The 108,537-nt window shown below is 59.0% G+C and carries 91 protein-coding genes, 1 tRNA gene, 1 other RNA gene and 1 pseudogene (1 of these 94 cut by a window edge); 43 read left to right on the top strand and 51 right to left on the bottom strand.

From position 1 onward, the window contains the following. Nucleotides 1–155: 155 nt before the first annotated feature. Nucleotides 156–755 (top strand): tRNA (cytidine(34)-2'-O)-methyltransferase, encoded by a 600-nt coding sequence (locus ACTQXO_RS01730; protein WP_441038873.1) that lies wholly within the window; start codon nt 156–158, stop codon nt 753–755. A gap of 112 nt (nt 756–867) precedes the next feature. Here ACTQXO_RS01730 and ACTQXO_RS01725 read toward each other — a convergent pair whose 3' ends face one another. From ACTQXO_RS01725 to ACTQXO_RS01715, 3 genes are read right to left on the bottom strand one after another with little or no spacing between them, the layout of a single operon-like run. Continuing rightward, entirely contained in the window at nt 868–3,381 is a 2,514-nt protein-coding gene (locus ACTQXO_RS01725) for an excinuclease ABC subunit UvrA (RefSeq protein ID WP_441032501.1), read from the bottom strand. Then, nucleotides 3,374–4,492 (bottom strand): AAA family ATPase, encoded by a 1,119-nt coding sequence (locus tag ACTQXO_RS01720; RefSeq protein ID WP_441032503.1) that lies wholly within the window; start codon nt 4,490–4,492, stop codon nt 3,374–3,376. The genes ACTQXO_RS01725 and ACTQXO_RS01720 overlap by 8 nt, the downstream gene beginning before the upstream one ends. Nucleotides 4,493–4,527: 35 nt before the next feature. Further along, the gene (locus ACTQXO_RS01715; protein ID WP_441032505.1) at nt 4,528–6,588 is read right to left on the bottom strand and encodes a GTP-binding protein; all 2,061 of its coding nucleotides are present in this window, start codon (nt 6,586–6,588) and stop codon (nt 4,528–4,530) included. A 245-nt stretch (nt 6,589–6,833) separates the two neighbouring features. Here ACTQXO_RS01715 and mscL point away from each other — a divergent pair, with 245 nt between their 5' ends. Beyond that, nucleotides 6,834–7,259, top strand: a complete 426-nt coding sequence (gene mscL, locus ACTQXO_RS01710; protein ID WP_441032507.1) for a large conductance mechanosensitive channel protein MscL — start codon at nt 6,834–6,836, stop codon at nt 7,257–7,259. A 118-nt stretch (nt 7,260–7,377) separates the two neighbouring features. Here the strand turns inward: mscL and ACTQXO_RS01705 are convergent, their stop codons facing one another. Next, nucleotides 7,378–7,866, bottom strand: a complete 489-nt coding sequence (locus ACTQXO_RS01705; protein ID WP_427794259.1) for an N-acetyltransferase — start codon at nt 7,864–7,866, stop codon at nt 7,378–7,380. 77 nt (nt 7,867–7,943) lie between these two features. Between ACTQXO_RS01705 and ACTQXO_RS01700 the strand changes: the two genes are divergently transcribed. Continuing rightward, the gene (locus ACTQXO_RS01700; protein ID WP_441032510.1) at nt 7,944–8,240 is read left to right on the top strand and encodes a hypothetical protein; all 297 of its coding nucleotides are present in this window, start codon (nt 7,944–7,946) and stop codon (nt 8,238–8,240) included. A 48-nt stretch (nt 8,241–8,288) separates the two neighbouring features. Here ACTQXO_RS01700 and ACTQXO_RS01695 read toward each other — a convergent pair whose 3' ends face one another. Continuing rightward, nucleotides 8,289–8,993 carry a class I SAM-dependent methyltransferase gene (locus tag ACTQXO_RS01695; protein WP_441032513.1) on the bottom strand — a complete coding sequence of 235 codons (705 nt, stop codon included), beginning with the start codon at nt 8,991–8,993 and terminating at the stop codon, nt 8,289–8,291. A 440-nt stretch (nt 8,994–9,433) separates the two neighbouring features. Here ACTQXO_RS01695 and ACTQXO_RS01690 point away from each other — a divergent pair, with 440 nt between their 5' ends. Beyond that, nucleotides 9,434–9,835, top strand: coding sequence for a hypothetical protein (locus tag ACTQXO_RS01690; RefSeq protein ID WP_441032515.1), 402 nt, complete (start codon nt 9,434–9,436; stop codon nt 9,833–9,835). A 128-nt stretch (nt 9,836–9,963) separates the two neighbouring features. On the opposite strand, the gene ACTQXO_RS01685 is transcribed toward ACTQXO_RS01690, so the two are convergent. Then, nucleotides 9,964–10,779 carry a putative RNA methyltransferase gene (locus ACTQXO_RS01685; RefSeq protein ID WP_441032518.1) on the bottom strand — a complete coding sequence of 272 codons (816 nt, stop codon included), beginning with the start codon at nt 10,777–10,779 and terminating at the stop codon, nt 9,964–9,966. 178 nt (nt 10,780–10,957) lie between these two features. Between ACTQXO_RS01685 and ACTQXO_RS01680 the strand changes: the two genes are divergently transcribed. Beyond that, entirely contained in the window at nt 10,958–12,340 is a 1,383-nt protein-coding gene (locus tag ACTQXO_RS01680) for an MATE family efflux transporter (protein ID WP_441032521.1), read from the top strand. Between the two features lie 27 nt (nt 12,341–12,367). Here the strand turns inward: ACTQXO_RS01680 and ACTQXO_RS01675 are convergent, their stop codons facing one another. After that, complete coding sequence (locus tag ACTQXO_RS01675; RefSeq protein WP_441545381.1) at nt 12,368–12,673, bottom strand: LysR family transcriptional regulator substrate-binding protein; 306 nt, start codon at nt 12,671–12,673, stop codon at nt 12,368–12,370. A 61-nt stretch (nt 12,674–12,734) separates the two neighbouring features. On the opposite strand from ACTQXO_RS01675, the gene ACTQXO_RS01670 reads away from it, so the two are divergent. Next, entirely contained in the window at nt 12,735–13,460 is a 726-nt protein-coding gene (locus ACTQXO_RS01670; RefSeq protein WP_441032525.1) for a uracil-DNA glycosylase, read from the top strand. A 50-nt stretch (nt 13,461–13,510) separates the two neighbouring features. On the opposite strand, the gene ACTQXO_RS01665 is transcribed toward ACTQXO_RS01670, so the two are convergent. The 3 genes from ACTQXO_RS01665 to ACTQXO_RS01655 all read right to left on the bottom strand — a co-directional run bounded on the left by ACTQXO_RS01665 (nt 13,511) and on the right by ACTQXO_RS01655 (nt 16,693). After that, nucleotides 13,511–14,191: an SDR family NAD(P)-dependent oxidoreductase gene (locus ACTQXO_RS01665; RefSeq protein ID WP_441032528.1), complete on the bottom strand. Its 681-nt coding sequence runs from the start codon at nt 14,189–14,191 to the stop codon at nt 13,511–13,513. A 9-nt stretch (nt 14,192–14,200) separates the two neighbouring features. Continuing rightward, nucleotides 14,201–14,923, bottom strand: coding sequence for a VUT family protein (locus tag ACTQXO_RS01660; protein ID WP_441032531.1), 723 nt, complete (start codon nt 14,921–14,923; stop codon nt 14,201–14,203). A 156-nt stretch (nt 14,924–15,079) separates the two neighbouring features. Continuing rightward, on the bottom strand, nt 15,080–16,693 hold the full coding sequence (locus tag ACTQXO_RS01655) for a peptide chain release factor 3 (RefSeq protein WP_427719358.1): 1,614 nt from the start codon (nt 16,691–16,693) through the stop codon (nt 15,080–15,082). Between the two features lie 471 nt (nt 16,694–17,164). Here ACTQXO_RS01655 and ACTQXO_RS01650 point away from each other — a divergent pair, with 471 nt between their 5' ends. The 7 genes and pseudogenes from ACTQXO_RS01650 to ACTQXO_RS01620 all read left to right on the top strand — a co-directional run bounded on the left by ACTQXO_RS01650 (nt 17,165) and on the right by ACTQXO_RS01620 (nt 21,467). Continuing rightward, the gene (locus ACTQXO_RS01650) at nt 17,165–17,545 is read left to right on the top strand and encodes a GntR family transcriptional regulator (RefSeq protein ID WP_370450620.1); all 381 of its coding nucleotides are present in this window, start codon (nt 17,165–17,167) and stop codon (nt 17,543–17,545) included. A gap of 23 nt (nt 17,546–17,568) precedes the next feature. After that, entirely contained in the window at nt 17,569–18,450 is an 882-nt protein-coding gene (locus ACTQXO_RS01645; RefSeq protein WP_441032534.1) for an ABC transporter ATP-binding protein, read from the top strand. After that, nucleotides 18,447–19,145 (top strand): ABC-2 transporter permease, encoded by a 699-nt coding sequence (locus ACTQXO_RS01640; RefSeq protein WP_441032537.1) that lies wholly within the window; start codon nt 18,447–18,449, stop codon nt 19,143–19,145. The genes ACTQXO_RS01645 and ACTQXO_RS01640 overlap by 4 nt, the downstream gene beginning before the upstream one ends. Before the next feature lie 450 nt (nt 19,146–19,595). Beyond that, the gene (locus tag ACTQXO_RS01635) at nt 19,596–20,471 is read left to right on the top strand and encodes an EamA family transporter (protein ID WP_441032540.1); all 876 of its coding nucleotides are present in this window, start codon (nt 19,596–19,598) and stop codon (nt 20,469–20,471) included. A 257-nt stretch (nt 20,472–20,728) separates the two neighbouring features. Further along, nucleotides 20,729–20,884, top strand: coding sequence for a hypothetical protein (locus ACTQXO_RS01630; RefSeq protein WP_441545380.1), 156 nt, complete (start codon nt 20,729–20,731; stop codon nt 20,882–20,884). Nucleotides 20,885–20,896: 12 nt separating this feature from the next. After that, nucleotides 20,897–21,103 (top strand): annotated as a pseudogene (locus tag ACTQXO_RS01625) (class I SAM-dependent methyltransferase); the annotation flags it as partial. A gap of 52 nt (nt 21,104–21,155) precedes the next feature. Next, nucleotides 21,156–21,467 (top strand): hypothetical protein, encoded by a 312-nt coding sequence (locus ACTQXO_RS01620; protein WP_441032543.1) that lies wholly within the window; start codon nt 21,156–21,158, stop codon nt 21,465–21,467. Between the two features lie 83 nt (nt 21,468–21,550). On the opposite strand, the gene ACTQXO_RS01615 is transcribed toward ACTQXO_RS01620, so the two are convergent. From ACTQXO_RS01615 to ACTQXO_RS01605, 3 genes are all read right to left on the bottom strand, one after another. Then, on the bottom strand, nt 21,551–22,855 hold the full coding sequence (locus ACTQXO_RS01615; protein ID WP_441032546.1) for a chloride channel protein: 1,305 nt from the start codon (nt 22,853–22,855) through the stop codon (nt 21,551–21,553). A 125-nt stretch (nt 22,856–22,980) separates the two neighbouring features. Further along, nucleotides 22,981–23,514 (bottom strand): TIGR00730 family Rossman fold protein, encoded by a 534-nt coding sequence (locus ACTQXO_RS01610; protein ID WP_427719368.1) that lies wholly within the window; start codon nt 23,512–23,514, stop codon nt 22,981–22,983. 36 nt (nt 23,515–23,550) lie between these two features. Then, nucleotides 23,551–23,976 (bottom strand): potassium channel family protein, encoded by a 426-nt coding sequence (locus ACTQXO_RS01605; protein WP_441032550.1) that lies wholly within the window; start codon nt 23,974–23,976, stop codon nt 23,551–23,553. Between the two features lie 256 nt (nt 23,977–24,232). Between ACTQXO_RS01605 and ACTQXO_RS01600 the strand changes: the two genes are divergently transcribed. Continuing rightward, a complete protein-coding gene (locus ACTQXO_RS01600; RefSeq protein WP_154516961.1) occupies nt 24,233–24,712 on the top strand; it encodes a pyridoxamine 5'-phosphate oxidase family protein in 480 nt (159 codons plus the stop codon). Nucleotides 24,713–24,808: 96 nt separating this feature from the next. Here ACTQXO_RS01600 and ACTQXO_RS01595 read toward each other — a convergent pair whose 3' ends face one another. Both ACTQXO_RS01595 and tsaA read right to left on the bottom strand, forming a co-directional pair. Next, entirely contained in the window at nt 24,809–26,020 is a 1,212-nt protein-coding gene (locus ACTQXO_RS01595) for a MalY/PatB family protein (protein WP_154516958.1), read from the bottom strand. A 112-nt stretch (nt 26,021–26,132) separates the two neighbouring features. After that, entirely contained in the window at nt 26,133–26,870 is a 738-nt protein-coding gene (tsaA, locus tag ACTQXO_RS01590; protein ID WP_441032555.1) for a tRNA (N6-threonylcarbamoyladenosine(37)-N6)-methyltransferase TrmO, read from the bottom strand. 141 nt (nt 26,871–27,011) lie between these two features. Here tsaA and ACTQXO_RS01585 point away from each other — a divergent pair, with 141 nt between their 5' ends. The 5 genes from ACTQXO_RS01585 (at nt 27,012) to ACTQXO_RS01565 (ending at nt 30,315) form a co-directional block, all read left to right on the top strand. Next, nucleotides 27,012–27,839 (top strand): TipAS antibiotic-recognition domain-containing protein, encoded by an 828-nt coding sequence (locus ACTQXO_RS01585; RefSeq protein ID WP_427794277.1) that lies wholly within the window; start codon nt 27,012–27,014, stop codon nt 27,837–27,839. Between the two features lie 51 nt (nt 27,840–27,890). Further along, a complete protein-coding gene (locus ACTQXO_RS01580) occupies nt 27,891–28,136 on the top strand; it encodes a glutaredoxin family protein (RefSeq protein ID WP_441032559.1) in 246 nt (81 codons plus the stop codon). Nucleotides 28,137–28,429: 293 nt separating this feature from the next. Continuing rightward, nucleotides 28,430–29,716: a hypothetical protein gene (locus tag ACTQXO_RS01575; protein WP_441016494.1), complete on the top strand. Its 1,287-nt coding sequence runs from the start codon at nt 28,430–28,432 to the stop codon at nt 29,714–29,716. 57 nt (nt 29,717–29,773) lie between these two features. After that, the gene (locus tag ACTQXO_RS01570) at nt 29,774–30,040 is read left to right on the top strand and encodes a hypothetical protein (protein WP_154516943.1); all 267 of its coding nucleotides are present in this window, start codon (nt 29,774–29,776) and stop codon (nt 30,038–30,040) included. A gap of 8 nt (nt 30,041–30,048) precedes the next feature. Continuing rightward, a complete protein-coding gene (locus tag ACTQXO_RS01565; RefSeq protein WP_154516940.1) occupies nt 30,049–30,315 on the top strand; it encodes a ribbon-helix-helix protein, CopG family in 267 nt (88 codons plus the stop codon). 144 nt (nt 30,316–30,459) lie between these two features. Here ACTQXO_RS01565 and ACTQXO_RS01560 read toward each other — a convergent pair whose 3' ends face one another. Continuing rightward, on the bottom strand, nt 30,460–31,413 hold the full coding sequence (locus ACTQXO_RS01560) for a tRNA dihydrouridine synthase (RefSeq protein WP_441545379.1): 954 nt from the start codon (nt 31,411–31,413) through the stop codon (nt 30,460–30,462). Between the two features lie 431 nt (nt 31,414–31,844). Between ACTQXO_RS01560 and ACTQXO_RS01555 the strand changes: the two genes are divergently transcribed. Continuing rightward, nucleotides 31,845–32,372: a hypothetical protein gene (locus ACTQXO_RS01555; RefSeq protein WP_441032566.1), complete on the top strand. Its 528-nt coding sequence runs from the start codon at nt 31,845–31,847 to the stop codon at nt 32,370–32,372. A 490-nt stretch (nt 32,373–32,862) separates the two neighbouring features. Here the strand turns inward: ACTQXO_RS01555 and ACTQXO_RS01550 are convergent, their stop codons facing one another. From ACTQXO_RS01550 to ACTQXO_RS01540, 3 genes are all read right to left on the bottom strand, one after another. Then, nucleotides 32,863–36,117, bottom strand: coding sequence for an ABC transporter ATP-binding protein/permease (locus tag ACTQXO_RS01550; protein WP_441032569.1), 3,255 nt, complete (start codon nt 36,115–36,117; stop codon nt 32,863–32,865). A 242-nt stretch (nt 36,118–36,359) separates the two neighbouring features. Next, on the bottom strand, nt 36,360–36,944 hold the full coding sequence (locus tag ACTQXO_RS01545; protein ID WP_441032571.1) for a DUF5714 domain-containing protein: 585 nt from the start codon (nt 36,942–36,944) through the stop codon (nt 36,360–36,362). A 279-nt stretch (nt 36,945–37,223) separates the two neighbouring features. Then, nucleotides 37,224–37,487, bottom strand: a complete 264-nt coding sequence (locus ACTQXO_RS01540; protein ID WP_441032574.1) for a GMP synthase (glutamine-hydrolyzing) — start codon at nt 37,485–37,487, stop codon at nt 37,224–37,226. A gap of 261 nt (nt 37,488–37,748) precedes the next feature. Between ACTQXO_RS01540 and ACTQXO_RS01535 the strand changes: the two genes are divergently transcribed. The 5 genes from ACTQXO_RS01535 to ACTQXO_RS01515 all read left to right on the top strand — a co-directional run bounded on the left by ACTQXO_RS01535 (nt 37,749) and on the right by ACTQXO_RS01515 (nt 48,268). Beyond that, nucleotides 37,749–38,753, top strand: coding sequence for a helix-turn-helix domain-containing protein (locus ACTQXO_RS01535; RefSeq protein ID WP_441032577.1), 1,005 nt, complete (start codon nt 37,749–37,751; stop codon nt 38,751–38,753). 155 nt (nt 38,754–38,908) lie between these two features. Then, a complete protein-coding gene (locus ACTQXO_RS01530; RefSeq protein ID WP_441032579.1) occupies nt 38,909–43,267 on the top strand; it encodes a hypothetical protein in 4,359 nt (1,452 codons plus the stop codon). 254 nt (nt 43,268–43,521) lie between these two features. Next, nucleotides 43,522–45,519 carry a DNA gyrase/topoisomerase IV subunit B gene (locus ACTQXO_RS01525; RefSeq protein ID WP_441032582.1) on the top strand — a complete coding sequence of 666 codons (1,998 nt, stop codon included), beginning with the start codon at nt 43,522–43,524 and terminating at the stop codon, nt 45,517–45,519. Nucleotides 45,520–45,564: 45 nt separating this feature from the next. Beyond that, complete coding sequence (locus ACTQXO_RS01520) at nt 45,565–47,805, top strand: DNA gyrase subunit A (RefSeq protein WP_441032585.1); 2,241 nt, start codon at nt 45,565–45,567, stop codon at nt 47,803–47,805. Between the two features lie 247 nt (nt 47,806–48,052). Continuing rightward, nucleotides 48,053–48,268, top strand: a complete 216-nt coding sequence (locus ACTQXO_RS01515) for a hypothetical protein (RefSeq protein WP_441016470.1) — start codon at nt 48,053–48,055, stop codon at nt 48,266–48,268. A 35-nt stretch (nt 48,269–48,303) separates the two neighbouring features. Here ACTQXO_RS01515 and tet(W) read toward each other — a convergent pair whose 3' ends face one another. After that, nucleotides 48,304–50,223 carry a tetracycline resistance ribosomal protection protein Tet(W) gene (gene tet(W), locus ACTQXO_RS01510; protein ID WP_441016467.1) on the bottom strand — a complete coding sequence of 640 codons (1,920 nt, stop codon included), beginning with the start codon at nt 50,221–50,223 and terminating at the stop codon, nt 48,304–48,306. Between the two features lie 1,518 nt (nt 50,224–51,741). Here tet(W) and ACTQXO_RS01505 point away from each other — a divergent pair. After that, entirely contained in the window at nt 51,742–52,161 is a 420-nt protein-coding gene (locus ACTQXO_RS01505; RefSeq protein ID WP_441033667.1) for a YjdF family protein, read from the top strand. 456 nt (nt 52,162–52,617) lie between these two features. On the opposite strand, the gene ACTQXO_RS01500 is transcribed toward ACTQXO_RS01505, so the two are convergent. From ACTQXO_RS01500 to ptcA, 3 genes are all read right to left on the bottom strand, one after another. After that, nucleotides 52,618–53,823, bottom strand: a complete 1,206-nt coding sequence (locus ACTQXO_RS01500) for an agmatine deiminase family protein (protein ID WP_320772223.1) — start codon at nt 53,821–53,823, stop codon at nt 52,618–52,620. Nucleotides 53,824–54,144: 321 nt separating this feature from the next. Beyond that, nucleotides 54,145–55,575 carry an APC family permease gene (locus ACTQXO_RS01495; protein WP_441545378.1) on the bottom strand — a complete coding sequence of 477 codons (1,431 nt, stop codon included), beginning with the start codon at nt 55,573–55,575 and terminating at the stop codon, nt 54,145–54,147. A gap of 266 nt (nt 55,576–55,841) precedes the next feature. After that, a complete protein-coding gene (ptcA, locus tag ACTQXO_RS01490) occupies nt 55,842–56,912 on the bottom strand; it encodes a putrescine carbamoyltransferase (protein WP_441038877.1) in 1,071 nt (356 codons plus the stop codon). A gap of 315 nt (nt 56,913–57,227) precedes the next feature. Here ptcA and ACTQXO_RS01485 point away from each other — a divergent pair, with 315 nt between their 5' ends. Beyond that, entirely contained in the window at nt 57,228–57,464 is a 237-nt protein-coding gene (locus ACTQXO_RS01485) for a response regulator transcription factor (RefSeq protein WP_441062878.1), read from the top strand. Between the two features lie 64 nt (nt 57,465–57,528). Here ACTQXO_RS01485 and ACTQXO_RS01480 read toward each other — a convergent pair whose 3' ends face one another. Next, the gene (locus tag ACTQXO_RS01480) at nt 57,529–58,440 is read right to left on the bottom strand and encodes a response regulator transcription factor (protein ID WP_441033680.1); all 912 of its coding nucleotides are present in this window, start codon (nt 58,438–58,440) and stop codon (nt 57,529–57,531) included. A gap of 241 nt (nt 58,441–58,681) precedes the next feature. Here ACTQXO_RS01480 and ACTQXO_RS01475 point away from each other — a divergent pair, with 241 nt between their 5' ends. Together ACTQXO_RS01475 and ACTQXO_RS01470 are read left to right on the top strand one after the other, a co-directional pair. After that, entirely contained in the window at nt 58,682–60,487 is a 1,806-nt protein-coding gene (locus tag ACTQXO_RS01475) for an amidohydrolase (protein WP_441038879.1), read from the top strand. A gap of 106 nt (nt 60,488–60,593) precedes the next feature. Then, on the top strand, nt 60,594–60,884 hold the full coding sequence (locus tag ACTQXO_RS01470) for a helix-turn-helix domain-containing protein (RefSeq protein WP_441032493.1): 291 nt from the start codon (nt 60,594–60,596) through the stop codon (nt 60,882–60,884). Between the two features lie 217 nt (nt 60,885–61,101). On the opposite strand, the gene ACTQXO_RS01465 is transcribed toward ACTQXO_RS01470, so the two are convergent. The 3 genes from ACTQXO_RS01465 to ACTQXO_RS01455 form a co-directional block, all read right to left on the bottom strand. Continuing rightward, entirely contained in the window at nt 61,102–61,329 is a 228-nt protein-coding gene (locus ACTQXO_RS01465; protein ID WP_441032491.1) for a hypothetical protein, read from the bottom strand. Nucleotides 61,330–61,736: 407 nt separating this feature from the next. Beyond that, entirely contained in the window at nt 61,737–62,810 is a 1,074-nt protein-coding gene (locus ACTQXO_RS01460) for an SDR family NAD(P)-dependent oxidoreductase (protein WP_441032488.1), read from the bottom strand. A 104-nt stretch (nt 62,811–62,914) separates the two neighbouring features. Then, nucleotides 62,915–64,252 (bottom strand): LPXTG cell wall anchor domain-containing protein, encoded by a 1,338-nt coding sequence (locus ACTQXO_RS01455; protein ID WP_441038881.1) that lies wholly within the window; start codon nt 64,250–64,252, stop codon nt 62,915–62,917. Nucleotides 64,253–64,589: 337 nt separating this feature from the next. Between ACTQXO_RS01455 and ACTQXO_RS01450 the strand changes: the two genes are divergently transcribed. Beyond that, on the top strand, nt 64,590–65,807 hold the full coding sequence (locus tag ACTQXO_RS01450; protein ID WP_441545377.1) for an InlB B-repeat-containing protein: 1,218 nt from the start codon (nt 64,590–64,592) through the stop codon (nt 65,805–65,807). A 128-nt stretch (nt 65,808–65,935) separates the two neighbouring features. On the opposite strand, the gene guaA is transcribed toward ACTQXO_RS01450, so the two are convergent. Then, nucleotides 65,936–67,534 carry a glutamine-hydrolyzing GMP synthase gene (gene guaA, locus ACTQXO_RS01445; protein ID WP_427795973.1) on the bottom strand — a complete coding sequence of 533 codons (1,599 nt, stop codon included), beginning with the start codon at nt 67,532–67,534 and terminating at the stop codon, nt 65,936–65,938. A 268-nt stretch (nt 67,535–67,802) separates the two neighbouring features. Between guaA and ACTQXO_RS01440 the strand changes: the two genes are divergently transcribed. Beyond that, entirely contained in the window at nt 67,803–68,816 is a 1,014-nt protein-coding gene (locus ACTQXO_RS01440) for an asparaginase (RefSeq protein WP_441032456.1), read from the top strand. Between the two features lie 317 nt (nt 68,817–69,133). Here ACTQXO_RS01440 and ACTQXO_RS01435 read toward each other — a convergent pair whose 3' ends face one another. Beyond that, on the bottom strand, nt 69,134–69,352 hold the full coding sequence (locus tag ACTQXO_RS01435) for a helix-turn-helix domain-containing protein (RefSeq protein ID WP_427719445.1): 219 nt from the start codon (nt 69,350–69,352) through the stop codon (nt 69,134–69,136). Between the two features lie 76 nt (nt 69,353–69,428). Here ACTQXO_RS01435 and ACTQXO_RS01430 point away from each other — a divergent pair, with 76 nt between their 5' ends. Continuing rightward, nucleotides 69,429–69,818, top strand: coding sequence for a hypothetical protein (locus ACTQXO_RS01430; protein ID WP_195838610.1), 390 nt, complete (start codon nt 69,429–69,431; stop codon nt 69,816–69,818). Between the two features lie 9 nt (nt 69,819–69,827). Here the strand turns inward: ACTQXO_RS01430 and ACTQXO_RS01425 are convergent, their stop codons facing one another. From ACTQXO_RS01425 to ACTQXO_RS01405, 5 genes are all read right to left on the bottom strand, one after another. Further along, nucleotides 69,828–70,211 carry a DUF1648 domain-containing protein gene (locus ACTQXO_RS01425; RefSeq protein WP_154517947.1) on the bottom strand — a complete coding sequence of 128 codons (384 nt, stop codon included), beginning with the start codon at nt 70,209–70,211 and terminating at the stop codon, nt 69,828–69,830. A gap of 11 nt (nt 70,212–70,222) precedes the next feature. Further along, the gene (ychF, locus tag ACTQXO_RS01420) at nt 70,223–71,299 is read right to left on the bottom strand and encodes a redox-regulated ATPase YchF (protein WP_089572784.1); all 1,077 of its coding nucleotides are present in this window, start codon (nt 71,297–71,299) and stop codon (nt 70,223–70,225) included. 114 nt (nt 71,300–71,413) lie between these two features. Then, nucleotides 71,414–72,667, bottom strand: a complete 1,254-nt coding sequence (locus ACTQXO_RS01415; RefSeq protein ID WP_441032451.1) for a 4Fe-4S binding protein — start codon at nt 72,665–72,667, stop codon at nt 71,414–71,416. A 151-nt stretch (nt 72,668–72,818) separates the two neighbouring features. After that, entirely contained in the window at nt 72,819–73,886 is a 1,068-nt protein-coding gene (locus tag ACTQXO_RS01410; RefSeq protein WP_441032449.1) for a glycerol dehydrogenase, read from the bottom strand. Nucleotides 73,887–74,037: 151 nt separating this feature from the next. Beyond that, a complete protein-coding gene (locus ACTQXO_RS01405) occupies nt 74,038–75,252 on the bottom strand; it encodes an iron-containing alcohol dehydrogenase (protein ID WP_441032446.1) in 1,215 nt (404 codons plus the stop codon). 500 nt (nt 75,253–75,752) lie between these two features. Between ACTQXO_RS01405 and ACTQXO_RS01400 the strand changes: the two genes are divergently transcribed. The 4 genes from ACTQXO_RS01400 to ACTQXO_RS01385 all read left to right on the top strand — a co-directional run bounded on the left by ACTQXO_RS01400 (nt 75,753) and on the right by ACTQXO_RS01385 (nt 80,271). Next, nucleotides 75,753–76,829 carry a hypothetical protein gene (locus tag ACTQXO_RS01400; RefSeq protein WP_441032443.1) on the top strand — a complete coding sequence of 359 codons (1,077 nt, stop codon included), beginning with the start codon at nt 75,753–75,755 and terminating at the stop codon, nt 76,827–76,829. After that, complete coding sequence (locus tag ACTQXO_RS01395; protein ID WP_441032440.1) at nt 76,829–77,872, top strand: hypothetical protein; 1,044 nt, start codon at nt 76,829–76,831, stop codon at nt 77,870–77,872. Before ACTQXO_RS01400 ends, ACTQXO_RS01395 begins: the two co-directional genes overlap by 1 nt. 45 nt (nt 77,873–77,917) lie before the next feature. Continuing rightward, entirely contained in the window at nt 77,918–80,095 is a 2,178-nt protein-coding gene (locus ACTQXO_RS01390) for a MurT ligase domain-containing protein (protein ID WP_441032437.1), read from the top strand. A gap of 99 nt (nt 80,096–80,194) precedes the next feature. Then, nucleotides 80,195–80,271, top strand: a tRNA-Glu gene (locus ACTQXO_RS01385). A 383-nt stretch (nt 80,272–80,654) separates the two neighbouring features. Here the strand turns inward: ACTQXO_RS01385 and ACTQXO_RS01380 are convergent. Next, on the bottom strand, nt 80,655–82,742 hold the full coding sequence (locus tag ACTQXO_RS01380) for a glutamine synthetase III family protein (protein ID WP_441032435.1): 2,088 nt from the start codon (nt 82,740–82,742) through the stop codon (nt 80,655–80,657). A 495-nt stretch (nt 82,743–83,237) separates the two neighbouring features. Between ACTQXO_RS01380 and ACTQXO_RS01375 the strand changes: the two genes are divergently transcribed. The 6 genes from ACTQXO_RS01375 to ACTQXO_RS01350 all read left to right on the top strand — a co-directional run bounded on the left by ACTQXO_RS01375 (nt 83,238) and on the right by ACTQXO_RS01350 (nt 90,592). Continuing rightward, entirely contained in the window at nt 83,238–84,110 is an 873-nt protein-coding gene (locus tag ACTQXO_RS01375) for a methylenetetrahydrofolate reductase (protein ID WP_441032432.1), read from the top strand. Beyond that, entirely contained in the window at nt 84,110–84,898 is a 789-nt protein-coding gene (locus ACTQXO_RS01370; protein ID WP_441032429.1) for a hypothetical protein, read from the top strand. The genes ACTQXO_RS01375 and ACTQXO_RS01370 overlap by 1 nt, the downstream gene beginning before the upstream one ends. Before the next feature lie 9 nt (nt 84,899–84,907). Then, nucleotides 84,908–87,457, top strand: coding sequence for a homocysteine S-methyltransferase family protein (locus ACTQXO_RS01365; RefSeq protein ID WP_441032426.1), 2,550 nt, complete (start codon nt 84,908–84,910; stop codon nt 87,455–87,457). A gap of 108 nt (nt 87,458–87,565) precedes the next feature. Further along, nucleotides 87,566–88,930 (top strand): PFL family protein, encoded by a 1,365-nt coding sequence (locus ACTQXO_RS01360; protein ID WP_427719427.1) that lies wholly within the window; start codon nt 87,566–87,568, stop codon nt 88,928–88,930. Between the two features lie 317 nt (nt 88,931–89,247). Beyond that, entirely contained in the window at nt 89,248–90,135 is an 888-nt protein-coding gene (locus ACTQXO_RS01355; RefSeq protein ID WP_441032423.1) for a methyltransferase domain-containing protein, read from the top strand. 157 nt (nt 90,136–90,292) lie between these two features. After that, nucleotides 90,293–90,592: a YhbY family RNA-binding protein gene (locus tag ACTQXO_RS01350; protein ID WP_427795027.1), complete on the top strand. Its 300-nt coding sequence runs from the start codon at nt 90,293–90,295 to the stop codon at nt 90,590–90,592. 61 nt (nt 90,593–90,653) lie between these two features. Here ACTQXO_RS01350 and ACTQXO_RS01345 read toward each other — a convergent pair whose 3' ends face one another. The 8 genes from ACTQXO_RS01345 to ssrA all read right to left on the bottom strand — a co-directional run bounded on the left by ACTQXO_RS01345 (nt 90,654) and on the right by ssrA (nt 100,860). Further along, entirely contained in the window at nt 90,654–93,650 is a 2,997-nt protein-coding gene (locus ACTQXO_RS01345) for an AfsR/SARP family transcriptional regulator (RefSeq protein ID WP_441032420.1), read from the bottom strand. Between the two features lie 539 nt (nt 93,651–94,189). Then, entirely contained in the window at nt 94,190–94,918 is a 729-nt protein-coding gene (gene nagB / locus ACTQXO_RS01340; protein ID WP_427719421.1) for a glucosamine-6-phosphate deaminase, read from the bottom strand. 272 nt (nt 94,919–95,190) lie between these two features. Further along, on the bottom strand, nt 95,191–95,688 hold the full coding sequence (locus tag ACTQXO_RS01335; protein ID WP_441032415.1) for a PTS sugar transporter subunit IIA: 498 nt from the start codon (nt 95,686–95,688) through the stop codon (nt 95,191–95,193). Nucleotides 95,689–95,759: 71 nt separating this feature from the next. Continuing rightward, entirely contained in the window at nt 95,760–97,097 is a 1,338-nt protein-coding gene (gene glmM / locus ACTQXO_RS01330) for a phosphoglucosamine mutase (RefSeq protein WP_441032412.1), read from the bottom strand. A gap of 123 nt (nt 97,098–97,220) precedes the next feature. Next, nucleotides 97,221–97,616 (bottom strand): 30S ribosomal protein S9, encoded by a 396-nt coding sequence (gene rpsI / locus ACTQXO_RS01325; protein WP_022094634.1) that lies wholly within the window; start codon nt 97,614–97,616, stop codon nt 97,221–97,223. A 2-nt stretch (nt 97,617–97,618) separates the two neighbouring features. Then, nucleotides 97,619–98,062: a 50S ribosomal protein L13 gene (gene rplM / locus ACTQXO_RS01320; protein ID WP_370450665.1), complete on the bottom strand. Its 444-nt coding sequence runs from the start codon at nt 98,060–98,062 to the stop codon at nt 97,619–97,621. Between the two features lie 157 nt (nt 98,063–98,219). Further along, the gene (locus tag ACTQXO_RS01315) at nt 98,220–99,098 is read right to left on the bottom strand and encodes a patatin-like phospholipase family protein (protein ID WP_441032408.1); all 879 of its coding nucleotides are present in this window, start codon (nt 99,096–99,098) and stop codon (nt 98,220–98,222) included. A gap of 1,398 nt (nt 99,099–100,496) precedes the next feature. Continuing rightward, nucleotides 100,497–100,860, bottom strand: a transfer-messenger RNA (tmRNA) gene (ssrA, locus tag ACTQXO_RS01310). A gap of 239 nt (nt 100,861–101,099) precedes the next feature. On the opposite strand from ssrA, the gene ACTQXO_RS01305 reads away from it, so the two are divergent. Then, nucleotides 101,100–101,534 carry a hypothetical protein gene (locus ACTQXO_RS01305; RefSeq protein WP_441033566.1) on the top strand — a complete coding sequence of 145 codons (435 nt, stop codon included), beginning with the start codon at nt 101,100–101,102 and terminating at the stop codon, nt 101,532–101,534. A gap of 59 nt (nt 101,535–101,593) precedes the next feature. On the opposite strand, the gene ACTQXO_RS01300 is transcribed toward ACTQXO_RS01305, so the two are convergent. From ACTQXO_RS01300 to ACTQXO_RS01265, 8 genes are all read right to left on the bottom strand, one after another. Continuing rightward, the gene (locus tag ACTQXO_RS01300) at nt 101,594–101,986 is read right to left on the bottom strand and encodes a hypothetical protein (protein ID WP_441033563.1); all 393 of its coding nucleotides are present in this window, start codon (nt 101,984–101,986) and stop codon (nt 101,594–101,596) included. A 117-nt stretch (nt 101,987–102,103) separates the two neighbouring features. Further along, a complete protein-coding gene (locus tag ACTQXO_RS01295) occupies nt 102,104–102,457 on the bottom strand; it encodes a hypothetical protein (RefSeq protein WP_441033560.1) in 354 nt (117 codons plus the stop codon). A gap of 145 nt (nt 102,458–102,602) precedes the next feature. Continuing rightward, nucleotides 102,603–102,821, bottom strand: a complete 219-nt coding sequence (locus ACTQXO_RS01290; protein ID WP_441033557.1) for a hypothetical protein — start codon at nt 102,819–102,821, stop codon at nt 102,603–102,605. A 36-nt stretch (nt 102,822–102,857) separates the two neighbouring features. Further along, a complete protein-coding gene (locus ACTQXO_RS01285) occupies nt 102,858–103,025 on the bottom strand; it encodes a hypothetical protein (protein WP_441033554.1) in 168 nt (55 codons plus the stop codon). A 684-nt stretch (nt 103,026–103,709) separates the two neighbouring features. Then, on the bottom strand, nt 103,710–105,386 hold the full coding sequence (gene gatB, locus ACTQXO_RS01280; RefSeq protein WP_441545376.1) for an Asp-tRNA(Asn)/Glu-tRNA(Gln) amidotransferase subunit GatB: 1,677 nt from the start codon (nt 105,384–105,386) through the stop codon (nt 103,710–103,712). After that, the gene (gene gatA / locus ACTQXO_RS01275) at nt 105,386–106,900 is read right to left on the bottom strand and encodes an Asp-tRNA(Asn)/Glu-tRNA(Gln) amidotransferase subunit GatA (RefSeq protein ID WP_441032183.1); all 1,515 of its coding nucleotides are present in this window, start codon (nt 106,898–106,900) and stop codon (nt 105,386–105,388) included. Before gatA ends, gatB begins: the two co-directional genes overlap by 1 nt. Continuing rightward, the gene (gene gatC, locus ACTQXO_RS01270) at nt 106,900–107,211 is read right to left on the bottom strand and encodes an Asp-tRNA(Asn)/Glu-tRNA(Gln) amidotransferase subunit GatC (RefSeq protein WP_035136890.1); all 312 of its coding nucleotides are present in this window, start codon (nt 107,209–107,211) and stop codon (nt 106,900–106,902) included. Before gatC ends, gatA begins: the two co-directional genes overlap by 1 nt. A 293-nt stretch (nt 107,212–107,504) precedes the next feature. Then, nucleotides 107,505–108,537 carry the 3' portion of an MFS transporter gene (locus ACTQXO_RS01265; RefSeq protein WP_441032185.1) on the bottom strand. 254 nt of this gene lie beyond the right edge of the window, so 1,033 of the gene's 1,287 nt are visible here — the last part of the coding sequence; the start codon falls outside the window, past its right edge — the gene reads right to left on this strand; it ends in the stop codon at nt 107,505–107,507.

The raw sequence follows: 108,537 nt of genomic DNA, 5'->3' as shown, positions 1-108,537 counted from the left end.
TCGAAGAGCTCGACGGCCCGCCTCCTGGACTCCAGGTCGTGCTTCACCCTGAGGTCTATACTCATGGAAAACCTCCCATTTCCCGATGTCCAAGAAATGGGAGGCAGTTCAACTGCCCCTTCGTGGTGGTTTTTCGTTCTATGCCAAGGAGATTCATGTTCAATATCGTACTGTATGCGCCCGAGATTCCGGCTAATACGGGTAATATCGGCCGTACCTGCGTGGTCACCGGCGCCCGCCTGCATCTGGTGGAGCCACTGGGCTTTTCGCTCGACGACAAAACGGTGCGTCGCGCCGGCCTGGGCTACTGGCAAAACTTGGACGTGACGACTTATGCCAGCTGGGAGGATTTCCTTGTGCGCAATGACCTCTCCCCCGCCGACGACCGCTTGCATCTGCTGACCAAAAAGGCACGCCGAACCTATGCGCAAAGCACTTACCGTGACGGCGACTATTTGGTCTTTGGCAGCGAAAGCTCGGGGATTCCCGAAGGGCTGCTCGCCGCAGCGCCCGAGCGCTGCGAGCGCATCCCCATGCTGCGCGATTGTGACTCACTCGACAACGCCGAGGCCTGGGAAGCCCACGAGGAATCGCTCGGACATACCGAGGGCGGCCATGAGGCCATCCTTCGGCAGGATATCTGCGGCAACTTCGTCAATCCGGACGACTACCGCATCAGCGCACTCAACCTCTCCAACAGCGCCGCCATCGTCCTCTACGAGGCCTTGCGCCAAACAGGTTTTGCTGGCATGTAGCAAACCTGCCATTTGGAGACGGGGTAGAAATGGTAGATTTTCAAACCCTCTAACCCTTGAGAAATTGGTTTTGGCATCAAAGCGACAAAGGGCTGCCCCTTTGTCGCTTTGCCTATAGATTGCGGCCGGTAATGCTCTTGGAGCAGGCCGCGATGTCCCCCGGCGTGCCGGCGCAGACGACTTGCCCGCCCGCATCGCCACCGCCCGGCCCCATGTCGATCACATAATCGGCATTGCGGATAAGGTCGAGATCGTGCTCGATCACGATAACCGTGGCGCCCTTGGCGACGAGGCCGTCAAACACGTTCAGCAGCACCTGAACATCGAGCGGATGCAGGCCGATCGTGGGCTCGTCGAATACGAATACGGCATCGTCCTGCACGCGGCCCATCTCGCTCGCAAGCTTTAAACGCTGCGCCTCGCCGCCCGAAAGCGCCGGCGTGGGCTCACCGAGTGTAAGATAGCCCAAGCCCAGGTCGTGCAAGGTCAGCAAGCGCGCCTGAACCTTCTTGAGCCCCACCGTGGCGTCGAGAGCCTCGTCCACGCTCATGGACATGAGCTGCGGCAACGCAAGCTTGCTCCCGTCCTTGCCCTCGCGATGGATATGCGACGCCGTGTCTGCATAACGTGAGCCGCGACATGCCGGGCAGGTGATCTCGACATCGGGCAAAAACTGCACGTCGAGCGATATCGAGCCTGTGCCATCGCACGTAGGGCAGCGCAAGGCACCGGTGTTGTAGCTAAAGGCACCCGCCTTGTAGCCGGCTGCCTTGGCCTCGGGCGTACGGGCGAAGGCACGACGCAACTCATCATGGATGCCGGCATATGTCGCTACCGTCGAGCGCACGTTGGCGCCGATAGGTGTAGCGTCAATCAGGTTTGCGCGTGCGATACCCTCGGCGTCGACCCAGCGCACATGGCTTGGCAGGCGCTCGCCAGCTGCCTGGGCCTTAAGCGCCGGGATGAGTGTCTCGAGCACCAACGTCGTCTTACCCGAACCCGAAACGCCCGTCACCGCGACAAGGCGACCGCGCGGTATATCGACTTCGAGCGGTTTGACGGTATGGATGGCATCGGTTGCCATGCGGATGTGGCCCTGATCGAACATTTCCTCGTCAGTCACCTGCGGACGCATACGCTTGGGGTCTGCGCGCAAAAACGGGGCGATGCGGCTGCCCTGCGATTGTTCGACCTCGTCCACCGTGCCAGCGGCAATCACATTACCGCCGCCTGCTCCGGCAACGGGGCCCATCTCGACCAGATAGTCGGCTTCCACCAGCACACGTGTATCGTGGTCGACAACAACCACGGTGTTGCCGTCATCCACCAGATCGCGCATCACGCCCACTAAGCCGTCGACATTGGCAGGATGCAAGCCGATTGAAGGCTCGTCCAACACATAGAGCACGCCCGTCGATCGGTTGCGCACCACGCGGGCGAGCTGCACGCGCTGACGCTCGCCCGTGGAGAGCGTGGCGCCGGCGCGATCGAGCGAAAGGTAGTCGAGACCCAGATCGACCAGGCGACGGGCCGCGCTCAAAAACGAATCGCAGATATCCATCGCCATGGGCCGCATCTCGGCCGGCAAGGATACGGGCACCCCGTGCACCCACTCAATCGCCTCGCCCAGCGTCATGGCCGCGGCCTGCGCCAGATTGATACCGCGCACCTGGGGCTGGCGGGCGGTCTCAGAGAGACGCGTGCCGCCACAGTCACGACATGGCCCCTCGCGCAAAAAGCGCGCCACGCGTTTTAAGCCCTTGTCGTCCTTAACCTTGGCGAGCGCGTTCTCAACGGTATAGACGGCGTTGTAATAGGTGAAGTCGAGCGGCGTGGCACCCTCGCCGTTTTTGGGAACGTAGAGAATGTGCTTCTTAACCGCTGGACCGTGGAACACAATGTCGCGCTCTTGAGGCGTGAGCTGGTTAAACGGCACGTCGGTGCGCACGCCCATCTCGCCTGCCACCTGCTTCATCAGGTCCCACATGAGCGTGCCCCAGGGAAGCACCGCGCCTTCGTTGATGGTCTTTGACTCATCGGGCACCAGGCTCGCCTCGTCTACCTCGCGCATGACACCGGTGCCGCCGCAGGTAGGGCACGCGCCGCCGCTGTTAAAGGCAAGGTCCTCGGCACCCGGCGCGTAGAACTCACAGCCGCACTCGGGGCACGTGAGCGACAGGCCCGCGGCCACGTTAAGGCTCGGCTCCACGCGCGTCCCGCAATGCGGGCACACGTGATGGGCGCAACGGCTAAAGAGCAGACGCAGGCTATTGTTGAGCTCGGTCATGGTACCAAAGGTCGAGCGCACACCCGGCACGCTGGGACGCTGATGCAATGCGAGCGCCGCCGGTACGTGCAGCACCTCGTCTACCTGGGCATGTTCGGCCTGCGTCAGACGACGGCGGGTATAGGTGCTAAGCGCCTCCAGGTAGCGACGCGAGCCCTCGGCGTAAAGAACGCCCAGTGCCAGCGAACTCTTGCCCGAACCCGATACGCCAGCAATACCCACGAGCTTTCCCAGCGGAATATCGATATCGATGTCCTTGAGGTTGTGCACACGCGCGCCACGTACCTCTATAGCCTGCGGGCTCATCTTCTGTTCCGTCACCTTTATCACCCTACTCATGCCATAAAACGCGGTCGCGGATGTACTCGCCCAGCATGGGCACGGTAAACCGGACGAGGCCGTATCCGGCAGCCTCGATGACGCGCTCGCGAATCAGGCTTGCGCGATATTTACTCGCCCAGCTTTGGGTGCGGTCGCAGCGCCCAATGATGTCAGCCATGCGCGTCGGCTTGCCCCCATCAGCCGCCATGGCCTCAATAAAGAGGCGCTGCGGACTGCGCAACCCGTAATACAAGGGAGCGTCCACTGCTTCATAGAACTCGGAGATGGCATCGGCGTAGCCAGCCTCGACATCGCACACTTCAATGACCCGCGAGTCACGCCGGACAGCAGACCTCCACATGTAATATCCCACCAGCTGAACCATATAGGGATGCCCCATGCTCTTGCGCGCCGCAAGGTCCGCCGTCTCCGCATCAACGCAAAGACCAGTGCCTTTGACCGTCTGGATATATGAATCGCGCACTTTGGGCAAAGAAATCGCCCCCAGCGTACGCTGCTGGGCGCGGCGCAAAAACGTTACGCTCGGCTCTTCGAGCAAGTCATCAACCATGCTGGGCAAGCCGGCAAAAACCAGCGCAAGACCGCGCTGGTCGCTATCGGGCAAGCCCGTAGCATCCTGGTCTCCGAGCACCTGCTGATAGAGAACGGCCAGCGCCGCCAGCTCCTCGATAGATGCCGATTGGGCCTCGTCAATCGCAAACAGTAAGCCCTTTCCCGGCCCGAGTTTCTCGAGGCGTTCGTTGACTAACCCGCGCAACGTCTCGCCTTTTGCCCGCGCCGCCTCGACCGACATTCGGCCAAACGACGGCCCGAACTCCATTGACGTCACAACGGGTTTATTCGAGCGAAGCGCGTCGGCCAAGCGGTCGCATAGGCCAAGCGAGGCGGAATCGGAGACAACCGCCCATCCGCGCTCGCTAGCTAAACGCTGCAGCTCCCGCAAGAGAACTGTTTTGCCACAGCCGCGGTTTCCCGTAATGAGCATGAGCCTGCCCGGCGCTCCGGCGCCGTTATCGAGCCCTTCCTCGAAATCTTCGGTGACCGACTCGCGGCCGATGAGTATCGGAGGCCGCTTGCCAGCCGTGGGCTTAAAGGGATTTGGATTCATGTCGGCCTCCTCGGATTGGCAAACCCTGGTAACAGTTATACCAACTTATACCGAGTTATACCAACAGGATGCGACAAAGAGACTGACCCTCTATCACCTATGGCGGAAAACTCGACGTCCGCCGCTCGCCAGGGGCGGAAGGTGGCAGGATCGACCTTTACGTGGGCTGCCTCGGGGACGTCGTACCACTTGACAGTGTAGCCAGCGCCGTGAGAGCAAAAGACCGAGTCGGGCGTGTTGGGTAGATCGGCCTCGGGCTCATAGGCGACAGTCTCGATGACGCGCTCGGCATCATGGCATGCCGCATAACCGGCAAACTCCAGGTACAGATGCCCGCGACCGCTCGTGTAGGCGGCCACCTCCAGCGCATAATCCTGCACCTCAGATGCCGGCACGCGACCCACAAGCTTTGCCCGTTCGCCCGCCATCGTCGGCGGCTCGTACTCGGCACCCATGCGCGTGGCGTCTGACAACGCCCTGCCCACACACTCCCCCGGCACCTCGAGCTCAAAGCGATACCACGGCTCCAACAGCACCGCCGCGCCGGCCTCACGCGCCTGCATGAGCCCCTGGCGAATCGCGCGGTACGTGGCCTGGCGAAAGTCGCCGCCCTCGGTGTGTTTGGCATGCGCGCGACCGCCCGTGAGTGTAATGCGCACATCGGTAATGGGCGAGCCGGTCAGCACGCCCAGGTGATCGCGCTCCATGGCGTTGGTGAGCGCCAGGCGTTGCCAGTTAAGATCGAGCTCGTCGGTCGAAGTCACGGTGCCAAACTGCACGCCCGAACCCGCCGGCAACGGCTCTAGGCGCAGATGCACCTCGGCATAGTGGCGCAGCGGCTCAAAGTGGCCCACGCCCTCGACCGGCTGCGAAATGGTCTCCTTATAGAGAATGCCGCCGGGCTCAAACGAAATCGAAAGGCCAAAGCGATCGGCCAACACCCGCTGCACGACCTCGAGTTGCACGGCGCCCATCAGCTGCAGGTGAATCTGCTCCAGATGAGTATTCCAGCTTACGCCGAGCATGGGGTCTTCGTCCGCCAACTCAGTCAGCGCTTTAAACACCGCATGGACATCGTGTTCACCCGGAAGCACCGTATAGGTGAGGACCGGAGCGATGACGGGCGCATCACACACGGGCTCCGCACCCAAGGCGTCCCCTGGGCGAACGTGCGCAAGACCCGTCACGGCACAAATACCGCCAGCAGCAACTTCTTGGGCAAGCTCATACTTTTCGCCGTTATAGATGCGCACCTGATCGACCTTCTGCTCCCATACCTCGGCACCGGAACGTCCGCTGATCATCTGTTTTGCACACAGCGTGCCGCCGGTCACTTTAACCCATGCCAAGCGCTCGCCGCGATCCCCGCGGCTGACACGATAGACGCGCGCGGCAAACTCCGGAATCCATATCTGTTCGCGCATCAGCACGCATATGCCATCCAGCAGCTCGCTCACGCCCTGGTCCTTGAGCGCCGAGCCGGCAAAGCAGGGAAAGAGCTTGCGCTCGGCAACCATGCGCGACAGAGTTGCGACGGAAAGCTCACCTGCCTCAAGAAACTCCTCGAGCGCCGCCTCGTCCAACGCAGCAGCGTCCTCCTGAACGGCGCCGCCCTCCAGCAGTTCGTTGGCATCCAGGCAGCCTTCGGAAAGACGCCGCCCAAGTTGTGCCAGCAAAACATCGCGGCCGGGATTCTCCAAATCGATTTTGTTGATATAGATGAACGTCGGAATGTCATAGCGTTCAAGCAGGCGCCACAGGGTTTCGGTGTGCCCCTGCACGCCGTCGTTGGCGCCCACAACTAAAATCGCGTAGTCGAGTGCGCGCAGCGTGCGCTCCGCCTCGGCAGAAAAATCGACATGCCCCGGTGCATCCACGAGCATGACGCGGGTATCACCGTGGTCGAGCACGGCCTGCGACGAGAAAATCGTAATGCCGCGCTCGCGCTCGATCGCGTTAGTGTCCAGATGCGAATCGCCATCGTCCACGCGGCCGCGCTTACGAATGCGACCCGCATCGAACAGCATGGCCTCGGCCAGCGTGGTCTTGCCAGCATCGACATGCGCCAAGATTCCAACGACCGCTTGCTTCGACATGGCTCTCCTCTTATTGCAAGCCCGTCGCACGCGGAAACGGGCGCTCTCATTCCACACTGGATGATACAATTTACGGGCCGGCGGGCGAAGCGGGCCCTATCCCCCGACCGAGCTCATCGCCCCGCGTTGCCGTGCGGCGATTTTCGTAGGTTCGCGCCTTGCGAAAGCCGGCACCTCCCCTTTTTGCCTGCCCGGGCTCATCCGGGGCGGCAACAACGCGAACCCCACAACAGCGAGGAGTCACCATGAAGACATTGCTCAACGAGTTCAAGGAATTCATCAATCGCGGCAACGTGATGGACATGGCCGTCGGCGTGATTATCGGCGGCGCATTCACCGCCATCGTGACCTCACTTACCGATAACATCATCAACCCGCTTATCTCCGTGATTGCCGGCGGTAGCGCTACCGAGATCTCGGGGCTGGTGGTGCCGGGCACTAATATCGACTTTGGCGCCTTTATCGGCTCGTGCATCAATTTTTTGATTGTGGCGGCAATCGTCTTTGCCATCGTCAAGGCATTCAACAAGGCGCAGGAGATCGGCGACAGGCTCGCCGGTGCCACCGCCGAGGAAGCCGCACCGGCGCCCGTCTGTCCGTATTGCCTGGAAGAGGTGCACGAAGGCGCGACCAAGTGTTGCCACTGCGGAAGCGAGCTGCCCCAAGCGTAGGTGCCTTAGAGCCGACAGCGAGCGACATCTACCACCTTGCAAAACAGCGCAGAGATCAAAAATGGCCCCACCCGGGGCCATTTTCGCTTACATGGAGCGTAGATACGCGCCCCCGCTCTTATGCCTCGCGCAGCCAGTCAAACGCAACACGCGGCGTGCCGTCCGACACATACACAACGCCGGCACGCTCAAACCCCGCTTTAATACTCGCGCCCTGCATGGGCAGGTTGTCCCGATGCGTATCGATACGCAGATGGTCGGCACGCTCTTTGGCAAAGGCGAACATCGCAGCCGCGATACCGTGCACGGTGCCGTCGGACGCCACACGGTGCAGCACGGCGTACGGAGTGTCGCTGCGCCATTGCCCGTCCTCAATTACGTCATAGCACTCGTCCGGGCCCGATAAAAAGGCAAACGTCGCCACCACGCGGCCGTCGACTTCGCACACATAGCTACCACCGGCGGCGATATCGGCAGCCAGCTGCTCGGCAGAAGGCGTGCCCTCGGGCCACTGCGTGGCGTTGCCATGCGCGCGCATAAAGGCACGGGCCGCGTCATAGATAGCCATGACGGCGGGAATGTCGGTATCGAGGGTTTTTCTGATCATCACGCAGCGACCTCACGTTTATTGGTATCACTTTGATTGAGCAATGATACCAGCGTTTGAAGAGGGGCGAGAAGCAGATGGGAAGCAAAAAGCGAGCCGCCTGGTCAAAGGCCAAAAGCGAGTTTTTGGGCGCTGCCACCGGCGGCGATATGAGCGACCTGTTTGCGCGCGAGGATGAGCGCCGCGACGCCCTGGACGCCGAGCGCGATGAAGCCTGGCGCTACAAGTCGTGCGAGCGCAAAAACCGTTACGGCACACGCGCCGAGGCCGAGGCCGTTATGGCCGACTGCGAAAACCGCGGGCGGCGTGGTTTGGCCTGCTACAAATGCGAATACTGCGGTGGCTGGCACCTGACGTCGCACCCTTGGAAATAGGCCCCGCATCGGCACGGCACTGACGGAGCGCCAACCATCGCACGAAAGCTACGGGCGCGGCGGCACCAAAACATCGTAACGAACGGCCTTGCCCGCAAGTTGATAGCTCGGCTTAACGCCGGCAAGCAGCGGCCCCTTCACCGGCCGCTTGATAACGACCTTGCGCGGGTGCACCGCAAGCGCAGCTTCGACCAGCGTCTCCTCATCGGCACACGGCTGTTCCAGATGATGCAAGAGTTGGAACTTCTTTTTAACCGCCGCGCTCTTTGTGCGCTCGGGAAACATGGGGTCCAGATACACCACGTCGGGAGCGGTGAGCTCGCCCTGCCCGATCAACTCAGTTATATGGTGAAGGGCTGCAATGCTGTCCTCGCCCGCATGTAAGCGCATGCGGGCCACGGCAGTCGCAAGCGCCGGATCATCTGCCGCGCGATCCAAGGCATCCTTGAGGAGCGCCGCGATCACGCAATCCTGCTCATACAGATCGACGGTAAAGCCCGCAGCCGCCAGCAGCAGCGAATCCTCGCCAAAGCCTGCCGTGGCATCAATCGCCCATGGGCACTCGACGCCTTTTGCGCGCGCAGCCTTTACCAACAGCTCTTGCTGCAGACGGCCCTGTTTGAGCCGTGGCAGCATGCGGACAAAATCGGCACGCAACTCCATCGTGCCGTCGGTGAGCGTGAGGCCCGCGGACTTCCCGGTCAGCTCAAGCCCCGCGGCCCGAGCAACAGAAAAGGGATCGACGACGCCCATGGGTACTCCTTAACAAGCAAAATGAATACGTGAGCGCCGTTTATGCCAGCACCCAACCGTCCGCTATTGTCCCACATGCGACATGGCCCACAGCATCCCAATGCAAAGCACCGCCATCAAACCCGTGCACACGGCAGCGATCACAGAATCACCCATGCGCCTTCCCAACGACCGCGGCTCATGCACTCGCCCTGCTCCGTACATCATGGCTCCTCCTTAAGAACAGCTCCTTGTTACGGTCTCATCATCGCAGCGCCGCACATGAGCTGCCATCGATTTGGCTTACGTCCAGCTTTCCTTTTTGAAAGGTCGGATTGGGCTGCGCGGGCTCAAAGCGCTTTCAGGCGCACGCATCGCTGCGTTGAACTACAATGTGCTTCACCATATGTGCAACACATGGGCTACGCCAGATCGGCGTACTCGTATCGAAAGGACCAGCCATGAGCTCCGCTCGCAAGACTCTCAAAATCCTTGCCCTCATCTACTTTGTTTTGGGCATCGCCAGCCTCGTCATCACCGGCATCGGTATCGCCAGGGGCAGCCTCGATTCCACGTACGGGTCGAACGCCATGCTCGCCGCGGTCGTGCTTGTCGTCAAGGGCATTGTCGATCTTTCCGCAGGTGTTGCGGGCATCAAGGGCGCCAACAAGCCCTCGCAGGTGGATAGCGCGTTTAAGCTCGGCATCGTTGCCGCCATCGCCACGATTGCGCAGGCCGTGCTCACGCTTCCCGCACTCGGCGGCAGCGCCGTCAATATCGGTGCCTTTGTCATCGTGGTCTACGACCTGTTCTTTGTTCAGCAGGCGCGCGCCGTTAAGGCCGAGAACAAGGACCGCCTGTAGGCACTCGCTTCTCATAACCCCTGCAGCCAAGCAACTAACATGGGCCATCGCGCAGTAACGCGGTCGGCCCTTTACATTTGCCCAGATAAAACCTGCCAAAATAAACCTGTCCCTTTTTGGCAGGTTGGTTAGCTGTGGCGGTACTCGGCAATGATGAAGTCGATGTCAGTTTTAAGGGTGTCCAGGTTTGCCAGGCGCTCTTTGTCGGTAGGGCGTGTGCGGTAGTAGTACGGCGTCATCTGGAACACCGCCTCGATGTCGGCCTGGGTCTGGAGCGTAATATTCGCGGACACCCGCTGTGTGCCGACCAGTTTAAGCTCCATCGTCTTCGGAAGCTTTTCGTCGTTGAGGTACGGCGTGTCGTAGAGCACCTCCTTGAGCCCAAAGAGATGACGGGCACCCGGTACCACGGTGTAGAGCGAACCCTCCGGCGCCAACACGCGGGCAAACTCGCGCTCGTTAAAGGGAGCAAAGAGCTCGGTCACCATATAGAAGGCGCCATCGGCCACTGGGATGTCTTTCATGTTGGCCACAAAATAGGTCGCATCGCCGCGCTTGGCGGCCAGGCGTACCATTTCTTTGCCCAGGTCAAAGCCATAAGCGTCCACGCCCGGCACCGCGCCCATGGCGCTGGTGTAGTAACCATCGCCGCAGCAAATATCGAGCAGCGTCATGGGACCGCCTGTAGACGCAGCACGCCCAGAAACCCGTTTGCGCACCAGCTCGACCATTGCATCGCGCAGCGGCGCATAGTAGCCACGGTTCAAAAAGTCACGACGGCTGCGTGCCTGCGACTTGGGATCGCCCATGGAGTCGCCGCTCTTGGACGAACGTAGCAGATATAGATAACCCTCGCGCGCACGGTCAAACCGGTGTCCGCCCGCGCATGCAGCACCGCGCTCGTCGTCCACCAACGGCTCATGGCAAACGGGACACAACAACATGGCAACTCCTTAGCGCGAACAACACAACGTACACCATTGTCGCACGCCTTCCCCACCTAGTCATTGGGGACGTTCTTGAATGACTAGTCGTTTAAGAACGCCCCCAATGACTAGGTGATTAGGAGTATCATCGTCTGCGCAAATAAGCACGAAATAGCACGTTAGAGATTGAGAGCGTATGGCTGATACCGCATCTAAGCACATCGACATGACCACCGGCTCACTGTGGCGCAATATCCCCCTGTTCGCCTTGCCCGTGGCCGCCACGAGCATCTTGGAGCAGCTGTCAAACCTCATCGCCACGGTCATTATCGGTAACTTCTCGGGCGACCAGGGAACCCTCGCCATGGCGGCAGTCGGCTCCAATGTTCCGCTTACCAGCCTTATGCTCAACCTGTTTATTGGCATGTCGCTTGGCTCCAACGTGGTCATCGCCAACGCTATCGGCCGCAACGATCAGAATATGGTCAAACACGCCGTCCATACCTCGATTTTAATGGCGCTCGTGGGCTTTGTCGTCATCGCTCTGGGCGAGATCTTTGCCGAGCCCATGCTCGCCGCGCTCAACGTTCCCTCCGAAACCATGCCGCTCGCTTCGCTCTATCTACGCGTCTTTTTGCTCAGCATGCCCTCGATCTTGCTCTACAACTTTGAGGCCGCGATCTTCCGCTCCGTCGGCATCACCCGCATGCCGCTGCAAGCGCTTGCCGTGTCCACCGTCCTCAACATTGGCCTGGACCTCATCTTTGTCCCCGTACTCCACTGGGGCGTCGCGGGTGTCGCCATCGCCACCGTCATCGCCTACACCGTCAGCGCCGCTACACTCTTTATCCGCCTGCTCAAGACCGACTCCGTCGTCCGCGTCACCCCGCGCGACCTTGCTATCGACCCCGTCGCCCTCAAGCGCATCGTCAAGATCGGCCTGCCCGCCGGCATCCAAAGCGCCGTCTTTGCCGTCGCCAACATCATCATCCAGTCCGCCATCAACAGCCTGGGCACCGAGGTCATGGCGGCCTCGAGCGCCGCCATGAGCCTGGAGTACGTGTGCTACAACCTGCTCAACAGCTTTAGCCAGGCTTGCACCACCTTTGTGGGGCAAAACCACGGTGCCCGTCAGATCGACCGCTGCACCAAGACCCTTAAGGTCTGCCTGGTCGAAGGCGGTATCGTCGCGCTCACCACGATTATTGTCATTGTCGGCCTGGGGCGCGAGATCTTGTCGTTGTTCAACAGCGATCCCAACATCGTCTCGATCGGCTATATCCGCGTGTGCTCGATCTTCCCTGCGTATGCCTTTAGCATGTTCTACGAGAACATGTCCGGCTACCTGCGCGGCTTTGGTATCTCGCTCATACCCGCCCTTATCACCATGATCTGCGTCTGCGGCATCCGCTTCTATTGGGTATTCTGCGTGTTCCCGCACTTCCGCACCTTTGCGAACATCATGATGGTCTACCCCATCAGCCTGGGCACCACGGCGTTCTTTATGGTCGTGGCGGTACTACTCTGCCACCCGACACGCACCTATCGCGCCACCCAAGCCAAAGCGACAGCCTGCTAAACACCACGCTCAACGTCACGCCAGTCATTAATTGACAATATGCGAGCTCATGTAGTCGATAAAGTGCCTCGTGGCGATAGGCATGGTGTCCCAGCTGCGCCAGGCTGCCACTACGTCGCGCGAGGGGGCGTGCACGATGGGACGTACGCGAATATCGGCCCGCATGCCCCCAACGGTGCGGTGATACAGCATGCTCACGCCCAGACCCTCCTCCACCATCGCCATAATGGTGTAGTCGTCGGTGACCTCGCTCGTCACGTGCGGCGACAGGCCATGCACCGCGAATGCATCGAGCACGTCTCGTAGACCCCGCTCTTCATGCAGCCGCGGCATAAAGGCAACCGGTGCGCCTTTACAATAGATGCCAACATAGCATTTGCCATAAAGGAGCTCCATGGACACCGCAACTCGCAACCGCAACATAGCAACTTGGTTGGGCGATGCGCCGCAGCCGGTACGTGACACTACGAACCAGCTGCTCGAGCGCATCGCCCTTTTGCGTGCCGAGCAGACCATCTACCCGGCACAAGACGACATCCTCAATGCCCTCGCCTACACGCCGGCCGACCAGGTCAAAGTTGTCATCTTGGGCCAAGATCCTTATCACGGGCCCAACCAGGCCATGGGGTTATCGTTCTCGGTCCCCGCGACGCAAACCAAGTTGCCGCCAAGCCTGCGCAATATCTATAAGGAACTCAAAGCCGATCTGAGTTGTCCCATTCCCGCCACGGGAGATCTGACGCCATGGGCACAACAGGGCGTCCTGCTCCTCAACACTACGCTCACCGTGCGCGAGCATGCCGCGAACTCACACGCCAAGCTGGGCTGGAGTACGCTCACCGACTACGTTATCGAACGCTGCTGCCAGCTACCCCAACCGGTAGTCTTTTTGGCATGGGGCCGCTTTGCCCAGCAGATGGTTGAGGGCAAGCTCGCCGCAATCGGCGCGGGCAAAACAACCGGCAAGTTCTGCCTTGCCTCCACGCACCCCTCGCCGCTTTCGGCCAACCGTGCCACGGCAGAACTCCCCGCTTTTATGGGGTCGCGACCCTTCTCGGCAGCCAATCGGCTACTCGAACAGCACGGCTCGACCCCCGTCAACTGGACTTGTCTCGGCTAAAAATCGATACATCAAAAACGCGCCCGCCGGCTTTCCATCGGGCGCGTTTCCTATTCGGGCCAAATAAATTGTGTGCGGCCGGCCTCGCCGCCATCAATGAGCAGGCTCTGCCCGGTCATAAACCGGTTGGTCACGCCCACAAAGTAGATCCACTCGGCGATCTCTTGGGCGGTTGCCCAGCGTTTAAGCGGTGTAAGCTCCATAATCTGGTTCCACAGGTGTTCGTCTTCCATCACGCAACGGTTGAGCGGCGTGATAACGCCACCCGGGTCCACACTGTTGGCGATGGCCTGCGGTGCCAGGCGGTTTGCAAGGTTCTTGGTGTAGGCGATAACGCCGCCCTTGCTGGCAGCATAGGCGGGAAACTCCGATCCCGTATGCCCACTCGCCGACCCCACATTGACCACGGATTTGATAGCGGGCGCCGGCTTGGCGACAAGCCCCTCCCCCACAAAAGCGTAGCGCTCGGTCACGTTGATGGTGCCACACAGGTTGGCGGCGATATCGTCGACCGAATCCTGCGTACCCGCAACGTTCACGATCACTTGGGGTTCAAGGTCGCCTGGAAACGAGCCCGGCTCGCGGACATCAACAATCAGATGGCGGTAGCGCTCGTGTTCGATCGCCGCCGGCAGCAGATCAAAGCCCACTACCTCGTGGCCCTCGTCCAAAAAGCGCTGCACGCACGCGGCTCCGATACCGCCCGAAGCGCCCGTAATCAAAACCCGCATACTTGCTCCTTAGGCGGTTGCGTGGCGCTTGAGGTACTCGGCGCCCACATTCTCACGCTCCCAGCCGCGCACGACCTTGTAGCCCACGGGGCTCAGGAAGACCTCGCACAGCAGCTCGGCAACAGCGCCGGTCAGCGAGCACATAAGGACCTGTACCCAGGTCCAACCAAAGAACGTGTGGCTCACCACAATGGCAAAGACCAGGTTGTCGATAAACTGGCCAACACCCGTGGACACATAGGAGCGGAAGGCGAAGCTCGCAAAGTTATTCTTTTTGAGCATACGGCCGAGCGACTGGTTGAGCGTGGAGTTAACCACGGCAGAAGCGAGCATTGCCAGCGAAGAGCCCAGCACCACGTACCAGGTGCCGCCGATAGTGGCGTTAAGGGCGGTGTTGACCTCGATCATGCCCGTGTCGTAGTAGGCGCCCCACATACCGGGTGTGAGCGAGCATGCCCAAAAGCACAGGCTCACGGCAAGGTTGACCGCCAGCGCGAGGATAGAGATTTTGATGGATGCCTTGGCGCCAAAGCGCTTGCAGATCATGTCCTGGCACAAAAACGAGACCCAGCTCACCACAAAGCCGCAATCGAGTGCCAGATACGGCAGGCTGATGAGCTCTTTGTTGGCCAGCAGGTTCATCATGATGACGCTCACGAAAAACAGCGAAACCGTTGCCGCGGGAATGCTCCGCAACAGGACCTTGCAGTCCTCCATGACCTTCTTGATCATTATGTACTCCTTTGGTTTTAGGTTTAACGAGCAGGATATCGGACCCGAACTGCTCGGACGCCCCGGTCTTGAGGCGACGGTGGGCATGATAGCCGCTCATGCGGCATCAGGCAAGCAGGCAGCGCGGCAGCCCCGCAGGGCCACCGCGCCGATGCGTTAAAAGACTACGTTGCCAAACTCCGACAGGATAAGGTCGGGGTTGTGGTCGGTTGCCCAATCCACGTTCCACGGGCTCGTAAACAGCAACAGCTTGCCACCGCGCATGTCCTCGACGCGCAGCGTGTCGCGCGTGAGCGAAAGGCCCGGGATATCGATGGTGTCGGGGTCGTTCTGGATCCAGCGAATGTCCGTATAGGGCAGCGGCTGGCGACGAACCTCAACACGGTACTCGGCCTTGAGGCGGCGCTCGAGTACCTCAAACTGTAGCACGCCGACCACGCCCACAATGACGCTCTCCATGCCGGCACCCAGCTCGCGGAAGATCTGGATGGCGCCCTCCTGGGCAAGCTCCTCCATGCCCTTGACGAACTGCTTGCGCTTGAGCGTGTCGACCTGCGTAATGCGAGCGAACATCTCGGGGGCAAACGTCGGGATCTGCGGATACTGCACATGGCGCTTGCCGGAGCACACGGTGTCGCCGACGCTAAAGATACCCGGGTCGAACAGGCCCACGATATCGCCCGCGTACGCCTCGTCCACGATAGCGCGGTCGTCGGCCATCATCGACGTGCCCGTGGCAAGCTTGAGCTTGCGGTTGCCCTGCACGTGGAAGGCATCCATGCCACGCTCGAACTTACCCGAGCAAATGCGCACAAAGGCGATGCGGTCGCGGTGGTTCTTGTCCATGTTGGCCTGGATCTTAAACACAAAGCCGCTAAAGTCGTCGCGGCAGGGATCGACCGGTTCACTGGTAAGCGTATCGGTATAGGCACGCGGCGTCGGGGCCAGACGCAGGAACTCCTTAAGGAAGGGTTCCACGCCAAAGTTGGTAAGCGCCGAGCCAAAGAACGCCGGGCTCAGCTTGCCGCAGGCCACGGCATCCAAGTCGAGCTCGTCGCCGGCGCCATCGAGCAACTCGATGTCGTCCATCAGGTTCTTATGGTTCTCCTCGCCGATGAGCTCATCCATGGAAGAATCGCCCAGCTCGGCCTCGACCTCGGCGACCTTCTTGGTGGCGTTGGCGTGACCGTCGCCCTCAAAGGCAATGACGCGACGGGTCTGACGATCGAACACGCCGCGGAAATTGCGGCCGCTGCCAATCGGCCAGTTCATGGGATACGTATTGATGCCCAGGACATTCTCGATCTCTTCCATGAGCTCAAACGGATCGCGAGCCTCGTGGTCGAGCTTGTTCACAAAGGTGAAGATGGGAATGTGGCGCAGCGTACAGACCTTAAAGAGCTTCTTGGTCTGGGCCTCGACGCCCTTGGCGCCGTCGATGACCATGACTGCGGCGTCAGCGGCCATAAGGGTACGGTAGGTATCCTCCGAAAAGTCCTGGTGACCGGGGGTATCGAGGATGTTGACGCAGGCGCCGTTGTAAGTGAACTGCAGCACCGAGGAGGTGACGGAAATGCCGCGCTCCTTCTCGATGTCCATCCAGTCCGAGACGGCATGCTTGGCCGAGCTCTTGCCCTTGACCGAGCCGGCGGTCTGGATGCTGCCGGTATAGAGCAGCAGCTTCTCGGTAAGCGTGGTCTTACCGGCATCCGGGTGGCTGATGATCGCGAATGTGCGGCGCGACGAGATTTCATCCGACAGGCTTGCCATGCGGATCCTTTCTTGCATTGAGTGCATTACGTCGTTGTAGCCGTACTATTGTAGCCGCGAAATTCCGCTCTAGGGCGCCTATCAGGACAAATTCATCAGTTGGGGCCTGTGTAGCAGTCAATGACGGCACTCCGCAGCAGTTTGTCTCGATCTGTAACATCTAGACGGTTTTTGAACCTCTACCTGTTACAGATTTAGACAAACAGGTGGGCGTCCCAGAAAGATCTCGATCTGTAACATCTAGCAGCCAAAAACTTCTCCAGTTGTTACAGATTGAGACAAACAGGTGGGGCCCACCAGCAAAATCTCAATCTGTAACAGGCAGCCGTCCAAATCGGTTCCAGATGTTACAGATTGAGATGAATGAACGAGCGGACAATCCCTATTTACCTCTTGCATAACTGTGCATAGTGTATATATACTGTGCTTACCGGTTATATACACGTGTAGCCCAACAGCTAAGGAGCCGCTGTGGACATCATCCTATCCAATTCGAGCGACAAGCCCATCTACGAGCAGATAACCTCGCAAGTCAAAGCTCAGATCTTATCGGGCACGCTCGCTGCGGGAGCCAAACTCCCCAGCATCCGTGCACTCGCGAGCGACCTGGGTGTGAGCGTCATCACCACCAAGCGCGCCTACGCCGACCTAGAGCAACTCGGGTTTATCTGCACCGTGCAGGGCAAGGGCTGTTTTGTCGCCGAGGGCAACCAGGAGCTCTTGCGCGAAAACCAGCTATGCCATATCGAAGACCTGCTTGCGAAAGCGGCGAGCCAAGCCGAAGCCTTGGGCGTCACGCGCGACAAACTGCACGAAATGCTCGACCTGGTAGCCCCCGAAACCATGCAGTAGCCATCTGCAAGAAAGGCTATACCATGCAAAACTTGCTTGAACTCAAAGGCATCTCACGCGCTGTAAGCGACCGTTTTTCACTACGCGATGTCACGCTTGCCGTGGAGCCCGGCCAGATTGTTGGCTTTGTGGGCGCAAACGGTGCTGGCAAAACAACGACCATTCGCGCCACGCTCGGGCTTATAAAGCTCGATGCCGGCGAGATGCACCTGTTTGGGCAGTGCTGTGGCGCCGACGTACCCGGTGAAGTGCAGCGCTGCTTGCGCACTCGTGTCGGCCTCGTGCTGGACACGTGTCCTTTCCCTTCCACACTCAAGGTGACCGAAGTTGAGGCACTCGTAAGCCCGGCGTACCCCACCTGGAGCCACGACACCTTCGCCAACCTCATCGACCGATTTGGCTTGGATCCCAAGGCGAAGGTCAAGGACCTCTCCCGCGGCATGGGCATGAAGCTGCAGCTTGCCTGTGCGCTCAGTCACAAGGCCAAGCTGCTCGTTTTGGACGAAGCCACCGCGGGTCTTGATCCCATGGCACGCGAGGAGCTGCTCGATGAGCTGCTTGCCTTTGTCGCCGACGGCCAGCGCAGCGTGCTGCTCTCGAGCCACATTACGTCCGACCTCGATCGCGCTGCCGACCGCATCATTTGCATCGATAACGGCTCGATTGTGTTTGACCTGCCGCGCGAGGACATTACCGACCGCGCCGGCATCGCCCACTGTACCCAAGCGCAGGCCGCCGAGCTTATGGCTTGCGTCGAAGGCGCCCGTGCCGCCCACCACGCTTATAGCGTGGACGTGCTCGTGCCCAACCGTCGCGAAACGCTCGAGGCCTTCCCCGAGATTCCCTGCGATCGGGCAACCATTGACGATTATCTACGCCTCACGCTGAAAGGGGCTTCGAAATGAAACGCGCCTTTATGTCCGAGCTCGCCATCGTTCGCACGCTTGTCCCAAGCATAGCGGGCGTCGGCCTGTTCATATTCGTTGTGCTGACCCTCGCCAACACGTCAGATGGCGACTCCGGCATGAGTGCCGGCGCCTGCGCGCTCAGCGCCATGTCGCCTATCATGGTCATGAGCTCGCTGGCAGGCTTCGACAATCAAAACGGATGGGAGCGTTATCGGGCAACGCTGCCCCTCTCGCGCAAAGACATCATCTGCGCACGCTACCTGAGCATCGTTGTCTTCTCGGCCGTCATGACGTGCGCCGCCACGCTTTTGAGTATCGTCGCCATCCCGCTCTTCAACAGCGCGGGCATTCCTTCGACGGGACAGACGGTCTTTGAAATCGCAATCGCCTCGGCAGCATCGATGCTCATCTCCCTCATGATGGTGTTTTTGGCGCAGCCGCTGTTCTTTCGATTTGGACACATGGAGGCGCTGCGCCTATCCGTTGGCCTGTTTGCCCTGCTCGGATGCCTTGCCATGGCCACGTTGAGTTCCTCCAACCCCATCAGCAACTGGCTTATGTCGATTGCCGGGGCGAATCCCGATCCCGCCGTTCTTGGCTGTCTGTGCGCAGGAACTGCAGTACTGGCGCTCGCACTATGTGTAATCAGCTGCGCTGTCAGCACCAAGGTTTATCGAGTACGCGATCTGTAATCGACGGCTAAAAAAGCTTAGGTGGTACCCCGCATATTTTTTCAATGAAACGAGGCGGCATAGCGTCACCACCGCCCTTCACAGCAGGCCGTCTAGTTCTTGGCAACCAAAAAGACACCGTCAGCATATCGAAGGTGAATACTTTTCCGAGAAGTGAACGAGTAAAAACAGTGCCCTGTAGCATCGACATTTTTAAGGACTCAATTCCTGCGGTTTTTGTCTAAGAATCCTGCAGTTTTGTTCGAAAAAAGTGTGCATGTTCCAGGGGTCCAGATTTACTCGTTCACTTCGCGGAAAACCATTCACCTTCGATTCGAGCCTTAACCAAATGCCCTCTCGAACTATGGCCCCTGTCTCACCACAGCGATATCAAAGCTTCATGGCGGGACGGTATCATCGGACGAGCGCCGTAAATCTGGCGCGGTCGTTCTTTGGGGAGGCATTTCACCCGTGTCGTGGGTCGCAGCAGCATTTGTGTCGGCTTTCTTTGCCGGCGTCACATCAGTCCTGGCCAAATGCGGCATCAAGCAGACCGACTCCGATGTCGCGACGGCCATTCGCACCTGCGTGGTGCTCGTTTTCGCCTGGGCAATGGCGGGCATTTCTGGATCCATTGGAACCATCGGCAGCATCGAACCCAGATCTTGGCTCTTTCTCGTCCTCTCGGGACTCGCTACCGGTGCTTCGTGGATCTGTTACTTTAAGGCGTTGGGCATCGGAGACGTCAATAAGGTCGTACCGGTCGACAAGATGAGTACCGTACTCGCTGCACTGATCGCCATCGTGCTTTTTGGCGAGACGAGCAACCTTGCGGTTAAGCTCGTGGGAACCGCTGTCATCACCCTCGGTACGTTTTTAATGATCGAGAAGAAGCAGTCTGCCGGACCCGAGCGGCAGCAAGACCGGACCTGGCTCGCTTACGCCCTCGGCGCCGCCGTGTTCGCGGCGCTCACGTCCATCCTTGCCAAGGTTGGCATCGAAGGCGTCGAGTCCAACCTGGCCACGGCAATCCGTACCTGTGTGGTACTGGTTATGGCATGGGCAATCGTGGCAGCTAAAGGCAAGATGGACCAAGCCGTGCACGTAGACCGCTACGAACTCGTATTTCTCGCGGCATCGGGCATTGCGACTGGCGCATCGTGGCTGCTGTGCTACTACGCCATCGCCACAGGCCAGGTGAGCGTCGTGGTGCAGATCGACAAACTATCGATTGTCGTATCGGTACTATTTGCACGCCTGGCATTCAACGAAAAACTCTCACGGCGCAGCGCCATCGGTCTCGCCTTCATCGTCCTGGGCACCGCCGCGCTCGCGATTTGGAAATAGCGCCGATGCCAAGCGAGATCTAGACGCTCGCAAATCCGTGACAAACGGCATATCCCGGCACGCCCGTGACGTTTTACAATATAAACGTCACGGGCCTCGGCTCAGTCTCGGTCATCCAAGGGGATGTCTTTTTGGTCATTGTTCTTTAGGGAACGGTCAATCGCATAGAACCACGAAAACGGCCGTCCAACGGCCTTGGTTTGTTGCGCCGTTCCGCCTCCGTCATCTGCCATTTTTGCACCTGATAGGAAAGAACAATGCAAACCCAGGAATCTCAATCCTTCCCAAAAGCAACTAGCTTCGGCGCGACACTCGTACGCTCTAAGATTATGGGCCCCAATCCCCTCAAGCTCTGCGAAGAGCTGCTTCGCGATGTGCATATCCCCTGCGGCGTCCGCGTCTGCGACCTTTGATCGGGCACCGGTATCACCAGCGCCCTACTCGCCCGCGAATACGGGTTTGACACCTACGCTGTCGATCTGTGGAGCGACCCCGTCGAAAACCGTGCGTTCTTCGATTCGCTCGGTATCTCGCGCGACACGATTCACCCTGTTAAGGCAGACGCCTCGCAGGGGCTGCCGTTTGAGCACGACTATTTTGATGCGGTCGTAAGTATCGACTCGTACAACTACTACGGCCGTGACCCACACTATCTGGGTGAGCGCCTACTCCCCTACGTAAACCATGCCGGGGATGCTCTACTTAAGCATCCCCGGCATGGTTTACGACTGCCACGACAACCTGCCCGTTTGCCTGCTCAAGTCCTGGACACCCGAGCAGCTCGACTATATGCACGACATAGCCTGGTGGCGCGCCATGGTCGAGCCGACCCCCGGCGTCGAGATTGTCTCGATGCAGCCTATGCTCTGCACGGATGAAGCATGGAAAGACTGGCTCGCCTGCGACAACGAGTACGCAGTAGGCGACCGCGCTGCCGTTGAAGCCGGCGCACTCGAATACCTCAACACCATCGCCATTGTGCTGAGGAAGCTCTAAACATTAGCCGCGCGAGGCCGTAAACAAATGACCTCGCGCGGCTTCTTCAAAACGAGTTCTGAACAAACGCAAAGCGCAATATGCTACTTGCGCAGCGGCTTGGGCAGCGGAATGCCGGCGGCGATGGCTGCGGCGATGATCATGCAGACGATGCCCTTGAGCGGGAAGCACATGAGCAGCAGGCCCACGACCATAACGGGTTGGCGCATGACGGCGCCCATCGTCGATGCCGTGCAGACGGCGACGCAAAAGACCGGATCGGCGCCGGTGAGGATGGCAAGGCCATAGCCCAGGCTTACGCCCGAGAAGATAACCGGGAAGAAGTGACCGCCACGCCAGCCCATATTGATGAGGGCGGGGGTCAGCATAGCCTTGACAAGACCGGTCGCGATAAGCACGCCGGCGGGAATGGTCAGATAGGTTTCCATGAGCACGTCAGCCTGAGTCTCGCCGGCAAACATGGTGTAGGGCAGGAGCGTGCCACAGATGGCGAGCGCCAGACCGGCCATCATGGCCTTGACGACAGGACGCTCCCCTATTGCATGGGACAGCGCCTCGCTCGCGTGCTCGGAGACAAAGTACAGCCAGCCGCAAACGGTGCCGAGCAACGCCAGCGGAATGAGCCAGGCAAGCTCCAGGTTGCCCACCTCGGCGGACTCGAACCTGGGCATGCCCATGCCGCCGCCCACGAGCTGGCCAAGCAACAGGTAAGTGCCCAGACCGCCGGCAATCGCAATGCCGTAGACCACGGTCTTTTGCGCCTTGGGCAGCTTGATGGTGATCTCGTCGGACGCGGACTCATCGTCGGCATCTTCGCCCTGGCCGTCGGCGCTACCGGCGAGCGGCGCCACAAAGCCAAAGACAGGCGCGGTAAAGAGCGCCGTCAGGGCAGCCTGGGTACCTAGCAGCGTGAGCTCCCTAAACTCGGCGCCAAAGCGACGCATGCGGTCGCCGACCCAGCTGCACAGGCCCGCGATAACGCCGGTCAGGCCGGCCTCCGGTCCAATACTTCCGCCAAACAGCAGCGGCAGCAATGCCGCAAGCGAAAGCTTGCCCAGATTGTCGTACGGGTAGCGCCCATCTTGCTTGACCTTAGCCATCACCTGATTGAGGTTATCGGTCTTGGTGTCTGTCATCTTTTCGTACAGACCGATTAACAGGCCGCCCAGCAGGCAGACAAAAAACGGGTACGGCAGAAAGCCAAACGGGCCGCTGGCGAGCTCGGGCGAAGCGACGCCCAGTGCATGCGGAATCTCGGTCCATAGATAGTCGATGCCGTGCTCCATCACAAAAAAGAACAGCCAGACCGCGGCACCTGCGAACGCACCGGTCACGGCAACGCTAACTAAAAACAGCGCGCGGTTTGTAGGTTTAGCGAGCTTATCCATCGGGTCCTCCCGCGGTCAAAGTCGACATAGATACGTTTTATTGTAGAGCGAGTGTGGCCCAGACAAGCCAACCGTCTGCGCTGCAAACGGAGCCACCGGGGACCACAGCGGGACAGGCTCAAGGCTTATCCGTTGATAATTGATGCGATTTCGTACAGATCCTCGGCAAAGTAAATGCCTTGCTGGCGCCGTGGGCTTGATAGGCCCTTATCAATCATGTGTCCGAGCAGCGCCTTGAGGTCGTTGTAGTAACCGTCCAGGTTATACAGAATGCACGGAGCACTCAGGTGCCCCAACGACACCGCGGACATAACCTCGGCAATCTCCTCGAGCGTGCCCGTCCCACCGGGAAAGGCAATGAACGCATCGCCGAGCTCGATCATCTTTGCCTTACGCTCCGCCATATCGCTCGTCACGATGAGGTCGTCGATACCGTCATGTTGAAACTCGGCCTCGATAAAAAAGCTCGGCTCCACACCCGTCACGTGCCCGCCGGCATTAAGCACGCTATCGGCGAGCGCGCCCATCAGGCCCGATTTGGATCCGCCGTACACGAGCGCGTGCCCGTTGGCGCCAATCCAGTTGCCCAGCTCCTGCACCGCAGGCAGAAACGCCGGGTCATTGCCGATACTGGCACCCAGATACACGGTGATATTCAAATTCAGTCCCCCTCATGGTGACGCGCTGCGCCCGTTTTAGCGCTGGCGCCGGCGATATTCGCGCACGCGGCGCGACAGATCGGCGAGCTCGTCACGATCGAGCTCTTCCAAATGCTCAAGATCATCCATAAAGCGCGCCATAGTGTCCTTTTGATGCATCTTGATGAGCATATTGCAGTAGCTCACCGCCACGCCCGTGAGCATGGCAATGTAAAAAATGCTGATAACGCTTAGGACGACCGTGATGACACGGGCAATCGGCGTTTCGGCCGGAATGTCGCCAAAGCCGATCGTCGATACGGTTTCAAAGCTAAACCAAAGGCCATCGCCAAACGTAAGAGTTGTTGGCTCAGAGAGCCAAACAGCCATTGAACACAGAAGATAAAAGACGAGAAAAAGGCCCGTGATGCGCACGAAACCGGCTTGACGCAACACATCGGCCAGCGTCCTCAGCTTTTTCATCGAGACCCCCTTTTTTCAGGACAAGCAATCGCTTTTGGTCGGTATTGTCCCACGCCTCCCCCGCAAACGGAACCAGCCATCGAGAATGCCCCTAGACGACGAGTTGTGAGGGACAATCCTTCCACAACAAAAAAGTGCGTTTCAATCTGCGACAAATAGGATGTTCCCGTCGGCCTCGCAGCCTGAACTAGTATCTTGATATAGACATGCCACCCACCGCCGTGCACGCAGCACGCGGAAAGAAAGGAAACCCACGATGTTTAGACCTCTTCGTAGAAAGAAGCGTGCTATCACCGATCAAGAGGCACGAGAGCTACTTGTTAATTGCAAACGCGGCATTTTTGCCGTCAACGGAGACGACGGCTATCCTTACGCCATTCCCGTTAACTACTACTTTGACCCCGAGCACGACAAAATTTACTTTCATGGAGCCAAGGCGGGGCATAAGGTCGATGCACTCAAACGCAGCGACAAAGTCTGCTTTACCGTCTATGGCAACGATTGGTACAAAGACGACGACTGGGCACCCTATGTTCAGAGCACCGTGGTTTTCGGCCGTTGCCGCCTCGTGAACGATGACCCGGCGTTTGTCGAAGACAAAGTCCGACAGTTTGCCCTCAAGTACTATCCTTCTGCCGAAGAGGTCGAAGAGGAGATCAAGCAAAGTATCAGGGGCGTCCAGCTGTATGAAATTACGGTTGAACACCTTTGCGGCAAGCAAATTCAAGAAAAGTAGCAAACGTGGAAAACGCGCTCGCAACCCTCTGCGCCCTATGCGCCCACGCACGTTGACGACACGGGCGCAAGCTGCAGTACCCGAATCGTGCGACCCCTATACCCCAAAAACGTAACGGTCTAGGCGGTCGCACGCTTCCCTTACGCGCGAAAGCGGCAGCGCCAGATTCACGCGAATGTGGCAGGGGCCATGGAACGGACGTCCATCCTGATACCCCACGCCCACGCGTGCCCCCTCGTCGAGCAACCACTGAATATCGCGGCCATGCTCGCGGCACCACTCGGTGCAGTCCAGAAACACCATGTACGTGCCCTGCGGACGCGAATAGGACACGCCCTCAAAATGCTCGTCCACGTAATCGCAGAAGTACTCGATATTGTCGGCAAGCACCTGGTTGAGTTCGTCCACCCACTCGTAGCCCTGCGGTTGGTAGGCACCGATAAGCGCATGCATCGAAAGGACATTCATCTCGTTGTAATGGGTCTTGTTAGACACAGCGCACATGCGGTCGCGCAGTGTCTCGTTGTAGACAATGTGGTAGCTGCCGACCAGACCCGCCAGGTTAAACGTCTTGCTCGGCGCATAGAGGGCAACCGTGCGCATGCGGGCATCCTCGCTCACCGACTGCGTCGGGATGTGCTTGTGTCCCGGCAGAATGATATCGGACCAAATCTCGTCCGAGATCACCACGCAATCGTGCTCGCGATAAATGTCCATGGCGCGCTCGATCTCGTCGCGCTCCCATACGCGGCCGCAGGGATTGTGCGGCGAGCAGAACACTGCGGCATGGATGTGATTTTGGGCGAGTTTGCGCTCCATATCCTCAAAGTCCATGCGCCACACGCTCTGGTCGTCGAGCTGAAGCGGGCTGTGGACAATGCGATAGCCCGCGGCCTCGATGGACTTGGTGAAGCCGATGTAGGTGGGGCTGTGGACCAACACCGCATCGCCCGGCTGGACATACGCGCGCAGCGTCGACACGACACCGCCCAGCACGCCGTTTTCGTAGCCGATATGCTCAGGCGCCAGGCCCTCGACGCCATTACGGCGGCTCTGCCATTCGATGATGCGGTCGAAGTACTCGGAACGCGGATTGAAGTAACCAAACATGGGGTGCTGGGCGCGCTGAATGATGTGCTCCTGGACCGTGGGCACCGTGGCGAAGTTCATGTCCGCCACCCACATGGGAATGCGGTCGAAGCCCTCGTCGGGTGCGTTCGGAGCCATACCGGGGATCTCGCCCCAAGAGTCAACGGCGATGGAGTCCATGCCGTGGCGGTCGATGATTGAAGTGAAGTCGTATTTCATGCTGAGCCCCCGTGCAGAGCGGAATGATTCGGTAAGCGTTATTGTCCACCAGCGTAGGCGATTTTGGCATGGGGTTTGGCGCTTAATTTGATGGGTGCGGACGAATGGCTGGCTAGTCTCGCGCGTCGTTGATTGCGGTTACCGTCAACCTGGCCCCGTCAACCGTAAACGATATGTCGAGTCCGGCGTAAGCCAAGTGGTAAACGCGGTTTGGCTCGTGCTTGCTGCCCGCGCGGCGCGGATCTTGGCGAAGAACCTCGACCAGGCCGGGGAGCTTTGCGGGCGGGACCATGTCTTGAAGCGCTTGCGGGAACTCAACATCGAGCTCTTGCCACGGAGCACCCTCAATCCAGCCGCCGGTCGCATCCGGGTGGCAGTCCGCAAACGGGATGTAGGGCTTAATGTCGTAGATGGGCGTGCCGTCACGCAGATCGGCCCCCAGTACATGGATGATGGGGCCGTCGTCGGTGCGCTCAACGCGGCTGAGCTTGACGCAGGTAAGACCGATGGGATTGGGGCGAAACGGACTCCGCGTGGCAAACACGCCCACGCGCTCGGCTCCGCCCAGACGCGGCGGGCGCACAGTCTTCGACCACTTGACGTTGGTGCCGGACCTGTCCTGCGTCTTGGCATCGGCAGCTATATCCTTAGCCGTGCCGCCGGGCGTTCCGTTTTCGAAGCGCCACAGCAGCCATAGGTGAGAGAAGGAGTCCAGACCCTCAACTGCTGCGTTGGAGGCAAATTCCGGCTCAAAGACGATGCGTCCCTGCAGGCGGGGCGCCAAAAAGCTGTTACGCGGAATGCCGAACTTCTGCGGTAGGTCGGTATGTATGTGTGCGATAGGTTCCATGCCGGTCATTGTACGGCATGGAGGTGTGGGGTGCAGCGCGCAATTCTTCGCCGCGGTCTCCCGTCGTGCAACCAACGGTTGCTTGGAAGGAAGCTGGCCGCCGCGTATGCTTAAGCCATCAACCAGCAGAAAGGAGTCGCTATGGCCTTTGCAGAAAAGCTCATTGCCATTCGCCGCGCCCATCACCTTACCCAAGAGCAGCTCGCCGCCAAGCTCTTCGTCACACGCCAAGCCGTCAGCCGTTGGGAACGCGGCGAAGTCACCCCGGGCATCGACATGATGAAGCTCATTGCCGCCGTAACCGGAGAACCGCTGTCCCACCTGCTCGAAATGCCCGAGCACTATTGCCAGAGCTGCGGCATGATACTCACACCCGACGACTGCGGCACCGATGCTGTGGGCGCCACGACCGACCATTACTGCAAGTGGTGCTACGACCACGGCCAGTACACCTACGACACCACCATGGAGGCGATGATCGAGGATTGTGCCCCGCGGCTGGCGCAAAACACCGGCATGTCGCTCGACGAAGCCGTCTCGCTCATGGGCGCCGTCCTGCCGCAACTAGAGCGCTGGCGCTCCGTGCAAGAAAACGAGGAGCGCTACGGTGCCGAGGCGCGGGCGCGCTATGGCGACGAGGCGATCGACGCAGCAAACGAAGCACTGCTGGACATGGACCCCGAGACATGGAACGACATGAAGGAACTTGAACGCGCTATTCTGGGTCAGCTTTCGATTGCCATGGGCGACGGCGATGCGGATGGAAGCGAGGCCCGCAAACTTGTCGCGATGCACCGTCGATGGATTGGCCTTAACTGGGGGCACAAGCCCCAAGACGAAGCATACCTGGGCCTCGCCCACGGCTATCTTGCTGACCAGCGCTTTATCGACTACTACGACAAGCCCTGCGGCACCGGAGCCACGGCGTTTCTGGTACAGGCCATCGAGTCGTCGTCAGCTCATGCATAGACCGCGGCGGCTTTGGGTATTTCAATCAAAACCTCAACCGATTGGAGACCTATGGCTACTAATCATGAGCTCACGCTGTACGTTATGACTGGCTGCCCGTATTGCATGAAGGTCAGGCGCTTTTTGGTAGATAACAGCGTGACCATCCCTGAGCGCAACATCTCGACCGACCCCGATGCCGAGCAGACGCTCATCGCCGTCGGCGGAAAACGCCAGGTTCCCTGTCTGTTCATCGACGGCAAGCCGCTCTACGAATCGAGCGACATCATCGCATGGGTACAGGAGAACCTGCTCTAGCGTGCGAGTACTCGTTGGGGACGTTCTTAAATGAGTGGGTAGGGCTTCGGTTTCTCAAATATATAGAACATATGTTTGCTCTCTGTGTTATACTCATCCCAAGGCATGAGACTGGTCGAGAGCTCCTGCGGAGGTCCCCAATGACACGCTGGAGCGAGCTCGGTAAGTAAGATCGGTGGTTACCGCACTCGCCCATCTCAGACAGGCTGCGCTCCTGTTCGCCGTCGCCATCAAAGAACGGCACTCACAATCAGACTGTTTCTTTTCCGTGAGTCACACAGGAGCGCATCGCTATGGCAAAAAAGATACCAACCCTTTCACCCGACATTATTTCAAACACCTGCTCGGATATCAGCAGGATTGTCGAGGCCAAACACCTCGGCCAGAAAGGCACCGACCATGAGGCCTCTTCGGAAGGGGCTCTGCTCATCGGGCGCCGTCTCGAGCAAGAGATTGCCGGATACCCCATTTCCAATCTAAATGGCCTACTCTCGCCCATCGCTTGCCACCTCAAGCAGCACTTTAGCCCAAGCCTGGGCCCGACCTATCTCAAGCGTTGCATAAAGCTCGCACGAACTGTTCCGGAAGACATGAGTTTTCGACCGGAGCTTGATCTAGAACACTATCAGTCGCTCGCTCGCATCGCCGACAAAGATCTGCGCTTGGATCTGATGAACGTTGCCGCTGATAACCGTTGGAGCGCATCGCGCATCGATCGTCATGCCCGCTATCGAAGTCCGCAGGACGTTTTGGATGCTTGGGAGCGCCGTGTGCTTGAATCAAATCAAGAAGTACGGCGCTTCGCCCGCGCCTACACAGATGCCTGTGGAATCATTTCACTCGATGAACTTATTGAGCTCTACAACTCCTGTGCCCCCAATCCAGTCTCGAGATTTGAGATAAATGAAACTATTTGGCAAATCAGGAACGAATCGGGGCAAATCGACAATCCCTGCGTCATATCCAGAGATGGAAAACTCTATCTCATAGCGCCTGAGCTCGATGACGCTGTCGATGAAGCCCCTTATTACTACGATGACTACGGATACTCCTATCGAAAATATGAACGACGCAGCGAATACACCGGTGAGATGCGCGCGCTGCGCGAACGGCGCGTTGGCATCAGAGTGGCAGCCATCTTCGCCGGTCACGAACGTCTCCCAATCAAAAGGCTCAGTTATGACGAAGTCATCTGCGGGCATATAAAGTGCAGTCGATCTGTCGAACGACTCAAGCAGTACGTCCTGAGAGACCCTGAGATTAAGGCATCCGATCTCCATGCAAGAGAAGATGAGTTCGATTTCATCATGACAAAGCTTTTGCGTTCCGTTGGACTCAACGGTATGCCGACAGCACAGCAAATTACCGAAGACGCAGCTTTCTTATTGATTGTCGTACGGCCCGAGTTTTACGAACGCAAGAAAACAGCCGAAGTCTCCAAGCTCCTCTCGATAATCTATGAAAACGCTCCCCTCTGGGAGTTCAACGGACGTTCACATACCGAACTAAAAAGCGAAGGAGTAGTGGAGCCTCCGATGTCGGCTTTACATCGAAAAGTCCAATCAAAACAAGTCGCTTAAGCCTATTAACTGCTTGCATTTTTGTTTACAAAACTGTATACAAAAAGAGAGGCCCTTATGGAGCTCATCGCAATCCACCCCCACGCCCTCAAACACGGGCTGACGGAGACGGATATCACCTGCGCCTGGAACTCCGCTTTTGCATGGTTCAGGCGTGATCTTGAAAACGGAGGTATCGATTACGTTCTCGTTGGACTTGATGGAAGAAGCCGTCTCATGGAGCTCATCGCTCGATATTGCTCCAATCGAGATGGCTATATCATTTACCACGCCCTTGTCCCTCCTACGCGCAAGGTGCTCAGGGAAATCGGGATCGATCGATAGGAGGCGCTATGGACGCTAAGCAACTCGAAAAGATGATCGGATTTGCCCCCGGAGAGTTGGAGAAAGCCGCGGAGGCATACGAAAAAGATGAGTGGCCGAAGGGTCGCACCATCAAGCTGGGAAGGCCGTCGATCTCTGATGAGCCAAGCGTTGTTTTATCGGCACGTGTGGGTGAATCGGTTCTTGAAGCGTTTGACGAGAAGGCAAAGCGCCATGGGCAAACACGCACAGAGCGACTCAGAGAACTCATTACCCTTGACGCAATGATTGCCTAGTCCCCCACCGAATCCAAACATGTACGCCAGCATCCAAAGTCGACATTTTTCGATATCTTTGGATGCTGACGTACAGCTTTTGCAACATAGTCATTGGGGACGTTCTTAAATGACTAGCCGTTAAAGAACGTCCCCAATGACTAGCTAACCGTGGAAGCGGGCTATGGGCGCAAGTGGCTGCTCGCGAAAGACGCGATCGACGGCGGCGCGGTATTCGTCGACCTTTTTAGTCTTGCGTACGAGTTTGTGAACGGTAGCAGGATCGGCGAAGGCGCATTTAGCGTAGAACCACCACTCCTTCATGCGAAAGACCGCGTTGCCGCCAATCTCTTCTGCATATGCCGCAAACAGCATGTCGTGGAAGCGCTGCAGTTCGGCTGCCGTGGCAGCAGGGCCGCCCTTGACCATGCGAGCCAGCGCGGGGTTCGCAAGCAAGCCACGCCCCAGCATCACATGGCGTGTACCGGGATAGGCCTCCACCAGCGCCTCCATGTCCTCAAGATCAAAAATATCGCCGTTGTATGCCACCGGAAACGGTGCCCGCTCCAACGTCTCGCCATAAAACTCTTTGCGCGGCGAGCCCGTATAGCGATCCTTCTGTACGCGCGGATGCACGATCAGTTCTGCCAACGGCATGCGACAGTACAGGTCAAGCACGCGCTCGTATTCGTCGTCGCTCTCCAGCCCCAGCCTGGTTTTTACCGACACCGGCAACGGCGAACGTTCGCACACGTCACTCAAGAACACCTCGAGCTCGTCCAAGTTGCGCAAGAAGCCCGATCCTTTGCCCTTGGCAACAACCGTACCCGAGGGGCAGCCAAGGTTGAGATTAACCTCGCGGTAGCCCATGTCGGCGAGCACGCGCGCCGCCCACACAAACTCATCCGCGTTCTTGGATATCAGCTGAGGCACCACGTTAAGCCCTTGGTTGTTAGCCGGATCGATTTCCTTAAACGCCTTGCCGCCAAAGCGGTTGCCCACCCGCGGCGGAGGCAAAAACGGCGTGTAATAGCAGTCGAGCGCACCGAAGCACTCCGCATGCACGCGACGGAACACATGCCCGGTAATCCCCTCCATGGGGGCCAACGATAGAATCATCAACATCTACTCTCAAATCAATGCGGCAAAGGAACCGCCCCTTTGTCACATGCATTATGCCTTGTCCCCGAGGCGGCCCACAAGGCGGAGGCGGTTGCTTGATGTCAACCAGCCCTCCGACCATCCCTGTGCAACGAAGGTGAATGGCGCCCACAAACAGCAAGCAGGGCCGCCCCACAGCAGCTCCCTCTCTCGCCACTTTTTCCTTGTCCAAAAGAGGACGTTCGCGATCAAGCGATCACCAACAGCACGCTGCTGACCGCCATGTCTGAACAACAGACACCCTCCGCTCATCTATACTCAAGAGTGTGTGCGCATCGCCCCCGAAAAAAGATGAGAGTCGAGGCCCCATGTAGCTGCTCACCGAGCAAGAAAAGAAACGCATCCAGCGGTACTGCACATACCCCAAAATCGCAGCGACCGCACTCGTCATGTCGTTCGCAGCATACCTGTTGATGTTGCCGCTCCAAATGATCAACGATATCGCGTTCCACCAAAAGGAATTCCAACCCGCGGGCATATATACCGCCATTGCACTCACCGCAATCGAACTCATCATCCTTTGCTATTGCGCTCTTGCGCCGCGCTTTGGAATGCAGGGCAAACAGTGGACGGAGCTGCAGAGCAGGCTTGCGGTAGCCCAAACCAACAAAGACCGCTCCGCGGAGGTCGCCGGCGTGCTCGCCGCGCAAGATGCCTTGGAGCCCGTGTGCAACCGCATCGCGGCAGACGACCCATACGAGTCGTATCACGACTACGGCTACCGCATTACCGGCTATCTGCTTGATAATGACCTCGGCGCTCAAGCAGCCTATGTCTACCTTTCTTTCGATGCAGATGGCATGCTCACGGACGTCGATTACACCAGTCAGATCGACCCCGAGGCAAGCCTTGCATACAACCTCGCCTGCAGCGAGCAGGATATCGCGACACTCTGCGCCCCCCGCTCAACGGGTTAGGCATTTCCGTTGCCACATCGGGCCTCCTCACGCCATGCAGCCTGTCGGATGAATTTAAACAGGCATTTTTAGCCGGATTCCTATATGAAGAAATCAGCATCAAGACGGAGGACGAATCTATCAAGTCGTACTACACCTTTGACGCCGAGCCCAAAGAAGAGTTCGACAAGTACACCCATCCGGAAATTAGCCTCATGCTCTCCGCAAAGGAGGACTAGCAACTTACGCTCTAATTGACGCTGCAAACGCCGTCTATATCTCAAGGTCTAATACTTTTCCCGAGAAGTGAACGGCTATATTTGGACCCCCGAAGCATCGACATTTTTAGACGCCAAACCCGCAGGATTTGGCTGGCAAAACCGCAGGAAACCGCCTTCAATAAGTGTCGATGCTTCGGGGGTCCATTTTGACTCGTTCACTTCTCGGGAAAAGTATTAGACCTCGATTTACATGTCACTCAATGTGACAAAGGGACAGTCCCTTTGTCACATTATTCGGAGCGCAGGGCTTCTACGGGGTCTTTCTTGGATGCACTGCGGGCCGGCAGCAGGCCGGCAACGACCGTCAGCAGCACCGAAATTGCAATGAGCGCCAGCGCATCCTGCACGGGCAAGCTCATCAGATTGGGCACCTGTTTGGCAGCAAGCGCCCAGGCATTAACCGGAAAACTCACGGCCACCACAACGACAATGGCAAAGACACCGGCGATGAGGCCCTCGATAAAGGTCTCGGCGTTGAACACGTTTGCCACGTTGCGCTTCGACGCGCCGATCGCGCGCAGGATGCCGATCTCCTTCTTGCGCTCCAGCACGCTGATGTAGGTGATGATGCCGATCATGATGGAGCTCACCACCAGACTGATACTCACGAATGCGATGAGCACCAAGCTGATGGTATTCACGATATCAGTCACCGAGCCCATGATGATGCCCATGTAGTCGGTGTACGAGATTGCCTGCTCGTCGTGGCCGGCGGCTTTGACCTGCTTGTTGTACGCATCGATATGGTCGAGTACGCGCTCCTTGGCCTCAAAGTCGCGCGGGAAAATCTTGACCGAGATGGGGTCCGCTTCATCCGCGTAGCCCAACGTGGTCAGATTGTTGTCGTAGGTGAGCTTCGACGCCTTGGCATAGCTCATCATGAGCGAGCTCAGGTCCTCGGCGTCCATGTTGAAGTGGATAGCACGAGCAAAGGCGCTCGCATCCACGCGCATGGCGCTCGCCAGGTTGGCAAAACTCGAAGACATCTGCGTCACCATCTGGTCCATGAGCCCTGCCGCGCCGGCCTTGAGCTGGGTCGACACGGTCGTTGCCACCTGCTCGCTGATCGCCTTCATCACCTGATCCATAGCCTGCTGCAGATACGGAGCCAACTGCTTTTGGACATAGTCGGTCATCGCCTGTTGCAGGCGCTCGGCCAGGGCATCGCCGCCGAGCGCCTTGAGCTGCGCCAGGCACTGCTGCGCCACAACATCGTTCTCGAGATACGCCGAAAATGCGGTTGCAAGCTTTGACGCGTCTTTGAGATCTTCGGGTGACAGCGCCCTAAACTGATCAGACTGCAAAAAGCCCTCAAATAGTTGGTTGGCAAGCGTTCCCACCTGTTGCATTTGCTCGGGCGTGAGCTCCAGACCATCAAAGATACCCGAGAAATCGGGGGTCGGCGCTTTGGCCATGATGTCGCTTAAGTCAATGTCGTTGCCAACGCCCGAAAGGTCAATATCCAGGCCCGACAAATCGATGCCCGAAAAATCCATGCCACCGGCAGCACCCGAGAGTGCAGACGCGTCGAACGAGAACGCGCTCTTGAGCGCCGCCTCGTCCACACTGAACATACTGCCCAGATCCACGCCTTGCTTGGCCTCGCCTTGCAGTTCGTCGAAAGTTTTGCCCGTAAAGACATCCGTCTCGGGGTGGGCAAGTTGCTCTTGCACGATCTGCGAATCGGCGGCGCGCTCCATAAGCTGGCGAGTCAACGCATGCGTATAGGCAATGCCCGGAGACAACGCGCTCGCATTGGCCGTCTCGTTAGGTCGCACCACGCCCACAATGTGCACGTCAATACCGTCGGCAACCTTGGCCGTCATAAAGTCGGCGTCGCCGGACATGTCAGTCCACATGCCGGTCTCTTCGTTTTTGCGATAAGCATCGGCCGGCGACAACACCTTAAACGTCGTGGACAGCGCATCGTCGTAAGTAAAGTCGGCGCCGCTCTCAGGCGTCTCAATATTACCGTCGGCGGCCATGGCACTGTTCACCAGGTCGTTGAGCTCATCGATATCCAGCGCACCGATGCTGTAAAGCGTATAGTCGCCCACCGTTCCACGGCTCGAAAGCACCATTACGGCTTCGTGAGCAGACGTAGGCCAATGGCCGGCGACGACATCGTACTGGCTGTCGAGCAGACTCTGATCGTCGATCATCTCGTTAAAGACCGAGGTCCCCATGGAGTCCATGCTCACCGTTGCCGCCGAGCTCGCACCACCGCTCATGGCCTCGGTCATAGCGTTGGGCACCAGCCGGACAGGCTTCTCATCGCCCTTGCTGGCACGATAGACAACCGGCGTCACGCCGTAACCGTACTGGATGGCGTTGACCTCTTTGTCGATACCGTCGCCGCCGGCATCGAGCCATGCCTTAAAGCTCGTCATATCGTTGGACTTAACACTTGCGAACATATCCTTTACGGCCGTGACCACGGGAATCTTTTTGGTTCCCTGAGCCTTGCCGTCGGTGCCGTCGTCGGACGAACCCTCGTTCTTGGACGTATCGTCATCCGTGGCCCCCTGTTCGCCCATCATGGACGACAGGTCGTAATCCTGCTTGGAAATGGTAAGCGGGTAGCTCGAAAGCGTATCCTCCTCGACCTTTTTGATGTAGCCGTTTACGCCATTGGACAGCGCCAAAATCGCCGCGATGCCAATAATGCCAATCGAGCCCGCAAAGGCCGTCATGGCCGTACGGCCCTTCTTGGTCATAAGGTTTCGGGCAGAAAGCCCCAGCGCCGTCACAAAGCTCATCGAGGTTTTGCGCGTAGGCTTGGCCTCGCGGCGCGTGGCGTCAGCGACATCGAAAGGATCAGAATCGTCGGTAATCTTGCCGTCCGCCAGGTTGACGATGCGCGTGGCGTACTCGTACGCCAGATCGGGATTATGCGTGACCATGATAACCAGACGGTCGCGCGCGACGTCCTTGAGCAATTCCATGACCTGCACGGACGTTGTGGAATCCAAGGCGCCAGTCGGCTCGTCTGCCAGCACAATCTCGGGATCATTAATCAGGGCGCGGGCGATGGCCACGCGCTGCATCTGTCCACCCGAAAGCTGACTCGGGCGCTTGTTCACGTGCTCGCCCAGACCAACGGCCTCGAGCGCCTTGCGCGCACGCTGGCGGCGCTCGGCGTGCCCCACGCCCGTGAGCGCAAGCGCCAGCTCCACGTTTTCCAAAATGGTCTGATGCGGAATGAGGTTATAGCTTTGGAACACAAAGCCGATGCGGTTGTTGCGATAGGCATCCCAATCGCGATCGTGGAAGTCCTTGGTCGAAATACCGTCGATCAGCAGGTCACCCGAGTCAAAGTGGTCGAGTCCGCCGATAACGTTGAGCATCGTGGTCTTACCCGAACCCGAGGGGCCCAGAATGGCCACGAACTCGTTATCGCGAAAAGACAGGCTTACGCTGTCGAGCGCCACCTGCGTAAACGACTGCGTAACGTATCTTTTGCAAATTCCTTTGAGCTCCAGCATGGACGGCAACCTCTCCTGCGCAGGCACCTTGCCCGCTCTCCCCCGCCGTTCGTATTCGACGCGTTTGTCCTACTCTATCCCCATTTTTTACCGGCGTCAGTGAGGAATGTAACAAACCGCACCAAAAAACGAACGAGACGGCACGCCGCGTGGCGCACCATCCCGCGCATACCGCCGATAATGTGACAAAGGGACTGTCCCTTTGTCACATCTGCCCAACCCTTATTGGGGCACCCGATTCCCTATTGGATGATAAAGGACGGATGATACGGGCACTTTTCGCCCATGCACACTGTATTGGCCGCATAGCTATCGCAGGCTGGCGTCTTCTCCCATGCTTTAAGCTGCGGTCCGCCGAGCGCGTTAAAAAACGAAACGGCCTCACGAATCGCCACGCGCGCGTCTCGCTTGCAGCACCGCGGGCTTCCCGAGCGCGCGATGGCGGCGAGTAGCTCAGAAACCATAAGCTGCCCCTCCTGCCAGCCTTCACTACGCAGCGGCGCATTGCCGCGCACGATTGCATATGCCATGCCCGCAGACGCAGCTGCCCCGCACACGCCCCAACGGGCACACGTTGCCCCCGGCACGCAATCCGAACGAGACATCAAATCGGCAAGATCGTCTTTGAGCATCGCATCTCGCTCCCCAGATGCTTCGGCGTTGCGCCAGCACGCAAGCAGCACCGCGCCCACAATAAAATGGTGGATGGGGCCAAAATCCACGCAGCGCTCATCTGCCATAACCTCTTCCAAAAGAGCCGCGGGCGCCACCGACACACTGGCCATGAGCATCTCAACAATCCAGCTTGTTTGTTCGTCTTTTGCCATGCGGCATCCTCCTCTAAAACAAATTGTGCGCGCACTCCATTATGGCCTTCTTCTGCCCGGCGCGCTCAATGCGAAACAACCTGCTTCGCTCGTGCCGCTAACAAGCCCTGCTAGTTCTCGTCGCAAATCAGCCCTGCTCATGAGCAACACCAGAGGCGATGGCAGGCACGATGGACAGTGGCGACACCACGACGGAAGCCCTTTTCGAAAAAGAAGGCCCCGCGCAATCGCGCGAGGCCTCCCCATTCATGGAACTATGATCAAAGCAGCCCAAAAAGCTTACTCCCACTCAACGGTGCCGACGGGCTTGGGCGTGAGGTCGTAGCACACACGGCAGATGCCGGGGACCTCGTCCTTGTACAGCATTCTGACGGGCTCGCAAAGCTCAAACTGCAGGTCCTCGGGCAGGCCAACCACGTTGTGATGGGCCTTCACGCCGTCCTGGGACTCCAGGATGTCGGGATAGATGGTGCCCTGAGCGAGGAAGCTGACCTCGTCGCCAACCCTGCGGGCCTCCTTTTCGGTTCGATGGGAATGCGTCACACGTATGCAAACGCACCGTCATATGACCTCATTATATGCAGAACAAGATGTGTTTCCCATCGCTGCGACAAAGCTTTTTGCAGGGGTGGCAATTTTTCCTACTGTCGAGCTCAGCTAGGCTTCGGTAGCCACCTTGGCAGCATCGCCAATAGACTCTTCCTTTATACGTTCTGCGTAATCGTATGCCATACCCGCAAATTCCAGTCCCGAGTAACAGGAGTACAATTGCTGCTATTGTTGCCAGCTGTTGGGAGATGGAAGATGGACTGCGATGGCTACCCATGCGTTCCCATGCCGTTGATGTGCACCGCCTTTGTGCCGGGGCAGATTGACGCTGCGGTTGCAGGCATTTCCGACCCCGATTCGCGCGCCATTGCCACGGCAGAAGCGCTGTACTTTCGCGGACAGGCCACCCTCGCTGCCAAGACGGCGCGCCCTTATCTTGACGCCACCGACCCCGCACTGCGCTATTCCGCATGCTTTATCTGCGGATACGCCAGTCTGTCGCTCAACCGTATCGCCGATGCCCGCCGGTGCCTTACTGGCATCCTCGATACGCCGGCCGACGAGGAATCGCCTGCCGTCCACGCCATGCACATCCTGTTCACCTCGGCCGCGAGCGTCCTGCTGCACTTGCCTTCCCCGTATTCCGCCGAAGAGTTTTATCCGCTTGCGGCGCATTTGCCCGAAGGCCTGCGCCTGTTCGCCAGCTACGTGATGGCGCACGCCTTGTATCTGCGCGGCGAATACGGCCGCAGCCTGGGCATGGTGGAAAATGCCCTGATCATGAAACAGGGAAGCTATCCCATCTCGGAACTGTTCCTGCACCTGGCGGCTTCCATGGCATGCATGAGCCTCAAGGACATCGACGCCGCAAAGGCACATTTCGGAGCCGCTTGGGACATTGCGCGCCCCGACGGCCTTATCGAGCTCATTGGCGAGCACCACGGCCTTTTACAGGGGCTCATCGAGGCGTGCCTAAAAGCGCAATACCCTGACGATTTCGCACGCATCATCGAGATTACGTATCGATTTAGCTACGGCTGGCGGCGCATCCACAACCCCGATTCGGGCGAGGACGTGGCCGACGATTTAACGACCACGGAGTTCACCATGGCCATGCTCGCCTGCCGCGGATGGACCAACGCCGAAATCGCACGCCACATGGAAGTATCGCCGGGCACTGTTAAAAACCGCCTATCAGGAGTGTATGCCAAGCTTGGTATCGGAACTCGCGCCGAGCTGGTCGCGCATATGTTGCGTTAGCGACCGGGCTGCCAAGCGCATCGAACGCGTTCCGGAACCCGGCGCTTCGCTCGATCAATTTGGACATTTTGACCCTTGAACGGCACTACCGCCACGGGGCACCTTCTCGCAAAATAGGATTATTTCCTCCGTTATTTGCGGGATGGGAGCCCAAAATGCTTGATCGTCGTTCGCTACTTATCGCCGGAGCATCCTCGCTGGCAGGCATCATGCTGCCTCGCGTGCCGAGCAGCGCAAACGCCTTCATACTGCCATTCGCCCCCACCGAGGCCTATGCCGACGAAGAAGACCCCTTCAAGGTGCTCGTTCTCTCGCGCACCATGTTTGGTGTGGTCGTGGTCGACGTCGCCAACAAGAATATGCCCATCAAGGGAGCCCAGGTCACGCTCGCGTCGCGTTATGCCGCGGGCAAGCAGCTCTCCGCCACTACCGACGACGAGGGCACGGCCATCTTTGAGGTCGCGCCGCTTTCGGAAGGCTACGTGGACGAGGCAACGCTTCTCGACGCGTACGACTTTAACGGTGGCATCTCCATCAGCATGGCGGGCTACCGTGATGTCGAGATCCCCCTCACGCGCATCCAGGGCGGCACCGCCATTACCGCGCCCACACGTCCGCTTTCCGACGGTGAGCCGTACTTTCGCCAGCTTACGTTCGACGAGTGGGACATCCAGTACGCCGACGCCACGTTCATGGCACTGCCGAAGGACGACGCCGGAAACGACCAACCCGACACGCACGCCTTTACCGTGCAGGCACATCTGCCACAGGGTGGACAGGCAACGCTGTGCATCAACAAGGTAATGCCCGCCACGAGCAGCTCATCCGAAACCGTCACGCAAATTGGCCAAGTCAAGGCCAGTGCATCGGGTTCGGATAATCTGGCAACGTTCACACTCGAAGACACGTTCCTCGATGCAGCTTCGGGCCTTCTGGAGGAAGGATGCAAGCTGCGCTTTGTCCTCGACTATCAGGGCAAGACCTATACACTCTCCTCCCCCATGGCCGTTGTCACCGCGCCGGCCGCAAAGGCAGAATCGGGCTCGACCACTATCGTCCCCACCACCATGGACCAAGAGATTACTCCGTTTGATTTCCCGGCGGCGTTTCCCGGCATCGGCGGCAATAAGTTCACGTGCTGGATGCCCTCGTTCCCCATTTTGTTCGATTTCTCTTTTGCCGGATACGTGCTGTTTGGCGGAGGATACAAACCGGTCGGCTACATGAACGATTCGGGCAATCCGGATCCGGAATACTGGAAGAAGTCACCGCGCGAGTCGGGCGCCAAGCAGGCAAACCGCTACCTCGACGAGATGGAGGGGAAGTGGAATCAGTACAAAAGTATGAGTGCCGGTTCGGGCACCGATCCAAGGAACACTAAGCTGCTTCGTCACCACTGCACGCCGCGTTTTACGATGAATATCGCCACACAGCTGTACGGATCGCTCGCCTACGACTGGGTGGGCAAAACCTGGGGTGACAACAACGACCCCGCATTTGGCAATATTAAGGCCCTCTTCCAGGTAAGAACCGACCTCAATTGGACCGAGCAGTTTACCCTAGGACCGGTGCCGTTTTTCCTAAACGTCAACCCCTGGGTGCTGGCGAAGCTGGCGCTCGCCGTGGGTGCCCACACGCACGGCAGCGGCGCGGCGTTTTTTAAAAACATTTCGCTCGACTATTCAAACACCTCGGGCTCGTTCACCATCCAGATCGGGCTTGCCGTCACCTTTGGCGCCGGCGTTGCAGGCGTCGCTTCGTCTGCCGTGCGCGGCGCCGCATCCCTCACGCTGTTCATTGGGTACGAGAAGGCAGATGGACACCAGCTTCCGCGACTGCGCGTAGGTGCAGACGTCGATGTCGATGTGATACTCCAGTTCGTAATGTTCAAGTGGACCACCAAGGCTTGGTCGGGGTCGTGGCCCACACTCCTCGATTCGTGGAATATGTCGGTGAACAATGGCAACCAGTATGTGCTCCAGCGCTCTGAGCTCGCATTGGGTGGAGATACGCCTTACACGTTGGATGCCCGCTTCGGCACGGCCGGCAACGCCGAGGCAGGCGGCGTGCCGCAATTTATCGCATCGGCCACCATCGTCACCAACGCCGAGCTGCTCGCACGCGCCGAGGTTAAGGCCACCGCCGTAAACGTCGCGCCTGTCGTGCGCGATTGGGATCAAGCGGTCACGCGCATTGAGCTCGAGGCGGATGCAGAAAGCGACGACACGGGACAGATCGAGCATTTCGTCCATACACTGATAGAAAACGCCGCGCCGATGTATAAGTACACCTATATCGGGCAGGCGAAGGACGCCGTTGCGGACCCCAACGCCAATTCTGCTGGCGTATCGGAGGACGAGCGTGGCGGCATAAAACCCTCGAGCGACAACGTGCTGTTTACTGGCGTGCTCAGCGAAGCTCACATGAAGCTGGCAATGATTGCCGGCGTAGAATGTCTGTTCCGTATCGCCTCGGTGCGCTACGGCGACAATGGCCGCTCGCGCCTGGTGGTGCACACAAAGGCAAACGGCACGTGGTCCGCTCCCACTCCCGTGGACTTTCCCCTTGGGTTTGGCGAGGGCGACGTGGAGCGCGACGGCATATTCGATTACGACTTCGACGTGGTGGAATATACGGACGGAAGAGGAAACCAGGACGCCTACGTGCTGCTGATCTCGGGCGAGCGCCCCGCCGGTGACAACACCCTTTTCGATACGGCAAGCACAGCCGGCATACTGTCCGTCGTGCGCCTGCGCATAAGTAATAGCAAAGTTCGCGTGGTGTCGTATACGTCGTGGCGCAGCATCTCGCGCGGCCGCCTTCAGGAGGATGGCTACCATTGTCTGCAGTGCCCGCGTATCACGGTGGGCAAGACGCTCGTCGACGGGCGCCTGTCGGGTGCCTACCTCCACCGCCGCGGAACCACCGCAGAAGAGGCGCTCGGCAGCGAGGCCGAGGTTGCGCTGGAATGCTTTACCTTGTGGTCGGATGATTTGGGCGACAGTCTCACGTTCCGTCAGGTCCTCCGCTTTCCGCAAGCACCGTCGAGTATCGAGCTGGGCAAGCCCGAGAATATCAACGGCAAAATGGTGGTGTCCGTTGCGTACGAGACCGCAGACGGTTGCGGCTGCGCATCGTACGCCGTGATCGGCCAGTCCATTGCGTGCTGGGACGTTATGTCACCAGACGCCACGGTACCTCATGCGGTGCCATGGCCACAACATTCGGGCTTTTTGGCAACCGTCAACGAGCAACTGCAGCATATTACTTGGACGCGAGGCGCATCGGCATTTGCAACGCAGCCCGTGGGTGCCGCAGGCTGTGGCCCGGCATCGTTTAGCGTAAGCAACAACGGCAGGTGCGTGCTCTATGTAGAGAACACCGATGGCAAGGTGGGACAAACCTACGACGAAGAAGGCAACCCGGTAGCAGTGATGGGCAAGCACTTCCGCATCTTCGCCAGCACCTTGGCAGGCGATCTGTTCACGGAGCCGTTCGTGATGTGCGAGCTGGACCACCCCGTCGATCAGATAACGACATTTTTGACGTCGGGAGGCATGCTCTCCGCACTCGCCACGCACATTGTGAGCGCGGAGAAGAGCGAGGCAGAGCTGCACGGCATCGAAGTGCCCTTGGTGGCGTGTGCCACTCCGACGGGCGCAGTCGCTACCTCGGGCGCAGTGGTACCCGGAGCAGCAGGCGAATCCTTCATGGTCACGGTGCGAAACGACGGCAACACCTTGCTGACCGCCGGCACGATCGATCTGTACCGAGAGGGCTCCAGCCAGCCGTTCTCCAGCGCATCCATCGGATTCGGACTGAACGCACGCATGGTTTCGATCTACGATCCAGAGCTTGCCGAGGATGCTTCGGCCCAAGACATGGCACACGTGAAGTACGCGCTCGAGACGCTGGGCGCACGTTTTGCAACGCACCCGCTGGTAGCCGACAACGGCAACGCCGTGCTGGCACCGGGTTGCACGGCACAGTTCCGCATGAGCTTCGCCATCCCCGAGAGCTGGAGCGACGATGTGGGCAAACGCGTAACGCTGTATGCGAAGGCGCATAACCTGGTGGCGCTCGATCCCGTAACGCTCGAGGAAATTCGGCCGGGTGCAAACTCGGCGCTGGGTGCCGTACTGCACGAGCTTCATGTGCCCGACGCGGCATGCGAACGCTCAGAAGTTCAGGTCGGCGTATGCGACAGCGCGGATACGACGGGGCTTCACGATGCACCGATGACGGTGGACGACGGTGGCGGCTCGAGTGGCGGCGGTACTGACAAGGGCGGCGGCTCCGGCGGAAGCAGCTCCAGCAGCGGCAAGGACCACAACAATAGCAAGCGCCCCGGAAAAGCGGGCGCGCTTGCGGGCACGGGCGATACATGCGCTCCCCTTACGGCAGCCGCTGCAGCACTCGCCGCGGCAGGCGCCGGCCTCGTCGCCTACAGCGCCCGCCGCACGGCGCTCGAAGCCGATACCGCCAATGAGGTCAATTCGGATAGGCCCCGCTAGCTCCTAGTTACTTTTGTGAGAGACGCCGACTCGGCTCATTCGTCATCGCTATGCGGACATTACAACTTCGGTTCGCTATTCAAACTTGCTCGCACAATACCGACTCGGTTTTGTGCGAGTAAACGAAACCTTATCGAACTCCGAACGATTGTTCGATGGATTTCGTGTTGGTTGGAATCGCCCAAGGGCTGGGCTATGCTACCTTGACTATCTATATGACTAAAACGCAGCAAAGGAGCATCGAGAGAGCGAGCATGGCAAAAAACACCGCAAACTATGGTAACGACAGTATTCGTCAGCTCAAGGACGAGGAGCGCGTACGCCTGCGCCCCGCCGTCATCTTTGGCTCGGACGGGCTCGACGGCTGCGCGCATGCCGCCTTCGAGATCCTGTCCAACGCCGTTGACGAGGCGCGCCAGGGCTACGGCAAGCTCATCACCCTTACCACCTTTCGCGATGGCTCCATTCAGGTAGAGGACAACGGCCGCGGCTGCCCGCTTGACTGGAACCCCTCCGAGAAGCGCTTTAACTGGGAACTCGTCTTTTGCGAGCTTTACGCCGGCGGTAAGTACAACAACAACCAGGGCGGCGACTACGACTTCTCGCTCGGCACCAACGGCCTGGGCTCGTGCGCAACCCAGTACGCCTCCGAATACATGGACGTCACGGTTTGGCGCGACGGTAACAAGTACTCCCTGCACTTTAAGAAGGGCAAGGTCGTCGGCGCCAAAAAGAAAGCACTCGAGGTTGAGCCCAGCGACGAGAACCGCACCGGCACCACCATCAAGTGGCGCCCCGATCTTGAGGTCTTTACCTCCATCAGCATCCCCCACGATTGGTATCGCGAGACCATGCGCCGCCAGGCCGTGGTCAACGCCAACGTGACCTTCCGGCTGCGCATCGAGGGCGACGACGGCGAGTTTTCCGAAGAGGACTTCTGCTATCCCAAGGGCATCGAGGACTACGTGCTCGAGAAGGTCGGTACCGACTACCTTACCGAGCCCTTCTTTATCGAGGCCGACCGTCGCGGTCGCGATCGCGAGGATCTACCCGATTACAACGTAAAAATCACTGCTTGCATGTGCTTCTCGCGCACTTTCACGATGCAGGAGTACTACCACAACTCCTCCTGGCTCGAGAACGGTGGCTCACCCGAAAAGGCGGCCCGCAGTGCCCTCACCAGCGCCATCGATGCCTACATTAAGCAACAGGGCAAATACAACAAAAACGAGAGCGGCATTAAGTGGCAGGACGTCCAGGACTGCCTGGTGCTGGTGACCAACTGCTTCTCCACCCAAACGTCCTACGAAAACCAGACTAAGAAGGCCATCAACAACCGCTTTATCCAGCAGGCCATGACGGCATTCTTTAAGGAGCGCCTCTCGACCTACTTGATCGAGAACAAAGATGCCGCCAACAAGATCATGGAGCAGGTGCTCATCAACAAGCGCTCGCGCGAGAATGCCGAGAAGACGCGCCAGAGCATCAAGACCAACCTGCAGCAGAAGACCGACATGGCCAACCGCGTGCAGAAATTCATCGACTGCCGCTCCAAGGACAAGAGCCGCCGCGAGATCTACATCGTAGAGGGCGACTCGGCAGCAGGCGCCATTCGCACCTCGCGCGATGCCGAGTTCCAGGGCGTTATGCCCGTCCGCGGCAAGATCCTCAACTGCCTAAAGGAGGACTATCCGCGCATCTTTAAGTCCGACATCATCATGGACCTCATGCGCGTGCTGGGCTGCGGCGTGGAGATCAAAGACAAGCGCATCAAGAACCTCGGCGCCTTCGACCTGGACAACCTCAACTGGAACAAGGTCATCATCTGTACGGACGCCGACGTCGACGGTTATCACATCCGTACGCTCGTGCTCACCATGCTCTATCGCCTGGTGCCCACGCTTATCGACGAAGGCTACGTGTATATCGCCGAGTCGCCGCTCTACGAGATCAACTGCAAAGAAAAGACCTACTTTGCCTACACCGAGCTCGAGAAGAACGGCATTCTTAAGGAGATCGGCGACCAGAAGTGCTCCATCAACCGCTCCAAGGGTCTTGGTGAGAACGACCCGGACATGATGTGGCTCACCACCATGAACCCCGAGACGCGTCGTCTGATTAAGGTGGAGTCCGAAGACGTCACCAAGATGGAGACCATGTTCAACCTTCTGCTGGGCAGCGACGAGGCGGGCCGCAAGCGCCATATCTCGGAGCACGGCAAGGAATACCTGGACCAGCTGGACCTGCAGTAGCAGCAAATCGATAACGACGGCCCATAAGAAGTTCAAGAGGAAATCGTGGCAAAGAAGAAGACAAAGAACCAGCCAAAGAAAAAGCAGGTCAACGCCGAGAACGTCATCGGCCTGCACTCCGAGGTCACCAATCAGCCGATCACGCAGACGCTCGAGGTCAACTACATGCCCTACGCCATGAGCGTCAACGTCTCGCGTGCGTTCCCCGAGATCGACGGTTTTAAGCCCTCGCACCGCAAGCTGCTCTACACCATGTACAAGATGGGCTTGCTCAAAGGTGAGCGCCAGAAGAGCGCTAACATCGTGGGCCAAACCATGAAGCTCAACCCGCACGGCGACGCCGCGATCTACGAGACGATGGTGCGCCTGGCCACCGGCAACGAGGCACTACTCGCCCCCTTCGTGGAGTCGAAGGGCAACTTTGGCAAGTACTATTCGGGCGACCTGAGCTACGCTGCCTCGCGTTACACCGAGGCCAAGCTCGCCCCCATCAGTGCCGAGATCTTCAAGGACATCGACAAGGACCCGGTCGACTTTGTCGACAGCTACGACGGCGCCATGAAGGAGCCGCGCCTGCTGCCTACCACATTCCCCAACATCCTTGTCTCGGCCAACAAGGGCATCGGCGTCGCCATGGCGTCCGACATCTGCGGCTTCAACCTCAACGAGGTCTGCACCGCCACCATGCACTACCTGCAGGATCCCAACTGCGATCTGCTCGAGTACATGCCCATGCCCGACTTCTCGACCGGCGGTGAGATTATCTACCGCCGCGAGGAGATGGAAAAGATTATCGAGACCGGCCTTGGCAGCTTCCAGATCCGCTCCCGCTGGCGCTGGATTTCCGAAGAGCGCATCATCGAGGTCTACGAGATCCCCTACACCACCAAGACCGATGTCATCATCGATCGCATCGTCAAGCTCTCCAAAGAGGGCAAGGTCAAGGAGATCGCTGACATCCGTGACGAGACTGACCTCTCGGGTCTGCGTATCGCCATCGATCTTAAGCGCGGTGTCGACCCCGACAAGCTCATGGCGAAGCTTTATCGCTCGACTACGCTGCAGGATTCGTTCTCATGCAACTTTAACGTGCTGGTCGACGGCTATCCCCGCGTTATGGGCGTACGCCAGATCCTGCACGAGTGGGTCAAGTGGCGTATTGAGTCCACGCGTCGCCGCATTAACTTTGACTTGGGCAAAAAGTCCGAGCGCCTGCACCTGCTGCACGGTCTTGAGGCGATTCTGCTCGACATCGACAAGGCCATCGCCATCATCCGTGGCACCAAGCTCGAGGCCGAGGTCGTGCCCAACCTTATGAAGGGTTTCGGCATCGACGAGACCCAGGCCGAGTTTGTTGCCGAGCTTAAGCTCCGCAACATCAACGAGGAGTACATCCTCAACCGCACCAAGGACATCGCTAAGCTCGAGGGTGAGATTGCCGAGCTTGAGGAGATCCTTTCGAGCGAAGAGAACATCAAGAAGGTCATCAGCGACGAGCTGGCCGCGGTCAACAAGAAGTACGTGATGCCGCGCCGCACGGGCAGGATCGAGCCCCATGAGGTTGTCGAGGTAAGCCTGGAGCCCGAGATCGAGGAGTACCCGGTTACCATCATGCTCTCGCGCGATGGCTACCTTAAGAAGATGACGGACCGCGTACTCAAGAAGGCTGCGACGCTCAAGTACAAGGACGGCGATAAGCCCTTTATCGAGTTCCCGTCCTCCAACACCCACGAGCTGCTGGTCTTTACCAACAAGAGCCAGGTATACAAGTGCAAGGTTGCGGCGTTTGAGGACACCAAGTCGGCCCAGCTGGGCTCGTACTTGCCCACCGACCTCGAGATGGAACCCGACGAGAGTGTCATCTGGGTCATCGACCCCGAGGACTACAAGGCCGACGTGCTGTTTGTCTTTGAGAACGGCCGCGTGGTGCGTGTCGCACTTGCCGGATACGTTACCAAGACCAACCGCAAGCGCCTCAAGAACGCCATCTACGGCGGCAGCAAACTGCTGTATGCTCAGGTACTCAAGGAAGACCGCGACATCGCGCTGGTCTCGAGCGACTACCGCCTGATGAACTTCAACACGTCGCTGCTCAAGACCAAGACGACCACCAACACGCAGGGCGTCCAGGCCTTTACCGCCAAGAAGGGTCGCTCGGTCACCACCGTCGGCACGACCGAGGAAATCCTTGGCGCTGGCGTCTCGGCCGAGAAGTTCACCGCGCAGAGTCTCCCCTCTGCCGGTGCCCTCATGAAGGAAAACGACATGCCGAGTTTGTTTGACTAGGACGACGGCAACGAGATCGTTAGACACTTCGCAAAGCGACGAGGCCCGGAACGCAACGGCATTGCGCCCGGGACTCGTCGTTTTTTCTTCTCAACTATTTTTTAACGCAGATAAATTGATTTCTGCTTATTTTTCTGCGTAAAACATGTCAGCGCCACTGCTTCGATGCCCTTTGGTCTGTCGTTAGCAAAACTTGCAAAAGTTAGCAAAACTTGCAAAAATTAGCAAAACTTGCAAAGGAGCTACCATGGAGTACAGCAAGAACCCCTTTACCCCAACATTTGGAAGCGTCCCTCCCTTTCTAGCGGGTCGCGAGCATATCCTGCGCGACATCAACCGTGGCTTTATCAACGGCCCGGGAGATCCCAACCTGTCGACTATTATTACGGGAGCAAGGGGAACGGGCAAGACGGCGCTTCTCTCGCTCCTTTCAGAAACGGCGTTCCATTGTTACCCTCCATAACTTCTGATTGTTGCCGTCTTGACGATTATGTATCTTTACATTACCTTCTGAAACATATGGCGCACCTTGTCCAGGCGGCTGTTTGGACGGCGGGGCTGGATGACCGGCTCGCCGACAGCGGCCTGATACCCTTTCAGTTCCGTCAGGCATACGCTCTGCCCGTTGGTGTAAAAGGCCAGATCAGTACGGTATGCCTGTATACAGCGGGCGGGAATCTCGCCCGTAAAGACAACTTCATCCTTTTTTACCTGGACCGTTTCGATGGTGGCACAGTATTTCGGTGCATCATGATAAGCCCTGGAAAGATATTCCCGGGGCGCATAGAGGGTGAAGGAGAGATAAGGTTCCAGCAGTTGCGTCCCTGATTCCTTCAATGCCTGTTCCAATACAATCGGGGCCAATGAGCGGAAGTCCGCCGGCGTGCTGACCGGACTGTAATAAAGCCCGTATTCAAAGCAAATCTTACAGTCCGTTACGTTCCAGCCGAACAAGCCCTGCTCCAGCCCGTAACGGATACCATCCCTGACAGCGTTTTGAAAACTCTGGTTCAAGTATCCCAGCGAAACCCGGCTCTCGTATTGTACGCCGGAGCCAAGCGGGAGTGGTGTAACAGACAGTCCGATAGATGCCCAAAACGGGTTGGGCGGCACCTCGATATGGATGGTGTGGCTGGCTGCTTTGAGCGGCCGCTCCATATAAATGATGGTGGGTTCCTTTACCACTGTTTCAATCTTGTATTTTTCCGACAGCAAAGCGGAAACGACCTCCAACTGCACCCGGCCCAAAAAAGAAAGAATGATCTCATGGGTGATGGAATCCACCTCGTAGCGCAAAAGCGGGTCAGTATCCGCAATTTGCGTAAGAGCGTCCAGCAGCCGTTCTCTTTGCGTTGCCGTTTTCGGCGCAATCGTCGTCCGCAGCATGGGGAGGGGGGCATCGCGCCACCTTTCACGAGGAAGTCGGGTGTTGTCCCCCAATACGTCGTTTAATCCCACGCTGTCGCTGGGAAGAATGACAATTTCGCCCTTGTGGGCGGTGTCTGTACGAACAATCTCCCCTTTGGATGGAATACGCATCTCTGTGATTTTCAGCTTTTCTCTCCCGGCCAGGGCCACCGTATCCCGCAGGCGCAGCGTTCCGCTGTATAGCCGCAGATAGATGAGCCGCTGGTCACAATCTGTATACTCCACCTTGAAAACGCTGCCGCATAGGGCGGCGCTCCCCTGTTCCCCAATTGGTTGGAACAGCCCTGTCACCGCATCCATCAACGGTTGAATGCCAAGGCCCTTTTTGGCGCTGCCATGATAGACCGGGAACAGGGAGGCGTCTTGAACCCGCCGCTGTTCCTCCTGCGCAAGTTCTTCCCGGCTGATTGGTTCTCCTGCGATATACTTTTCCAATAATTCATCGTTATTTTCAATGACCGCATCCCATGCTTCTATGTCGGTATTTTCCTCCAGGACTATTTCCGGGGACAGCGACACCGTCTGCTTGATGATAATATCGGCGGAGAGCTTATCCCGAACAGACTGATACACGCCTTGCAAATCAACGCCAGTCTGGTCGATCTTGTTGATAAAGATAACGGTGGGAATGTCCATTTTCCGCAGGGCATGGAACAGAATACGGGTCTGGGCCTGCACACCATCTTTAGCGGAGATCACCAAGATGGCCCCATCTAAAACAGCCAAAGAGCGGTACACCTCCGCCAAAAAATCCATGTGGCCGGGCGTATCCACAATGTTGACTTTACATCTGTTCCACTGGAAGGAAGTGACTGCCGCTTGAATGGTAATCCCACGCTGCCGCTCCAAAAGCATGGTGTCCGTCCTCGTTGTCCCTTTTTCGACGCTCCCCGGTTCTGAAATGGCTCCGCTGGCATATAGCAGGCTCTCCGTCAAGGTTGTCTTTCCAGCGTCTACATGGGCAAGAATCCCGATATTGATTATTTTCATGTGATTGTCCTCCCTTTACTGCCCCGAAGGGCATAAAAATCCCCAGCAGTAAAATACTTTTACCACTGGGGATGATAATTGCGGACATACACGTATACAGCATACACCTGTTTGTGAGTGCTGTTTTTGGGGATATGTCAAAATTGATAAGGCAAAAGTATTCTTAAATTGGGTACAAAAAACTAAGCCCCTACAAAAGGGACTATCATAATCCTTTGTTCCCACTATTTGATTATAGTTTTATTTAAGAATACCTTGCCGCATATTTTTTACTCCTTTTCTGGACTTGAATTATTATATCACATCAGTTTTAGGAAAACAAGTATCTAAAAGAAATTTTTCTTCCCCTTATATGTAACAATCATACCGGCTTCCTAACGTTCAGAATGGTTTCTACTGTCTGCTGCGGTGTTTGGTTGGAATTGTCCAGCCAAAAGCCGATCCGTGGTGTTGTCTGCATTTTACTAAATACAAATTCAATGTATACAGAAAGAAATATATAAGGAGTGGGAGGGATTCCGCCGTAGTCGGCATTGTGGGAAAATCCAAAAGTTTAGATTTTCCCACAATGCTTATCTTTTGGTCTTTGGTTCGGAATAGTGTAGTGCTGGCGGTCTATCTCTTGTTTTCGGTTGCTTGCTTCCTTACCGTACATGAGCATTTGCTCATGGCATCTCGCTTTCAAAGTCTTTTGAATCTGAGCTGGGGCATATATGCGCTTGCTCAGATTTGGTAAAAGGATACGATTGCGCCTCATTTTAATATAGGGTTTCTTAAGGCAAATGCAAGCAGAAGATGCAATAGCGAAATCATTGCTATCGCATATGGCTCTCTTTCCGCTCCTTGTTTAATTGGGACTTAAATCCTTCTGATAAGCAGGACGTTTTCGCCAAAGCGCTTATAAAAAGACGGCGCTGGGCCCGATCTCACCTTGCATGCAGACTGAAGGGCAGCCACCCAGCCCGGTACTGACGAAAACGGAGGGGCAACGGCGACAGCTCCTCTGCCAATGCGAACGCAAACAACACCGTAAACAACAACCGCCACAACAAGGGTAAGAAGCCTGCAGAGGGCGGCTTTCCCATAAGTCATGGAGCTGACTGGGGCTTCGCTTGCGTCCGTATCGATTTGCGCGCGTTCGAACTCCCGCGCGGGCGATGAGGACCTTCGTGACTGCATCCCTGATGGACAGAAGCGACGAGAGCCCCTTCTCGAGCGTCGACTCAGAGCTAACGTCGTCTCTTGCTTAAACTCTCCTTCGCGGTTTCGAAACTCAAGGTCTTTTAAAGTTTCGAAAATGAGAAGACGATATGCGCAAGGGCGCGTCGGGTGGTAAGCCCCAACCATGTCATGTCGCCAGCGATGAAGGGCGCGTCTGCGCGTGCTACAATCCAACTACCAGAGATAAAAACACAGTCCCCGTCGGGTAGTCGTGGGCGTGCGGGGGTCCGCATCAGTGACCTGCCTCCTTGGTTGTCCCTTCTCTGCATGGTCATCTACATAAAGGAGGAACCAACCATGCAGATCAGTGTGTCGTCCACCCTGACCGTATATCATGACGGCCAATTCTGGGTCGGGCTGGCGGAGCATGTCGAGGACGGCAGATACGGCGTCGCCCGCATCGTCTTCGGCGCGGAGCCGTCCGATGAGGAGATCCTGCGATTCGTTGTCGGCAAATGGGAGAAGCTCTCGTTCTTCGGCGACAAGGCCACTGAGACAAGCAAGCCCGCGAAGAACCCCAAGCGGCGCGCTCGCGAGGCAGCGAAAGCCCTTAAACGGCCCGCGGTGAGCACCAAGGCACAACAGGCGCTCGCGGCACAGCGGGAAGCGATGAAGCGGGAGTCGGCTCAAGCAAGAAGTCAGCGTCGCGCGGATGAGGCGGAGGCGCGCTTCGAGCAGCGGAAGCTGAAGCGCAAGCAAAAGCATCGTGGGCATTGACCGGTGCCGACATGGGCCCAGGTGTGAACAGGGCTACGTCCCCTATTCACACTGCTCACACATACAGCAGCGGGCACGGATTCGATTGAAACCGTGCCCGCTGTCTGATGCTAAATCATTTTATCAAACATGTGTTCTATTCCAGCGCAGTAATTAAATACGCTGGTACATAGATACTCCGATCAAGACGGCCGCGTATACGACCGGGAACTTTCGGCAATTGGATACGCGCCTGACCTGGGATATCCAAGCGAACAATTGGCCTAACCCGCAACAGGTCCCAGGCCAGGCGGGTATCCAATCGAAGGGGAGGGGCGCTCCGGTGTGGAGGCAGCGGAGCGCCCGGGGAAAGCCCCGCCGGCCGGCCAGTCGGCCCCGTTCGCCTGGCCGGCCGGGCCTCCGGGGTGCGGCGGACTCCCGTGAAGGAGGGGCGCCGCGCCCCGGCAAGCCGGGCTATTAGGCGGACGGCTCCTGCTGCGTGATGCAGTGGATGTTGCCGCCGCCGTAGACGACCTGGTCGGACTTGACGCCCACGCACTTGTAGACGCCCTCGCCCCAGACCTCGTCGTAGATCTCCTGGAGCGTGTCGACGGCCAGCTGGTCGTTCTCGTCGCCGTACTGCGGGACGATGACGCCGTGGTTGGTCACGAGGTAGTTCATGTAGGAGGCGATCAGCGGCTCGTCGGGGACGCGCGGCTCGGCGTTCTCGTCGGCGTCGATGGTGTCGCAGGAGGCCTGGTCCATGTACAGCGGCTTCACGGGCATGCAGAGCTTGTAGACCTTCAGCTTGCGGCCCTTGGCGTCAACCGCGTTGGAGAGGGTCTCGTAGGCGGCGTGGCACTGCTCGTAGAACGGGTACTCGGGGTCGTCGGTCCAGATGCAGACCATGACGCCCGGGGCGATGAAGGTGGCGACGTCGTCGATGTGGCCGTTGGTCTCCTCGGGGTCGATGCCCTCCTTGACCCAGATGACCTTCTCGACGCCGAGGTAGTCCTTGAGGTGCTCGGTCATGTACCCGCGAAGCTCCTCGCTCCAGGGCTCGAACTTCTTGCGGTACTTGGGCCAGAGGGACTCGGGGTCCTCCTCCTCCTCGAGCACCGCGGAGCAGGTGCGGCCGGGGGACAGGAGGCACTGGTCGGTGACGACGAGGGTGCCCTCGCCGTCGACGGTGATGGAGCCGCCCTCGAGGATCATGTCGTCGGGACGGTAGCGGCGGCAGCCGGAGAGCTCGGCCATCTTGAGGGCGATCTGCTCGTCCTTGTCCCACGGGAAGTAGAGGCCGTCGATGAGGCCGCCGTAGCCGTTGAAGTGCCAGTGGTTGGCGCGCTTCTCGCCCTTGCCGTTGATGACGTAGGTGGCGCCGGTGTCGCGGAACCAGGCGTCGTCGGTGGTCATCTCGACGACGGTGACGTTCTCGTCGTTCTCGAAGACGGCCTTGCAGTTGGCGTAGTCGACCTGGTTGGCGCACATGTAGACCGGGGTGAACTCGGAGATGGCGCGGGCGATGGCGGCATACTGCTTCTGGGCGGGCTTGGCGCCGTGGGCCCAGGTGTCGGTGCGGTGGGGCCAGCCTATCCACACGCGGTCCTGGGGGGCGAACTCGGCGGGCATGAAGAAGCCGTCGGCCCTCGGGGTGGACTCGGACTCGGTGATCGTACGCATAAGATTTCCTCCAAACCGAACGATCGTCTGCCGCGGGCGGGCTGCCCGCGGCCTAGGACCAAGAGATGGCGGGCGCCCGTCCCCCCGGCAGAGGTCGGGGCGCCCGGGGCCGGTTTTCACGGGGTCGCACCGGCGGGCGACGACGTAGCCAGGTGCGCGGAGACGGGACGCACGAGGGATACGGGAGAGGGGTCGGGGCGGTCGGCGGCTGCCGGAGCTATCGCCTGCACCCGCCCCGGGGGATGGTTGGCGGACCCGTCGCCCGGGCGCGCCCCCGGGGAGGCCGGGGTGCCCGGGGCCGGGGCCCCGGAACCGGGAGCCCTAGTTCTCCTCGGCCTCCTCGGCGAGGCGCTGGGCGGCCAGCTCGGGGGTGAGGCCCTTGTACTCGGTCTCGCGGCCCCTGGCGCTGACGACGCGGACGACCTCGCCGATGAGCATGAGCACGATGAAGATGATGATCATCGGGACCTTCTCGCCGACCTCGGCGGCGGAGAACGGCGCCAGCGTCGCGACGATGGCCAGGATCAGCTCGATGCAGGGGATGGCCAGCATGACCTTCATCATCGCGCCCTTGAACGGGAACGTGAAGATGCGCTCGCGGTTGGGGTCGTTCTTGCGGAGGTTGAGGAACGCCGGGAACATCGGGATGTAGGTGAGCAGCAGGAAGACGACGGAGGTGCCGAAGAGCATCCAGAAGACGCCGTTGGAGATGGCGTCGACGGGAACGAGCTGCAGGCAGAGGACCAGGGAGGCGACGACGGCGTTGACCAGGTTGGCGCCGTTGGGCATGTCGTCCTCGGAGACCATCGAGGCGAAGACCTTGGGCATGTTGCCGTGCTCGGCGGCGTAGCGGGCGACGGAGTTGACGCCGAAGGACCAGGCGGCCATGTTGGCGAACAGGGCGATCAGGAAGGCGATGCAGATGACCTTGAAGAGCACGGAATCGCCCACCATGGTCTGGACTGCGACGATCATGCCGTAGTCGGGGTCGATGGAGTCGGCCGGGATGGCGGCGCCGATGCCGAAGCCAGCGAACAGGTAGATGGCGCCAATGGTCAGGCCGCCCAGGATGATGGACTTCGGAATGTCGTGGGTCGGGTTCTCCATGTCCTTGGCGAAGGTGCAGATGACCTCGAAGCCCGTGAAGTTGAAGATGATGATGGACAGGTAGCCCAGGGCGTTGGTGTTGGTGAGCTCGGGCAGGAAGGTGGCGGCGGACATGTCGTTCGCGAAACCGTTCTCCATGGCATACCAGATGCCCAGGGCGCCGACGATAACGGCAACGGCGACCTTGATCAGGGCGCCACCGTTGAGGACCCACTCGGAGTCGGCCGCCTTGGAGCGGCCCATGAGGTAGACGATCCACACGAAGGCGAGCTCGATGCCCATCTTGGCGATCAGGTTGAACTCGACGCCAAAGACCATGCCCAGGATGTCGGGGAACATGGTCGCCAGCGAGGCGATCCACAGCGGGTAGTTGACCCAGTAGTAGTACGAAATGCGGGCGCCCCACTTGTCGCCCAGGCCATCGCGTACCCAGTCGTAAATGCCGCCCTCGCCGTCATAGGTGGTGCCGAGCTCGGCGACGACCATGCCGTAAGGGAGCAGGAAGGTCAGGATCAGGAAGATCCACCAGAAGAACTGCTGGTTGCCAATGGCAGCAGCAGGAGCGGCGGCCTCGCAAACGAAGACGACGCAGATGATGGTCGAAATGACCGTCAGGAAGGAAAGCTTTTTCTTTCCGTCACTCATATTTAATCCTTTGCTCAGTCGTTTTCAGACAGGGCGCCAGTGCTTACGCGCAGTGGCGCAGATGATGGGCGGCAAGAGACAAGCATCTGCTGCTGCCCATCAGAAAGCATCGTACAGGCCATACCACACGTCGGTGTAGATGAAGTCGGCGCCCTTGATGCACTCGGTTGTCGTCGGAGACTTTGCAGTTCTCCTCGCCGATGGCCATGAGGTCGCCCATCTCCTGCGAAGGCGGGCGAGCCGTAGCTCGCCCGACCTGGTACGTCTTACAGACCGTGCTTACCGAGGGCCGCCATGCGCTCATTGATGGTGGCGCGGTATGCCGCAGCCTTCTCCTCGTCGGGCTCGCTCTGGGGGCACAGGGTGGCCAGGATGGCGCGAATGGAGTGCTTGCGGTTCTCGGCCTCGACCCAGCACAGGGAGCACTCGGGATCGTCCATGACCTCGTCGACGACTTCCTCGCCACGGTTGGCGGGCAGGCAGTGCATGAACATGCTGTTCGGACCGGCAACGTTCATCATATCCCTGGTCACCTGGTACTTCGGATAGAACACATCCATGTAGCTGGAGCTGGAGACTTCACTGTCGTAGAGGCCGTACCACACATCGGTGTACACGAAGTCGGCGCCCTCGATGCAGGAGATGTCGTCGGAAATGGTGATGGTGCCGCCGGAGACCTTGCAGTTCTCCTCGCCGATAGCCATGAGATGCTTGCCGAACTCGGCGCGCTCCTCATCGGTGCCTATATGCAGGCAGCCGTCGGGAATCTGATGTCCCTTCGGTCCGAACTGCACGAAGTCCATGCCCATCTTAGTGCAGATGAACATGAGCGACGCGCAGGTCTGGGTGGCATCGCCGATCCAGGCAAACTTGCAGTCCTCGATCTTCTTGCCCTCGGGGAGGTTCTCGATCATGGTCATGAGGTCGCCGAGCTCCTGGGTGGGATGGTTGTACTCGCTCATGCCGTTGATGACGGGGGCCGCGGAGTACTTCGCCAAGCTCACTACATCCTTATGACGATCGACGCGGGCCATGAGGATGTCGACGAGGCTTCCCATAACGCGGCCGGAGTCCTCGATGGACTCATGGCCACCCAGCTGGATGGAGCCGGGGCCGAAGAACTCGGCGTGACCGCCGAGGTCGGTCATGGCCGTCTCGAAGGAGATGCGGGTACGGGTGGACACCTGCTGGAAAATCATGCCGAGGGTCTTGTCCTTCAGCAGGTGCGGGTACTCGCCGCCCTCCTTGATGAGCCCCTTCATGGCGATGGCCAGATCTACCATGCCGAGCAGCTCTTCTTTTGTGAAGTCGTTGGTGTCGATGTAATCTTTGACCATTGAAATCTCCTTCAAAATTCGTTGGCCGGACCGCCCCTTGCGGACCGCGCTCCCATGAAGCGCCCCGAAATGAGCGAGACGCTCCCTTGCGCCACACAGCATGGGGCGCACCCGTAGTTTTGAGAAGAAATAACCAGGATTATTTTCAGATTACATTAGCTCACCGCACACCTTGCCCTGGCTAATCCTAGCTAATCCTAACTAATCCTAACTAGTCCTAACGCCTAAACGGATTGATATTGAACTGGTTTCTTCGCCCTGTGCGCCGCTGTCAACACCTTGCGCCTCCGTTCTAAGGAACCGCCGAGCACCGACGTGCCCGACACCCAAGAATACGTAGACAAGCTGCTCCTCGCCTTCTGCGAGCACTGTCACCTGACCGCGCGCGAGCGCGTCATCTTGAAAGAGGTGCTGCAGGGCAAGGACAACCAGAACATCGCCAGTTCGCTGCAACTGGCCCTGGGCACTGTGAAGGCCCATGTGCACAACATTCTGAAGAAAACCGGCACCGCCACCCGCCAAGAACTCACCCAGCTGTTCTGGAAGGGATGAAGAACGGCCGTAGACGGCTGATCCCGTAGGGGGCGGCCGCATAGCCGCACCGACTCCCAGCCTCTCAGAGCCCGGCCCTTTTACGGCCACTCAGTTCCTTTCTAAGTTTTTGCGCAAGCTCGTCTCGGCTACTCACACCAAGCTTGGCGTAAATATTCGATATGTGGGTTTTCACCGTGTTGACGGAAATGCATTCTTGCTCAGCAATCTCCTTGTTCGATGCGCCCTTTTCAAGGAGCGACAGCAGTACTTCCTCGCGCTTGGTCAGCCCGTATTCGCGAGCAATCCAGGGCACAAGGGATTCCGCCAACCGCACATTACGTATCCGCCGATGATGTGCAAGAAAGACATACGCAGCCACGGTGAAGCAAAGCGCCATAATCTCAACGGGAACCCTACGAGGAGAGACAGAGCGCGCGCCGCCCTCCTGTCTAAAGGCCAAATACGTTGCCGCTTCCGCCAAGGCATATATGAGCACAAGTAAGAGCGAGAGAACCCATCGCCATCGGCTCATACGTCGAAACTCTGCCGCCAAGCAGCAGATGCCGTACCCTATTACCCAGATCGCCAACAACCTGGTAAAGAGAAACTCGCGCCATAGTGCAACCGATTCGACTGACGAAGCGCCACTTGCCAAAGCCACCATCATGCAAACTGCCCAAAAAAATCCCTCTACGAGAGAGATGCTGCGCGAGAGCAAGCTGCCGAGCACGAGCCGATACAAGAGGATTACCACCATGTTGAATGCAAAGCGGAGCATAGGATAGGCGTTTCGCGTGCCCTCGAATTGCATCGCGAATTCCGGAACGAACTCATACATGAATACAGAACATATATCTATCGTATACAAAAGGAAGGTGAGCGCGACGAAGAGATAGCCCCGCCTGCGCTCGACATAGTGCAGACTCCCATAGGCAGCACTGACTAACGCATAGGCGATGCAACTTGCCACATTGTAGAGAAAAGCGAGGGACACGACTCCTCCTTCATCAAGCGGCAACATTATAGAAGATTTAGCACCCAAGGCTAAAACTACCCCAACGTCCGATTTGTCTCCCTGCATTTTCGCTGTTCAGGGACAGGGGGATAGAAAATCATCCTCCGATTAATCTCAAATCCCTCTCTGTTTTTCTTAACAAAGGACCCCCTGACTCTTAAGGTTGAATTACTGCAGCGCAAAAAAGAGACAGCGCTGCAACCAAATTAAGGAGGGTCTTATGAGCACATCCCATCAGAAGCAACCTCTCAGCCGCCGTCGTTTCGTCATTGGATCGAGCGCCCTAGCGGCTGCCGCGTTCTCGGGCGGACTCTGGGGATGCGCATCCGGGGAGCAGCCTGGATCAAATGCCACGCCCGGTTCCGCCGATCAAAACATTGCCGATATCGTGCTCCGCAACGGCCATGTGCAGACCATGGTGTCAGAAAGCGATGTTGCATCAGCCGTCGCTATCGCGGGCAACAAGATCGTGTACGTGGGCGACGATTCGGGCATCGATGCTTTCGTAGGAGACAAGACTCAAGTCATCGACCTCGATGGCAAGTTCGTCTCCCCCGGCTTCATTGACGGCCACATCCACGCCCCCGCCAACTGGTTCAACGCCCTCTTCCAGATCGACCTGACGGGGCTTACCACCAACGAGGAATACCTCAAGGCAATCCGCGCCTTCGTGGAGGCCCATCCCGACGAGGAGGGCTACATCGGAGCGCCTTTCATGCTCAATGCCTACCAGCTTCCCGACGGCTCGAATCCCGGGCCCTCGAAAGAAGATCTAGATGCCATCTGCCCCGATAAGCCCATTCTCATCCACGACGTCTCCTACCACGCCGCTTGGGTCAATTCCAAGGCCCTCGAAATGGCTGGCGTAACTGCCGACACCCCCGACCCAGAAGGCGGCCTGTTCTATCGCAATGAGAAGGGAGAGCCTTCGGGGTGCGTCTCCGATGCCGCCAAGGGAATTGTGTTCGCCATCATGCCCAACACCATGACCAACGATAATCTGAAAAAGGCCATGCGCAAATTCATGAAGGAAGCAAACTCCTATGGCATAACCGGCATTACAAATATCACCCAAGGCGGTCTTGATATTATCGACATGTATCACGAGTTGGAGGACGAGGGCAATTTGACCCTGCGCATGCGCGTCGTCCCCACTATGAAAGAAGGCCGCACCTATGACGAGGTGCTTTCCGCCATCAAGTCCTACAACGACTCCGCCACAGACATGATTTCTTCGAATACCGTGAAGATTTTCTACGACGGAGTGACCGAAAGAGGCACCGCCGTCTTCCTGGAACCCTACCAGGAATCAACGGGGCTCGGCGATCATTGGTGCGGCGAACCCATCTGGTCTCAGGAAGACTTTACCCGTCTTGTACACGACTTTGATGCAGAAGGCGTTCAGGTGCACGTGCACGCCATGGGCGACGGCGCCGTTCACGGCACCCTTGATGCCTTCGAGGAGGCTCGGGCGACCAATGGGAAGCGCGACGCGCGGCACACGATCACCCACGTATGCGCCATTACCGATGAGGATATCCAGCGCATGGCCGATTTGGATGTAGTGGCGAATCTCCAATTCCTGATGATGTACCACGATGATCTCATGGACCTGGAGCGCGCCTATATCGGCGACGAGCGCGCCATGGCGTTGTACCCAACAAAGCACTTGGCCGAGGCAGGCATCTGCATCAGCGGCTCCTCAGACGCCCCCGTCATTCCATTTGCCCCGCTCGATGCGATCGAGGTCGGCGTTACCCGCAACTCGCCCTATCCCGAGGAAGAGGACACCGACATGACCCGCTGGCCCGAACAGGGGCTCACAGCCTATCAGCTGCTCGAGGCCTACACCAAGAACGACGCCTACCAGAACTTCATGGACGATATTATCGGCACCGTTGAAGTAGGCAAGTTCGCCGATCTCGTCGTGCTGGACACCAACATTCTCGAAGCCGATGCCAAGGCCATCTCCGACACGCGCGTGATCTACACCATCTCCGACGGCCGCATCGTCTACAAGGGATAGAACCACGCCAGAAGGTGCCAGCAATACAGAACGGCTCACAAACCCTCGAACACAAGCCCCCGCGGCTCTGCGGTCTTTAGGCCCCCAGAGCCGCGGGGGCCAATCTATGCGACTTCGCAGTCCTTACCGGCACTGCGGCAATACGCAAACACGCAGTATCCCGAAAGGGCTTCTCACTCTCCAATTTGTTTTAGCGCACTTTACTACCGGCGAGAAAATCAGGTACTACCGTAAGCTTCGCGGGCTCTATCAGGGAGAGCTGGGCGAGAAAATCGGCGTCTCCAAGGGCGCGATCCGTCGCTATGAGACGAATTTCAGGACTCCCAAGCAGCCTCAGGTGGAAGCCATCGCCGAAGCTCTCGACATCTCTCCGCTTGCCTGTTGGACTTCAGGGTAGAGAACGCCCGAGACCTCCTGGGCCTCCTTCTGCAGCTGGAGGACGAGTTCGGCATCGTGCCTGTCGAGAATGAATCGGGCCTTTCAATCGATGTATCTGCCGAGAAGGAGCCCGCCGCTGCCCGGCCTCCCTCAGGGTCTCAACGTGCATAAGGTCGACGGCCAGCCCCTCAGCTCGATAGCCGCCCTCAGCCTCGGCCTGCTAGTCGTGTGCCTGTTCACCTAGGAGAAATCATGCCGAAGGCAGCGCTGGACCATGGTTTGCGGCCACACCTCCGCAACCGCGCGATGAGGACGACGAGGTCTCTGGCGAGGTATATGCCGTCGACGAAGACGACCCTGTGGACCGCGTCGACGCACTCGGGCATGGGCCAGACCTCCCAGAACTCGGCCGTCCTGCGCCTGAAGACCCGCCCGCCGCAGTAGGGGCAATAGACGGCCTTCATGGACACCTCTTCCGAAAGGATTTTTGACGGTTCCGGAAAAGGGTTATCTACCTGCGGGAACGATAGGCAACCGGACACGCATTCTGTCCGAGCGGTTAAAAGCGGGCACGGAATTCAAACGGCTGAAAAAGGGGCATCGACCTGCGCCGATGCCCCCAACGTGGACACACATTTTGTCCTATAAGCCTTAGCCAACAGATTGCCTGCACAAAAAACATGGCCACCTGCAAAGGGTGGCCATGTAGATTCTATCTGCAAGAAATCTTATGCGTGCGTGGTGTGCTTTCGCACGTTCAGTCATGCGCGCCTTCGCGTTTTCACACTCTAGCACGTTCATGCGTTCATGCGTCCACGCTTTCCGCATTCTCGCGTTCGCGCTTTCGTATTGGTCTATTCGCCTGTGCGAATTACCACGTGCGGGAATTCATCTGGCGGAACTGAGCAACGGTTGGAGCGTGCGAATTCATGCCGCCGTCAACGTTGATGATCTGTCCTGTGGTGTAGGTACTTTCATCGGAGGCAAAATATACGGCTGCATGAGCAATGTCTTCTGGGCAACCGTAGCGGTTAACCATGATGCTACCCAAGAAGATATCTTTGAGCATCTGAGGAACCTTCGCCTCGTTTTCTGGCGTAACAATCAAGCCTGGACGGATGCAATTGCAGCGGATGTTGTCTTTGCCGTATTGCAAGGCAACGTATTGCGTGAAGATGTCTACGCCCGCCTTGGCGCATGCATAAGCGGTAGAACCTAAGTCGCCTGCACATGATGCCATAGAGCCAATGTTGACGATTGCGCCGCCACCAATTTCTTTCATGTAGGGGATAGCGCACTTCGTTGCATAGAAGGTGCCGCGCAGGTCGCTTTCCAAAATAGCGTCCCACATTTCAAGGGTGAGCTCGTCAACACGACCGTCCTTGAGGGCAACGTTTGCTGCATTGTTTACCAAAATATCGAGCTTGCCGTATTGCTCTACAGTGTCTGCAATAAGCGCTTCGATGCTTGCTGGTTCGGTAATGTCGAAATAGTGGAAGCTTGCCTTGCCGCCTGCTTCAACAATTTGATCAACTACAACTTGGCCTTTTTCGGCACGACGACCACTAATAACAACCGTTGCGCCCTCGGCTGCGTATACCTTTGCGATACCGATGCCAATACCGCTGGTGGAGCCCGTTACGATAGCAACTTTGCCTTCGAGTCTACCCATTGTGGTCCCTTTCTCGTTCAAATAATCGATAAGGTATTTGTATTCCTTTTTTGCGTGTTTGTGAATATTTGCATAGAAAAAGCGGATGGCAGGCGTGTGGATTTCGGCAGGAAGGGAAGGGGCCGGCCGCGTTGCGTACACTGCCGTATTCTTTTCTGCAGGAAAAAATGTTGAGCTGCTCGTTTTTCTGTTTGAATAGTAGACAGATTTAGCATGGTCAGAGGCTGCTAGCAAACAATTTACCCCCTCAACAAAACGCTTGCTCTCTGACATGCCATGCTCGGCGCACAAAGTTGGGGCCTTCCCAGACGGGAAGGCCCCTTTGCTGATTATCTTAGCGCTTCATTTCAATGGAGCTGCACCAATGGTATCCGTGCTTATTTATAGTTGTTGCGCTTTCTGAACGTGAAGAGCGCCCCAGCACCAGCCGTAAGTACAACAGCGCAGATGCCCATCAGGTACAGGGCGGCGCTATCGCCGGTGTGAGGGAGATTGGATGCAGACTTATCGGAGTCGACCCCGACGATGGTCAGCTTGGCATCGTCGATGTTCACGATGAACTGGTCGGTCACATCGTTGCCCTCGGCATCGGTCACGACCGCCTGACCGCTTTTCGTTACAGGGTACTCGCCCGCATCGGTGCCCGTTGCAGAAGCCTCAACGCCGGAAACGTAGAAGGTCTGACCATTGATCTGGAACTCCAGGGTCTCGAAACCGGATACGGACTTCTCGGTGCCATCGTAGGTCACGGACTTGGAGTTAGGAGTGAGGGTGATCTGGTACTTCTCGCTACGGTCGGTAACGGTCAGGGTTCCATACGTCTTGTTGATCTGATAGTTGTCCAGATTGGTTCCCTCGTTGGGGATGCATTCGAATGCATTCTCAGAGGAGCCGACGATCTTCTGCGAGCCGGTGAAAGAATAGGTGGCACCTTGGCCATCGACCCAACCAGTATCCCGGGCAGCCTCCCCAACGGTGACCTTGTGATTGGTCAGGGGCTTGCCGTCGTACTCCTTCGAACCACTCGCGGAGGTCAGGGTGACCGGACGTGGTGTGATCTCCACTATACCTGTTTCAAACTTGGTAATATTGTAAGAGTCGGGACTACCCTTAATAAATATTATCTCAAACGTATTATTATTCGTTATGCCAACATTGGTCCGAGAACTAGTCGATATGCAATAAACATCGTCAAACGTAGCAAAACCAGGATCAACTGATACGGGACAGGCAAGAGGTTTGCCGTCATAGGTTTTTGAGACGTTTGTGGACCTAAGAGTTACGTTACGCTTTGTAATCTCGATTTCGAATCGTTCCTCATCCACATCACCTCCCGAAACCACCAAGGTCACGTGGCCGACTTGAGTTCCCATTACAGAAACGGTCTTGCGATTAGGATAAAGATTATCAAGATACGAGATTGTGACATCTCCACCGTCATTGTCACGAATATAATCCCATTTATATTCAGACCTTGATGTTATATTGGTATATTGTGCAGCAACGCCGTACTGAATCTTATCAGGGCCTTTGAATGCATTGCCAACGGGATCGCTTACCGCCCCACCCTCACCAGCGAAAGCTGCAACGGGTAGAAAAGATGCTGCCAGCACTGCCGCCAGCATCACCCTCGCAAATCTTTTCGCAAGCGATTGGGAGAGAACTGCAGTTTCGACCTCTCCCCATTTGGAGAATGCGGCATCCATGAAGCTCATGTCTGCTCCAATCGCATCGAATTGAACCAACGTAAAACGCAACACGACGTACAGTGTGTTGCTACGTTTTTTCCATCCGGTAAAGAATAACCGAATCTTTGTTGGCTATGCGTCGTTTGAATGTAATTACCCCTCTAGTAAATCATATTTGTTACTTTTCAGCACCACCAAACCAGATTCTGCCTCCTTCGAATTAGGCACCCACCCCATCAAGACCACGAAGCATCCCCGCCCAGAGCAAGCCCGAGCCGAGCAAGGGACATGCCCGAAAATAATTCTCTGTTAACATGAAATGCAATGTTGCAATAGGGAACGCACGCTTGAATTGGAGGATGCAGTGAAGATACAGGTTAAAGATACCTTGGCCAGGCGCCTGCCGGTTTTCGTCCTCACGCTCGCAGCCATAGTCGGCGTTTGCGCCTTCACCTTCTCCGGCACCCAGAATTACGCCTGGGCTGAAGACGAAGGACCCATTGCCACTTGGAATAGAGTCCCAGCGCCGGGGGATATCGGCGTCCCAGCAAATGATAGGCACCTTACGCTTGAAATAAGACAAACTAGCTCGGGCGATCACCTGGAGGCCCATATCACGAATAACGACGAAGATACAATTCCCCCATCTGTCCTTGAGTTGACAACGGGAGATGGGTCAATATTAACCGCCTATTTTGGTTCACCTATTTCTACTGGCGGCCAACAAGGAGCATCTTCCATTGAAGGCTCGAAAGCCGATACCCGATTCATCAGTGCAGCGCTCTACGAAATCGTCACCGTGACCTTCGATATGAAAGGCCACGGAACCCAGATTGGCCCCATTACGGTCAAGAAGGGGACGTCCGTCACCCTGCCCCAGCCCACCGACCTGGAATATGACTTTGGCGGCTGGTTCACCGAAGAGGGCCTCACCACCTCGTTCAACGGCACCGCCGCTACGACCATGACCGTCTACGCCAAATGGACCAAAAAGGAAAAGGTCACCGTTTCCTTCGAATCCGAATTCGGGACCGCACCTGAGGCCAAAACCGTGAACAAGGGCGAGATCGTCGAACTCCCTAATCTAGGCACTGACGGCGACTACACATTCGTTGGCTGGATCATGAAGGGCTCCGAAGGCACCGATCCCTTTATCGGCGAATACACCGCTAAAGAAAACATCACCTTCACGGCTGTCTGGGAAGCTCCCTCCACTCCCATCATCGAAATGGTCGATGTCACCTTCGACATGAACGGCCACAGCGACAGTGTGACCAAGCAGACCGAGAAGGGCAAGCCCATCACCCTTATCGATGATCCCACCGCTGAAGGCTACACCTTCAAGGGCTGGACCTACGACAAGGAAGGCAAGCAGGCCTTCGACGCCAAAAAGAACGCAGACCAGGACACTACCCTGTACGCCCAGTGGGAGAAGAATGCCGACTCCGCTCCCACCAACTCAACAATCCCCCGGACCGGTGACAACCAGATGGCACTCCTGGCATCCCTTTGCTTCAGTGCAGCAGCCCTGATAGCAGTCGGCATCGCTTTAATCGCGTATCGCAAACGCAAGCACGCATAAAGCATACGTGACGTTACCGTTCTAATTCTCGATCTAAACAGAGGGGAGTCCCGCGGGACTCCCCTTCCCATTCGCGTACCTAATTACGCTGTTCCTACTAAATTGGGAATTCTATTCCCAATTTTTTCCTATTCCCACTCAATGGTCGCGGGCGGCTTGGACGTAATGTCGTAGCACACGCGGTTGGCGCCGGGGACCTCGGCAACGATGCGGCCGGAAATGCGGGCCAGCACATCGTAGGGCAGCTTGGCCCAGTCGGCGGTCATGGCATCACTGGATTCGACGGCACGCAGGATGATCGGGCGCTGATAGGTGCGCTCGTCGCCCATAACTCCAACGGACTTGATGTCGGGCAGGACCGCGAAATACTGCCAGCAGCTGTGCTCAGAGTTGCGCTCGCCGGTCTGCTCAAACAGGCGCTGGTTGTAGGCGTCGAGCTCCTCGCGCACGATAGCGTCGGCGTTCTTGAGGATCTCGAGCTTCTCCTTGTCGACCGCACCGATGATGCGGATGGCCAGACCCGGACCCGGGAAAGGCTGACGGAACACGATATGACCCGGCAGGCCCAGTGCCAGACCAAGAGCGCGGACCTCGTCCTTAAAGAAGTGATCAAGCGGCTCAATGAGGTCGAAGTGTACGCCCTCGGGGAACGGGATCAGGTTGTGATGGCTCTTGATGGTGGCCGTCTTGCCGCCCGTCTTGCGAGCGCCGGACTCGATGATGTCGGGGTAGATGGTGCCCTGAGCCAGGTACTTGACCGACTTGCCATCGGTCTCGAGCTGCTGCGCCACGGCGAAGAACTCTTTCCAGAACTGAGTACCGATGATGCGGCGCTTCTCCTCGGGCTCGGTCACGCCGGCCAGAAGCTCGGCATAACGGTCCTCGGCGTGAACGTGGATAAAGTCGACATCGAACTGCTTGGTGAAGACCTCCTCCACCTGCTCGGGCTCGCCCTTGCGCAGCAGGCCGTGGTTGATGAACACACAGGTCATCTGCTTGCCCACGGCGCGAGCGCCCAGCGCAGCCACGACGGAGGAGTCGACGCCACCGGACAGGGCCAAAATCACGCGGTCGTCGCCGACCTTCTCGCGGAACTCGGCTGTCATGGTCTCGACCAGGTTGTCCATGCTCCAGTTGGGCTCCAGGCCGCAGATCTCAAACAGGAAGTTGCTCAGCAGCTGCTGACCGTACTCGGAGTGTTTGACCTCGGGGTGGAACTGCGTGGTGAAAATCTTGCGCTCGGGGCACTCCATGGCGGCAACCGGGCACACGTCGGTGCTGGCGGTAACGGTAAAGCCCTCGGGTACCTCGGAAACGGCGTCGCGGTGGCTCATCCACACGGTTTGCTTCATGGGCGTGGAGTTAAAGAGCTTGGCGCCGGCCGTGCGTGTGATGGTAGCACGGCCGTACTCGCCCACCTCTGAGTGGCCGACCTTGCCGCCGAGCGTCACGGCCGTGATCTGATGGCCGTAGCAGAAGCCCAGGACGGGAAGGCCCAGGTCAAAGATGGCAGGATCGATGGACGGAGCGTCCTCGGCATACACGGAGGCCGGGCCGCCGGAAAGGATGAGCGCAGAGGCGTTCATCTCGCGAATCTCATCGGCCGAGATGTCGCAGGGAACAATCTCGGAATACACGTTGAGGTCGCGGACGCGACGGGCAATGAGCTGACCGTACTGCGCACCAAAGTCGAGTACGAGGACCTTTGCGGAAGCCTTTTGATCCATGGTTTCCCCCTCTTGTTGGCGGGGAGCCGATGCCCACCCGCGCGAATAAACGAGAATAACTTTCATAGTGTACACGTTATATGGGGTTTCTCGTCCCTCGCAGCCATCAGCGCACGGCAAACGCACGACCTGGGCCCCTATTTGACGGCAATTGAAGTGTTGCCAAACGTTACAGATGATGTAATACGTTTGAACATTGGACACCCTGTGCCACAATACTGCCGAACGACTCCGCCTCTGGGGCGGCAAATACGATAGGAACACCAACATGAAGCGCATCCTTCTCATCGCCACGGGCGGCACCATCGCATCGACCGAGGACGGCAACGGCCTCTCCCCCGTCCTGACCGGTGAGGAACTCGCCCAGAGCGTCCCCGAGATCTCGGGCCTCTGCGAGCTCGACGTCGTGCAGCCCATGAACATCGACAGCACCAATATGCGTCCGAGTGACTGGATGCGTATCCGCGACGTCATCGTCGAGGGCTATGCCGACCACGACGGCTTCGTGATTCTGCACGGCACCGACACCATGAGCTACACCGCGGCGGCGCTTTCTTACCTGATTCAGGACAGCCCCAAGCCCATCGTGCTCACCGGCTCGCAAAAGCCCATGGGCAACCCCTTTACCGATGCCAAGCTCAATCTGTACCAGAGCCTGCTCTATGCGCTTGACGAGCATTCGCACGACGTCTCAATCGTGTTTGGCGGTGTGGCCATAGCCGGCACGCGCGCCCGCAAGCAGCGCACCATGAGCTTTAACGCGTTCATTAGCGTCAACTATCCGCCCATTGCCTACATCCGCAACGACCGCATCGTGCGCAACGGGCTCCACGGCACGCATCAGGGCGAAAACCCGGTGCATTTCTACGACAGCATCGATCCGCGCGTATTTGTACTCAAGCTTACGCCCGGCGTAAACCCGGGCATCCTCGACGCCCTTGCCGATAGCTACGACGCCGTGATTCTGGAGACCTTTGGCATTGGCGGTATCCCCGAGTTTGGTGAGTCGGGCGAGTCGTTCCAAGAAGCAATTTTCCGCTGGGTCGATTCGGGTCGCACCGTCGTTATGACCACACAGGTCCCCGAAGAGGGCCTCGATCTGGGTGTTTATGAGGTCGGCCGTGCCTACGCCGACCATCCGGGTATTTTGCGCGGCGACGATATGACCACCGAAACGCTCGTGGCCAAGACCATGTGGGCGCTCGGCCAGTCACGTGATGCGGCCGAGATTCAGCGCCTGTTCTACAGCCAAGTCAACCATGACCGCATCCCGATGGTGTAGCTAAAACAAAATCCGCCTCTTTGGGCCTTGTAGGGCACGTGGTACCTCTCGGAACGTGCAAAAAGCGGAGTTTTCAGCACCCGCCCCTTCCGGAAACGTTAAAACCGCTAGCTGTAAATCGCTTTTCGGTTCGATAGGCTCGTCCCACGCGTCTATTATTCCTCATAATAATGAATTTTGTGGATAATCCAAAACAGCAAGCATCGTATTTGCGCCTTCGGTTGCTGTCAATTTATTGAGGGATGCTGAATACTCGGGTTTTTGCACGCCGCCGTCGGGGGGACCCGTTCAGCAAACGACAAATCTAGCAAAAACGCCTACTCAATGCCCTCGAGAAGCTCTGACACCGTCATGCCAAGCGCGGGCGCAAGTTTAAATAAAATCTCGAGCGTGCTGTTTGCCGTTCCGCTTTCGATTTGATCGAGATAAGGTCGGCTGATTCCAACCGCCACGCAAAAATCGACCTTGGAGATACCAAGGGCCTTGCGCGTCCGCTCGACTCGCTCGCCAAGAATCTGTTTCGCATGTTCGTTCATGCAGACGAGTTTGAAATGGAGCAAAACAAAAACGTAAACTATAGTTTACGTTTTGCCTAATATACAGGAGTTTTCTATGTCGGGTTCTTCGGTCCGCATGTACCGAGCCACGCTTCGCACAAACAGCGCACCGCCCAAGCTCGTCGTCGTTGAAGCAGAATGCCTTTCGCCCGATGAGCGCACAGCATTTGCATTGCTATCAAGTCGCGTCGCCGCCGTTTTGGTCCCTTGCCCAGCGCAAGGTGAACTTGCCATCCAATGCCAAGCGCACGGCTGCTCACTCAATCAGGCTGCCGTAATCGCAACCAGCCAGTGTGGCCTGCCCCTTCTCTTGGAAGCCGGTATCGCGCTCTGCCTTCGCGGTGCCGGATACGAAAACGAGGCCGCCGCCGATGTGGTCTTTCAACCACGATCGAGCGGCGGCCTCGCAGCAGCCATCGAATATGCTTGCAGGCTCGTTGCCTAAAGGCGCAAGCTAAAAGCCCAGGCCAAAGCCTGTGCCGGTAATCGCCGAATACATAAAGTAGACGTTAATTACGTTGAGGAATGCGCCCGTGATGCAGCCGTTTCGCAGGTAGCGCTCGCACACGATGCGCGCCATGGCGGCGGAGTCCTCATTGTTCTTTGCCTGGCGTCCCGCCGTAAAGTACGTCGCCACGCTCAGCAGCAGGTTGAGCACCGGCAATGCCAGCAGCTCGTAGCTCTTGCCCCAGCGCGTCACCTCACCGGCGGCATTAAACTTTGTTGCCACCTCGGGACCAATGTTGGGGATTACAAACGCTGCGACCACCAGCGGAAGCACTGCAAGCACCAGCAGCGCGATGCCCATGTAGCCAGCTTTTTTTCCATATTTAAACATGCTCGCCGTCCTTACACGTTAAAGCGGAAGTGCACGACGTCGCCATCGGCCATGACATACTCTTTGCCCTCGATGCGCAGCTTGCCTGCAGCCTTGGCGCCTTGCTCGCCACCGAGCTCGATGTAGTCGTCATAGCCAATGACCTCGGCCTTAATAAAGCCGCGCTCAAAGTCGGTATGAATGACACCGGCGGCCTGCGGGGCGGTCGCGCCCTGACGCACCGTCCAGGCCTTGACCTCCATCTCGCCAGCCGTAAAGAACGACTGCAGACCGAGCAGCTTGTAGGCTGCCTGCGCGAGCACGTCCAGGCCGGGCTGCTCCAGGCCCAGGCTCTCCAGGTAGTCGGCCGCATCCTCGGGATCGAGCTCGGAAAGCTCGGCCTCGATCTTGGCGCAGATCGGCAGCGGCTTGACGCCATCGATGGGCGCCAGGTCCTCGTTGAGCATGTCCTCGTCCACGTTGGCCACATACAAGATGGGCTTCATGGTGAGTAGGAACAGGCCCTTGGCAGCGGCGCGCTCCTCGTCGGTCATCTCCATGGACGCGGCGCGCTTGCCCTCGTTGAGCCAGGCGAGCAGGCGCTTGGCGACCTCAAACTTGGGCATGAGCTCCTTGTCGCGCTTGGCCTCCTTCTCGAGCTTAGGCAGCTGCTTCTCGAGCGTGCCCATGTCGGCCAGGATAAGCTCGGTCATGATGGTGTCGGCATCGCCGGCGGGATCGACGAACTCGCCCGTACGACCCACCTCACGCATGACGTTGGGATCCTTAAAATAGCGCACGACCTCGCAGATAGCGTCGGTCTCGCGAATGTTTGCCAAGAACTGGTTGCCCAGGCCCTCGCCCTCGTTGGCACCCTTCACCAGGCCCGCGATGTCGACAAACTCGACCGTAGCCGGCACAATGCGGCCAGGGTTGACAATGTCGGCGAGCTTTTGCAGGCGGCTATCGGGCACATCGACGATACCCACGTTGGGGTCGATCGTGGCAAACGGGTAGTTGGCGGCGAGGCCGGTCTTTTTGGTAAGCGCGGTGAACAGCGTCGACTTGCCCACGTTGGGCAGGCCCACGATACCGATGGAAAGGGACACGACAGCTCCTTTTGGTACAGGTACTTCAAACTGTATAAGTATAGCGCCGCCACAGCATCCGGGCGAATCCGGACACCGCGGCGGCGCAAATGAAGCAGAGATTGGGGTAGCTGGCTAGTCCGCGAGCTTCTCCACCTGGTCGAGCATCTTGTCGAGCTTGGCCTTCGCCTCGGCTTTTACCTTTTGGGCCTCTTCGTGGGCTTTGGCCTTCTGAGCGGCCTTTTCCTCGGCTTCGGGGTCGACGACAACCAAGTTGGACGCATCGTGTTCGACCAGCTTGAGCGCATGTTCGGGACAAACCTTGACACAGGCGCCGCAGCCCAAGCAATATGTGGACTCCAACGCGAAGCGGCCGCTTCCCACCAAATCGCAGGCGAACGTGGGGCATACATTGACGCACTCGCCACACGACGTGCACTTGTCAAAATCGCACTCAGGCGTACTCACCTGCATGTTCTGGGCAAGCTCGGGATGGTTCTGCAGTGTCGAAAGCACCAGCTGCCGCCCATGCGTGAGCGAACGGCGACGCTTTGCCGTCGTGGTGCCGCACATGGTGTTGAGCGTGCGCTCCAGCTGGGTAATCTGATGGCGATGGGCCTTCAACTTCTGCGTCACCGAGGCCAGCGCCGCCGTCGCCGGGTTGAGCTTGGTCACCGTCAGACCCGTCGTGCGGGCAATCTTTTCCATGTACTCCTTGCGCTCGTACTCGCGGAGCTTATGGCACTTGAGGCTCTTGGGGTCGACCTCCAGGCCCATACCCGTGCCAGACCACTCCTCAGCCTTCGCAATCGCCTCGCCCAGGATATCCTCGCCACCGGTGTTGCGGCATTTATCGCACACGCCCAGCGGAAGATACACGCTCACGTTGGGATAGTCCGCCAGTACCGAGAACCAGGTCTCGGCCGTAATATCGCCCACGCAGGCAACGACGACCTCGTTCTCGCGCGGCATGCGCTTGAGGGCGCGCGTGCAGGTGACGTAGGCGGTCTCGTGGCTCGTTGCCGCCGAGACAATGTCGTCATACAGGTTTTTGGGCGCCAGACGCGGCGAGATGATTGCCTCGGTCGGACAGGCAGCGGCGCACAGGCCGCACTTGCGGCAGGAGTCGAGAATCTCGATGGAGTCTTCCTCGACCTCGATAGCGTTGACCGGGCACACATCCATGCACGCAGTGCAGCCGCTCTTTTCGTTTTTGCAGGTCAGGCACGGAATGGTGTTGCCGCGCGGACGCTCCTTATAGTCGGCAGGATTCCACTGCGGCGCCGACGGATCGAGCGCATCGGTCACACCGCCAAGCGGGTTTTTAAGAAAGTCGAAACCCTTGCTGATCTCGATAATGTCATCAAACAGATCGTGTTCCTGCGCCATGCGCGGCCCCTCCCTGAGCAGTGCAAACAAGCAAGAGATAATGATACGCCATCGGCCCACGCCTCGGGCAAATTACATGCGGCGCATCATTGAGACAAATAGCCTATGGCCTATCGCCGCCTCGATTGCACAAGGTCAATCAAGCGCCAAGCTATGCCTCGCACATGAGCTGCACGAGCTTTTGTTTGGTCACCTTGGCCTGTTCGTTAGCCATATTGCGCTCGTTCTTAAAAGTTGCGTCCGCAACGCTCAGCAGGTCATCATCGGAAATCTCGCCAAGGCCCAGCTCCTCGAGTGTCGTCGGCAGACCAACGCGCTGGCAAAACTCGAGCACCTGATCAAGCTCGGGCGCGCGCTCCAAACGAAGCTGCACCACCAGGCCAAATGCCACGGCCTCACCATGCATGGCCTTGCACTCGGGCAGAATCGTCAGGCCGTTGGCGATAGCATGCGCCAACGCCAAGCCACCGCTCTCAAAGCCGACGCCCGAGAGTAGGATATTGCACTCGATCAGGCGCTCAACCGCCGGCGATATACGACCCTTTTTAAGATCGCGCTTGGCAGCGACGCCGCACTCCATAAGCGTGTCATAGCAGGCACGAGCCGCAACCAAGGCCAAGTGTCCTGGCGCTCCACCGTGCTCGTTGGCGCCGTGCGCCGCGGCGCACGAACGCGCCTCGAAATACGTTGCCAGTGCGTCGCCCATGCCAGCGACCGTCATACGCAGCGGGGCTGCCGCGACCACGCCGGTATCGACCACAACCAAATCTGGATTCTTTTCGAGCATCAGATAGCGGTCGAACGACCCATCCTCGTGATACAGCACCGAAATCGCGCTGCACGGACCGTCCATCGAAGCCGCCGTGGGGCATACGCACAACGGCAACTCGGCATAAAACGCAACGGCCTTGGCGATATCGAGCATCTTGCCGCCGCCAATACCCACCACCATGTCGCAATACTCAGCCTGGGCTTCCTTAGCCATTTCGACAACGGCCTCTTCCGTACACGGACCGTCATAAATCTTAAAGAACGGCTCGCTTAGATCTTCGTCCAGAAATCCATCGACGATCTGCCTGCACAGCCGATCCTCGGTGCCCTGGTCAAACAAGACATAGGCAGCGCAGCCCAACCATGACAAATATCTGCCCTGACGCGAAAGTTCGCCCGGCCCCTGAACATACCGGCCGGGACCGCCATAAACCATAGGAAGCGCCATACGAGAATCCGCCCTTCATCAAACAACGATTGGTGCAAAGCCACCTGTCCCCTTGTGGCAACTTGGCGCATTGAGGACAGGTTAGATTGCACCATAGAAAAAGGGTCCCGCGCACAGAGCGCGAGACCCTTATCAGAACAATGTGTGCCGATTAGAACGTGACCGGGGTGTCGGTGTAGACGCACTCGAGCAGCTGCTCCATCTCCTCCTGAGACGGCTGGCGCGGGTTGGAGCCCGTGCAGGCGTCGAGGATGGCGTTGGCGGCAACGTCGTGCTTCTTAGCCTCGAACTCATCGTAATCGATGATGGACTCGTCGGCCTTCACGCCCTTGGCACCGTAGTTCTTGATGCCCTGCGGGATGTCGAGCTTGTCGTTGAGGTCGCGAATCTCCTGGACCAGAGCCTCGACCAGCTCGTCCTCGGTCTCGCCGGCGAGGTGCAGGATCTCCTTGGCGATGAAGGCGTAGCGGCTCTTGGCGCGAGCGTCCTTGGCGTTGAACTGGATGACCTTGCCCAGGTACATGGCGTTGGCGCAACCGTGGATGATGTGGTCGCCCTCAAAGGCGGCACCGGTCTTGTGAGCCATGGAGTGGACAATGCCCAGCAGACCCGAGGAGAAGGCGATGCCGGCGATGCACTGGGCGTCGTGCATGTGCTGGCGGGCCTCATGATCGCCCTGATAGGACTTGGGCAGCCACTCGACGATCTCGCGGATAGCATGCAGGGCGTTGGCGTCGGTGTACATGGAGCCAGCGGTGGAGACGTAGGCCTCGATGGCGTGAGTCAGAGCGTCCATACCGGTGTGAGCGCACAGCTTGGAGGGCATGGTGTAGGTGAGCTCGGGGTCGACGATGGCGACATCAGGGGTGATGTTGAAGTCGGCCAGCGGGTACTTGATGCCCTTGGCGTAGTCGGTGATGACGGAGAACGCGGTGACCTCGGTAGCGGTGCCGGAGGTAGAGGAGATGGCGCAGAAGTGAGCCTTCTGACGGAGCTCCGGGAAGGAGAACGGGACGACCGCCTCCTCGAAGGTCTCCTCGGGATACTCGTAGAACAGCCACATAGCCTTAGCGGCATCGATGGGCGAGCCACCGCCAATGGCGATAATCCAGTCGGGCTGGAACTCGGTCATGGCCTCGGCGCCCTTCATGACCGTCTCGACGGACGGATCGGACTCGACGCCCTCGAACAGCTTGACCTCGAAACCGGCCTCCTTGAGGTCGGCCTCGACGTCCTGCAAAAAACCGCCGCGGCGCATGGAGCCGCCGCCGGTCACGATGATGGCCTTGCTGCCCTTGAGGTTCTTCACCTCGTGGCGAGCGCCCTCACCAAAGTACAGATCGCGAGGATTGGTAAAACGTCCCATACTGTGCCTCCTAAACAAGCCCCTCTTAGACTTGCGTATATAACGGAGCACCCGATTGGCTCCGTTAGGACCGTTTTGCGCGTTGCCGGCGATGACAATGCGCGATGTCTAAACGTCTCAACGCTCAGACAAATATTATTTTACCGTTCTGGTTGGTCAGTTATTTACCGAAAGTCGACAATGATGAAACGTTTTTTCTATCCCTGAAGACCCTTATGCGGCATTCATACTCCCAAGCTGGGCAAACGTTTTATCAAGGTTGACCACATATCCAGGGCAGGACTGTGCCCCTCCAAAAGACACACCGTTCGCCGCCAAAAATCGACCGTTTGCGGCACCGTGATACCACTCGGTCGTCCAAGATGCCGACATTTGTGCGACATCCGTCTTCGTGGTGCAAAGGTGCATGTCCAAGTGCGGCACTCCCAATGTGCCTCATGCGGGTAAACTAGAACCTTATATAGAGACATTTGAACCCTAACCGCAGCAAAGGAGGCCCCATGGCATTCGATCCCATTCAAGAAGATTGCCATCGCCTCGTTCTTGAGGCCTTGCGCCGCGACAATATCCCGCTCACCGACGGCCCTGCCGTAGAGCGTCTGATGGAACAATTCACCCGCAACCCCGCGCCGCTCATCGTGCACGACCGCGACCGCGCCGGACATCTGATTGCCAAGGTAGTCGAGGCTGTCGACTACCGCATTCCCTTTATCCCTGACGATACCCAGGCAGAGCAAGAAGAGACCGCTGCCGAAAACATGCTTCGCGAGGCAGCCGCACTCGACCCGACCAACTGGGACGCTCAGCGCATGTTGACCGCCCTCACCGCTAACTCCAACGAGGAGTACGTACAGTACTTGGTATCCAAGCGCGATGAAGTCGAGCACGACCTGGCACTCAAGATCGCCTCGGCGCAGGACCCCTACGAGCGCGAGGCCGCAGGCGACCTTACACGCCGCCCCTACCTGCGCTGGCTTGCCGCCCTTGCGTCGCGCGCCCTCATTAGCGGCCGTTACCGCATGTCGCTCGAAACCGCAAACCGCAGCCTGGACTTTGCCCCCAACGATCCGGCCGGTGTCCGCCACACTGCGATGCTCGCCATGGCAAAACTCGAATACCCCGCCGAGGAGCTCAAACGCTTTCGCTCTGCCCACTCCGTCCCCTATCTCGCCAACACGCCGCTGCGCCGTCGTCCCAAGGACGCGGAGCGCGACTTAGACCCGTGGACGCTCATCGCGCTGATGAGCGCTGCCTGGCGCGAGCTGGACTACGAGGGCGCCGAGCACTACTTGCGCATCCTTGCGCGCTCGTGCCCGCACGCAGCCGAGGCGCTTTACTTTCAAACCGAGTTTCCCGATGGCGTCTATGCCCGCGTCAACGTGGGCGTGGGCTCCACCGACGAGCTTGTCCTTGCGCTGTCCGAAGCGACGCCGGTACTGCAGGAGGGCTTGGGCGCCCCCGACAACGCCAGCTTTGCCGCCTGGGTCGCCACCAACGATATCGTGCGTTCCCAGATCGACGAGCGCATCCTACGGGCGGCCGAGCAGGGCTTGCCGTTTAAGGGAGGAGACCTCTAATGGATCCGAGCGTCTACATCCCCGCCTACCTGGAGCGCGCCTACGTTGCGTCGCACCCCGAACTCACCGATGCAGCACGCGATCTTGTCCATAACGACGTGAGCGTCAACCCTCATAAGTATGCGCAGACCGAGCATGCCCAGGCACTGCTTTCCTATGCCGGTGTTCACCGCCACCTGCTCGACGAGCTCCATCGTATCGAGGATATGGGCAGCGATGAGGAATTTGAGCAGACGCGCAACCGCCTGTTCGACGATATGCGCGATGAGCTGCTCAAGATCGTCCGCGTCGATGCGCTGGCGGTAGATGCCCAGCTGCTTGCCATCATTTTGGCGGACACACCCGTCGACGCCTGCCTGGGCGACCTGATGAAGCTCGAGGCGACCACAGCCGATTACCTGCGGCAAAGCGTGCCCGGATTCGATATGGAGGCCCCGCACTACTGGACCAACAAGGTGCTGGCAGACGGTGTGACGGCGGCCGATCTCACCGTGAGCGAGCCGGCGCTTATCGGGTGGCTCCACACGCTCGAGGCCATCTCGCAGCTGTGCATGGCGAGCGCTCGCTACCGTGCTGCCGTCAACTATTCTCGCCGTGTTCTTAAGGCGGAAGGCTATCCCACCCGAGCTGCCGGCACCGTGCTACTCGCCCTCGCTCGTCTGGAAGACGAGGACGGCTTTTTTGCCCTGGCCCACCAGCTCGAGGAGCAGATGGGGGCCGATGCCCTCGAGAACTCCCCTTGGTACCTACTCGCCCGCACGATCCTGCTGTTCAAAACGAACAAGATGCGCCCGGCGACACGCGCCCTGCGTGAGTTTGCCAACCGCTGCGAGGGCGGCGCGTTCTTTTTGCTGAACCCCATGTATCAGACACCGTACCTTCCCTGCCGGCCCGAGCCGCACGACCCCTGGGACCTTTCGCACCAGGCAGTTTGGGAGGCCGACGGCATCATCTCGGATACTCCCGACTTTGCCCCCTGGGCCAGCGCTTGCGAAGACGTATCGCAGCTTGCCCAGGAATTTGCGCGCCGTTATGGCTTTTAACGACACGCTCGCCACGACCATGTCATTCACGTTAGGAACGGCTTCATGAACTTCCGCTCATCTCTCGCCTGCACTTCGAGCGATATCGCCCGCTGGGGGCTGCGCTCCATCCTTAAGCGCCAGGGCGGCGTACTCCCCGGCCGCATCGCCATGAAGATCAACCCCGAGCTGCTAAGCGACCTCGCGAGCCTTGTCGACCGCAGCGTGGTGGTCACCGGCACCAACGGTAAGACCACCACCTCCAACCTCATCGCCGACGCCGTTGCCGCCAGCGGCGCCACCGTGGTATGCAACCGCGCCGGCAACAACATGGAGCCGGGCGTGGTGGGTGCCCTGCTCGAGGGCCGCAGCGATCTTAAGCGTGCCGCCAGCAGCAAGCGCGTAGGCGTCTTTGAGTGCGACGAGCTCTACACGGTGCGCGTCTTGCCCAAGCTCAAGCCAACGTACTTTGTGCTGCTCAACCTGTTCCGCGACCAGCTGGACCGCTACGGCGAGATCGACCACACCCAGGACGTCATAGCCCACGCGTTGGAGCTTTCGCCGGCAACGACGCTCATCTATAACGCCGACGACCCGCTCTGCGCCTCGATCGCCGCACGCGTCCCCAATATGAGCATCGCCTTTGGCATCGACGGCGCCACGGGCACCGAGTCCGATCGCATTAGCGACTCGCGTTTTTGCTCGCAATGCAACGCGCCGCTGGAGTACGACTATGTGCAGTACGGCCAGCTCGGCGCCTATCATTGTCCTTCGTGCGGTTGGAGTCGCCCCGCGCTGGTCCGTCGCGTGACAGGCGTTGAGCTCGGCTGCGACGGCTACGGCTTTGACCTGACCTTTGGACCCGAGGCAAAAGCGCCCGCAACGCACATCGCCACGCGCTACAACGGCCTGTACATGGTCTACAACGTTGCCGCCGCCTTCTTTGCGGCGCGCGAGTTGGGCGTGGACGCAGCGCATCTGCAGCCCACGCTCGATGCCTACGTCCCCGCCGGCGGACGCATGGGCCGCTGGGAGATTGCCGGCCGTACCGTCGAGGCAAACCTGGCCAAAAATCCCGTAGGCTTCGATCGCCAGATCCAGTCCATTAAAACGGCAGGCGGCAGGCTATGCGCCTTCTTCCTGAATGACAACGACGCCGACGGCCACGATGTCTCGTGGATCTACGACGTCGACTTCGAGCGCATCGCCGATACCCCAGGGCTTGTCGCCTTTGCCGGGGGTACGCGCGCGCACGACATGCAGGTGCGCCTGAAGTACGCCGGCATCGACGCCGCCATCATCTCGAATATCGAGCAGGCGATCGGCGCCGTGGCAGATGAGGCAGCCGATGACACCTTCTACGCCGTCGCCAATTACACGGCATTCCCGCCGCTGGTCAAAGAGCTCGACGGACTTAAAGACGCCGATGCGAGCTCGGTTGCCTCCTGCGCCGTAACACGCACCGATGGCAGCGCCGTCCCCACCGACATTGCGCCGGTCGAGCTTCCGCGCCCGCTGCGCATCGTCTATCTGTATCCCGATGCCCTCAACCTCTATGGCGACGGCGGCAACGTCATCGCCCTCGAGCGCCGCTGCGCCTGGCGCGGCATTCCCGCGCGCGTGGAGGAGGTCCGCATGGGCAAGACGCTCGATCTTACCGACGCCGACATCGTCATGATGGGCGGCGGTGCCGACCGCGATCAGTTGGCTGTGGCACACGAGCTGCTCGCTCAAAAGGACAAGGTTGCGACATATGTTGAGGACGGCGGCTCGTTGCTCGCTATCTGCGGCAGCTATCAGCTGCTCGGTCGTTCGTACTATATGGGCGAGAATCGCATCGAGGGTCTAGGTGTCATCGCCTCCGAGACCGTGCGCGGCTCCGACCGCCTGATAGGCAACGTCGCCGTCAAGACCGACCTGGCACCCGAGCCCTTTGTGGGGTTCGAGAACCACGGCGGCCGCACCCTGCTCGATGCAGAGGCCACGCCGCTTGGAACGTCTGTCGTCACGGGCACCGGCAACAACGGCGACGATGGCTTTGAGGGCCTCATCTACAAGGGCGTCATCGGCACGTACCTACACGGACCGGCACTGCCCAAGAACCCCGAGCTCGCCGACTGGCTCATCGCCCATGCCCTTGAGCGCCGTGGCGATGCACAGGCCGCCGCCCTGCTGCCGCTCAAGCCCCTCGACGACACCTACGAGCACGCCGCCCACGACGCTGCCATGAAGCTCCTCCCCTAACGCCCCGCCACCACAAAGGGACAGGCATCTTTGTGGTGGTTTTTCAGTTTGCCAACGATATGTGAACGAATAAAAAAGTCTGCTATACTCTTTCCCGCTGTCCCCATCGTCTAGCGGCCAAGGACGCCACCCTTTCAAGGTGGATATCGCGGGTTCGAATCCCGCTGGGGGCACCATTTGAAACGAGAAGCCCGTTACCCCCGCGGTGACGGGCTTTTTGCTACTCATGTGCCGGGATTCGAACCCGACAGGGTGCGGAGCTGAGGAAACGCGAAGCGTTTTCCAGCGCAGCACGCAAGGAGCGAAGCGACGCAGCGAAGGCGGGCGGCGCCAGCCGCACGCGGATATCCCGCTGGGGGCACCATTTGAAACGAGAGGCCCGTTACCCCCGCGGTGACGGGCTTTTTTCTACCCCAACGCCGGGATTCGAACCCGACAGGGTGCGGACCCCGGAAAATCGGCGGCAAAACGGACTCCAAAGCGTCCTTCGAAATCAAAAAGCCGGGGCCCGCGCGATGCGGACCCCGGCTTAATACCGTGACGATATGTTGGCTATGCCCTACACGTAGAACAGAATGTCGTCGTAGGTCGGGACCGGCCAGTAGTCGGCGGCCACAATCTCCTCCATGGCATCCACGGAGGCACGCAGCGTATCCATAGCGGGAACGACCTCGTGTGCATACACATTGGCCTGCTCCTGGCCATCGAGAGCCTCGGCCTTCTGATGCACGGCGTCGAGCGCCTTGATGGAGTCGTTGATGGCGGTGATACCGTTGCAGAGCTTGTTGAGCGTGTTCTGCTCGCACTGCATGGCGGCCTCAGCACCGGCGGCACGAATTGTCTCAAGGCCCTTAGCGACCTTGGTGGCATAGGCGGTAATGACCGGACGATAGGTACGACGTGCCTCGCGAATCATCGTGGTAGCCTCGATGTTCATGAGCTTGTTGTACTTCTCGAGCTTGCAGTCGTAGCGGCACTGAGCCTCGGCCTTGGTCAGAACGCCCGTCTCCTCAAAGAGCGCGATAGCCTTATCGGAAACAAAGGCGGGAAGAGCGTCGGCCGTGGTCTTGTTGTTGGCAAGGCCGCGCTTCTCGGCCTCGATGGGCCACTCGTCGGAGTAACCGTCGCCGGAGAACAGGATGCGCTGGTGATCGGTCAGCACCTTCTTACAGTACTCGAGCGCGGCGTCCTGGAACTTATCCTCGGGCGTACCCTCGAGTGCGTCGGCGAAGGACTTGAGCGACTTGGCCACGGCGGCATCGAGCACCAGGTTGGAGTCGGAGACGTTCTGCTCGGAGCCGCAGGCACGGAACTCGAACTTGTTGCCGGTGAAGGCGAACGGAGAGGTGCGGTTGCGGTCGGTGTTGTCCTGCATCAGCTTGGGCAGGGTATCGGCGCCCAGGTCGAGCACGCCGCGCGTGGCATGGACGGAAGCCTTGCCATCGATGATCTTCTCGACGACCTCGGTAAGCTGGTCGCCCAGGAAGATGGACATAATCGCCGGAGGAGCCTCGTTGGCGCCCAGACGATGGTCGTTGCCGGCCGAGGCAACGGAGGCACGCAGGAGCTCCTGGTAGTTATCGACGGCCTCGATCACCGCGGTGAGGAAGACGATGAACTGCAGGTTGTCGAGCGGGGTGTCGCCCGGATCGAGCAGATTCTCGGACTCGGTGCCAAGCGACCAGTTATTGTGCTTGCCCGAACCGTTGATGCCCTCGAAGGGCTTCTCGTGCAGCAGGCAGACCAAATCGTGGCGGGAGGCGATGAGCTTCATCTTCTCCATCATGACCAGATTCTGGTCGATGGCCTCGTTGACCTCGCCATAGACGGGGGCGAGCTCATGCTGGCAGGGAGCGACCTCGTTGTGTTTGGTCTTGGCGGGAATGCCAAGCGCCCACAGCTCATCGTCCAGGTCCTTCATATAGGCCGAGACGGTGGGGCGGATAGCGCCAAAGTAGTGCTCCTCGAGCTCCTGGCCCTTGCAGGGAGCAGCACCAAAGAGGGTGCGGCCGGTGATGACCAGGTCCCTGCGCTTGCGGTAAGCGTCCTTCTTGATCAGGAAGTACTCCTGCTCATCGCCCACGGAAGGAACGACCTTCTTGGGGGTCTTACCAAACAGCGCCAAAACGCGCTTGGCCTCACGCGAGAGCGCGGTCATGGAGCGCAGCAGCGGGGTCTTCTTGTCCAGGGCCTCGCCCGTGTAGGAGCAGAAAGCCGTGGGGATGCACAGGACATCGTCCTTGATAAAGGCGGGGCTGGTGGGATCCCAAGCGGTATAGCCGCGGGCCTCGAAGGTGGCACGCAGGCCGCCGTTGGGGAAGCTGGAGGCGTCCGGCTCGCCCTGGATGAGGTTCTTTCCCGTAAACTTGGTAATAGCGGTGCCGTCGTGGTTGGGTTCGAGGAAGCTGTCGTGCTTCTCGGAAGTAATGCCCGAAAGCGGCTGGAACCAGTGCGCGTAGTGCGTCGCGCCCTTGGAGATGGCCCAGACCTTCATGGCATGGGCAACGGCGTTGGCCACATCCAGGTCGAGCGGCTCACCGTCCTCGAGGGTTGCAGCAAGGCGCTTCCAAATGTCCTTGGGGAGGTAGTCCTTCATGACTTCCTCAGAGAACACCATGGTCCCGAAGCGGTCAGTAAGTTCGGCCATACGGAACTCCCTTCGTATCGGCACCGCGTGAGAAGCGGTGTTGATTACTAACGAACGAGTCATAGCTTAGACTCGCCGTGTTTCCGCGACATTACCGTTATGTTGCCGTCGCGAAACTAATCAATGAGGTTACCGCATCGCGGCAATGTTGCCACCCTCAACAGCCAATCAACTGTATAAATTGCAGACCTCTCCACATGGTTTACGGGTAGTCTTTTTGGGACGGGGCTTTTTTAGCTGCCCTATTTAAATATGGTCTCAAGCTTTGGAGGCGCCGGATTGGGTAGCTAAAAAAGCCCCGTCCCAAAAAGACTACCCTGCGTACCTGGTTGATGGGGTAAAAAAGCTCCAAATTAGCTACGCTGTTATAGGGAATGCCGATAGCGAAACATCTTCGATTGATATTTCCAAATAGCGAGTAAAACTCCACCGTAGCGCAGCGGTGCTGTAGAATCCATACAACACATCACGCTAATGTATCTAAAGGAGCACGACATGCGCGTCGACGAGGTTTTTAAGCAGGCAGCATCCCAGGGCACCACGCCCGTTTCGTTTGAGATGTTCCCGCCCAAGGGCGAGCTTACCCTCGACACGGCTCGCGAGGTGGCTGGCAATCTGTGCAAGCTTTCGCCGAGCTTTGTCTCGGTCACCTGCTCGGCCGGCGGCTCGGGCAACGGCTCCGCCACCGCCCCCATCGCGCATATGATTACGGGCGAATTCGATACGCCCTCGGTGGCGCACCTCACCTGCGTTGGCCGCACGCATGCCGATATCGCCGCCAAGATCGACGAATACCGCTCCGCCGGCGTAGAAAATGTGCTGGCCCTGCGTGGCGATCTTCCCGCCGGCGCGAGCGAGAATGACAAGCCCGCCTCGGACTACGCCTACGCCCGCGACCTCATCCCCGAGCTTGTCGACGCCGGCTTTTGCGTGGGCGCCGCAGCCTACCCCGAAGGCCACATTGCCTGTGAGAATCTCAACCTCTCGGTCGAATATCTCAAGCAAAAGCAGGACGCCGGCGCGAGCTTCTTTGTGACCCAGCTCTTTTTTGATAACGAGTGCTTCTACCGTTTTCGCGAGCTTGCCGACAAGGCCGGTATCACTGTGCCCATTACCGCAGGCATCATGCCGTTTATGGGCAAGTCGCAGATCAGCCGCATGGTCTTTATGTGCGGCGCGTCGCTGCCCTCCCCCGTCATCAAGATTCTCGCCAAGTACGAGAATGACCCCGAGAGCCTGCAGGCAGCCGGTGTAGATTATGCAGCCCGCCAGCTTTGCGACCTTAAGGATCACGGCGCCGACGGCCTGCACTTGTACACTATGAATCGTCCTGCGATCGCCGCAACTATTATGGAGCGCCTGGGGTAATGGAAAAACCGCACATCGATACAGCTTTTGGTGAAGTGCCGGCCGACCTTGCGTCGCCGGCGCTCTACCGTATCGATGATGCCCACCATCCCCGCGTCGATCGTGCCGAGATGCTGCGGTATCTGGGTTACGGCGGCCAGCAGATTGAGCCCGAGCTGTCGCAGCGTATTGAGCTTGTCGTTGAACGTTTGGAACTGGACATTGAGCCCCGTGGCGTGCGCCGCGTATTTGCCGTCGATGCCATGGGCGTGGACGAGCAGGGAGAGCCCAGCATCCGTCTGGTTGGAACCAACGTTGAGCTGCGCGGTCGCGATATCTATCGACATCTCAAAGACGCCCACTTCGCCGCGCTCATGGCATGCACCCTCGGCATGGACGCCGAGCGTCGTCTGCGCACCACGGGAGCCCAGCAGCCCCTAGAGGGAGCCGTGCTCGATGCCGCGTGCTCCGCCTATGTGGAAGCTGCCGTCGAGCAGATGGACCAGCAGGTCAAGGCTGCGGCCGCCGCACACGGACTCGCCGGTAACTGGCGCTTCAGTCCCGGCTACGGCGACTGCCCGCTTACGGCTCAGCGTTCAATCGTGGCCGCACTCAACGCCACGCGGCTCATCGGGCTTACCGTCACACCTACCAGCCTGCTCATGCCCACCAAGAGCGTGACCGCGGTGATCGGCCTGTTTGACGGCGAGGTCCACGACGCCCAGAGTCGCCCCACCTGCAATATCTGCCGCATGCGCGAGCACTGCCGCTTCCGCGCCGCCCACACCACCTGCTATTCCAGCCATTAGGAGCCCCCGATGTTTACTCCGCTTATCACTCATGATCTGGACGGCGCCGCTCTGGCGGCGCCCGTTGATGCTGCCCGCCGCAAGGGCGCCACGTACAAGACGCGCACGATCGACGACCTTTACATTAAGGACGATCGCCTGCGCGCCGCCATCGAGGGCACGGGGCACCTGCTGTTCGACGGCGGCATGGGCACCATGCTGCAGGCGGCCGGCATGAAGGCCGGCGCCCTGCCCGAGCTGCTCAACTTTGAGGAGCCCCAGGTCATTACCGATATTCAGCGTCAGTATGTCGAGGCCGGCTGCGATGTGATCACCGCCAACACCTTTGGCGCCAACGCCCACAAGCTCGACGGTGCCGCCACCGTGGCAGATGTCTTTGCCGCCGCTGTCGCCTGCGCCCGCGCGGCCGGTGCCCGCTACGTCGCCGGCGACATCGGCCCCATCGGTGCGCTGCTTCGCCCCTTGGGTACCCTCAGCTTCGACGAGGCCTATGACCTCTTTGCCGAGGAAGTGCGCGCTGGCGTCGAGGCGGGTGTGGACCTCTTTATTATCGAGACCATGACCGACCTTGCCGAGATCAAGGCGGCGGTCCTTGCCTGCCGCGAGAACTCCGACCTGCCTGTCTTTGCCACCATGACCTTTGAGGAAGACGGTCGCACCTTCCTGGGCACGAGTCCCGAGGTTGCCGCTATCACGCTCGACGCCATCGGCGCCGACGTCCTGGGCATCAACTGCAGCCAGGGGCCGGCCGAGCTCCGAGGGCTCGCCGCACGTATGCTTACCGTTACCGACAAGCCCGTTATGGTGCAGGCCAATGCAGGACTCCCCCACGTGGACGACGACGGTAACACCGTCTTTGACATCCAGGCCCCCGAATACGCCAAGGCCGTCGCCGGCATGATCGCCGACGGCGTGAGCGTCGTGGGCGGTTGCTGCGGAACCACGCCGGCGCACATGGCAGCGCTGCGCACGCTTATCGACAGCCACACGCCCAGCCCGCGCCACCGCAAGCCCAGCATGTCGGTCACGAGCGCCCAGACCGTGGTTGACCTTCCCTGTGACGGCCACAAGATCGCCGTCATCGGCGAGCGCATCAACCCCACCGGAAAAAAGCGCCTGCAGCAGGCCCTGCGCGACGGCGACCTGGACTACGTCGTAAGCCAGGGCATCAGCCAGCAGGAGCAAGGCGCCGACATCCTGGACGTCAACGTGGGCCTGCCCGAGATCGACGAGGTCAAGATCATCCAACAGGCCACCGAGCAGCTCCAGGGTTCCACGCTGCTGCCGTTGCAGATTGACTCCACCGACCCCGCAGCCGTCGAGGCCGCCGTGCGCCGCTACGCCGGCAAGCCCATCATCAACTCGGTCAATGGCAAGCAGCAGATCATGGATGAGATCTTTCCGCTTGTCGCCCACTACGGCGCCAACGTCGTCGGCCTCACGCTCGACGAAGGCGGCATTCCCGATACCGCCGAGGCTCGCTTCGCCATCGCCGAGCGCATCGTGGCCGAGGCCGCCCGCTACGGCATCGGACCGGACCGCATCCTCATCGACTGCCTGGTCATGACCGCCTCGACCAATCAACGCCAAGCCGAGCAGATCCTGCGCGCCATGTCCCTGTGTAAGGAGCGTCTGGGCGTCAAATGCGCGCTCGGCGTGTCGAACATCAGCTTTGGTCTGCCCGCCCGCCCGCTGCTGGGCTCGGTCTTTTTGGCTGCCGCCTTCGGCGCGGGTCTGGACGCCCCCATCATGAACCCGGGCTCCAAGCGCTTTATGGATACCGTCTACAGCTATCGCGTCTTGAGCGTTGAGGACGAGGGCTCGACCGGATACATCGAGCGCTACGCCGGCTGGACCGATCCGTACAAGATCGCCGCGAACCCGGCGGCGGCTCAGACAGTATCGACCGACACTGTGCCCGCCGCTGGCACCGACGGCAACGACGACCCGATTCGTCGCATGGTCGTCTCGGGCCGCAAAGGCGAGATTGCGGCCGAGACCGAGCGTCTGCTGGCAGACCACGACGCCATGGACCTCATCAACAACCACTTTATCCCCGCCCTCGACGAGGTTGGCATCCTCTTTGACCAGGGAAAGTTCTTCTTGCCGCAGCTCATGGCCTCGGCCGAGGCCGCGCGCGTGGGTTTTGCCACCATCAAGCGCCTGATGCCCGCCGGCGAGATTGCCGACAAGGGCAAAATCTGCGTGGCCACCGTCAAAGGCGACATCCACGACATCGGTAAGAACATCGTCAAGATGCTGCTCGATAACTACGGCTATACCGTCTTTGACCTAGGCCGCGACGTCGACCCGCAGGAGGTGCTCAAGACCGTACGGGAGCGCGACATCAAGCTCGTCGGCCTCTCGGCGCTTATGACCACCACGGTCGTCGCTATGGAGGAGACCATCAAACTGCTTCATGCCGAGGTGCCGGGCGTCAAGATCATCGTAGGCGGCGCCGTACTCACCCACGAATACGCCAAGCAGATCGGCGCGGACTACTACGCCAAGGACGCCGCCGAAAGCGCTCGTATCGCCGAAGAGGTCTTTGGGCAGTAACACAACGGAAACAACCGAGCACCAAAACGTGCCGCATGCGCCACTTGGCACGTGCGGCACGTTAGAATAGACAAGACTATGCTCGTTTTGGCAGATAGGAGTGCAAGGATGGCGATCACGCCCGCAGAAATCGCGGAAACCCGCGGCATGGTTGAGGAGCAGAACCTCGACATCAGGACCATCACCATGGGTGTTTCGCTCATGGGTTGCGGCGACGAGAACCTCGACCGCATGTGCACGAAGATCTACGACCACGTGACGCACACGGCTGAGCATCTGGTCGAGACCGCCGAGAACCTCGAGCGCGAGTACGGTATCCCCATTGTCAACAAGCGCGTTTCCGTCACCCCGGTGGCGCAGATCGCCGCGTGCTGCAAGGATGAGGACCTCACCCCCATCGCGCATGCCCTCGACCGCGCGGCCGAGACGCTCGGCATCGATTACCTGGGCGGCTTCTCCGCACTCGTCCAGAAGGGCATCGGCGACGCCGACCGCCGCGTCATCCAGTCCATCCCCCAGGCGCTCGCTACCACCAGCCGCGTCTGCTCCAGCGTCAACGTCGCCAGCCTGCGCGCCGGCATCAACATGGACGCCGTGCTCATGGCGGCTCAGACCATCATCGATGCCGCCAAGCTTACGGCAGATGAGGATTCCGTCGGTGCTTCCAAGTTTGTCTGCTTTGCCAACATGGTCGAGGACTCCCCGTTTATGGCGGGCGCCGTTCACGGCGGTGGCGAGGCCGACGCCGTCATCAACGTAGGCGTCTCGGGCCCCGGCGTTATGGCCGCAGCCCTGGAGAAGCTGCCCGATTCCGCATCGATGATGGAAGTCGCCGAAAAGATTAAGCAGACCGCCTTTAAGATCACCCGTGCCGGCGAGCTCATGAGTCGCGAGGCCGCCCGTCGCCTAGGTGTCGAGAAGGGCATTGTCGACCTGTCGCTGGCGCCTACGCCTGCCGTCGGCGACTCCGTCGCGCGCATCCTCGAGATCATCGGCGTGGGCACCTGCGGTGGCCCCGGCACGACCTGCGCGCTCGCCATGCTCAACGATGCCGTCAAGAAAGGCGGCGTCATGGCCAGCTCCAGCGTGGGCGGCCTCTCGGGCGCCTTTATCCCCGTGTCCGAGGACGCCGGCATGATCGCCGCCGTCGAAGCCGGCGCGCTTTCGCTCGAGAAGCTCGAGGCCATGACCTGCGTGTGCTCCGTTGGCCTGGACATGATCGCCATTCCCGGCGACACCCCGGTCGAGACTATCGCCGGCATTATCGCCGACGAGATGGCCATCGGCGTCATCAACAATAAGACCACGGCCGTGCGCGTGATCCCCGCCATCGGCAAGGGCGTGGGCGACTGCGTCGAGTATGGCGGTCTGTTTGGCCGTGCGCCCATCATGCCGGTGAACCCCAACGCCGGCACCGTGCTTGCCCACCGCGGTGGACGCTTCCCGGCGCCGCTGAACTCGCTCAAGAACTAGCAGGGAGTTACAGGGCGAGGAGCCCCGGTGAGGGCAAATATATAAGGTCGCCTGCTCGGACAGTCCTGACTCGCACGGAGAGCACATTAAGTGCTCTCCGGCTCGTGCGGAACTCGCGATCGACCTTATATATTTGCCCTCACCGGGGCTCCCGCACAACGGGACCTCAGTTGGGTTCTATCCCTTTGGCAGTCGCTTCGCTTCTGCCCTACTTTGCTGGTATGGCGGTTTGGCATTGGATCGGTTCTTTCTGATATATGCTGGTTGCGGCTCTTCTTTTGGGAGGAGTCGCTTTTTTGTTGTAAGGGGGATGGCCCGTGGCTGATGGTGTAATTCAATCTAAGCTTCTTTCTGCGGATTGGAATGGCGAATGGATGCGCTTGCAGGCTGCTCGGCGTCGGGCTGATGATTCTTTTGAGTGGGACAAACGTGCTCGGCATTTTCGTCCACTGGAGACTGCCCCCTACGCCCGAGATTTTATAAAGCTGCTGGCGCTTGATCCCGGCGAGTCGGTGCTCGATATGGGGTGCGGGGCCGGGTCGATTGCTATTCCGCTTGCTCAGGCTGGACATCCCGTGATTGCCGCTGATTTTTCCCCTGCTATGTTGGGCACGCTTGATGCTGGCATTGAGTACTATGGGCTCGAGGATCGCATTACGCCGCTTGAGCTTGCTTGGGATGATGACTGGGATTTGGTTGGACCGGTCGCGAAAGCGGTAGATGTTGCCTTTGCGAGTCGCTCGGTTACTACGAACGACCTAAAAGGCGCGCTTGCCAAGCTCGACCGTACGGCTCGGCGGCGTTGTGCTGTCACGATGGTCGCCAACTCCAGCCCGCGCTATGACCTGCACGTGATGAATGCCATCGGCGCCTCGGTTACCCGTAGCAATGGTTTTGTGTACGCCTTTAACATCCTTATTCAGATGGGTGCACTACCGCAGGTCACGTATTTTGAATCGCCCCGTCGTGACACCTTCGATAGCCTCGAGGCCGCCGTGGCAGACCTCTCCCGTATGCTCGAGCATGGCAACGAGGATAAGATCGATCGTCTGCGCGACTATATCGCCCAACATATGATCGAGAACCCCCATGCCGGCGAGCCGGGATCCAAGGGCGTGCCGCAGGGACGTTACATGCTCGACCACATCCGCAAGGTCCGATGGGCGTTCATTGCCTGGGAGCCGGTCTCTGCGCCCCGACCGTAGCCCATCTAAAGTATGCATCGTCTACCCGCCCGGCATCCGCATTCTTTGCGAACTGGCAAACGCGCTCCACACCGCGCCGTTCCTGCGCTATCGTGGGACAGCTCACGTAGATTAAGGCCCCATCGCGGGGCGCCCCATACATAGAAAGCGAGATCCCATGGCACTGACAGGAGCCCAGGTCAAGCAGCTTCGCAGCATGGCCCATCACCTCAACCCCGCCATCATCATCGGTAAGTCCGATGTCAACGAGGGTACCGTCGAGCAGACGGCCGCCTACCTGGAAAAGCACGAGCTCGTTAAGTGCTCCGTGCTGGACGGCTCCAGCCTTTCTGCCCGCGAGGCCGCCGAGGAACTCGCCGAGCGCTGCCACGCCGACGTCGTTCAGGTTATCGGCCGCAAGTTCTCGCTGTATCGAGAGTCCTCGCGCAAGGATATCGAGAAGATCAAGCTTGTCTAAGGGCCGATCGGTTCACACAGAGCAAGCCTGCGGGCGTCCGAATGATGCGGGCGCCCGTTTTTTATCGTTCAATGAACGGTCGGTTGACCCTGCTTTCGACCAGACGCTCGTAGAGACGCTTGGTCTCGGGCTCGGGAACGCCTGCGACCTGTTCCTTAAGATGATGGATATGCCCGCTATAGAGCTCGACGATATCGCGGCGTCTCCCCGCCGCTCCGTACACGCGCATGGCGCATCGCACCATGTCCTCGCGTGCGGTCTCCTGACGTAGCCCCGCTTCTACCAGCCAGATTGCCGACTGCAGGTCGTTTTCTTCCAAGGCAGCGCTTGCTCCCACAATCATGCAGTCGATAAACTTCGACTGCATGATGCGGCGCATGCGCAAAAAGTACGTCGGATTGCAACCGTTGGGGATATACAGCGGTCCGGTATAGAGCTGTTCGATCTTAAGACACAGCTCGACCAGGTGAGGCCCACGCACTCTTGTGCGATTACCCAAAATCTCGCGGCTTATCTGCTCAAATAGTTTCACATCGGTCTTAACGTAATCCCTGTTGAGGCCAAGGCAGTCGTTTTGAATCAGGACGCACGACTTGCCATCTGGCGTGGGTCCCAAAGCGGATCGTAAGCGTGACACAGTCGAATACAAGTTGTTACGGGCGCTACTGTACTCGGCATGTGGCCACAGTTCCATAGCCAAGGTCTCGCGATCGACAAACGAATCGATACCCAACGCAAGCCGCTCGGCAAGCGTTGCCGCTTTCTTACGACGCCACATCTTGTCTGTGATGGGAAATCCGTCGCGCTCGGCACGAAACGCGCCGAACATGCGAATCTCGATATGATCGATAGCGTCGACGGGTTCGACCTCGCCGACCTGGAACAGCCGCTCGCTCTCTCCCTCCAAATCGTCGCGCAGCGAATATCGCGATAGCTCACGCACCGGGAGCTTCTTTCGAATCTTGGCAGCAGGCTCGCCCAGGCAATGCATCGCAAGGCGTGCAAACAGCCGATACGCTGGCTCCAGAATCCCAGAACGATTCATAGACATCCAGGCGGCAAGATCGCTGTCACGGCCCGCAGACGCCAAATGCAGCGCTACGACCCAAGCCTCCGCGCCGCCGACTTGTGTCCGACTTAGGTCGAGCAGCTCTGCCTCTTCTCGTACCGACACCATCGACGTATTGCGAAGGCTTGATGCACGCTCCAACAGCAACGCGTTGTCGCGCATGTATGCGATCGACTCGTCAGCAAGCTTGAGTACCTGGACCGCGCGGAACTTTGCGTTGACCGGGCGCCCCTCGGCGAGCGCCTGCCAGCCTTCAAGTAGCAGGCCAAACAGCTGGATTTGATTGTCACGCACGCGCACGGCAAAGCGATCGAGCTCATTAAACGCCGTATCGTCAGTCATTGGCAGGCCTGCAAGCAGACGCCGTGCCGCCAGCACCATACGCACCCAGACAGCCGGTGCCTTAAGCCCACGAGCATCGAGTGCCTCCCGTGTTCGAGACATCTCGTCGTCACGCTCATCGATTCCCATAAAGGACCCATCGAAGAGCTCCACCAACATCCGATCTGCCCGTATGAGAGTCTCTGCAATATCGAGTTCGCAATCATATACCTTGTTCGCCTTGAGTCCCGAAAGTACTGCGCCGTCTTTCGCCTGTTCGGTCAGCCGGCTCTTAACCTCGATATGCGCCGACAGCATATCGAGCGCAGCACAAGATGCCTCATTTTTTGGAAGAGCAGGATTGGCTGGAAGCCCAAGCTCGCAATCTCCATAACAGACGACCGTAAGCACCTGGGCGACTTTCCAAGAAACCAAATCAATCTCGCGGACCGACTGTGCGCTCGCATGTTCGACAATCGAGGCCATATACCGGGCCAGTTTAGTATTCGAAACGCTTACCGCCGCCAAATAGACACCAAGTGCCTCGGTGGGCGTCGGCTCCAACGCGGGCTTGTCGGCATCCGTCGTCCTCAGTACCGCGCGACAGACATCCCCTCCATGCCCAGTCAGAGCCAAATCGACACCATACTGTCCAGCAAGCTCAAGGACGGCGTCGCGATCCAAAAAGGCATCTGCCAAATCCATCGCAGCATCGCATCGGCCCGCCTTGAGCAGAATGCGTGCCGCGCGCATAACGAGCTCTGGACGAATTTCCGCAACCATTTTTCGTAATCTCAGGCGCGCGTTATCCTCGGTGCCCATGCACGTAAAGCTTCGGTCGACCGGATCGACACCAAAAATCGGATAATCACGAACAAGATAGGACTGATCGAGCATGGAAAGCCTGACACCGCATGCCTCAAGTTCCGCAATCTTGCCCTCACCCATCAGGGCCATCACGCATGCCACGTTAAATAGGGCGCCGTTATCGATTGATGCCATATCGGCAAGTGCCGCACCGTATACGTTGACAATCTCGTTTTCGAGCAAGCTGGCAACGTCGCCCTCTCCGTACAGCCCCGTCTGCATAGCCGAAACCAACTCGGGAACACCCTGTGTGAGCTGGTAAAAATCGAGCGACGTGCTAATCGAGAACGCCGATGCCCAAGCCGAATACTCATAGGCATGCACCTTGAGCATCTGCGCATTGATCTTGACCGAGTCGCCCAGCCCGCGAATCAACTGGCGATTTGAGGGGCGGCAGGTGACAAAGACCCCGATCCCCATAGTGCGCAGGCCTCGAATTCGATCGATAAGCTCCTCGGTATCTTGCTGATCGAGGTTGGGGACGTTATCGATCGCAATCAACGATCGCGGTTTGTCCTCAAGTTCATCTGTGACCACTTCGAGCTGCATAAACACCTCGCGGGCAATCGCGCGGTCAGCCTCGATGATTCGTACCAGACCGCGCGTCGGGTCGCTTTTGACTTCCTGAGTGTACTGAAGCAATATCGATGTTTTCCCAAACCCATCTGGTGCATAGAGCAACACAATGCCCGCCTTGCGGCCCTTGACAATCAACTCGCTCATCAGGCGATCACGTCGGACCATATAACCTGTGCCCAACGGCGCCAATTCGAGATCGTCCGTATCGTTCAGCCCGTTCATCATGCTCGCTCCTTACCTCGACCACATGGACACCGTAATCGCAAGACAGCCCAAGCCATCCCGTAAATCGAACGACGCAGAGTTTTAGGTTGTCTTTCGGTTCGCATTTGGCAAGTTTTTGTTCAGCGAGCGCCGATTGAAACTTTTCCCCCAACCAACCGGTCTTTGCGCAGGTCAATGCGCTTGCCAGCATGTCCCACTCATTTGGCAGTGTAACGCAATGGGGCTTGTAATATTTTGTTGCGCAACTCGCCTACGCGCTGCTACCGTTTGCGACTCATTAGTAGCATTTTTGAATAGACTATGCTAGAGAATGCATCACGCTATACGAGGCACCACCGTCAAGCTTTTGGCAAGCTAATGTTATGCACACCATAAAGTCCGCGCTCATTCTGGTTCCGCTGGCAGATATTGCGGACGGACGCAGTATAAGAGCTCATGAGTCTATAAGCTAGCCGCCATCCCGCATATGCATAATAAAAAAGGCCCCCGCAGAACGGGAGCCTGTAACAAAGTAATAACAAATCGCTCGGATTGTACTACTCGCAGAGCGAAAGGGCAGCCTCGTCGGCAACGACGACGCAGTTGGTGTGCAGCTGCAGGATCGAAGCCGGGCACTCGGGCGTAACCGGGCCATAGCACATATCGTGCACAGCCTGAGCCTTGGCCTCGCCGTTGGCGACGACCAGGATCATGCGGGCATACATGATGGTCTGGGTACCCATGGTGTAAGCCTGGCGGGGAACGTCGTCGATGCTATCGAACAGGCGGCTGTTGGCCTGAATGGTGCTCTCGGTGAGGTCGACGCAGTGCGTACCCTTGGAGAAGTGGTCATCGGGCTCGTTGAAGCCAATATGACCGTTATTACCAATGCCGAGCAGCTGCAGATCCGGGTAACCGGCGGCAGCGACGATCTTGTCGTACTCGGAGCAGGCAGCGGCGGCATCGGGGTTGGAGCCATCGGGCACGTGCGTGTTATTCAGATCGATGTTGATGTGATCGAAGAAGTTCTCGCGCATGAAGTAGTGATAGCTCTGGGGATCATCGTGCGAAAGGCCACGATACTCGTCCAGGTTATAGGTGCTGACCTCGGAGAAGTCAATATCGCCCTTCTTGTACCAATCGGCGAGCTGCTTGTAGGCGCCAATAGGAGTGGAGCCGGTAGCAAGACCGAGTACGCAATCGGGCTTAAGGATAACCTGCGCCGAGATGATATTGGCAGCCTTGCGGCTCATATCCTCGTAGTCTTTAGCTTTAATGATCTTCATTACGCATCCTTTCTCGTAGAAGAGAGGCAAGGCTCCCCTTACAAGCACTTGCCCGCGGCCTGCGTCGGCCGCAACCAACGTGTGCGGCCACCAGGGCGAGGTCGCGTAATGTATGTATCTCGTGTCTAGCCGCGTCGAGGCCCCTGCCCGTCCACGGTGACCCGAAGCCTTTTAGCCTCGGACAATTTCCATCTTGCCACGGAGGGCGCCCTCTTTCAAGGGCGCCCTCCGTAAACGTGTTTGAATTGTAGGCCAAAGGGCAAGCGAACGAGTTAGCGCTCGCGAGCGACGATGAGCTGATCCATCTCCTCGACATGCTCGCCGACGGAGCCCTTGATGCTCGAGAACTCAACAGAGTTGCACACCAAAATGGGAACCGTCACATCGTAGCCCTCGGCCTCGATTGCCTCGCGTTCAAACTCGATAAGCACATCGCCCTTATGGACGATATCGCCCACCTGTGCATGCACGGTAAAGTGTTTGCCCTCAAGCTGAACGGTATCGAGTCCAACGTGGATTAAAACATCCAAGCCATCGACCGTGTTGAGCGCAACGGCGTGTCCCGTTGGAAAAATCGCCTCGATCTTGGCATCCGCAGGTGCAATCACGCGCGTGCCCGTAGGCCGAATGGCAACGCCTTGGCCCAAAAGGCCAGTGGCAAACGTCTGGTCGTTAACCTCGGAAAGCGGAATGACATCGCCCGAGATGGGAGCATCCAGCGTAAGGGCCCGACCACGCATACCAAAAGACCTTAGGACTTTAGTGAACATGCTCCCCCTTGGACATACCAATAATCAAAACCAGTTTTACTAGTTTACCACTTGGCATTGGTTTTTGACCATTAGGGAAGTTCGCGCTTGACAACCTCGACGATGTCGTCAACGACGCGCTGAGTCAGCTCGTGCGTCTCGGCCTCGGCCATCACGCGAACCAGCGGCTCGGTACCGCTCGGGCGCACCAGAATGCGGCCGCGACCGTTAAGCTCCTTCTCGGCGGCAGCGACAGCGTCCCAAATGGGCTGGCAATCGTCCAGACCGGCCTTGTTGTCGGAATGCACGTTGACGAGCACCTGCGGGTACTTCTTCATGATGCCGGCAAGATCGGTGAGGGTGCGGCCAGTGCGCTTGAGCACGGCCAGCAGCTGCAGCGCCGTCACCAGGCCATCGCCGGTGGTGTTGTGCTCCAGGAAGATGATGTGGCCGGACTGCTCGCCGCCGATAACGGCGCCGTCCGCGAGCATGCGCTCCAGCACGTAGCGGTCGCCCACGGCGGTCTGCACCATCTCAAAGCCCTGTTCCTTCATAGCGATGGAAAAGCCCAAGTTGCACATAACGGTCGAGACGATCTCGGAGTTGGCGAGCTTGCCGCGAGCGGCGAGGTCAGAGCCGCAGATGGCCAGGATGTAATCACCATCGATCTCGTTGCCCTCGCTGTCCACGAACAGCACGCGATCGGCGTCACCGTCGTGGGCCAGGCCGATGTCGGCGTGGGTGCGCAGCACGAGCTCGCGCAGGGGCTCAAGATGAGTGGAGCCGCACTCGACATTGATGTCGGTGCCACAGTAGTCGGTATTGATGGCGTGGACCGTGGCGCCCAGACGCTGAAGCGCGGCAGGCGTGGTCTGGCAGGAAGCACCGTGACCGCAGTCAACGGCAACGACCAGGCCGTCGAGCTTAAGGCCGTCGAGGGTGCTGATAGCGTGGTCGACGTATGCTTTGCGAGCGTCCTTCATCTTGATGATGTGGCCCACACCGGCGCCGGTCGGCAGCGTGTCGGCAGCCATGGCCTCCTCGGACATGACCCAGGCGCTGATCTCTTCTTCAACGGCATCGGGAAGCTTCATGCCCTTGCTGCTAAAGAACTTGATGCCGTTAAACTCCGGCGGATTGTGCGAAGCGGAGATGACGATGCCGCCGTCGAGGTCGTTTTGGACGGTGAGCAGCGCCACGGCCGGCGTAGGGATAACGCCGCAGCAGTGCGGGCGACCGCCCTCGGCCATAATGCCAGCGGTCAGAGCGCTCTCGAGCATGGTGCCCGAAAGACGCGTGTCGCGGCCAACGCAAATGTCCGGACCGAGGAACTTGGTCGCCGCACGGCCAAGGCGAAACGCGAGGTCGCACGAGAGGTCGGCGTTGGCGACGCCACGGACGCCGTCGGTGCCAAAGATGTTCTGGGGCATAGGATCGCTCCTTCCCAAGTGGGCAAAACGCACTCGCCCACCCTAGTCGAAAAAGAAAAGCGGGACCCGCCGAGCAATCGGCAGGCCCCGCTTGTACATTGTATCTCGTAAGGAGATAAAACCTTAGCGCTTGGAGAACTGGGGAGCGCGGCGGGCCTTCTTGAGGCCGTACTTCTTGCGCTCGACCACGCGAGCATCGCGCGTAAGGAAACCGGCCTTCTTGAGGTCAGCACGGTAGTCGCCAGCGTTCAGAAGAGCGCGAGCGATGCCCAGGCGCAGAGCGCCGGACTGACCGGAGATGCCGCCGCCATCGCACAGAGCGATAACGTCGAACTGACCGGCGGTATCGGTCACCTTGAAGGGAGCAAGGGCGTTCTCAACGAGCTGATGACGGCCGAAATACTGCTCGGCGTCACGCTTGTTGATGGTCACCTTGCCGGTGCCGGGGACGAGACGGACGCGGGCGACGGCGTTCTTACGACGGCCGGTACCCTGGTAGACAACGGTGTTCTCAGCCATCTTTAAGCCTCCAGCTCAATCTTCGTGGGGTTCTGGGCAGCATGCGGATGCTCGGCACCAGCGTAGACCTTAAGCTTGGTCATCTGGGCACGGCCGAGGGTGGTCTTGGGCAGCATGCCGCGAACGGCGCGCTCGATGACCTTCTCCGGGTGCTTCTCCATAGCCTGGTGGAAGCTCTCAGCCTTGAGGCCGCCGTTGTAGCCGCTGTGGCGATAATAGGTCTTCGTGTCGGCCTTGTTACCGGTAAGCTGGACCTTATCGGCGTTGATGACGACAACGAAGTCGCCGCAGTCGCTGTTGGGCGTGAACTGGGGCTTGTTCTTACCGCGCAGAATCATTGCGATCTGGGTGGCAAGACGGCCCAGGACAGCACCATCGGCGTCGACGAGAACCCAGTTGCGCTGGACCTCGCCCTGCTTGGCGTAGTGAGTCGATTTCGAAATCACTTAGACTCCTCCATGTACAGTACGTGTTGTTACAGAGATTCACGGGGCTCTGCAAGTAACCCGTCCATATTACCCCGCTCGTCGCCCGAGTCAACAGGTATTTTGGCTCTGACCAGACTTTCTGCACATGTCGTCCATCGGTAATGATGTCGCGACGCTAGCGCTCGACAAATGCCTCGATATCACTCAGCAGATGCTTTGCCTCCTGGCGACCCTGAATATACAGGTCGAGAAGCTTTGCCGGATCGTGCTCGACGTGACCGACCTCGACAGGCTTTTGCGGGGCAACGACCAGCGCGCGGCCCTCGCGCTCATACTTCCACAGATGCATGCGCTGGATGTTATAGCGGTCGTGGCGCGTCTCGATAGCCTCGAGCAGATAGGGGTAGTCGGCATAGCGGGCGCGTGCGGCAGGCATAAACTCGTAGGGCTTTTTCTCGTACGAGCGGTCCTGCGTGACAATGACAACCGCGCGATCGAAGCCCGCCTCCTCCAGCACGTGTTCGATGGGGGCCGAATCGGCTACGCCGCCGTCGACGTATTTGTGCCCGTCGATCTCGACCGGCGGCGTCACCAGCGGCAGCGACGTCGAGGCGCGCACGGCATCGAGGTCGAGCACGGCGCTTTTGACCGGCAGGTATGCAGCGGTTCCAAAGAGCATGTCCGTCGCGACGGCGTACATCTCGATGGGGCTCGCGTCGAATGCCTCGTTGTCAAAGGGATCCAAGCGGTCCTGGACATCGTTGAAGATGAAGTCGTAACCCACGATGGAACCCGTGGAGGCAAACGATGCGGCGCCCATGAAGCGGTTGTCGTTGCAGAAAGCCAGGTTGATGCGGTTGGCACGGCCGATCTGGTGCGACTTGTAGTTCACGCCGTTGAGGGCGCCGGCCGATACACCGTAGACAGCCGGAATCTCGACGCCAGCCTCCATGAGGACGTCGAGCACGCCCGCGGTAAACTGCCCGCGAAAACTGCCGCCCTCCAAGACGAGCGCGACCTTGCCGGCGTTCTTTGCCTTATCTTCTGCCGTCATGTTGACCTCCTACTGTTTCGTTTTGGCCTTCTTCTACCCAGTTTTGAGATGGAGAGCGCATGGGTTTTGGAGTTGAGGAGGACGGGGCGACTGGCGGAAAGCACGTCCCGTTCTGGGGGGCGATTCCGGGATGGACTTTCCGCCAACAACCTATCCGGAAAATGCATCCCATTCTGAGCGTAGATTCTGGGATGCAACTTCCGCTTGAGGCGTCAACGTGAGTAGTCAATTTGGGACGGGGCTATTTTAGCTGCCCTTTGGCTGTCGACGAATTATTGGGGACCGGAACTAATATCGACTGGCTTATAGGGGTAGCTAAAATAGCCCCGTCCCAAATTGACTACTCCACCTTGTAGAGGCTTTGCGCGGAGAATCCGCGTATTTGCTTCGCAAATCCGCACCGGCTTCGGCCGCCTGCCGGCGTCCTCGCCCGCGGGCTAAAAACGCTTACGCGTTTTCTTTACGCCCGCGCCCTGCACAGAGTTCGGTTCTCCGCGGTGCGGGGATGACGCTGGCGCAGGGCGTTGCCGGCTGTCATCCGATCGGCATCGCATCTATATAGGGTCGAGGCTTTGCGCGGAGAATCCGCGTATTTGCTTCGCAAATCCGCACCGGCTTCGGCCGCCTGCCGGCGTCCTCGCCCGCGGGCTAAAAACGCTTACGCGTTTTCTTTACGCCCGCGCCCTGCACAGAGTTCGGTTCTCCGCGGTGCGGGGATGACGCTGGCGCAGGGCGTTGCCGGCTGTCATCCGATCGGCATCGCATCTATATAGGGTCGAGGCTTTGCGCGGAGAATCCGCGTATTTGCTTCGCAAATCCGCACCGGCTTCGGCCGCCTGCCGGCGTCCTCGCCCGCGGGCTAAAAACGCTTACGCGTTTTCTTTACGCCCGCGCCCTGCACAGAGTTCGATTCTCCGCGGTGCGGGGATGACGCTGGCGCAGGGCGTTGCCGGCTGTCATCCGATCGGCATCGCATCTATATAGGGTCGAGGCTTTGCGCGGAGAATCCGCGTATTTGCTTCGCAAATCCGCACCGGCTTCGGCCGCCTGCCGGCGTCCTCGCCCGCGGGCTAAAAACGCTTACGCGTTTTCTTTACGCCCGCGCCCTGCACAGAGTTCGATTCTCCGCGGTGCGGGGATGACGCTGGCGCAGGGCGTTGCCGGCTGTCATCCGATCGGCATCGCATCTATATAGGGTCGAGGCTTTGCGCGGAGAATCCGCGTATTTGCTTCGCAAATCCGCACCGGCTTCGGCCGCCTGCCGGCGTCCTCGCCCGCGGGCTAAAAACGCTTACGCGTTTTCTTTACGCCCGCGCCCTGCATAGAGTTCGATTCTCCGCGGTATCTATAAGTAATAAAAAAGCAGGTAGGTGCGTTTACCTACCTGCCTGTAACTATTGGTGGAGGCGCGGAGAATCGAACTCCGGTCCACGAAAGCCCCCTGATTGGCATCTCCAAGCTCAGTCGCTGGTTTAGTCTCGGACGCTTTGCGCGCAGCGACACGCTCGCGGCATCCCAACCGGTTCGGTCTTAGCCCGCGCCATACCGATTACGTGCGCGGGAGCATTCCCCTAACATGACGTCGCGCCGGTGTCGGGGAAATCACCGGGTTGACGCGCCGCTATAAACTAAGCAGCGAGAGCCATAGGCTCAAAAGAAGAGTTGTTGTCAATTCAATTTGACGGTACCCCTGTTTAACGAGGCGAGGAGACCTCGGCTTGCTTCCTCTCTCAGAGCTATCGTGTCGAAACCAGTCGCCCCCGAATGTTGGGAAAGTCTGGATGGTATCGGGCCTGCAAACACCCGATAACCGTCGACTTTTCAAGGAACACGCGGGGTAAACCCCGCTCGTGGATAGCTATCTTACCACGTTCTAAAGGCAGACAGCTGCTCTATGCACGAGCTGTGAAGACCCTAATGTGCGCCATACTTCGCATTTTTGCCACTGAACGCGTCACGTATATTTTCGCCAAGCAAAATTGACCCGTCGAAAGGACCGTTATGGATACCAAGCAGCAACTCGTCAATGCCCTCGTAGGCCTGGGCTCAACCATTACCGAAGCCATGGATGTCATCGAAGGCTTTGTCCCCTGTGGACATCCCGCCCTCACGGTATCGAACGCCCTTGTTGCGCTGGACGCTGACGACGATGCAGCTCTCGCCCAGCAGTTTGAGACCGTCGCGGGCTTTATCGACCACGTGAGCGAGAACCGCGGCGTGGCCGCCTACCACGGCATCGAGGTCGAGCTCGCAGGTCCCAAAGCCGATCTGCTCGCAGCAATCCGCGAGGTAGGCGCCCTTATGCAGACCGCAGGCGTCAAGAACACCCAGGTCAACGAGTGGGTCTACCGCAGTCTAGCAGCACTAAACGATTCCGACGAAAAGGCCGCCGAGAAGCTCGTCGAAGCTCCCGTCATCAAGGCAGCGCTTTTGTAATTAAAGGATGCGTGGCCTTCTGAGCGCCGACGTTCCGAAGGCCACGCAAACAGTTCGCGCTAACCGATAGCCGCGCCACCACGTTCGGCCAAAGCTAGAATCGGCATCATTTGGCGCGGGGTCTTTGCTGCAAGATCGGCATGTTCGAGCAGCTTGCGATTGTTGGTCACCAAGTAATCGATCTGCGCGCGCTTGCACGCGGCGAGCACCAAGTTGTCCTCGTAATCGCGATGGAGCGCTAAGTATTTGTCGGCCAGCCAAAGGCCCGATGCATCTGCACCCACGGCCGTGGCGTTTTCGGTCACGTTCCGAACAAACGCCAACGCCGCATCGCCAATTGCACGGACAGATGCCTCGTCGAGCGCTCCCCCGCCGGCAAGAACGCTACGCTTCGGCTCGTGTTGGACAACGTACAGCACGTCCTTGGCGATATGCACCGGAAAGAACAGCAACGCCCCCGTCTCCGTCGCCTGCCCAATAAACGCGCGCGGCAAGCGACTCGGTATGCTCGGCGCAAAACGAATCGACCCATACGTTGGTGTCCACCATAATCTTAAGGGGGCCTCCACTCACAGGATCATCCCCTTTTGGCGATAATGCTCATCCATGGATTCGGAATAGATTGTGTCCCAGCTGCGGTCATCAGACGCAGATGATGTATCGATGCCCAGGTCCGCGTAAAGCCGATCCACCGCCGCCCATGATGCGACAAACGGCGAGGTGCCACCAGCACTAGGCGGTTGGTCGTCAACGGCCGACAACACCTCTTCGCACGAACCGCCACCCTGCGCTACCTTGGCCACCACCTTTTTGATGAGCTCGGGCAGTGTCCCGCCCGAAAGCCGCAGCGCTTCCTCGGCACGGTTCCTGACCTGGCGATCCACGCGAACGTTCACCTGCGCCATGCCGCTAGCAGCACCCACGTCGATCTCGCTCCCTTCAATTGCTATCCTCGATAGCAACACTATATAGAGACGCTATCAATTGGAGTCAAATGCAAAAGGCCTGCGCCCGGACGACACCGATGCCGTCTGGGCGCAGGCCAGATAACGTGGGCAAACACGTCTGTTAACGCAGGTAAGCCTTCGCGTTGCTCAGGCTGTAGGCGATCGTCGAGCCGTTGTGCGGCAGCGACGATGCCTGCGAGGCAATCGCGCCGGTACTGCCCAGTGCCAAGAGCGCCGAGTTGGTGTGCATCACCTTAGAGTAGGAGCTCGTCAGACGATCAACGAGGCCCTGGCTCATACGGCGCAGGCGCACGATCGCAGCAAGATCCGTATCGGTCAAAGTGCGCGGAACCGATGATGGCGCGACGCCCTTCGATTAACGAAGTGATGCCGTGCGCCACGATGTACTCGACGGCAGCATGCCGCACGCGATGCCATGCACGCAGGCATTCTTTACCGGAGCGCTGGCGAGCAGCTTGATGCCAGCCGTACCAAGCAGAAAACCGCCACCGACAAGCAGGGTGTTAAACGTCGGCTTCTTCATGTTGCTTCTCCCTTTTGCCGCATTGGACACGGCACGGTGCCTCAGCACCCGAGTGAATAAGTTTACTAATGCACACTATTGGATAATAGTTAAGAAGGACTAACTATTAAGGTCAAAAATGGTTAACTTTCTGGAAATCTTAGGGTGCAGAACGGCCGACTTTCGACAATCGGTCTGCCGCAACGTACATCTCCGGCATCAAAGAAAGACTCTCCCCCGTCCCAGCAAATCGAGGTCTAATACTTTTCCCGAGAAGTGAACGAGCAAAATCGGACCCCTGAAGCATCCGCATTTTTTAGTAACAAAACCGCAGGGAAAACTCGGCAAAACCGCAGGAAACAGCGTCCAAATAGTGTCGATGCTTCAGAGGTCCAAATAAGGTCGTTCACTTCTCGGGAAAAGTATTAAGTTTCGCTTTCCACAGCCCAAAAATGTGACCTAGGGACCGTCCCTGCGCCACATCCACAAAAAAATGAGGGTGCCAACGGCACCCTCATTCACCAAATTCCATTCAGCCCGACTGACCAGAACGGCCGAGTCGCCACGGAACCGAGGGGCCGGGCGCAGGGCCTTGCCTCTCAATGAGTTCCGCACGAACAGGAGGCGCCAGTGGCGCCTCCGTCGTGAGTCAGGACTGTCCGAAATTGAGAGGCAAGGCCCTGCGCCCGGCCCCTCGGTTCCCGCTTACGAGAGCGAGGTTCTCAGCAACTCGTTGAAGAGCTTTGGGTTACCCTTGCCGCGACTCGCCTTCATGCACTGGCCCACCAAAAAGCCGATGACCTTCTGGTTGCCGTCACGATACTGCTGTGCCTGCTCGGCACAGTTTGCCAGCACCTCGTCCACAATCGGCTGCAGCGCGCCGGCATCACTCACCTGACGCATACCGCGCTCGTCGACGATCTTGTTGGGGTCGTCGCCGGTCTGGGCCATGGCCTCAAAGACCTCGTGAGCCTGGTTGGAGCTGATGGCATCGGTCGCCAGCAGCTTGGCAAGCGCTGCCACCTGAGCCGGCGCGATGCCGGACTCGGCGAGCGACACGCCCGCGCCCTTAAGGTAGGCGATCATCTCGTTCACCAGCAAGTTTGCAACCGTCTGGGCCTCCTTGCCAGCCATACCGGCAGCGGCGGCCTCAAAGAACTCGGCAAACTCCGGGTCGCCGGCGATTTGCTCGGCATCGGTCGCCTTAATGCCAAAATCGGCCTCAAAACGGGCGCGCTTGGTATCGGGCAGCTCGGGAATCTCACCTCGGCAGCGATCGATGAACTCGTCGTCCAGATCGAACGGCGCCAAGTCGGGGTCGGGGAACAGACGATAGTCGTCGGCCGTCTCCTTCACACGCATGACCACGGTGCGCTTGCGGCTGGGCTCCCAGTGGCGGGTCTCCTGATAGATAATGCCGCCCTCCTCGAGCACCTCGGCCTGGCGGCAAATCTCGTAGGCAAGGCCGTCGTGCAGGCTCTTAAATGAGTTGAGGTTCTTGAGTTCGGTTTTGGTGCCCAGCTTGGTCTCGCCGCGGCGGCGCAGCGACACATTGCCGTCGCAGCGCATGGAGCCCTTCTCCATCGAGCAGTCCGAAATGCCCAGCGTCACAAAAATGCGACGGAGCTTTTCCATAAACAGGCGAGCCTCCTCAGGCGTACGCAAGTCGGGCTCAGTCACGAGCTCAATCAAAGGCGTGCCGCAGCGGTTGTAGTCGACAAGCGACTCGGCGGCGGCGGTAATGCGGCCCTCGGCACCACCCACGTGCACCATCTTGGCGGCGTCCTCCTCCATGTGGATGCGAAGGATGCGGATGGGCACCGTGTAGGAACCGTCCTCGCGACGCTCGGGCATCTGCAGGTTGGACGCGTCATAGCTGGCCAGATGGCCGGCACGCTGATTGCCCTCGCGCATGGTCGACGTCATGGACGTGGACAGGCCCTCGGCGTTGGCCGAGGCGCTCGCCAGGCTCTGGGCCTCGGCCTCGCCAAACACGCAATCGGGGCGCTCTGCAGCGCCGCGACCAGTCACGTCCAGGTCCAGGTGACCGTACATGGCAAAGGCGACCGGACCCTGCGTGGTCTGGAAGTTCTTGGCCATATCGGGATAGAAGTAGTGCTTGCGGTAGAACATCGAGTGGCGCTGGATCTCGCAGTTGGTGGCGAGGCCGGCCTTAACGATGCTCTCGATGGCGCGCTTGTTGGGCACCGGCAGGGCGCCGGGCAGGCCCAAGCACACCGGACACACGTTGGCGTTGGGCTCGTCATCGTGGCTGAGCTTGCAGTTGCAGAACATCTTGGTATCGAGTGCGGTGAGCTCGGTATGAATCTCCAGGCCGATCACGGCCTCCCAATCCTGCAGGACCTCGGAAAGCTCTTTCATTACAGCTCGCCTCCCTTCCCGGCAAAATCGGGCGCGACGGAAAGCGCGGGCGCACCCGTGGCGGCATCGGCAAAGCCGCGCTCCAGGGCGCGGGCAAACGTGAGCAGCTGACGGTCCTTAAACGCCGGACCCACCAGCTGGGCAGAAACGGGCAGCTGAGTATCCTCGCCCAAGCCCAGCGGCACCGAGATACCACCGTTGCCGCAAATGTTGAGCGAGATGGTGTACAGGTCGGAGAGGTACATCTGCGTGGGGTCGCTGATCTCGCCAAACTTAAAGGCCGTGCGCGGCGAGGCGGGCATGAGGATGGTGTCCACCTTGGCATACGCGGTGTCGTAGTCCTGCGTGATGAGCGTGCGGGCCTTTTGCGCAGCGTAGTAGTACTTGTCGTACACGCCCGAGCTCAGCAGGTAGGCGCCGAGCATCTGACGGCGCTTGGCCTCGGCGCCAAAGCCGTGGGCGCGCGACAGCGAGCTCTGGTCGGACAGGTTGGTGCAGCCCTCCTCCTGATAGCCGTAGCGAATACCGTCGAAGCGGGCCAGGTTGGAGAACGCCTCGGCCGGGCCGATGACGTAGTAGGCGGCGATGGCGGCATCCAGGTGCGGCAGGTCGACCTCGACCAGCTCGGCGCCCTGGTTCTGCAGCTCCTGGGCGGCGCGCTGAACAGCGGCCTTGACCTCGGGCGTCAGGCCCTCGGCCTCCATAAACGCGGGGATGATACCCACGCGCTTACCCTCGATGCTGTCGTTGAGATGCTCGGTAAAGTCGACGGCGCAATCCTGGCTGGTGCAGTCGTAGGGATCGTGACCCGCGCCGGTAAGCGCGTTCATGGCCAGCGCGACATCCTCGACCGTGCGGCCGAAGGGGCCCACCTGGTCGAGCGACGAGCCAAAGGCGACCACGCCGTAACGGCTCACGGCGCCATACGTGGGCTTAAAGCCCACCACGCCGCACAGCGACGCCGGCTGGCGAATGGAGCCGCCGGTGTCCGAGCCCAGCGAGAGCGCGACCTCGCCCGCGGCGACGGCGGCAGCGGAGCCGCCCGAGGAGCCGCCGGGCACGCGCTCGGTATCCCAGGGGTTGTTGGTGCGGTGGAACGCTGAGCTCTCGGTGGAGCTGCCAAAGGCAAACTCGTCCATGTTGGCCTTGCCCATGGGCAGGCAGCCGGCATCGAGCATGCGCTGGACGCAGGTGGCGGTGTAGACGCTCTGGTAGTTCTCGAGCATGCGGGAAGCGCAGGTGGTGCGCGTGCCCACAAGGTTCATGTTGTCCTTGATGGCCAGCGGCACGCCCGCGAGCGGGGGCAGCGGCTTGCCTGCGGCACGATCGGCATCCACGCGCGCGGCGGCCTCGAGCGCAAGCTCGGGCGCCACCTGCAGGAATGCCTGGACCCCGCCCTCGCGCGCCTCGATGGCGGCAAGGGAGGCCTGGGCCACCTCGGTAGCGGTAAAGTCGCCAGCGGCAACGCCCGCGGCAATCTGGACAGCGGTAAGGGAATCGAAGCTCTGCGCCATTACTCGCTCTCCCCCTCTCCCAAAATGGACGGCACGCGGAAGTAGCGGTCGCGCGCGCTGCCGGCGTTTTCGAGCGCGACGTCGAGCGGCAGGTCCCGCTCGGGCTCGCGCAGGTCATCGCCCATCACGTTGGACAGGCTTCCGATGGGATGGAACGTGGGCTCCACGTCGGGCAAGTCATATTGCAAGACGGGCTCGAGCATCTGGACGGCATCGTTCATGTAGGACGTCATCTGGGCGAGCTCGTCATCGGTCAGTGCGATCTTTGCGTACTCGGCGATACCGCGCACGTCTTTCTCGCTGAGTGCCATAGGCGCTCCCTTCCGCATAACAGTTAAACCGCTCTAGTATACAAGGCAACGCCGGCTTGGAGCAGGCGCTTTACCCAAATGCAGCGAAAACGTAACGAGGGCGGCGGTTGGCAGGCGGCGGGCTGGCGGTTCTGCAGCGAAACCGCACCGTCCATAGCAAAAACCGCCACAAAGGTGCCTGGCCCCTTTGTGGTGGCCGGATCCGCAGGATGGCATGACCCGGGGCGCAAACCATCACAACATTCGACGTTATTCGGCAAAATCGCGATTTTCATCGAATGTTGTGATGGTTTTTACTGCTTTGCGGCACGATCCAAATGCCGGCGTCCAAACAGCAGCAGTGCCGCGGGAACCGCTGTCACGACCATACCCGCCCCGATGAGCGTCTGCTGCACGCCAAACGTCGCCGCCAGCCACGGGGCAATCGCCAGCGGCGCCACGCCGGCGAACATGTTGCCAAAGCCCATGACCGAGTTGACGCGACCGAGCTGCTCGAGCGGGGCCGTCGTTTGCACGATCGTGTTGTGGAGCGGATTGACGACGCCCCAGGCCACGCCCAGGGCAATCTGGCCGACGAGGGCTACGCCCACGTACGGCGTCCCCACATAGAGCAAACTTCCCAGGCCCACGGACAGAAGCGCCACAAGCAGCGTCTTAAGGTTGACCAGGTGCGGCGGCAAGCGGAGCGCGACCACGGCGCCCAGCACCGCGCCCACGCCGCAGGCAGACGAGAGCCAGCCCATCCACTCGACACCGACATGCAGAACATCGCGGTAGAAGAATGACTCCAGTGGATCGAAGGCGCCATAGCCAAAGTTCGAAAGGAAAATAATGCAGAACAGCAGGGCGAGGACGCTGTTGGTAAAGACTGTCTTGATGCTGGTCACGAAGGTGACGCGGGTGGATTTATTGGAGTCGGAGCTTTGATTGGCAGTACTTGCCGTTGTGCTGCTATCCGCGGGAGCACTTTCGCGCGCGGCGACGCGACCTGCTTGCGGCCTAAAGCCCCAACCGGCGACGAGCGCCAGTACGGTAAAGATCATCATGAGCAAAAACACCGCGTGTGACGATGCAGCCGCCGCGACAAAGCCGCCCAGTGTGGGACCGACGATAATGCTCACGTTGGAGAGCATGGCGATGGCGGAGTTGATGTCTTTGAGCTCGACGGGGTCGTCGGTGAGATACGCCGGATAGGACGTGGCGACGGGTTGGGCGAATCCTATCACAAAGCCCAGGAGCACCGCGCCGGCAAGGACTGTTCCGGTCGCGCTGCCACAGGCGAGGATTGCCGCGCCGGTTGCCAACGTGCCGAAGATACTCGCCCGG

The sequence above is a fragment of the Collinsella sp. LCP19S3_D5 genome (genome assembly GCF_052121415.1).
In the GTDB taxonomy this organism is placed as follows: domain Bacteria; phylum Actinomycetota; class Coriobacteriia; order Coriobacteriales; family Coriobacteriaceae; genus Collinsella.
This window is presented reverse-complemented; position numbering and strand designations above follow the sequence as displayed.

What these genes read in the sequence shown, in the direction of transcription:
- ACTQXO_RS01730 (WP_441038873.1), top strand. Translation starts at nt 156, where the DNA reads ATGTTCAATATCGTACTGTATGCGCCCGAGATTCCGGCTAATACGGGT.
- ACTQXO_RS01725 (WP_441032501.1), bottom strand. Translation starts at nt 3,381, where the DNA reads ATGAGTAGGGTGATAAAGGTGACGGAACAGAAGATGAGCCCGCAGGCT.
- ACTQXO_RS01720 (WP_441032503.1), bottom strand. Translation starts at nt 4,492, where the DNA reads ATGAATCCAAATCCCTTTAAGCCCACGGCTGGCAAGCGGCCTCCGATA.
- ACTQXO_RS01715 (WP_441032505.1), bottom strand. Translation starts at nt 6,588, where the DNA reads ATGTCGAAGCAAGCGGTCGTTGGAATCTTGGCGCATGTCGATGCTGGC.
- mscL (WP_441032507.1), top strand. Translation starts at nt 6,834, where the DNA reads ATGAAGACATTGCTCAACGAGTTCAAGGAATTCATCAATCGCGGCAAC.
- ACTQXO_RS01705 (WP_427794259.1), bottom strand. Translation starts at nt 7,866, where the DNA reads ATGATCAGAAAAACCCTCGATACCGACATTCCCGCCGTCATGGCTATC.
- ACTQXO_RS01700 (WP_441032510.1), top strand. Translation starts at nt 7,944, where the DNA reads ATGGGAAGCAAAAAGCGAGCCGCCTGGTCAAAGGCCAAAAGCGAGTTT.
- ACTQXO_RS01695 (WP_441032513.1), bottom strand. Translation starts at nt 8,993, where the DNA reads ATGGGCGTCGTCGATCCCTTTTCTGTTGCTCGGGCCGCGGGGCTTGAG.
- ACTQXO_RS01690 (WP_441032515.1), top strand. Translation starts at nt 9,434, where the DNA reads ATGAGCTCCGCTCGCAAGACTCTCAAAATCCTTGCCCTCATCTACTTT.
- ACTQXO_RS01685 (WP_441032518.1), bottom strand. Translation starts at nt 10,779, where the DNA reads ATGTTGTTGTGTCCCGTTTGCCATGAGCCGTTGGTGGACGACGAGCGC.
- ACTQXO_RS01680 (WP_441032521.1), top strand. Translation starts at nt 10,958, where the DNA reads ATGGCTGATACCGCATCTAAGCACATCGACATGACCACCGGCTCACTG.
- ACTQXO_RS01675 (WP_441545381.1), bottom strand. Translation starts at nt 12,673, where the DNA reads ATGCCGCGGCTGCATGAAGAGCGGGGTCTACGAGACGTGCTCGATGCA.
- ACTQXO_RS01670 (WP_441032525.1), top strand. Translation starts at nt 12,735, where the DNA reads ATGGACACCGCAACTCGCAACCGCAACATAGCAACTTGGTTGGGCGAT.
- ACTQXO_RS01665 (WP_441032528.1), bottom strand. Translation starts at nt 14,191, where the DNA reads ATGCGGGTTTTGATTACGGGCGCTTCGGGCGGTATCGGAGCCGCGTGC.
- ACTQXO_RS01660 (WP_441032531.1), bottom strand. Translation starts at nt 14,923, where the DNA reads ATGATCAAGAAGGTCATGGAGGACTGCAAGGTCCTGTTGCGGAGCATT.
- ACTQXO_RS01655 (WP_427719358.1), bottom strand. Translation starts at nt 16,693, where the DNA reads ATGGCAAGCCTGTCGGATGAAATCTCGTCGCGCCGCACATTCGCGATC.
- ACTQXO_RS01645 (WP_441032534.1), top strand. Translation starts at nt 17,569, where the DNA reads ATGCAAAACTTGCTTGAACTCAAAGGCATCTCACGCGCTGTAAGCGAC.
- ACTQXO_RS01640 (WP_441032537.1), top strand. Translation starts at nt 18,447, where the DNA reads ATGAAACGCGCCTTTATGTCCGAGCTCGCCATCGTTCGCACGCTTGTC.
- ACTQXO_RS01630 (WP_441545380.1), top strand. Translation starts at nt 20,729, where the DNA reads ATGCAAACCCAGGAATCTCAATCCTTCCCAAAAGCAACTAGCTTCGGC.
- ACTQXO_RS01620 (WP_441032543.1), top strand. Translation starts at nt 21,156, where the DNA reads ATGCCGGGGATGCTCTACTTAAGCATCCCCGGCATGGTTTACGACTGC.
- ACTQXO_RS01615 (WP_441032546.1), bottom strand. Translation starts at nt 22,855, where the DNA reads ATGGATAAGCTCGCTAAACCTACAAACCGCGCGCTGTTTTTAGTTAGC.
- ACTQXO_RS01605 (WP_441032550.1), bottom strand. Translation starts at nt 23,976, where the DNA reads ATGAAAAAGCTGAGGACGCTGGCCGATGTGTTGCGTCAAGCCGGTTTC.
- ACTQXO_RS01600 (WP_154516961.1), top strand. Translation starts at nt 24,233, where the DNA reads ATGTTTAGACCTCTTCGTAGAAAGAAGCGTGCTATCACCGATCAAGAG.
- ACTQXO_RS01595 (WP_154516958.1), bottom strand. Translation starts at nt 26,020, where the DNA reads ATGAAATACGACTTCACTTCAATCATCGACCGCCACGGCATGGACTCC.
- tsaA (WP_441032555.1), bottom strand. Translation starts at nt 26,870, where the DNA reads ATGGAACCTATCGCACACATACATACCGACCTACCGCAGAAGTTCGGC.
- ACTQXO_RS01585 (WP_427794277.1), top strand. Translation starts at nt 27,012, where the DNA reads ATGGCCTTTGCAGAAAAGCTCATTGCCATTCGCCGCGCCCATCACCTT.
- ACTQXO_RS01580 (WP_441032559.1), top strand. Translation starts at nt 27,891, where the DNA reads ATGGCTACTAATCATGAGCTCACGCTGTACGTTATGACTGGCTGCCCG.
- ACTQXO_RS01575 (WP_441016494.1), top strand. Translation starts at nt 28,430, where the DNA reads ATGGCAAAAAAGATACCAACCCTTTCACCCGACATTATTTCAAACACC.
- ACTQXO_RS01570 (WP_154516943.1), top strand. Translation starts at nt 29,774, where the DNA reads ATGGAGCTCATCGCAATCCACCCCCACGCCCTCAAACACGGGCTGACG.
- ACTQXO_RS01565 (WP_154516940.1), top strand. Translation starts at nt 30,049, where the DNA reads ATGGACGCTAAGCAACTCGAAAAGATGATCGGATTTGCCCCCGGAGAG.
- ACTQXO_RS01560 (WP_441545379.1), bottom strand. Translation starts at nt 31,413, where the DNA reads ATGATTCTATCGTTGGCCCCCATGGAGGGGATTACCGGGCATGTGTTC.
- ACTQXO_RS01555 (WP_441032566.1), top strand. Translation starts at nt 31,845, where the DNA reads ATGTCGTTCGCAGCATACCTGTTGATGTTGCCGCTCCAAATGATCAAC.
- ACTQXO_RS01550 (WP_441032569.1), bottom strand. Translation starts at nt 36,117, where the DNA reads ATGCTGGAGCTCAAAGGAATTTGCAAAAGATACGTTACGCAGTCGTTT.
- ACTQXO_RS01545 (WP_441032571.1), bottom strand. Translation starts at nt 36,944, where the DNA reads ATGGCAAAAGACGAACAAACAAGCTGGATTGTTGAGATGCTCATGGCC.
- ACTQXO_RS01535 (WP_441032577.1), top strand. Translation starts at nt 37,749, where the DNA reads ATGGACTGCGATGGCTACCCATGCGTTCCCATGCCGTTGATGTGCACC.
- ACTQXO_RS01530 (WP_441032579.1), top strand. Translation starts at nt 38,909, where the DNA reads ATGCTTGATCGTCGTTCGCTACTTATCGCCGGAGCATCCTCGCTGGCA.
- ACTQXO_RS01525 (WP_441032582.1), top strand. Translation starts at nt 43,522, where the DNA reads ATGGCAAAAAACACCGCAAACTATGGTAACGACAGTATTCGTCAGCTC.
- ACTQXO_RS01515 (WP_441016470.1), top strand. Translation starts at nt 48,053, where the DNA reads ATGGAGTACAGCAAGAACCCCTTTACCCCAACATTTGGAAGCGTCCCT.
- ACTQXO_RS01505 (WP_441033667.1), top strand. Translation starts at nt 51,742, where the DNA reads ATGCAGATCAGTGTGTCGTCCACCCTGACCGTATATCATGACGGCCAA.
- ACTQXO_RS01500 (WP_320772223.1), bottom strand. Translation starts at nt 53,823, where the DNA reads ATGCGTACGATCACCGAGTCCGAGTCCACCCCGAGGGCCGACGGCTTC.
- ACTQXO_RS01495 (WP_441545378.1), bottom strand. Translation starts at nt 55,575, where the DNA reads ATGAGTGACGGAAAGAAAAAGCTTTCCTTCCTGACGGTCATTTCGACC.
- ptcA (WP_441038877.1), bottom strand. Translation starts at nt 56,912, where the DNA reads ATGGTCAAAGATTACATCGACACCAACGACTTCACAAAAGAAGAGCTG.
- ACTQXO_RS01475 (WP_441038879.1), top strand. Translation starts at nt 58,682, where the DNA reads ATGAGCACATCCCATCAGAAGCAACCTCTCAGCCGCCGTCGTTTCGTC.
- ACTQXO_RS01470 (WP_441032493.1), top strand. Translation starts at nt 60,594, where the DNA reads ATGCGACTTCGCAGTCCTTACCGGCACTGCGGCAATACGCAAACACGC.
- ACTQXO_RS01465 (WP_441032491.1), bottom strand. Translation starts at nt 61,329, where the DNA reads ATGAAGGCCGTCTATTGCCCCTACTGCGGCGGGCGGGTCTTCAGGCGC.
- ACTQXO_RS01460 (WP_441032488.1), bottom strand. Translation starts at nt 62,810, where the DNA reads ATGTCAGAGAGCAAGCGTTTTGTTGAGGGGGTAAATTGTTTGCTAGCA.
- ACTQXO_RS01455 (WP_441038881.1), bottom strand. Translation starts at nt 64,252, where the DNA reads ATGAGCTTCATGGATGCCGCATTCTCCAAATGGGGAGAGGTCGAAACT.
- guaA (WP_427795973.1), bottom strand. Translation starts at nt 67,534, where the DNA reads ATGGATCAAAAGGCTTCCGCAAAGGTCCTCGTACTCGACTTTGGTGCG.
- ACTQXO_RS01440 (WP_441032456.1), top strand. Translation starts at nt 67,803, where the DNA reads ATGAAGCGCATCCTTCTCATCGCCACGGGCGGCACCATCGCATCGACC.
- ACTQXO_RS01435 (WP_427719445.1), bottom strand. Translation starts at nt 69,352, where the DNA reads ATGAACGAACATGCGAAACAGATTCTTGGCGAGCGAGTCGAGCGGACG.
- ACTQXO_RS01430 (WP_195838610.1), top strand. Translation starts at nt 69,429, where the DNA reads ATGTCGGGTTCTTCGGTCCGCATGTACCGAGCCACGCTTCGCACAAAC.
- ACTQXO_RS01425 (WP_154517947.1), bottom strand. Translation starts at nt 70,211, where the DNA reads ATGTTTAAATATGGAAAAAAAGCTGGCTACATGGGCATCGCGCTGCTG.
- ACTQXO_RS01415 (WP_441032451.1), bottom strand. Translation starts at nt 72,667, where the DNA reads ATGGCGCAGGAACACGATCTGTTTGATGACATTATCGAGATCAGCAAG.
- ACTQXO_RS01410 (WP_441032449.1), bottom strand. Translation starts at nt 73,886, where the DNA reads ATGGCGCTTCCTATGGTTTATGGCGGTCCCGGCCGGTATGTTCAGGGG.
- ACTQXO_RS01405 (WP_441032446.1), bottom strand. Translation starts at nt 75,252, where the DNA reads ATGGGACGTTTTACCAATCCTCGCGATCTGTACTTTGGTGAGGGCGCT.
- ACTQXO_RS01400 (WP_441032443.1), top strand. Translation starts at nt 75,753, where the DNA reads ATGGCATTCGATCCCATTCAAGAAGATTGCCATCGCCTCGTTCTTGAG.
- ACTQXO_RS01395 (WP_441032440.1), top strand. Translation starts at nt 76,829, where the DNA reads ATGGATCCGAGCGTCTACATCCCCGCCTACCTGGAGCGCGCCTACGTT.
- ACTQXO_RS01390 (WP_441032437.1), top strand. Translation starts at nt 77,918, where the DNA reads ATGAACTTCCGCTCATCTCTCGCCTGCACTTCGAGCGATATCGCCCGC.
- ACTQXO_RS01380 (WP_441032435.1), bottom strand. Translation starts at nt 82,742, where the DNA reads ATGGCCGAACTTACTGACCGCTTCGGGACCATGGTGTTCTCTGAGGAA.
- ACTQXO_RS01375 (WP_441032432.1), top strand. Translation starts at nt 83,238, where the DNA reads ATGCGCGTCGACGAGGTTTTTAAGCAGGCAGCATCCCAGGGCACCACG.
- ACTQXO_RS01370 (WP_441032429.1), top strand. Translation starts at nt 84,110, where the DNA reads ATGGAAAAACCGCACATCGATACAGCTTTTGGTGAAGTGCCGGCCGAC.
- ACTQXO_RS01365 (WP_441032426.1), top strand. Translation starts at nt 84,908, where the DNA reads ATGTTTACTCCGCTTATCACTCATGATCTGGACGGCGCCGCTCTGGCG.
- ACTQXO_RS01360 (WP_427719427.1), top strand. Translation starts at nt 87,566, where the DNA reads ATGGCGATCACGCCCGCAGAAATCGCGGAAACCCGCGGCATGGTTGAG.
- ACTQXO_RS01350 (WP_427795027.1), top strand. Translation starts at nt 90,293, where the DNA reads ATGGCACTGACAGGAGCCCAGGTCAAGCAGCTTCGCAGCATGGCCCAT.
- ACTQXO_RS01345 (WP_441032420.1), bottom strand. Translation starts at nt 93,650, where the DNA reads ATGAACGGGCTGAACGATACGGACGATCTCGAATTGGCGCCGTTGGGC.
- nagB (WP_427719421.1), bottom strand. Translation starts at nt 94,918, where the DNA reads ATGAAGATCATTAAAGCTAAAGACTACGAGGATATGAGCCGCAAGGCT.
- ACTQXO_RS01335 (WP_441032415.1), bottom strand. Translation starts at nt 95,688, where the DNA reads ATGTTCACTAAAGTCCTAAGGTCTTTTGGTATGCGTGGTCGGGCCCTT.
- glmM (WP_441032412.1), bottom strand. Translation starts at nt 97,097, where the DNA reads ATGCCCCAGAACATCTTTGGCACCGACGGCGTCCGTGGCGTCGCCAAC.
- rpsI (WP_022094634.1), bottom strand. Translation starts at nt 97,616, where the DNA reads ATGGCTGAGAACACCGTTGTCTACCAGGGTACCGGCCGTCGTAAGAAC.
- ACTQXO_RS01315 (WP_441032408.1), bottom strand. Translation starts at nt 99,098, where the DNA reads ATGACGGCAGAAGATAAGGCAAAGAACGCCGGCAAGGTCGCGCTCGTC.
- ACTQXO_RS01305 (WP_441033566.1), top strand. Translation starts at nt 101,100, where the DNA reads ATGGATACCAAGCAGCAACTCGTCAATGCCCTCGTAGGCCTGGGCTCA.
- ACTQXO_RS01285 (WP_441033554.1), bottom strand. Translation starts at nt 103,025, where the DNA reads ATGAAGAAGCCGACGTTTAACACCCTGCTTGTCGGTGGCGGTTTTCTG.
- gatB (WP_441545376.1), bottom strand. Translation starts at nt 105,386, where the DNA reads ATGAAAGAGCTTTCCGAGGTCCTGCAGGATTGGGAGGCCGTGATCGGC.
- gatA (WP_441032183.1), bottom strand. Translation starts at nt 106,900, where the DNA reads ATGGCGCAGAGCTTCGATTCCCTTACCGCTGTCCAGATTGCCGCGGGC.
- gatC (WP_035136890.1), bottom strand. Translation starts at nt 107,211, where the DNA reads ATGGCACTCAGCGAGAAAGACGTGCGCGGTATCGCCGAGTACGCAAAG.